General features: G+C 72.5%; 101 protein-coding genes, 3 pseudogenes and 1 riboswitch (1 of these 105 running past the window's edge). Of the genes and pseudogenes, 45 read left to right on the forward strand and 59 right to left on the reverse strand.

Going from position 1 to position 115,343, the window contains the following annotated elements:
- Nucleotides 1-190 precede the first annotated feature (190 nt).
- The 3 genes from AB0K35_RS24485 to AB0K35_RS24495 all read right to left on the reverse strand — a co-directional run bounded on the left by AB0K35_RS24485 (nt 191) and on the right by AB0K35_RS24495 (nt 3,806).
- Nucleotides 191-583 (reverse strand): SCO5389 family protein, encoded by a 393-nt coding sequence (locus tag AB0K35_RS24485; protein WP_357367700.1) that lies wholly within the window; start codon nt 581-583, stop codon nt 191-193.
- Nucleotides 584-1,033: 450 nt separating this feature from the next.
- On the reverse strand, nt 1,034-1,525 hold the full coding sequence (gene smpB / locus AB0K35_RS24490) for an SsrA-binding protein SmpB (protein WP_124822617.1): 492 nt from the start codon (nt 1,523-1,525) through the stop codon (nt 1,034-1,036).
- 43 nt (nt 1,526-1,568) lie between these two features.
- Complete coding sequence (locus tag AB0K35_RS24495) at nt 1,569-3,806, reverse strand: hypothetical protein (RefSeq protein WP_363887865.1); 2,238 nt, start codon at nt 3,804-3,806, stop codon at nt 1,569-1,571.
- Between the two features lie 151 nt (nt 3,807-3,957).
- Between AB0K35_RS24495 and AB0K35_RS24500 the strand changes: the two genes are divergently transcribed.
- Both AB0K35_RS24500 and AB0K35_RS24505 read left to right on the forward strand, forming a co-directional pair.
- Nucleotides 3,958-5,616 (forward strand): FAD-dependent oxidoreductase, encoded by a 1,659-nt coding sequence (locus AB0K35_RS24500; RefSeq protein ID WP_238672048.1) that lies wholly within the window; start codon nt 3,958-3,960, stop codon nt 5,614-5,616.
- Nucleotides 5,617-5,658: 42 nt separating this feature from the next.
- A complete protein-coding gene (locus AB0K35_RS24505; protein WP_238672049.1) occupies nt 5,659-7,116 on the forward strand; it encodes an ATP-binding protein in 1,458 nt (485 codons plus the stop codon).
- A 361-nt stretch (nt 7,117-7,477) separates the two neighbouring features.
- Here the strand turns inward: AB0K35_RS24505 and AB0K35_RS24510 are convergent, their stop codons facing one another.
- The 6 genes from AB0K35_RS24510 to AB0K35_RS24535 form a co-directional block, all read right to left on the reverse strand.
- Nucleotides 7,478-7,993 carry an NUDIX domain-containing protein gene (locus AB0K35_RS24510; RefSeq protein WP_363887868.1) on the reverse strand — a complete coding sequence of 172 codons (516 nt, stop codon included), beginning with the start codon at nt 7,991-7,993 and terminating at the stop codon, nt 7,478-7,480.
- 156 nt (nt 7,994-8,149) lie between these two features.
- Nucleotides 8,150-8,791, reverse strand: a complete 642-nt coding sequence (locus AB0K35_RS24515; RefSeq protein WP_363887875.1) for an SRPBCC family protein — start codon at nt 8,789-8,791, stop codon at nt 8,150-8,152.
- Nucleotides 8,791-9,156: a metalloregulator ArsR/SmtB family transcription factor gene (locus tag AB0K35_RS24520; RefSeq protein ID WP_091398629.1), complete on the reverse strand. Its 366-nt coding sequence runs from the start codon at nt 9,154-9,156 to the stop codon at nt 8,791-8,793. The genes AB0K35_RS24515 and AB0K35_RS24520 overlap by 1 nt, the downstream gene beginning before the upstream one ends.
- Nucleotides 9,157-9,184: 28 nt before the next feature.
- On the reverse strand, nt 9,185-11,275 hold the full coding sequence (locus AB0K35_RS24525) for a xanthine dehydrogenase family protein molybdopterin-binding subunit (RefSeq protein WP_363887877.1): 2,091 nt from the start codon (nt 11,273-11,275) through the stop codon (nt 9,185-9,187).
- Entirely contained in the window at nt 11,272-12,255 is a 984-nt protein-coding gene (locus AB0K35_RS24530) for a xanthine dehydrogenase family protein subunit M (protein WP_308193539.1), read from the reverse strand. The genes AB0K35_RS24525 and AB0K35_RS24530 overlap by 4 nt, the downstream gene beginning before the upstream one ends.
- Nucleotides 12,252-12,749 (reverse strand): 2Fe-2S iron-sulfur cluster-binding protein, encoded by a 498-nt coding sequence (locus AB0K35_RS24535; RefSeq protein ID WP_238670723.1) that lies wholly within the window; start codon nt 12,747-12,749, stop codon nt 12,252-12,254. The genes AB0K35_RS24530 and AB0K35_RS24535 overlap by 4 nt, the downstream gene beginning before the upstream one ends.
- Before the next feature lie 126 nt (nt 12,750-12,875).
- Between AB0K35_RS24535 and AB0K35_RS24540 the strand changes: the two genes are divergently transcribed.
- A complete protein-coding gene (locus AB0K35_RS24540; RefSeq protein WP_238670594.1) occupies nt 12,876-13,490 on the forward strand; it encodes an NTP transferase domain-containing protein in 615 nt (204 codons plus the stop codon).
- On the opposite strand, the gene AB0K35_RS24545 is transcribed toward AB0K35_RS24540, so the two are convergent.
- From AB0K35_RS24545 to AB0K35_RS24565, 5 genes are all read right to left on the reverse strand, one after another.
- Entirely contained in the window at nt 13,435-14,103 is a 669-nt protein-coding gene (locus AB0K35_RS24545; protein ID WP_238670595.1) for a TMEM175 family protein, read from the reverse strand. The two genes, AB0K35_RS24540 and AB0K35_RS24545, sit on opposite strands and share 56 nt — an antisense overlap.
- A 107-nt stretch (nt 14,104-14,210) precedes the next feature.
- Nucleotides 14,211-15,587 carry a GH1 family beta-glucosidase gene (locus AB0K35_RS24550; protein WP_363887880.1) on the reverse strand — a complete coding sequence of 459 codons (1,377 nt, stop codon included), beginning with the start codon at nt 15,585-15,587 and terminating at the stop codon, nt 14,211-14,213.
- A 29-nt stretch (nt 15,588-15,616) separates the two neighbouring features.
- Complete coding sequence (locus AB0K35_RS24555; protein ID WP_238670597.1) at nt 15,617-16,456, reverse strand: carbohydrate ABC transporter permease; 840 nt, start codon at nt 16,454-16,456, stop codon at nt 15,617-15,619.
- On the reverse strand, nt 16,449-17,441 hold the full coding sequence (locus AB0K35_RS24560) for a sugar ABC transporter permease (RefSeq protein ID WP_238670598.1): 993 nt from the start codon (nt 17,439-17,441) through the stop codon (nt 16,449-16,451). The genes AB0K35_RS24555 and AB0K35_RS24560 overlap by 8 nt, the downstream gene beginning before the upstream one ends.
- Before the next feature lie 70 nt (nt 17,442-17,511).
- Nucleotides 17,512-18,810, reverse strand: coding sequence for a sugar ABC transporter substrate-binding protein (locus AB0K35_RS24565; protein ID WP_238670599.1), 1,299 nt, complete (start codon nt 18,808-18,810; stop codon nt 17,512-17,514).
- Nucleotides 18,811-19,045: 235 nt separating this feature from the next.
- Between AB0K35_RS24565 and AB0K35_RS24570 the strand changes: the two genes are divergently transcribed.
- Together AB0K35_RS24570 and AB0K35_RS24575 are read left to right on the forward strand one after the other, a co-directional pair.
- A complete protein-coding gene (locus AB0K35_RS24570; RefSeq protein ID WP_363887883.1) occupies nt 19,046-20,245 on the forward strand; it encodes an ROK family transcriptional regulator in 1,200 nt (399 codons plus the stop codon).
- Between the two features lie 230 nt (nt 20,246-20,475).
- Nucleotides 20,476-23,112: a discoidin domain-containing protein gene (locus AB0K35_RS24575; RefSeq protein WP_363887884.1), complete on the forward strand. Its 2,637-nt coding sequence runs from the start codon at nt 20,476-20,478 to the stop codon at nt 23,110-23,112.
- 107 nt (nt 23,113-23,219) lie between these two features.
- On the opposite strand, the gene AB0K35_RS24580 is transcribed toward AB0K35_RS24575, so the two are convergent.
- A complete protein-coding gene (locus AB0K35_RS24580; protein ID WP_363887887.1) occupies nt 23,220-24,542 on the reverse strand; it encodes an FAD-dependent oxidoreductase in 1,323 nt (440 codons plus the stop codon).
- A 115-nt stretch (nt 24,543-24,657) separates the two neighbouring features.
- On the opposite strand from AB0K35_RS24580, the gene AB0K35_RS24585 reads away from it, so the two are divergent.
- From AB0K35_RS24585 to AB0K35_RS24600, 4 genes are all read left to right on the forward strand, one after another.
- Complete coding sequence (locus tag AB0K35_RS24585; RefSeq protein ID WP_363887889.1) at nt 24,658-25,101, forward strand: hypothetical protein; 444 nt, start codon at nt 24,658-24,660, stop codon at nt 25,099-25,101.
- A 245-nt stretch (nt 25,102-25,346) separates the two neighbouring features.
- Nucleotides 25,347-25,703: a YciI family protein gene (locus tag AB0K35_RS24590; RefSeq protein WP_363887891.1), complete on the forward strand. Its 357-nt coding sequence runs from the start codon at nt 25,347-25,349 to the stop codon at nt 25,701-25,703.
- Between the two features lie 2 nt (nt 25,704-25,705).
- Entirely contained in the window at nt 25,706-26,914 is a 1,209-nt protein-coding gene (locus AB0K35_RS24595; RefSeq protein ID WP_363887894.1) for an RNA polymerase sigma factor, read from the forward strand.
- A gap of 67 nt (nt 26,915-26,981) precedes the next feature.
- Complete coding sequence (locus tag AB0K35_RS24600; RefSeq protein ID WP_238670606.1) at nt 26,982-28,115, forward strand: glutamate--cysteine ligase; 1,134 nt, start codon at nt 26,982-26,984, stop codon at nt 28,113-28,115.
- 22 nt (nt 28,116-28,137) lie between these two features.
- Here AB0K35_RS24600 and AB0K35_RS24605 read toward each other — a convergent pair whose 3' ends face one another.
- Both AB0K35_RS24605 and AB0K35_RS24610 read right to left on the reverse strand, forming a co-directional pair.
- Nucleotides 28,138-29,922, reverse strand: a complete 1,785-nt coding sequence (locus AB0K35_RS24605; protein ID WP_363887897.1) for an N-acetylglutaminylglutamine amidotransferase — start codon at nt 29,920-29,922, stop codon at nt 28,138-28,140.
- Between the two features lie 146 nt (nt 29,923-30,068).
- On the reverse strand, nt 30,069-30,500 hold the full coding sequence (locus tag AB0K35_RS24610; RefSeq protein ID WP_238670608.1) for a MarR family winged helix-turn-helix transcriptional regulator: 432 nt from the start codon (nt 30,498-30,500) through the stop codon (nt 30,069-30,071).
- A 97-nt stretch (nt 30,501-30,597) separates the two neighbouring features.
- On the opposite strand from AB0K35_RS24610, the gene AB0K35_RS24615 reads away from it, so the two are divergent.
- A complete protein-coding gene (locus AB0K35_RS24615) occupies nt 30,598-32,376 on the forward strand; it encodes an ABC transporter ATP-binding protein (RefSeq protein WP_363888305.1) in 1,779 nt (592 codons plus the stop codon).
- A 44-nt stretch (nt 32,377-32,420) separates the two neighbouring features.
- Here the strand turns inward: AB0K35_RS24615 and AB0K35_RS24620 are convergent, their stop codons facing one another.
- Entirely contained in the window at nt 32,421-33,338 is a 918-nt protein-coding gene (locus AB0K35_RS24620) for a TetR family transcriptional regulator (protein ID WP_363887900.1), read from the reverse strand.
- Nucleotides 33,339-33,447: 109 nt separating this feature from the next.
- Between AB0K35_RS24620 and AB0K35_RS24625 the strand changes: the two are divergent.
- From AB0K35_RS24625 to AB0K35_RS24660, 8 genes and pseudogenes are all read left to right on the forward strand, one after another.
- A pseudogene (locus AB0K35_RS24625) lies at nt 33,448-34,317 on the forward strand (ABC transporter ATP-binding protein); the annotation flags it as partial.
- 143 nt (nt 34,318-34,460) lie between these two features.
- Nucleotides 34,461-36,086: an anibiotic ABC transporter gene (locus AB0K35_RS24630; RefSeq protein ID WP_363887902.1), complete on the forward strand. Its 1,626-nt coding sequence runs from the start codon at nt 34,461-34,463 to the stop codon at nt 36,084-36,086.
- Between the two features lie 399 nt (nt 36,087-36,485).
- Nucleotides 36,486-37,118: a restriction endonuclease gene (locus AB0K35_RS24635; RefSeq protein WP_363887905.1), complete on the forward strand. Its 633-nt coding sequence runs from the start codon at nt 36,486-36,488 to the stop codon at nt 37,116-37,118.
- A gap of 114 nt (nt 37,119-37,232) precedes the next feature.
- A complete protein-coding gene (locus AB0K35_RS24640; RefSeq protein WP_363887907.1) occupies nt 37,233-38,666 on the forward strand; it encodes a hypothetical protein in 1,434 nt (477 codons plus the stop codon).
- A 52-nt stretch (nt 38,667-38,718) separates the two neighbouring features.
- Nucleotides 38,719-39,057: a hypothetical protein gene (locus AB0K35_RS24645; RefSeq protein WP_363887910.1), complete on the forward strand. Its 339-nt coding sequence runs from the start codon at nt 38,719-38,721 to the stop codon at nt 39,055-39,057.
- Nucleotides 39,058-39,289: 232 nt separating this feature from the next.
- Nucleotides 39,290-39,814: a carboxymuconolactone decarboxylase family protein gene (locus tag AB0K35_RS24650; protein ID WP_238670615.1), complete on the forward strand. Its 525-nt coding sequence runs from the start codon at nt 39,290-39,292 to the stop codon at nt 39,812-39,814.
- A gap of 282 nt (nt 39,815-40,096) precedes the next feature.
- Nucleotides 40,097-40,180: pseudogene (locus AB0K35_RS24655) on the forward strand (GntR family transcriptional regulator); the annotation flags it as partial.
- 254 nt (nt 40,181-40,434) lie between these two features.
- Entirely contained in the window at nt 40,435-41,379 is a 945-nt protein-coding gene (locus tag AB0K35_RS24660) for a DUF559 domain-containing protein (RefSeq protein ID WP_363887913.1), read from the forward strand.
- Nucleotides 41,380-41,481: 102 nt separating this feature from the next.
- Here the strand turns inward: AB0K35_RS24660 and AB0K35_RS24665 are convergent, their stop codons facing one another.
- Nucleotides 41,482-42,318: a hypothetical protein gene (locus tag AB0K35_RS24665; RefSeq protein ID WP_238670617.1), complete on the reverse strand. Its 837-nt coding sequence runs from the start codon at nt 42,316-42,318 to the stop codon at nt 41,482-41,484.
- A 285-nt stretch (nt 42,319-42,603) separates the two neighbouring features.
- Between AB0K35_RS24665 and AB0K35_RS24670 the strand changes: the two genes are divergently transcribed.
- Together AB0K35_RS24670 and AB0K35_RS24675 are read left to right on the forward strand one after the other, a co-directional pair.
- On the forward strand, nt 42,604-43,053 hold the full coding sequence (locus tag AB0K35_RS24670) for a ribonuclease domain-containing protein (protein WP_244166133.1): 450 nt from the start codon (nt 42,604-42,606) through the stop codon (nt 43,051-43,053).
- 109 nt (nt 43,054-43,162) lie between these two features.
- Entirely contained in the window at nt 43,163-43,528 is a 366-nt protein-coding gene (locus AB0K35_RS24675) for a barstar family protein (protein WP_363887917.1), read from the forward strand.
- A 117-nt stretch (nt 43,529-43,645) separates the two neighbouring features.
- Here the strand turns inward: AB0K35_RS24675 and AB0K35_RS24680 are convergent, their stop codons facing one another.
- The 8 genes from AB0K35_RS24680 to AB0K35_RS24715 all read right to left on the reverse strand — a co-directional run bounded on the left by AB0K35_RS24680 (nt 43,646) and on the right by AB0K35_RS24715 (nt 54,284).
- Nucleotides 43,646-45,139 (reverse strand): FAD-binding oxidoreductase, encoded by a 1,494-nt coding sequence (locus AB0K35_RS24680; RefSeq protein ID WP_357367368.1) that lies wholly within the window; start codon nt 45,137-45,139, stop codon nt 43,646-43,648.
- 151 nt (nt 45,140-45,290) lie between these two features.
- Nucleotides 45,291-46,016, reverse strand: a complete 726-nt coding sequence (locus tag AB0K35_RS24685) for an HD domain-containing protein (protein ID WP_238670621.1) — start codon at nt 46,014-46,016, stop codon at nt 45,291-45,293.
- Nucleotides 46,017-46,098: 82 nt separating this feature from the next.
- Nucleotides 46,099-47,454 carry a polysaccharide lyase family 1 protein gene (locus AB0K35_RS24690; RefSeq protein ID WP_363887921.1) on the reverse strand — a complete coding sequence of 452 codons (1,356 nt, stop codon included), beginning with the start codon at nt 47,452-47,454 and terminating at the stop codon, nt 46,099-46,101.
- Nucleotides 47,455-47,507: 53 nt separating this feature from the next.
- Nucleotides 47,508-48,686 (reverse strand): Gfo/Idh/MocA family oxidoreductase, encoded by a 1,179-nt coding sequence (locus AB0K35_RS24695; RefSeq protein WP_363887923.1) that lies wholly within the window; start codon nt 48,684-48,686, stop codon nt 47,508-47,510.
- Nucleotides 48,687-48,711: 25 nt separating this feature from the next.
- Nucleotides 48,712-50,205, reverse strand: coding sequence for a mannitol dehydrogenase family protein (locus AB0K35_RS24700; protein ID WP_363887925.1), 1,494 nt, complete (start codon nt 50,203-50,205; stop codon nt 48,712-48,714).
- Nucleotides 50,196-51,500: an enolase C-terminal domain-like protein gene (locus AB0K35_RS24705; RefSeq protein WP_238670625.1), complete on the reverse strand. Its 1,305-nt coding sequence runs from the start codon at nt 51,498-51,500 to the stop codon at nt 50,196-50,198. Before AB0K35_RS24705 ends, AB0K35_RS24700 begins: the two co-directional genes overlap by 10 nt.
- Nucleotides 51,497-52,930 carry a glucuronate isomerase gene (gene uxaC / locus AB0K35_RS24710; protein ID WP_363887929.1) on the reverse strand — a complete coding sequence of 478 codons (1,434 nt, stop codon included), beginning with the start codon at nt 52,928-52,930 and terminating at the stop codon, nt 51,497-51,499. The genes AB0K35_RS24705 and uxaC overlap by 4 nt, the downstream gene beginning before the upstream one ends.
- Nucleotides 52,931-52,955: 25 nt before the next feature.
- The gene (locus AB0K35_RS24715) at nt 52,956-54,284 is read right to left on the reverse strand and encodes a Gfo/Idh/MocA family oxidoreductase (RefSeq protein WP_363887932.1); all 1,329 of its coding nucleotides are present in this window, start codon (nt 54,282-54,284) and stop codon (nt 52,956-52,958) included.
- Between the two features lie 236 nt (nt 54,285-54,520).
- On the opposite strand from AB0K35_RS24715, the gene AB0K35_RS24720 reads away from it, so the two are divergent.
- The 6 genes from AB0K35_RS24720 to AB0K35_RS24745 are packed head-to-tail and all read left to right on the forward strand — an operon-like array spanning nt 54,521 to nt 60,460.
- Nucleotides 54,521-55,651: a LacI family DNA-binding transcriptional regulator gene (locus tag AB0K35_RS24720; protein WP_363887935.1), complete on the forward strand. Its 1,131-nt coding sequence runs from the start codon at nt 54,521-54,523 to the stop codon at nt 55,649-55,651.
- Between the two features lie 19 nt (nt 55,652-55,670).
- Complete coding sequence (locus AB0K35_RS24725) at nt 55,671-57,020, forward strand: extracellular solute-binding protein (RefSeq protein WP_363887938.1); 1,350 nt, start codon at nt 55,671-55,673, stop codon at nt 57,018-57,020.
- Between the two features lie 30 nt (nt 57,021-57,050).
- A complete protein-coding gene (locus tag AB0K35_RS24730) occupies nt 57,051-58,034 on the forward strand; it encodes a sugar ABC transporter permease (protein WP_238670630.1) in 984 nt (327 codons plus the stop codon).
- The gene (locus tag AB0K35_RS24735) at nt 58,034-58,933 is read left to right on the forward strand and encodes a carbohydrate ABC transporter permease (protein WP_238670724.1); all 900 of its coding nucleotides are present in this window, start codon (nt 58,034-58,036) and stop codon (nt 58,931-58,933) included. The genes AB0K35_RS24730 and AB0K35_RS24735 overlap by 1 nt, the downstream gene beginning before the upstream one ends.
- 4 nt (nt 58,934-58,937) lie before the next feature.
- Nucleotides 58,938-59,618 carry a hypothetical protein gene (locus tag AB0K35_RS24740; RefSeq protein ID WP_363887942.1) on the forward strand — a complete coding sequence of 227 codons (681 nt, stop codon included), beginning with the start codon at nt 58,938-58,940 and terminating at the stop codon, nt 59,616-59,618.
- Nucleotides 59,615-60,460 (forward strand): PmoA family protein, encoded by an 846-nt coding sequence (locus AB0K35_RS24745; RefSeq protein ID WP_363887945.1) that lies wholly within the window; start codon nt 59,615-59,617, stop codon nt 60,458-60,460. Before AB0K35_RS24740 ends, AB0K35_RS24745 begins: the two co-directional genes overlap by 4 nt.
- Nucleotides 60,461-60,479: 19 nt before the next feature.
- On the opposite strand, the gene AB0K35_RS24750 is transcribed toward AB0K35_RS24745, so the two are convergent.
- From AB0K35_RS24750 to AB0K35_RS24830, 17 genes are all read right to left on the reverse strand, one after another.
- On the reverse strand, nt 60,480-62,702 hold the full coding sequence (locus AB0K35_RS24750; RefSeq protein WP_363887948.1) for a hypothetical protein: 2,223 nt from the start codon (nt 62,700-62,702) through the stop codon (nt 60,480-60,482).
- Between the two features lie 48 nt (nt 62,703-62,750).
- On the reverse strand, nt 62,751-63,527 hold the full coding sequence (locus tag AB0K35_RS24755; RefSeq protein WP_238670634.1) for a hypothetical protein: 777 nt from the start codon (nt 63,525-63,527) through the stop codon (nt 62,751-62,753).
- A 30-nt stretch (nt 63,528-63,557) separates the two neighbouring features.
- Nucleotides 63,558-64,019, reverse strand: a complete 462-nt coding sequence (locus AB0K35_RS24760) for a hypothetical protein (protein WP_363887951.1) — start codon at nt 64,017-64,019, stop codon at nt 63,558-63,560.
- A complete protein-coding gene (locus tag AB0K35_RS24765; RefSeq protein WP_363887953.1) occupies nt 64,016-64,945 on the reverse strand; it encodes a hypothetical protein in 930 nt (309 codons plus the stop codon). Before AB0K35_RS24765 ends, AB0K35_RS24760 begins: the two co-directional genes overlap by 4 nt.
- On the reverse strand, nt 64,942-65,457 hold the full coding sequence (locus tag AB0K35_RS24770; protein WP_238670637.1) for a phage tail protein: 516 nt from the start codon (nt 65,455-65,457) through the stop codon (nt 64,942-64,944). The genes AB0K35_RS24765 and AB0K35_RS24770 overlap by 4 nt, the downstream gene beginning before the upstream one ends.
- A complete protein-coding gene (locus AB0K35_RS24775) occupies nt 65,438-68,110 on the reverse strand; it encodes a putative baseplate assembly protein (protein ID WP_363887956.1) in 2,673 nt (890 codons plus the stop codon). Before AB0K35_RS24775 ends, AB0K35_RS24770 begins: the two co-directional genes overlap by 20 nt.
- A complete protein-coding gene (locus AB0K35_RS24780; RefSeq protein WP_030489705.1) occupies nt 68,107-68,541 on the reverse strand; it encodes a GPW/gp25 family protein in 435 nt (144 codons plus the stop codon). Before AB0K35_RS24780 ends, AB0K35_RS24775 begins: the two co-directional genes overlap by 4 nt.
- The gene (locus tag AB0K35_RS24785) at nt 68,538-68,876 is read right to left on the reverse strand and encodes a hypothetical protein (RefSeq protein WP_112700535.1); all 339 of its coding nucleotides are present in this window, start codon (nt 68,874-68,876) and stop codon (nt 68,538-68,540) included. The genes AB0K35_RS24780 and AB0K35_RS24785 overlap by 4 nt, the downstream gene beginning before the upstream one ends.
- The gene (locus tag AB0K35_RS24790) at nt 68,876-70,468 is read right to left on the reverse strand and encodes a contractile injection system protein, VgrG/Pvc8 family (RefSeq protein ID WP_363887958.1); all 1,593 of its coding nucleotides are present in this window, start codon (nt 70,466-70,468) and stop codon (nt 68,876-68,878) included. Before AB0K35_RS24790 ends, AB0K35_RS24785 begins: the two co-directional genes overlap by 1 nt.
- Complete coding sequence (locus AB0K35_RS24795; protein ID WP_363887960.1) at nt 70,465-71,337, reverse strand: hypothetical protein; 873 nt, start codon at nt 71,335-71,337, stop codon at nt 70,465-70,467. Before AB0K35_RS24795 ends, AB0K35_RS24790 begins: the two co-directional genes overlap by 4 nt.
- Nucleotides 71,337-72,731, reverse strand: coding sequence for a hypothetical protein (locus tag AB0K35_RS24800; RefSeq protein ID WP_363887963.1), 1,395 nt, complete (start codon nt 72,729-72,731; stop codon nt 71,337-71,339). The genes AB0K35_RS24795 and AB0K35_RS24800 overlap by 1 nt, the downstream gene beginning before the upstream one ends.
- On the reverse strand, nt 72,706-73,188 hold the full coding sequence (locus AB0K35_RS24805; RefSeq protein WP_030327509.1) for a phage tail protein: 483 nt from the start codon (nt 73,186-73,188) through the stop codon (nt 72,706-72,708). Before AB0K35_RS24805 ends, AB0K35_RS24800 begins: the two co-directional genes overlap by 26 nt.
- A gap of 1 nt (nt 73,189) precedes the next feature.
- The gene (locus AB0K35_RS24810) at nt 73,190-74,440 is read right to left on the reverse strand and encodes a phage tail sheath subtilisin-like domain-containing protein (RefSeq protein WP_363887965.1); all 1,251 of its coding nucleotides are present in this window, start codon (nt 74,438-74,440) and stop codon (nt 73,190-73,192) included.
- 23 nt (nt 74,441-74,463) lie between these two features.
- Nucleotides 74,464-75,162, reverse strand: a complete 699-nt coding sequence (locus AB0K35_RS24815) for a carboxypeptidase-like regulatory domain-containing protein (RefSeq protein WP_363887967.1) — start codon at nt 75,160-75,162, stop codon at nt 74,464-74,466.
- Nucleotides 75,159-75,767, reverse strand: coding sequence for a glycine zipper family protein (locus AB0K35_RS24820; protein WP_238670645.1), 609 nt, complete (start codon nt 75,765-75,767; stop codon nt 75,159-75,161). The genes AB0K35_RS24815 and AB0K35_RS24820 overlap by 4 nt, the downstream gene beginning before the upstream one ends.
- A gap of 11 nt (nt 75,768-75,778) precedes the next feature.
- A complete protein-coding gene (locus AB0K35_RS24825) occupies nt 75,779-76,123 on the reverse strand; it encodes a hypothetical protein (RefSeq protein WP_196923244.1) in 345 nt (114 codons plus the stop codon).
- Nucleotides 76,124-76,266: 143 nt separating this feature from the next.
- Nucleotides 76,267-77,049, reverse strand: a complete 783-nt coding sequence (locus AB0K35_RS24830; RefSeq protein ID WP_238670646.1) for a DUF3153 domain-containing protein — start codon at nt 77,047-77,049, stop codon at nt 76,267-76,269.
- 170 nt (nt 77,050-77,219) lie between these two features.
- Between AB0K35_RS24830 and AB0K35_RS24835 the strand changes: the two genes are divergently transcribed.
- The gene (locus tag AB0K35_RS24835) at nt 77,220-77,684 is read left to right on the forward strand and encodes an NUDIX domain-containing protein (RefSeq protein WP_363887970.1); all 465 of its coding nucleotides are present in this window, start codon (nt 77,220-77,222) and stop codon (nt 77,682-77,684) included.
- On the opposite strand, the gene AB0K35_RS24840 is transcribed toward AB0K35_RS24835, so the two are convergent.
- Nucleotides 77,654-78,817: an FAD-dependent oxidoreductase gene (locus AB0K35_RS24840; RefSeq protein ID WP_363887973.1), complete on the reverse strand. Its 1,164-nt coding sequence runs from the start codon at nt 78,815-78,817 to the stop codon at nt 77,654-77,656. The genes AB0K35_RS24835 and AB0K35_RS24840 overlap by 31 nt on opposite strands.
- A 67-nt stretch (nt 78,818-78,884) precedes the next feature.
- Between AB0K35_RS24840 and AB0K35_RS24845 the strand changes: the two genes are divergently transcribed.
- Both AB0K35_RS24845 and AB0K35_RS24850 read left to right on the forward strand, forming a co-directional pair.
- The gene (locus AB0K35_RS24845) at nt 78,885-79,514 is read left to right on the forward strand and encodes a TetR/AcrR family transcriptional regulator (RefSeq protein WP_363887975.1); all 630 of its coding nucleotides are present in this window, start codon (nt 78,885-78,887) and stop codon (nt 79,512-79,514) included.
- Nucleotides 79,515-79,924: 410 nt separating this feature from the next.
- Nucleotides 79,925-81,049, forward strand: coding sequence for an FUSC family protein (locus AB0K35_RS24850; protein ID WP_363887978.1), 1,125 nt, complete (start codon nt 79,925-79,927; stop codon nt 81,047-81,049).
- A 157-nt stretch (nt 81,050-81,206) separates the two neighbouring features.
- On the opposite strand, the gene AB0K35_RS24855 is transcribed toward AB0K35_RS24850, so the two are convergent.
- Nucleotides 81,207-81,908, reverse strand: a complete 702-nt coding sequence (locus tag AB0K35_RS24855; RefSeq protein WP_363887980.1) for a phospholipase — start codon at nt 81,906-81,908, stop codon at nt 81,207-81,209.
- Between the two features lie 78 nt (nt 81,909-81,986).
- Nucleotides 81,987-82,979, reverse strand: a complete 993-nt coding sequence (locus AB0K35_RS24860; protein WP_238670652.1) for a LacI family DNA-binding transcriptional regulator — start codon at nt 82,977-82,979, stop codon at nt 81,987-81,989.
- A 160-nt stretch (nt 82,980-83,139) separates the two neighbouring features.
- Between AB0K35_RS24860 and AB0K35_RS24865 the strand changes: the two genes are divergently transcribed.
- The gene (locus AB0K35_RS24865) at nt 83,140-84,402 is read left to right on the forward strand and encodes an MFS transporter (protein WP_238670653.1); all 1,263 of its coding nucleotides are present in this window, start codon (nt 83,140-83,142) and stop codon (nt 84,400-84,402) included.
- Nucleotides 84,403-84,661: 259 nt separating this feature from the next.
- Here AB0K35_RS24865 and ileS read toward each other — a convergent pair whose 3' ends face one another.
- The 5 genes from ileS to AB0K35_RS24890 form a co-directional block, all read right to left on the reverse strand.
- Complete coding sequence (ileS, locus tag AB0K35_RS24870) at nt 84,662-87,808, reverse strand: isoleucine--tRNA ligase (protein ID WP_238670654.1); 3,147 nt, start codon at nt 87,806-87,808, stop codon at nt 84,662-84,664.
- A gap of 279 nt (nt 87,809-88,087) precedes the next feature.
- A complete protein-coding gene (locus AB0K35_RS24875; RefSeq protein WP_238670655.1) occupies nt 88,088-88,750 on the reverse strand; it encodes a hypothetical protein in 663 nt (220 codons plus the stop codon).
- A gap of 20 nt (nt 88,751-88,770) precedes the next feature.
- Nucleotides 88,771-89,613, reverse strand: coding sequence for a metallophosphoesterase (locus AB0K35_RS24880; protein WP_238670656.1), 843 nt, complete (start codon nt 89,611-89,613; stop codon nt 88,771-88,773).
- A gap of 61 nt (nt 89,614-89,674) precedes the next feature.
- Nucleotides 89,675-90,745 carry a DUF5937 family protein gene (locus AB0K35_RS24885; RefSeq protein ID WP_363887985.1) on the reverse strand — a complete coding sequence of 357 codons (1,071 nt, stop codon included), beginning with the start codon at nt 90,743-90,745 and terminating at the stop codon, nt 89,675-89,677.
- Between the two features lie 91 nt (nt 90,746-90,836).
- Nucleotides 90,837-91,322, reverse strand: coding sequence for a hypothetical protein (locus AB0K35_RS24890; RefSeq protein WP_238670658.1), 486 nt, complete (start codon nt 91,320-91,322; stop codon nt 90,837-90,839).
- 154 nt (nt 91,323-91,476) lie between these two features.
- Between AB0K35_RS24890 and AB0K35_RS24895 the strand changes: the two are divergent.
- Together AB0K35_RS24895 and AB0K35_RS24900 are read left to right on the forward strand one after the other, a co-directional pair.
- A pseudogene (locus AB0K35_RS24895) lies at nt 91,477-91,584 on the forward strand (4a-hydroxytetrahydrobiopterin dehydratase); the annotation flags it as partial.
- Between the two features lie 115 nt (nt 91,585-91,699).
- On the forward strand, nt 91,700-92,476 hold the full coding sequence (locus AB0K35_RS24900) for a maleylpyruvate isomerase family mycothiol-dependent enzyme (RefSeq protein ID WP_363887988.1): 777 nt from the start codon (nt 91,700-91,702) through the stop codon (nt 92,474-92,476).
- Here the strand turns inward: AB0K35_RS24900 and AB0K35_RS24905 are convergent.
- Together AB0K35_RS24905 and AB0K35_RS24910 are read right to left on the reverse strand one after the other, a co-directional pair.
- Nucleotides 92,473-93,204, reverse strand: coding sequence for a DUF4367 domain-containing protein (locus tag AB0K35_RS24905; RefSeq protein ID WP_238670660.1), 732 nt, complete (start codon nt 93,202-93,204; stop codon nt 92,473-92,475). The two genes, AB0K35_RS24900 and AB0K35_RS24905, sit on opposite strands and share 4 nt — an antisense overlap.
- On the reverse strand, nt 93,197-93,652 hold the full coding sequence (locus tag AB0K35_RS24910; RefSeq protein WP_238670661.1) for an RNA polymerase sigma factor: 456 nt from the start codon (nt 93,650-93,652) through the stop codon (nt 93,197-93,199). The genes AB0K35_RS24905 and AB0K35_RS24910 overlap by 8 nt, the downstream gene beginning before the upstream one ends.
- Nucleotides 93,653-93,907: 255 nt before the next feature.
- Here AB0K35_RS24910 and AB0K35_RS24915 point away from each other — a divergent pair, with 255 nt between their 5' ends.
- The 13 genes from AB0K35_RS24915 (at nt 93,908) to cobA (ending at nt 111,354) form a co-directional block, all read left to right on the forward strand.
- A complete protein-coding gene (locus tag AB0K35_RS24915; RefSeq protein WP_238670662.1) occupies nt 93,908-94,243 on the forward strand; it encodes a hypothetical protein in 336 nt (111 codons plus the stop codon).
- Nucleotides 94,244-94,674: 431 nt separating this feature from the next.
- Nucleotides 94,675-94,804: riboswitch (cobalamin riboswitch) on the forward strand.
- A 279-nt stretch (nt 94,805-95,083) separates the two neighbouring features.
- Nucleotides 95,084-98,752 carry a cobaltochelatase subunit CobN gene (cobN, locus tag AB0K35_RS24920; protein WP_238670663.1) on the forward strand — a complete coding sequence of 1,223 codons (3,669 nt, stop codon included), beginning with the start codon at nt 95,084-95,086 and terminating at the stop codon, nt 98,750-98,752.
- A gap of 149 nt (nt 98,753-98,901) precedes the next feature.
- Nucleotides 98,902-101,085: a VWA domain-containing protein gene (locus tag AB0K35_RS24925; RefSeq protein ID WP_363888307.1), complete on the forward strand. Its 2,184-nt coding sequence runs from the start codon at nt 98,902-98,904 to the stop codon at nt 101,083-101,085.
- Nucleotides 101,086-101,157: 72 nt separating this feature from the next.
- Nucleotides 101,158-101,769 carry a cob(I)yrinic acid a,c-diamide adenosyltransferase gene (cobO, locus tag AB0K35_RS24930; RefSeq protein WP_238670664.1) on the forward strand — a complete coding sequence of 204 codons (612 nt, stop codon included), beginning with the start codon at nt 101,158-101,160 and terminating at the stop codon, nt 101,767-101,769.
- The gene (locus tag AB0K35_RS24935; protein WP_238670665.1) at nt 101,766-103,127 is read left to right on the forward strand and encodes a cobyrinate a,c-diamide synthase; all 1,362 of its coding nucleotides are present in this window, start codon (nt 101,766-101,768) and stop codon (nt 103,125-103,127) included. Before cobO ends, AB0K35_RS24935 begins: the two co-directional genes overlap by 4 nt.
- Nucleotides 103,124-103,903: a precorrin-2 C(20)-methyltransferase gene (gene cobI / locus AB0K35_RS24940; RefSeq protein WP_363887994.1), complete on the forward strand. Its 780-nt coding sequence runs from the start codon at nt 103,124-103,126 to the stop codon at nt 103,901-103,903. Before AB0K35_RS24935 ends, cobI begins: the two co-directional genes overlap by 4 nt.
- Nucleotides 103,900-104,745, forward strand: coding sequence for a precorrin-4 C(11)-methyltransferase (gene cobM, locus AB0K35_RS24945; protein ID WP_238670667.1), 846 nt, complete (start codon nt 103,900-103,902; stop codon nt 104,743-104,745). The genes cobI and cobM overlap by 4 nt, the downstream gene beginning before the upstream one ends.
- Entirely contained in the window at nt 104,742-105,893 is a 1,152-nt protein-coding gene (locus tag AB0K35_RS24950; protein ID WP_238670668.1) for a cobalt-precorrin-5B (C(1))-methyltransferase, read from the forward strand. The genes cobM and AB0K35_RS24950 overlap by 4 nt, the downstream gene beginning before the upstream one ends.
- A complete protein-coding gene (gene cbiE / locus AB0K35_RS24955) occupies nt 105,890-107,191 on the forward strand; it encodes a precorrin-6y C5,15-methyltransferase (decarboxylating) subunit CbiE (protein WP_363887998.1) in 1,302 nt (433 codons plus the stop codon). The genes AB0K35_RS24950 and cbiE overlap by 4 nt, the downstream gene beginning before the upstream one ends.
- The gene (gene cobJ, locus AB0K35_RS24960) at nt 107,188-108,915 is read left to right on the forward strand and encodes a precorrin-3B C(17)-methyltransferase (RefSeq protein ID WP_238670669.1); all 1,728 of its coding nucleotides are present in this window, start codon (nt 107,188-107,190) and stop codon (nt 108,913-108,915) included. The genes cbiE and cobJ overlap by 4 nt, the downstream gene beginning before the upstream one ends.
- On the forward strand, nt 108,903-109,100 hold the full coding sequence (locus AB0K35_RS24965; RefSeq protein ID WP_238670670.1) for a 4Fe-4S binding protein: 198 nt from the start codon (nt 108,903-108,905) through the stop codon (nt 109,098-109,100). Before cobJ ends, AB0K35_RS24965 begins: the two co-directional genes overlap by 13 nt.
- Entirely contained in the window at nt 109,097-109,693 is a 597-nt protein-coding gene (locus AB0K35_RS24970) for a precorrin-8X methylmutase (RefSeq protein WP_238670671.1), read from the forward strand. The genes AB0K35_RS24965 and AB0K35_RS24970 overlap by 4 nt, the downstream gene beginning before the upstream one ends.
- On the forward strand, nt 109,690-111,354 hold the full coding sequence (cobA, locus tag AB0K35_RS24975; protein ID WP_363888002.1) for a uroporphyrinogen-III C-methyltransferase: 1,665 nt from the start codon (nt 109,690-109,692) through the stop codon (nt 111,352-111,354). The genes AB0K35_RS24970 and cobA overlap by 4 nt, the downstream gene beginning before the upstream one ends.
- A 3-nt stretch (nt 111,355-111,357) precedes the next feature.
- Here the strand turns inward: cobA and AB0K35_RS24980 are convergent, their stop codons facing one another.
- From AB0K35_RS24980 to AB0K35_RS25000, 5 genes are all read right to left on the reverse strand, one after another.
- Nucleotides 111,358-113,511 carry an FtsX-like permease family protein gene (locus AB0K35_RS24980; protein WP_363888004.1) on the reverse strand — a complete coding sequence of 718 codons (2,154 nt, stop codon included), beginning with the start codon at nt 113,509-113,511 and terminating at the stop codon, nt 111,358-111,360.
- Nucleotides 113,508-114,188: an ABC transporter ATP-binding protein gene (locus AB0K35_RS24985; protein ID WP_363888006.1), complete on the reverse strand. Its 681-nt coding sequence runs from the start codon at nt 114,186-114,188 to the stop codon at nt 113,508-113,510. Before AB0K35_RS24985 ends, AB0K35_RS24980 begins: the two co-directional genes overlap by 4 nt.
- A complete protein-coding gene (locus AB0K35_RS24990; protein WP_238670675.1) occupies nt 114,185-114,709 on the reverse strand; it encodes a PadR family transcriptional regulator in 525 nt (174 codons plus the stop codon). Before AB0K35_RS24990 ends, AB0K35_RS24985 begins: the two co-directional genes overlap by 4 nt.
- Before the next feature lie 116 nt (nt 114,710-114,825).
- Nucleotides 114,826-115,188, reverse strand: coding sequence for a fluoride efflux transporter CrcB (gene crcB / locus AB0K35_RS24995; protein WP_238670676.1), 363 nt, complete (start codon nt 115,186-115,188; stop codon nt 114,826-114,828).
- A protein-coding gene (locus tag AB0K35_RS25000) for a CrcB family protein (protein ID WP_238670677.1) crosses the window boundary here: on the reverse strand, nt 115,185-115,343 show its end. 315 nt of this gene lie beyond the right edge of the window; only the last 159 of its 474 coding nucleotides appear in the window; its start codon lies beyond the right edge, outside the window; its stop codon occupies nt 115,185-115,187. Before AB0K35_RS25000 ends, crcB begins: the two co-directional genes overlap by 4 nt.

Consider the following 115,343-nt stretch of genomic DNA (forward strand, 5'->3'; position numbering starts at 1 on the left):
TGCCCACACCCCCTTCGTGCGCCCCCGATCTGGGCGCGGGGCGCGGGGCGCGGGGCGCGGGGCGCGGGGCGCGGGGCGCGGGGCGCGGGGCGCGGGCCGCAAGGCGGGTCGCGGGGCGGGGTGCGGAAGGCGGGGTGCGGCAGCGCGGGCGTGTGGGCGGGCGGGCTCGCGGGAGCCCGCCCGCCGCGGGTCAGCAGTTGCGGAGTTCGGGGGACTGGTTGAGCAGTTGGCCACGGGTCGACACGAAGCGGCGGTAGCGCTCACTGTCGACGGCTGACGGGCGGAACGCGGCGACGCGGTGGCAGTTCTGGAAGGCCAGGCGTACGCCGAAGTGCCGTTCGAGACCGCCGCGGATCGCGTCGCTCGCCAGCGCGCGGAGCAGTTGGCCCCGGTCGGCGTCGGTGGGCGGCGGGACCACGTTGTCGGCCAGGTCGGCGTCGCTGGCTTCCAGTTCGGCGACGACCCGGCTGATGGTGGCCCAGGCGTACGGCAGTGAGTCACGGACGCAGGCGATGAACGCCTCGTCGTCGATGGGGCCGCGTTCGGCGGCGTCGAGCAGGGCGGGCGGGACAGTGAGCGACATGGTTCTCCTCCGCTTCAGCTAATGATTACCGTTTTCAACAACGGTGTCGACTGAGCAGACCACGTCTCTCGGACAACGTCAACGATGTCCCGGCGCGCCGCGCCGGCGACCTACACGCGAAGCACGTGCGAACGCGCCTGCGAAGCACCCGTGCGAAGCCGCCCGCGGGACGTGCACGCGAAGCCGCCCGCGGGAGCGCGGACGCGAAGCCGCCCGCGGGACGTGCACGCGAAGCCGCCCGCGGGAGCGCGGACGCGAAGCCGCCCGCGGGAGCGCCCGCGCGACCGCACGCGCACGCGCACGCGACCGCACGCGAAGGCGACCGCACGCGAAGGCGACCGCACGCGAAGGCGACCGCACACAGCACGTGCGACGGCGTTAGGAAGAGAACCCGCGACGGGCACCGCGAATGCGCCCCCACGGAGAGCGCGCGGACGACCCGTTACGACCTCAGGGCCGGCGGGGGTGGCCCTTGAGGTGCCGGCCCAGCTCGCGGGCGATCTCCCGGTTGGCGTCGCGCTCGGCCAGGGTCTGCCGCTTGTCGTAGGAGCGCTTGCCCTTGGCGAGGGCCAGTTCGACCTTGGCGTAGCCGTTCTCGAAGTACATCGACAGCGGAACGAGGGTCACCCCGCCCTCGCGGACCTTGTCCAGGATGCGGTCGATCTCGGCACGGTGCAGCAGCAGTTTGCGGTTGCGGCGCGGGGCGTGGTTGGTCCACGTGCCGTAGGTGTACTCGGCGATGTGCAGGCCGTACAACACGATCTCGCCGTCGCGCTCGTGCGCGAACGCGTCCACCAGCGAGGCCCGCCCCTCGCGCAGCGACTTCACCTCGGTGCCGACCAGCACGATGCCCGCCTCGTACGTGCGCAGCACCGTGTACTCGTGCCGGGCCTTTTTGTTCGAGGCGATCAACCGGCGGGCGGGTGGCTTGGACGGAGTCACCAGGCGACGATATCCGGCTGCCGGAGCAGTCGTACCGGCCGGCTCAGTCGCGTGCCGGGTGCGCGGGGCGTAGTCGTGCGGTGAGTTCCCGTACCGCGTCCGTGAACGCCTCCTGCGACTCGCACGGCCAGTGTCCGAGGATCGGTGGGGGAACGCTGTCGCTGGGCGCCGGCACGACGTCCTGCGGGTCGGTCAACCGCCGGTCCACGCTTGCCGGCGGACCGGTCAGCGTCTCGGCCTCCCCGGGGCGGTGGGAGGCGAAGATCCAGCCGCCGATCGGGTCGGTGTCCCGCCACAGGTTGATCCAGCGCCAGCCGATTCGTTCGCCGATCTCCCGCAGCGCCGGCTCGTCGGCGTAGGCCGGGAAGAGCCGGGAGTACAGCCGGCCCAGCGGTGACCCGTAGGTCAGCAGGGCTACCCGCTCGGTGATCCGGGTGGGCAGTTGCAGAACCGTGGCGGCGAGCAGCACCGAGCCGTGGCTGTGCCCGGCCAGCAGCACACCCTGCCCCTGTTCCACCAGGTAGGTGATCCGCTTGGCCAACTCCGGCACGGCCCGCTCGGCGTAGCAGGGCGGCGCGAACGGGTGCGCCGCCCGGGGCCAGAAGGTGCCCAGATCCCAGAGCACGCCCACGTACCGACGGAACTGCGCCGTCCGGTACGCGAAGATGCCGCCCACGACCAGGCCGAGCAGGATCGCGGCGATCACGTAGCTACCGGAACCGATCAGGAAGTTGACCATGCCCTCCGGCACGCCGACGTAGCGCTGCGCCACGTCGCCGGGTAGGAGTTGGAGCAGGCCGAGCACGCTGGTGGCCAGGCCGAGCGCCGCCAGGCCGGCGTACACCACGGAGAGCGGTTCCAACCGTTCGGTGAAGCGGGCCCGGGCCACCGCCTGCTCGACCCGCCGCAGCCGGCCCGCCGCGTTCGGCGGCGCGTCCGGGAAGTCGGCGGCGACGATCGCCCGGGCGGCCCGCCGCCGCCCGCGCCGGGTCATCCTGGTGACCACGCCGGCCACCAGCAGCGCGGTCACCACGGCCAGGAAAAACCCGAAGATCGCCCATTTGTACGCCAGCGGAGGGCTGGTTTCCAGGCCGTCCGCTGTCGTACCCTCGCGATCGAGCAGGTCCGACACCCGGTAGACCAGCTCGGCCGAGAACGCCACCGCGAGCCCGGCCGAGATCGTCATGAAGACCGGCGCTCCCAGCGCGCGTATGGGTGACCGGCTCTGCCCGCCGCCCCGCCGCCAGATCACCAGCGTGGCGAGCGCGACCACCAGCACCGTCTGGCTGACGAACAGCCAGGCCACGATCGCGCCGTAACCGGGCAGCGCGCCGCCTTGCGGCCATGGGGCCGGGCTGATGACGATGTGCACGATCACCAGCATCGTGAGGCCGCAGGCGATGGTGCGCAGCCCGCGGAATACGCCGTCCACCCGGGGTGACGGGTCGGTGCGGTCGATGCTCGGCACCACGGTGACCAGGGCCAGGCAGGCCAGCAGCACCGCCGCGGTGGCGGTCAGCAGGATCACCATCACCCACGAGCGGTGCTGGCTGGCCCGCGCGGCGAGCAGGCTGCCGCTCAGCGTGCCGAAGGCCGCCGCGACGTGGACGGAGCGCAGCCGACCCACCAGCGGCTCGCCGTCCCACTGGCCGACGGCGCTCAACCGGTGTTTCGACGCCCGGCTCGACGGCGTCCGGAACGCGTCGAACGAATGGCCCGGGCGAGCGCCCAGCCACCAGACGAGCCCGATGGCGGCGACCGGCACGAACGCCAGCACACCCAGGCGCAGACCGGTCGGTCGCCCGCCGAGCCAGGACAGCCAGCTCCGGCCGGCCAGGCACGACGGGGTGTCCATGCAGCGCCAGGCGATCAGGTCCAGCGCCACCCCGACGATGGTGAGCACGTAGAGCATGGTGAGGGTGAGGGCGAGCACCCGGCACAGCGCCATGAAACCGCGCTTCGAGACGGTGTTCGCCGGGCGCATCCAGAGCGCCACGTTGCAGAGCATGAACGGCAGCAGGAAGACCAGTGACAGCGTCCGCACGGCCGTGCCGGACGGCAGGTCACTCCAGCGGTACGCCTCCAGCGTCACCCCGTCCGTCCCGGTGGAGTCCGGATAGCCGGGGCGCGGTCGGTAGAAACCTCCGCTGCGGTCCCCGGCGACCTGGTGCACGTACGGCCGGTCCAACACCTGGTCCGCGCCCGCGCCGGAGACACCGTGCACCCGTAGCTCCACGATCCCGCCCGACGTCGTCGGTCCGGTCGGTGTCGCGTCCGCCATGGGCCCCCCGAGGTGTGCGCGGCAACCGGGCGGGTCGTCGATGTCCGGCCACCCGCGCGGCTCCCCGGCTTACCCGTCTGCGGGGCGGTCAACCGTGGGCCGGGCCTCGGCGATGGTGCGGTCGACCCTCGACAGGTGATTTCATGGCGCCATGGCGAACCCGGTGATCCTGACCGTCGACGACGACCCCGTGGTGTCCCGGGCGGTGGCCCGGGACATCCGGCGCCGGTACGGCGACCGCTACCGGGTGTTGCGGGCGTCCTCCGGCCCGGAGGCGCTGGACGCGCTGCGCGAGGTCAAACTGCGGGGCGAACAGGTGGCGCTGCTGCTGGCCGACCACCGGATGCCGGAGATGACCGGCGTCGAGTTCCTGGAAGCGGCAATGGACATCTTCCCGGCGGCCCGCCGGGTGCTGCTCACCGCGTACGCGGACACCGACGCCGCGATCGAGGCCATCAACGTGGTCGACCTGGACCACTACCTGCTCAAGCCCTGGCACCCGCCGGAGGAGAAGCTGTACCCGGTGGTCGACGGGCTGCTGGAGGCGTGGGCGGTCACCCCGGACGCGGCCAGCGCGGAGATCCGGGTCGTCGGGCACCGCTGGTCGGCCCCGTCGTTCAAGGTCCGCGACTTCCTGGCCCGCAACCTGGTGCCGTACCGGTGGCTGTTGTCCGACGACCCGGAGGGGGTCCGGTTGCTCGACGCGGCCGGGGCCACCGAGGCGGACGTACCCCTGGTGGTGACGCCGGAGGGCAAGGCGTTGGTCGCCCCGAGCGAGGCCGAGTTGGCCGCGCTGGCCGGGTTGACTGTGGTGCCGGCGTGTGACTTCTACGACCTGGTGGTGATCGGCGGCGGCCCCGCCGGTCTCGGTTCGGCGGTGTACGGCGCGTCGGAGGGGCTGCGCACCGTGCTCGTGGAGCGACGGGCGACCGGCGGTCAGGCCGGGCAGAGCAGCCGCATCGAGAACTACCTGGGCTTCCCGGACGGCGTCTCCGGCGCGCAGTTGACCGATCGGGCTCGGCGGCAGGCGGTCAAGTTCGGCGCCGAGCTGCTCAGCGCCCGGGAGGTGGTCGGTCTCAGCGAGGCCGGCGGTGCCCGCCTGCTGCGCTTCGGCGACGGCACCGAGATCGCCGCGCACACCGTGGTGCTGGCCACCGGCGTGTCGTACCGGGTGCTCGACGCACCTGGGCTGGCCGACTTCACCGGGCGGGGGGTGTTCTACGGCGCCGCCGCCACCGAAGCGCCGAGCTGCGTCGAGCAGGACGTCTACATCGTCGGCGGGGCCAACTCCGCCGGCCAGGCGGCGGTCCACTTCTCCCGGTACGCGTCGAGGGTGCACCTGCTCATCCGTGGTGCGGACCTGACCGCCTCGATGTCGCGTTACCTGATCGACCAGCTGGAACGGATCGACAAGATCATCGTGCACCCGCACACCGCCGTGGTCGGCGGGGCGGGGGAGGACCACCTGGAACGGCTCACCCTGTGCGACACCCGCACCGGGGAGGCCCGCTCAGTCGACACCTCCTGGCTGTTCATCTTCATCGGCGCGGAGCCCCGCACCGACTGGCTGGACGGGGTGCTGGTCCGTGACGACCGTGGTTTCATCGTGACCGGTCCGGATCTGCTCGCCGGGGGGCGGCGGCCGGCCGGCTGGTCGCTGTCGCGCGACCCGTACCACCTGGAAACCAGCGTGCCGGGCGTGTTCGCCGCCGGGGACGTGCGGGCCGAGTCGGTCAAACGGGTCGCCTCGGCCGTTGGCGAGGGTGCGATGGCGGTGTCGCTGGTGCACCGCTACCTGGAGGCCCAATGAGCCGGTGTTGCGAGCCCCGCAGTCGCGAGCGAAGGAGTCCCTGTGCCCACCGAATCTGACCGCCTGACACCGGCGCAGTTGCGCACCCTGTTCCTGTTCGAGGCGCTCGACGACGGGCAGCTCGACTGGCTGGCCGAGCACGGCCGGGTCGAGCAGCGCGCCGGCGGCACCCTCGTGTACGGCGAGGGTGAGCCCGCGACCTGCTTCTTCGTGCTGGTGCGCGGGGCGGTGGCGTTGAGTCGCCTGGTGCGCGGCGACGACGTCGAGGTCAGCCGAACCGACCAGCGCGGGGTGTACGGCGGGGCCACTCAGGCGTACCTGGGTGACCAGGTCGAGCAGATCTACCGCAACAGCCTGCGGGCGGTGACCGACGCGGAGTTCTTCGTGCTACCGGCGGAGGACATGGCGTACGCCCTGCGGTCCTGGTTCCCGATGCCCATGCACCTGTTGGAAGGGTTGTTCTTCGGGATGCGGGACAGCCAGGCCATCGTCGGTGAGCGGGAGCGGTTGCTGGCGCTCGGTTCGCTCTCGGCGGGGCTGACCCACGAGCTGAACAACCCGGCCGCGGCGGCGGTGCGGGCCACGTCGGTTCTGCGGGACCGGGTCGCCGGCATGCGGCACAAGCTCGCCATGATCGCCGACGGGCGGCTCGACGGAAGCGCCCTGCACGGCCTGGTCGCCCTGCAGGAGGAGGCCGTCTCCCGGGTGGCCACCGCGCCGAAGTTGACCCCGATGGCCACCTCCGACGCCGAGGACACCCTCACCGACTGGCTGGAGGAGCACGGGGTCGGCGGAGCCTGGGACCTGGCGCCGATCCTGGTCGGCGGTGGACTCGACGCAGCCTGGCTGGCGCGGGTGAAGGACGCGGTCGGGGCCGCGGACCTGGAAGCGGCGGTGCGGTGGCTCACCTACACCGTCGACACCGAGCTGCTGATGCGCGAGATCGGCGACGCGGTCACCCGGATCTCCGGGCTCGTGGACGCCGCCAAGCAGTACTCGCAGCTGGACCGCGCGCCACACCGGGTGGTGGACGTGCACGACCTGCTCGACGCCACGCTGGTGATGTTCAAGGGCAAGATCCCCGCCGAGGTCAAGCTGGTCCGCGAGTACGACCGGGACCTACCACCCGTCCCGGCGTACGCGGCCGAGCTGAACCAGGTGTGGACCAACCTGATCGACAACGCGTTGGGCGCGATGGGGGAGAAGGGTGTGCTGACCGTCCGCACCGGACGCATCGGCGACCAACTGGCGGTGGAGATAGTCGACACCGGGCCGGGCATTCCGCCGCAGGTGCGCCCGCGCATCTTCGAACCGTTCTTCACCACCAAGCCGGTCGGCGCGGGCACCGGTCTGGGGCTGGACATCTCGTACCGGATCGTGGTGCACAAACACCACGGCGACATCAGGGTGGAGACCGAGCCGGGACGCACCATCTTCCGGGTCCTGCTGCCGATCATCGAGGGCGCACCGGACGCGCCCCACGACCCGCCGACCACCTAGCGGCAGCACGTGGTCCCGGGCACGATCAGGCGGCGCCCAGATCAAGCAAGTCCCCTCGGCCCGCCCCGCGGCCCGCCCCGCGGCCCGCCCCGCGGCCCGCCCCGCGGCCCGCCCCGCGGCCCGCCCCGCCCCGCCCCGCGCCGCGCCGCGCCGCCCCGCGCCGCCCCGCGCCGCCCCACCCCGCAAGATCATGCTCGATCCTGGATGTAGTGGCCTCGGCGGTCGTTGATGCCACTACAACAAGGATCGAGCGCGATCTTGCGCGCGTTGGGGCCGTTGGGACCGTTGGGGCAGCGGGGTCGGGCGAGTCGGGCGAGGCGGTGAGGCGCGCGGAGGCCGGTCGGTCAGGCGAGGCGGTGGGTCAGGCGGGCCACGCTGAGGTGAGGAAGTCGGCGAGGACGCGCGTGTGGGTGTCGAACGCCAGCTCGACCGGGTCGGTGAGCACCAACCACTCGGTCGCCTCCTCGGTCGGGGCCGACGGTGGCAGGTCCTCGGCCGCCCGCTCGGGCAGCACCCCGAAGACCATCATCGTGCCGCCCGCCGGTGCGCCGTGCACCGCGAACAGGCGGGCGTCCTCGGCCGCCGCGATCAGGCCGGTCTCCTCCCGCAGCTCCCGCACGAGTGCGTCGGACCACTCCTCGCCGTACTCGATGAAGCCGCCCGGCAGCGCGAGCAGGCCGCGGGCCGGTTCGATGTCGCGGCGGACCACCACCACACCCAGGCCCTCGGCCGTGCGGACCGGCAGCACCGCGACCGCCACCGGCAGCGGGTTGCGCCAGACGGTCTCGCCGCAGACCGCGCAGACTCGCGGCCATCCGGCGGCCGGCGGGTAGGCGGCGCCGCAGTAGGAACAGTGCGAGTACGGCGTGCCGGTCATGCCGCAGCACGTTACTCCGATCCCCGCCCAGCCCGCCGCGCCGCCGCTTCGTCCTGCGCTCAGCCTGCCGCGCCGCCACTTCGTCCCGCGCTCAGCCAACCGCGCCGCCGCTTCGTCCCACGCTGAGCCTGCCGCGCCGCCGCTTCGTCCCGGCGCTCAGGCTGCCGGGTCGCCCGTGTAGAAGGCGGTGGTGCGTTCGGCGGCGGCCTTCGCCTCGTCGGCGTCGGTGCCGGCGGCGATGCTCGCTTCGCACCACAGTTGGCTGCTCAGCTCCATGGCCCGTCGTCCCTCGGCGGAGGCGGTCCACTCGGCGCCCTGTTCCGGGGTGATCCCGCTGCCGTCGCCGGCCAGGTGTGAGGCGAGGCCGAGCAGCCCGAGGTCCCAGCCGACACCGACCGCGCCCGGCCCGAACTGGGCCCACCGGTCCTGGTCGACGTGCGCGATGTGGTCCAGGTCGAGGCGGGCCTGCTCGTCGCCGACCGGGGTGACCCGCACCTCGATCCAGCTCACCTCGCCGCCCATTTCCCAGGTGGCGGTGAAGCGGTGCGGCGGCTCGCAGCTCTCGACGGTGCCGTGGGCGTTGCCCTGAAGTTGGTAGGTGCCGCCCAGCCGCAGGTCGCCGGAGATCGGCAGGAACCAGCGCGGGATGCGCTCGGCGCTGGTGCAGGCGTCCCACAGGTCCTCGGCCGTCGCCTGGTAGGTCTGGCTGATGGTGGTGACCCGCGCCTCACCGGCTTCCAGGGTGCGGCTGCCGACCTGCCGCTGGACGGCGTTGATCTGCTCGGTGGCGTCGAACATCAGGTGTTCCTCTCGTCGGGTGGGTCGGCCGGGCCGCGCAGCCGACGTTCGCGTCGGCCCCGGGCCAGCTCGGTGGCGAGTGCCGCCAGGGGTGGGGTCCAGAACCGGCGGAAGTGCTCCAGCCAGCCGTCGACCTCGCGCAGTGGGCGTGGGTCGACCGCGTAGAGCCGCCGGGTGCCCTCCGGCCGCACTGTGGCGAAGCCGTTGTCGCGCAACACCTTGAGGTGTTGGGACACGGCGGGCTGGGAGATGCCGAACTCCTCGCGGATGACCGCGCTGACCGCGCCGGCGGTCTGCTCGCCACCGGCGAGCAGTTCCAGGATGCGGCGCCGGACCGGATCGCCCAGCACGTCGAAGGCGTGCACGACGACAGTTGTATCACTGACGGCTTATTTAAGCCAAGTCTGATAGTCCGATGAGCTTGTCCAGCCGGATCGGCAGCTCCCGGACCCGTACGCCGGTCGCGTGGTGCACCGCGTTGGCGACCGCCGCCGCGGTGCCGACGATGCCGATCTCGCCGATGCCCTTCACCCCGGCCGGGTTCAGCTCGTCGTCGCGCTCGTCCAACCAGTACGCCTCGATGGACTCCACGTCCGCGCAGCCGGTGATGTGATAGGTGGCCAGGTCGTGGTTGACCCAGTCGCCGTACCGCTCGTCGAGCAGGCCCTCCTCGTGCAGCGCCATCGACAGCCCCATCGTCATGCCGCCGATGAGCTGACTGCGCGCCGTCGTCGGGTTCACCACCCGCCCCGCCGCGAACACCCCGAGCATCCGGTTCAGCCGTACCTCGCCGGTGTCCGCGTCGACCCGCACCTCGACGAACTGCGCCCCGTACGCGTAGCGGGGCAGCGCCGGCTGCCCACCCATCTCCTCGGTGGTGTCCGCATCGGCGGTCACCTCGCCGGTCGGCGGCACGCCGTCGCGCAGCTTCTCGCGCAGCGCCTGAGCGGCCCGGATCACCGCCCAACTCCAGCTGGAGGTCCCCATCGAGCCCCCGGCCACCGGCGCGGTCGGCAGGGCGCTGTCGCCGATGCGGATCTCCACCCGCTCCGGTGGCACCCCGAGCGCGTCGGCGGCCACCTGCCACATCGCCGTCCGCGCGCCCGTGCCGATGTCGGTGGCGTTGACCTGGACCAGGAAGCTGCCGTCGGGCCGGGCGGTGGCCGTCGCCGAGGACGGCCGGGACCGGGCCGGGTAGCTCGACCCGGCCACCCCCGTGCCGATCAGCCAACGCCCGTCGCGCCGGGACCGGGGCGACGGATCACGGCCGGCCCAACCGAACCGTTGTGCGCCCTCGCGCAGGCACGCCACCAGGTTGCGGCTGGTGAACGCCCGCCCCTGGTCGGGGTCGACATCGGTGTCGTTGCGGATGCGCAACTCCACCGGGTCGATGCCGGCGGCGACGGCCAACTCGTCCATCGCCGACTCCAGGGCGTACGCGCCGGGGCACTCGCCCGGGGCGCGCATCCAGAACGGCGTGGGCACGTCGAGGCGGACCAGCCGGTGCGTGGTGCGGCGGTGCGGCGCGGCGTACATGCTACGGGTGTAGACGGCGGTCTGCTCGGCGAACTCCTGGATGGTCGAGGTCTGGCTGATCGCGTCGTGGCAGATGGCGGTGAGCCGACCGTCGGTGTCGGCGGCGAGGCGGACCCGCTGGATGGTGGGGGTGCGGTAACCGATCGGCCCGAACAGTTGCTGGCGGGTCAGCGCCAACTTCACCGGGCGGTCCACGTGTCGGGCGGCGAGGGCGGCCAACACCACGGCGGCCTTGGCATACCCCTTGCTGCCGAAGCCGCCGCCGACGTGCTGCGCGACGACCCGGACCGACTCCGCAGGCAGCGCGAACAGCTCGGCCAACGTGGCCTGCACCGACGAGGCGCCCTGATTGGAGTCGTGCACCAGCAGCCGTCCGTCGCGCCACTGCGCCGTCGTGGCGTGCGGCTCCATCGGGTTGTTGTGGTACGCCGGAGTGCGGTACGTGGCGTCCACCCGCACCGGGGCGGCCGCGTACCCGGCGTCGAAGTCGCCCTCGGCGGTGTCCGTCGGATAGCTGGGGTTGACGTGGTCCGGCTTGTACAGGCCGGGGTGGTCGTCGGTGAGCACAGTGCTGTGCGGGCCGGTGTCGTAGTCGATGTGGACCAGCCGGGCGCCCTCGCGGGCCGCCTCCAGGCTGGTGGCCACCACGACGGCGACGTACTGTCCCCGGTAGTGCACCGCGGGCTCCTGCAGCAGCCACAGCTCCGTCTGCGGGCCGGGTGTCAGCCGTGGCGCGTTGCCGTGGTGCAGCACCGCCAGCACACCGGGCGACGCCAGCGCCTGCGCCGTGTCGACGCGGGTGATCCGGCCCCGCACCACCGCCGACGGCACCGCCCAGCCGTAGCTGACCCCGTCCACCGGGTACTCCACCGCGTACCGGGCCGTGCCGGTGACCTTCGCCGGGCCCTCCAACCGGGGGTACGCCCGTCCGACCGCCCCGGCGCTCATGACGACGCCAGTTCGGTGAGCGCGCGCACGGTGATGGCCCGGGTCAGTGGCAGCTTGAAGCCGTTGTGCCGCAGCGGGCGCGCCTCGGCCAGCTCCGCGTCGGCCGCCCGTGCCGCCAACTCGGGGCTGAAGGGACGACCGCGCAGCGCCTCCTCGGCCCGGTACGCCCGCCACGGTCGGTGTGCCACCGCCCCGTACGCCAGCCGCACGTCGCGAACCACGTCCCCGTCGAGGTCCAGCACCGCGGCCACCGAGCCGGCGGCGAAGGCGAACGAGGCGCGGTCGCGCACCTTGAGGTACGTCGAGCGGCGCGCGGCCGGTAGGGGCGGCAGCCGGACGGCGGTGATCAGCGCGCCCCGGGCCACTGTGGTCTCCCGTTCCGGGTGGGTGCCGGGGGAGCGATAGAACTCGGCGATCGGGATGTCACGGGGGCCGTCGGCCTCGTGCACCTCCACCACGGTGTCGAGGGCGGCCAGCGCGACGGCCAGGTCGGATGGGTGGGTGGCGACGCACTGCTCGGACCAGTCCAGCACCGCCAGGTCGCGGTTCTGGCCGTGCAGAGCGGCGCAACCGCTGCCCGGCTCTCGTTTGTTGCACGCCTTGCCGGTGTCCTGGAAGTAGACGCAGCGGGTGCGCTGCAACAGGTTGCCGCCGGTGGTGGCCATGTTGCGCAGCTGTCCGGAGGCGGCGGCGAGCAGGGCGCGGGCCAGCACCGGGTAGGCGCGGCGTACCACCGGGTGGGCAGCGAGGTCGCTGTTGCGGACTGTCGCGCCGATCCGCAGACCACCGTCGGGCAGCTCCTCGACGGTGTCGAGTGGAAGCCGGGTCACGTCCACCAGCACGTCGGGGCGTTGCACCCCGAGCTTCATGAGGTCCACCAGGTTGGTGCCGCCGCCCAGGTAGGCGGCCTGTGGTTCGGCCGCCAGCACGGCGACCGCCTCGGCCACGTTGGCGGGCCGGTGGTAGCGGAACGCCTTCACGAGGACGCCGCCGTCTCACGTACGGCCGCGACGATGTGTGGGTACGCGGCGCAGCGGCACAGGTTGCCGGCCATCCGCTCGCGGATCTCCGCGTCGGTCAGCTCGGCTGACGTGTTCAGGTCGTCGGTGACCGCGCTGGGCCAACCTTGGGAGACCTCGTCGAGCATGCCGCGGGCGGAGCAGAGCTGCCCGGGGGTGCAGTAGCCGCACTGGAACGCGTCGTGTGCGATGAAGGCGGCCTGCAACGGGGACAGCTCGTCCGGCCCGGCCAGCCCCTCGACTGTCACCACCGACCGGCCGTCGACGGTGACCGCGAAGATCAGGCAGCTCTTCACCCGGCGGCCGTCGAGCAGCACCGTGCAGGAGCCGCACTGGCCGTGGTCGCAGCCCTTCTTCGCCCCGGTCAGGTCGAGGTGCTCGCGCAGCGCGTCGAGCACCGTGGTGCGGTTGTCCAGGGTCACCTCGCGGGACGCGCCGTTGACCTCGAACGTCACCCGGGACGAGTGGCGCTCGTCGATCGTCGTCGTGTTCTCCGGTCCGCCCTGCACCGGCCCAGACTAGCTTTGTCGGTATATCTCAGGGCGAATAACGCAAAGCCCCTCGCACGGGAGGTGACGACGGTGACTGCCGGACTGCTGCTCGCCGCCGGCGCCGGGCGGCGCTACGGCCGGCCGAAGGCGCTGGTCGAGCTGGACGGCGAGCCGCTGGTGCGGCGCGCGATCCGGCTGCTCGCCGACGGCGGCTGCGCACCGGTGCACGTGGTACTCGGCGCGGGCGCCGACGAGGTGCCCGACCTGCCCGGCGCGGTGTCTGTCCGGCACGATCGCTGGTCGGACGGGCTGGGCTCGTCGCTGCTGCGTGGCCTGGCCTCACTGCCCGTCGACGTGCCGGCCGCCGTCGTGGTCCTTGTCGACCAGCCGCTGCTCAGCCCGGTAGCGGTGCGCCGGGTGCGCGCGGCGTACACCGGTGCGGCGGTCGTCGTGGTCGCCACCTACGCCGGTCGGCCCGGGCACCCGATCCTGCTGGGTCGACAGACCTGGCCGCTGCTGAACCGGTACGCCGTGGGCGACCGGGGTGCCCGTGACCTGCTGCGTGAGCGGCCGGACCTGGTGGTCGAGGTGCCCTGCGACGACGTCGGCACACCCGTCGACGTGGACACCCCGGCCGATCTGCGCGCGGTCACCGACGCGTCAGCCACCGAGGCAGCCCCTCGCTGGTCACCGCGTGATAGCTGATCATGACGATCACACCGATCAGGCCCAGCAGCGGGTTGACGAACCAGCCGAGCAGACCGCTGAGCCCGTACAGGACGAGGCCGGTGACCGGTCGCAGCCGCTGCGCCCGCACGTACCCGGGGCTGACCCGACGCTCCAGCAGCGCCGGGTGTCGGTGCAGGTAGCCGAAGAACACCAGCCAGGGCGCCGACATCAACGCCGCGGAGAGCGCGTACAGGGCGACCGCCGCGCGCTGGTCGTCGATGTCGCCCCGGGTGAACGCGGAGGCCAGCACCGCGGTGGGGAAGGGAATGATCACCGCGCCGAAGAGCACGCCGAGGTTGATCCAGCTCAGCGCGAGGGTGGTCCGGCGGATCAGGCGCAGCAGCGCACGGTGGTTGAGCCAGAGCACCCCGATGTAGACGAAGGACACCACGAAGGCGAGGTACGAGGGGCCCTCGTCGAGCAGATCGGTCAGCAGCTCACCCTCGTGGTACTCGGGCACCCGCAGGTCGATGACGAGCAGCGTGATGACGATGGCGAAGACGCCGTCGCTGAACGCCGCCATCCGCTCGGTGCCGGAGACCCGCCCGGTGGGCTCGGGCTGCTCGATCTCGTCGGGCGCTGCGGACATTGCCGCAGGCTAGCCACTCGGCGCGGCGGCCGGTGGCGGTTTCGCCCGACCGGGACACGAACGGCCGCCCAGGGTCACCCCCGGGCGGCCGTCGCGCTGCCCGCCGGTCAGGCCACCGGCGTCGCGGTGCCGGTCGTACCGGCGAGCCGCTGGTGGGCGCGGATCACCTCGGCGTAGCGCAGACCGCTCGCCTTCACCGTCCGACGCTGGGTGGCGTAGTCGACGTGCACCAACCCGAAGCGCTTGTCGTAGCCGTACGCCCACTCGAAGTTGTCCAGCAGCGACCAGACGAAGTAGCCGTCCAGGGGTACCCCTCGGGCCACCGCCGAGGCGCACGCGGCCAGGTGCTGCTCCAGGTGGTCGGTGCGTTCCTTGTCCTCCACAGTGCCGTCGGCGGTGACCTCGTCCGGCCACGCCGAGCCGCTCTCGGTGACGATGATCCGGCCCGGCCGGTACTCCTCGTGCACGTCGACGAGCAGCCGCTCCAGGCCCGCCGGGTACATCTCCCAGCCCATCGCGGTCTCCACCGACCCGGGCACCGGCACCTGCCGGGCGTACGGCGCCGCGCCGGTCGGGTCGTCGACCACCAACTGCCGGAAGTAGTAGTTCACCCCGAGGAAGTCCGTCGGCGTGGCGATCGTCGCCAGGTCGTCCCCGCGTACCGGCGGCTCGACCCCGTAGGTGGCGATCATGTCGGCGGGGTAGCCGCGCCCGTGGATCGGGTCCAGCCACCACCTGTTGACGTGCCCGTCGGCGCGCCGGGCCGCCGCGACGTCCTCGGGTCGGTCGGTCGCCGCCTCGATCGGGCTGAGGTTGAGCACCAGCCCCACCGAGGCCGGCCGGGCGGCGTTGGCGCGGATCGCCTGGGTGGCCAGGCCGTGCCCGAGCAGCACGTGGTGCGAGGTGTGCACCGCGCGGGTCAGGTCCCGCTCGCCGGGGGCCATGTTCCCCTCCAGGTGCCCGATCCAGGACACGCAGAGCGGCTCGTTGACTGTGCACCAGTCGGCGACCCGGTCACCGAGCCGGCCGGCGACCACCGCCGCGTAGTCGGCGAACGCCTCGGCGGTGGCGCGCTCCGGCCAACCGCCCCGGTCCTGCAGCACCTGCGGCAGGTCCCAGTGGTAGAGCGTGACGAACGGCCGGATCCCGTCGGCGAGCAACGTGTCGACGAGCCGATCGTAGAAGTCCAGCCCGGCGGCGTTGACCCGCCCGACGCCGTCGGGCATGACCCGGGGCCAGGCCACCGAGAATCGGTACGCGTCCACGCCGAGGCGGCGCAGCAGCGCCAGGTCCTCCGGCCACCGGTGGTAGTGGTCGCACGCCACCGCGCCGGTGTCGCCGTTGTCGACCTTGCCGGGAGTCGCCGAGAAGGTGTCCCAGATGGACGGCGACCGGCCGTCGACGTCGACGGCCCCCTCGATCTGGTACGCCGCCGTGGCGACACCCCAGAGGAAGTCGGGTGGCAGCTTGGACAGGTCGGGCACGGGTCGGTTCTCCTCTGGGGTTGGATGACTCACTTGACAGCGCCGGCGGTGAGGCCGGCGACGAAGTAGCGCTGCAGGGCCAGGAACCCGACGACGACCGGGATGCTGACCACCAGCGAGGCGGCCATGATCTGGTTCCAGTAGACGTTGAACTGGGTGGAGTAGCCCTGGAGGCCGACGGCCAGGGTGCGGCTGCCCTCGTCGGTCATCACCGACGCGAAGAGCACCTCACCCCACGCGGTCATGAACGCGTACACGGTGACCGCGACGACGCCGGGCACGGCGGCCGGCAGGATGACCTGGAACAGGGTGCGCAGCGGACCTGCGCCGTCGACCTGCGCCGCCTCGTCCAGACCCCGGGGGATCGAGTCGAAGTAGCCGACAAGCATCCAGATCGAGAACGGCAGCGAGAAGGTCAGGTACGTGATGACCAGGCCGGTGCGGCTGGCGTACAGCTCGATGCCGGTGGCGTTGCCCAGGTTGACGTAGATGAGGAACAGCGGCAGCAGGAACAGGATGCCGGGGAACATCTGCGTGGACAGCACCGTCACCGTGAAGACACCCCGACCGCGGAACCGGTACCGGCTCACCGCGAACGCGGCGAAGATGGCCACCGCCACCGAGCAGACCGCCGCGATGCTCGACACCACCAGGCTGTTCACCAGGTACCGGGCCAGCGGCACGGTGCTCCACATGTCGACGAACGGTTGCAGGGTGGGCCGGCTGGGCCACCAGGTGAAGCCGTTCTGCACGTCCTGCAACGGCTTCGCCGCCGAGGTGACCATGACGTAGAGCGGGATGACGACGAAGAGGGCGAGCAGGGTCAGCACGATGCGCCGACCCCAGCGCTCACCGGCTGTCTCACGCATGGTCATCCCTCCGACGGTTGGTGATCAGCAGGTACACGGCCGAGACGACAAGCAGGAACAGCAGCAGCGCCACCGACATGGCCGACCCGGAGCCGAAGTCCCAGGTCTTGAAGGAGCTGCGGTAGATGTGGATGGAGATCAGGTCGGCCTGCTCGGGCGCGGAACCGCCGAACAGCACGAACGGGGTGTTGAAGTCGTTGAACGTCCACAGGAACAGCACCAGCAGCAGCACCAGGTTGACCGGCCGCAGCATCGGCAGGGTGACCGAGCGCAGCCGGCGCCAGAATCCGGCGCCGTCGATAGCGGCGGCCTCGTACAGCTCACCGGGCACGTTCTGCAACCCGGCCATCAGGCACAGGAACGCGAACGGCCAGTTACGCCAGACCGACACCACCAGCAGCGACCAGAAGCTGTTGTCGCCGATCAACCAGAACGGCCGTTCGTTCATCAGCCCGAGCTGGTCCACGAGCACGTGGTTGACCAGGCCGGTGTCGCGTTGCAGCAGGAAGCTCCAGGTGATCACGGCCGCGTAGACCGGCAGCGCGTACGGGGTGAGGAACAGCGCCCGCAGGATCGCCCGTCCACGGAACGGCCGTTGCAGGACGACAGCAGCCGAGATGCCGAGCAGCCAGGCGAAGCCGACCGAGAGCAGGCTGTAGGCCAGGGTGACCCAGAACGAGTGCAGCAGTTCCTTGCCGGCGGCGCTGTTCAGGTCGAGCGTCGCCCGGTAGTTCTCCAGCCCGATGAAGGGCGCGGTGGACCAGTCGCGAATGTGGAACTGGGTCAGCTCCAGCAGGCTCATCCAGACCCCGACCACCATGGGGATGACGTGGATGGCGAGTTCCAGCACGACGGCCGGTGCGAGCAGCAGGTACGGCAGGAGCGAGCGGCGGGGGCCGCGGGGCCGGCGGGCCGGCCCCCGGGCCGGCGACCCGGCCCGGGGTTCGCGCCGGTCGGCGTCCGGCGCGGTGGTGCTGGTTGCCATCGGGGTCCTCTCGGAGGCGGTGGCCGTGGCCGGGCTCAGCGCCCGACCACGGCCACCGGTGACGCCTGGGTCAGCGCATCTTCTGCTGCGCGTCGGTCAACTTGGCCTTCACCGACTCCTCGGTGACCGGCTTGCCGCTGGCCGCGTCGGCGAACAACTCCTTCATCGCGGTGCCGACCAGGGTCTCGAAGGTGCTCTCATCGGGCACCTGCGGCAGCGGGGCCGCGGTGGTGACGAGGGTTTCCTGGATGGTCTTCTGCTCCGTGGCGCTGAACGCAGGGTCGGAGGCGGCGGTCTTCACCGCCGGCAGCGAGCCGTACGTCTTGTTGAGGATCGTCTGCTCCTCGTCGCTGGTCATGAACTTCACGAAGCTCAGCGCGCCGTCCTTGTTCTTGGTGTGCTTGAAGACCGCCATGTTGATCCCGGCGACCATGCTGTTGACCTTCTTGCCGCCGGCCGGCGGGCTGGCCAGGAACGGCACCGGGGCCACCCCGTACGCGTCGGCGGGCATGTTCTGCGTCTTCAGGTTCGACCCGGCGGACTGCCAGAGCAGCATGGCGGCCTTGCCGTTGGCGAAGTCGGAGACCGACTGGTTCTGCGCGTACTCCGCGTTGCTCGGGTTGGTGATCTTGTCGGCGGCCATGAAGTCGATGTACCGCTTGATCGCCGAGACGTTCTGCGGGGTGTCGAAGGTCGGCTTGCCGGCCGAGTCGAACCACTCGCCGCCGTACTGCTGACTGAAGGTGAAGGCGTGGTGGGCGTTCTCCGACGGGTTGGCCCCCTCGATCGCCAGGCCCCACTTGCCGCCGGTGCTCAGCTTCTTGCCGTACTCGGCGAGCTGTTCCCAGGTGGTCGGCGGCGCGGTGATGCCGGCGTCGGCGAACGACTTCTTGTTGTAGTACAGGCTGTACGCCATGCTGTAGAGCGGCACGGCGGCCGGCGGCTTGCCGGGGGCGCCGGCGGCGGCGAGCGCGGCGGGCACGATCCGGTCCTTGCCGCCGACGGCCTGCAGGGCGGCGTCGTCGAACTCGACCAGCGCGCCGGTGGCCTGCAACGACGCCGACCAGGTGTTGCCGATGTTGACAACGTCCGGGCCCTTGCCGGAGGCGGCGGCGGCCAGCAGGCGGTTGAGCAGATCCGACCAGGGGACCACCTCCACGGTGACCTTGATCCCGGTCTGCTTCTCGAACTTGTCCAACTCCGGCTGGAGGGTGGTCTTGTCGGCCTCCAGGCTGGCGCCCTGGTTGCTGGCCCAGTAGGTGAGCGTCTTGGGCGACGAGGCGGAGTCGTCGCCGGAGCCTCCGCAGGCGGTCAGCGAGGCGGCCGCCAGTACGGCGGCGGTGAATATCCCGAGGTGTCGTCTCGACACGGGTCAGCCCTTCCGGTGCGTGGTGGGGGTCCGCCGACCTTCGTCACCGATAGGGGTCGGGCGACGGGGGCCGGCTGCGGACAGGGTTCGGGGGTGCGCCGTCGGGGTCCGTCGGCGTTTCCCGGGAGTTACATCACGGCTTAATTTATGTCGTCATTAAAGTTGCTGGCAGGTGGGTCGTCAAGCACGAGGCGGTTACAGTCGCCTCGAACGGCCGACGGGAACGAGGTGACGAGTGGAGCTGGCGCGTGCCACCAACCGCAGCGTGCGGTTGCGCAACCGGTCCGCCCTGCTGACCAAGCTCTTCCTGGACGGCCCGCTCACCCGCCAGGACCTGGTGCGCAGCACCGGGCTGAGCCAACCCGCGGTCAGCAACGTGGTCGCCGACATGATCGACGAAGGGCTGGTCGTCGAGGCCGGCGCCGCCGAGTCCGACGGCGGCCGGCCCAGCATGCTGCTGCGGATGGCGCCCCGCTTCGCCTTCGTGGTCGGCGTGGACGTCGGCGAGACCCGGGTCCGGGTGGAGCTGTTCGACTTCGCGATGACCCTGCTGGCCAGCGTCGAGTACCCGCTCGACCCGGCCCGCACCGAGCCCGACCTGGTGGCCGGGCGCGTGCTGGCCGGCATCGACGCGGTCACCGGCCAGGCCGGGGTGGCCCCCGGTGACGTGCTCGGCGTCGGCATCGGCGTCTCCGGCGTGGTCGAGCAGGGCACCGAGGCCGTCGTGCACGCCCAGGCCCTCGGCTGGGACCGGGTGCCGCTGGAGCGCCTGATCGGCGCCGGCACCGACCTGCCACTGCACATCGACAACGGCGCGAAGACCCTGGGCCAGGCCGAGATGTGGTTCGGCGCCGGCCGGGGTGCCCGGCACGCCGTCTTCGCGCTCGTCGGCTCCGGGGTGGGCGCGTCGGTGGTGACCAACGGCGCCACCTACCGGGGCGCGTCCAGCAGCGCGGGGGAGTGGGGGCACACCACGCTGGTGTACGGCGGCCGGGCCTGCCGGTGCGGCGCGCGCGGTTGCCTGGAGGCGTACGTGGGGGCGGAGGCGATCATCGACCGCTACCGGGAGGCGCGCCGGGGTCGACCGGTGCCGGGCGAGGACGAGGAGTCCCAGATCGCCGCGCTGGTCGCCGCCGCCGAGACCTCGGCTACCGCGCGACGGGTGCTGGCGGACACCGCCGGCTACCTCGGCGCCGGGGTGGCCAACCTGATCAACCTGTTCAACCCGGAGCGCGTGGTGCTCGGCGGCTGGGCGGCGATGGCCCTCGGCGACCTGCTGCCGGCCGTGCGGGAGGCCGCCGGTCGGCAGGCGCTGCGCCAGCCGTACGAGCAGGCGTCGATCGAGCTGTGCCGGCTCGGGGTGGACGCGGTGGCGTTGGGCGCGGCAACCCTCCCGATCGCCCGCTTCCTCACCGAGGGTGGCGTCCGCCGCTGAGCGGGGGACGACGGCAGCGCCGTCGCCAAATTACCCAAAAAGAATCCTCGGGATAAATAACGAAGTTATAGATCGATGTCTTGACGCCGTCGCAATCTCGCCGCAACACTCCTACGAGAGCGCTCTCCGACCCGCGACGCCGCATCGGCGGCACCACCCACGGCGCCACGGGGCGAGCCGATCCCATCCACGCGGCACCCCCTCGTAGCCCCCTATCGACAGGCGATGTCATGACATCTCGTGCAACATCCGTACGCCCGCGTCCTCGACGCGCCGTCCGGCACCTGCTGGTCGGGCTCACCGTGGCCCTGGTCGCGGCGCTCACCCCGACCGGCGCCACAGCGCCCGCACAGGCCGCGCCCACCCTGCTGTCCCAGGGCCGCCCCGCCACCGCCTCGTCCACCGAGAACGCCGGCACCCCGGCCTCCGCAGCCGTCGACGGCAACACCGGCACCCGCTGGGCCAGCGCGTTCAGCGACCCGCAGTGGCTCCAGGTCGACCTGGGCGCCCGGGCCACCATCAGCCAGGTGAACCTGCTCTGGGAGGGCGCCTACGGCCGGGCCTTCCAGCTCCAGACCTCCGACGACGGTGCCACCTGGACGACGATCTACTCGACCACCACCGGCACCGGCGGCACCCAGAACCTCACAGTCACCGGCGTCGGCCGCTACGTCCGGATGAACGGCACCGCCCGGGGCACCGGCTACGGCTACTCGCTCTGGGAGTTCCAGGTGTACGGCGAGACCGGCGGCAGCACGCCGACCTGCGGCAGCACCAACGTCGCTCAGGGCAGCCCGGCGACAGCGTCGTCCAGCCAGGACGCCGGCCTCGCGGCATCCGCGGCAGTCGACGGCAACACGGGCACCCGCTGGGCCAGCGCCGCCAGCGACCCGCAGTGGCTGCGCGTCGACCTGGGCAGCACCCGCACCATCTGCCGGGTGGTGCTCACCTGGGAGGCCGCGTACGCCCGGGCCTTCCAACTCCAGACCTCGGCCGACGGTGCCACCTGGACGACGATCTACTCCACCACCACCGGCACCGGTGGCACGCAGTCCCTCACCGTCACCGGCAGCGGGCGCTACCTGCGGATGTACGGCACCGCCCGGGGCACCGCCTACGGCTACTCGCTTTGGGAGCTGGCGGTGAACACCACCGGCGGCGGCACCAGTGAACCCCCGGTCGACACGACCGACCCACGCAACCCCAACCTCGGGCCGAACACGTTCGTCTTCGACCCGAGCACACCGACGTCGACCATCCAGGGTCGACTGAACACCCTCTTCACCCAGCAGGAAACCAACCAGTTCGGCCCGCAGCGCTACGCGGTGCTGTTCAAGCCCGGCACCTACACCGCCGACGTCAACCTCGGCTTCTTCACCCAGGTCGCCGGCCTCGGCATGAGCCCCGACGACGTCAACCTCAACGGCCACGTGCGTGCCGAGGCGTTCTGGTTCGGCGGCAACGCCACCCAGAACTTCTGGCGGGCCGCCGAGAACCTGTCGGTGACCCTGCCCGCCGGGCAGACCGTGGAGCGCTGGGCGGTGTCCCAGGCGGCACCGTACCGGCGGATGCACCTGCGCGGCGCGCAGAACCAGATCCAGCTCTGGAATGGTGGCGACGGCTGGTCCAGCGGTGGCCTGCTGGCCGACACCCGTATCGACGGCCTTGTCGTCTCCGGCTCGCAGCAGCAGTGGTACTCCCGCAACAGCGAGTTCGGCAACGGCTGGACCGGCTCGGTGTGGAACATGGTCTTCCAGGGCGTCAACGGCGCTCCCGCGCCGAGCTTCCCCAACCCGTCGCACACAGTCATCGGGCAGACCCCACAGGTACGGGAGAAGCCGTTCCTGTACGTCGACGGCACCGGTGAGTACCGGGTCTTCGTGCCGGCGCTGCGCACCAACTCCACCGGAACCAGCTGGTACAACAAGACCCCGGCCGGCTCGTCCATCTCGCTGTCGCAGTTCTACGTGGTCCAGCCGGGCACCAGCGCCGCCACCATCAACGCGGCCCTCGCCCAGGGACGGCACCTGCTCTTCACCCCGGGCGTGCACCACGTCACCGAGCCGATCCAGGTCAACCGGGCCGACACGGTGATCCTCGGCCTCGGCCTGGCCACCATTCAGGCCGACAACGGCGCGGTGGGCATGCGGGTGGCCGATGTGGACGGCGTTAAGGTGGCCGGCCTCATGTTCGAGGCCGGCACGACGAACTCGCCGGTGCTGATGGAGGTCGGGCCGTCCGGCTCGTCCGCGAGCCACGCCAGCAACCCGACCTCGCTGCACGACGTGTTCTTCCGCATCGGCGGGCCGCACGTCGGCAGGGCCACCAACACGCTGACCGTCAACAGCGACAACGTGATCGGTGACCACATGTGGCTGTGGCGGGCCGACCACGCCGCCAGCGGCGTACCGACCGGGTGGACGCTGAATACCGCCGACACCGGGCTCACCGTCAACGGCGACAACGTCACCATGTACGGCCTCTTCGTCGAGCACTACCAGAAGTACCAGACCATCTGGAACGGCAACGGCGGGCGGACGTACTTCTACCAGAACGAGCTGCCCTACGACGTGCCGAACCAGGCGGCCTGGATGAACGGGTCGACCCGGGGCTACGCCGCGTACAAGGTCGCCGATTCGGTGACCAGTCACCAGGCGTTCGGGCTGGGCAGCTACAGCTACTTCAACGTCAACCCAGCGGTGGTAGAGGAACGGTCCTTCGAGGTGCCCACCAACCCGAACGTGCGCTTCACGAACATGGTGACCGTCTCGCTCGGCGGTGTCGGCACCATCAACCGGGTGATCAACAACGCCGGTGGCACCGCGAACGCGGCCAACCAGCAGGTGTACCTGACCACCTACCCCTGACCGGGGCGCCCGCGCCGGCCGGTCCTCCGTGACCGGTCGGCCGGGTGGCACCCAGGGCCGTGGCCGGCCCGGTCCCGCCGAGACCGGGCCGGCTGCGGTCGTGCCGCTCAGCCGGCCAGCACCTCGGCCGCCGCCCGTTCACCGGCGCGCACCGCGCCCTCCAGGTAGCCACTCCAGCGGGTGGCCGTCTCGGTGCCCGCCCAGTACACCCGCCCCACCGGCGTCCGCAGGTGCGGACCGTACGTCCGCCACGTGCCCGGGGTGAGCGCACCGGAGAAGCAGCCCCGGGTCCACTCGTCGGCCGACCAGTCGTACTCGATGAGATCCACCGGGTCCCCGGCTCGTGGCCCGACCACACTGGCGAACGCTTCCAGCAGGCATTGGCGACGCCGCGCGGGGGACATGCCGCGCAGCGTGGCGGCGTCAGTGGAGTAACTGAACCCGGTCAGCACCCCGATCGGTGAGGTCGGGGTGGAGTTGTCGACCGTCTCGGTGAGCGGACCGGCGCTGGTGGTGGCCACACCGGAGCGCCCGTCGGCACGCCAGAACGGTTCCGGGTAGACGGCGTGCACCTTCAGCGCCGAACCCATCGGCATGCGCTGGGTGAGCCCGTCTCGCAGCGGGGGCAGCGGAGGGTCGTACCGGATCCGGCCGGCCAGCGCTGGTGCCAGCGCGACCACCACCGCGTCGCCGTCGACGCGCCCGGTGTCGGTCCACGCCGTCGCCCCGTCGACTGTCTGTTCGATGCCCCGCACCGGCGCGGCCAGCGTCAGCGCGCCCGGCGGCAGGGCGGTGGCCATCCGTTCGGCCAGCGCCGCCGGCCCGCCCACGATCCGGTCCTGCTGCGCGCCGCCGGCCATCCCCAGCAACGGCCCGGTCCCGCCGGCGCTGCGCAGGTAGAACAGCAGGTGCAACAGGGACAGCTCGTCCACGCCGGTGGCCAGCAGCCCGCCGGCGAGCACCCGCCCCAGGTAGTCGGCGGTGACGTCGTCCCCGGCCGTGGCGGCGAGCCACCCACCGAGGGTCGTCCGGTCCCACAGTGCGGCCTCCGGCGTCGCCCAGGGTGCGGCCGGGTCCAGTCGTGCGGCGTACTCGTCGAGCAGGCCGAGCACCCGGCCCACCTGTGCCGGCGGCTCGGCCCGGGGCGCACCGGCCCAGAGCAGTGTGGGCGCGCCGACCGACGCCGAGGCGAAGGTGGCCAACCCGTGCTCGGCGACCAGCGCGTACATCCGGTCCTGGGTCGGACCGATCCACTGGGCCCCCAGGTCGAGTTGCGTGAGCTCGGGCAGCCATCGGGTCAGCACCCGACCGCCCACCCGGTCGCGGGCCTCAAGCAATCGCACCTGGGCGCCGGCACGGCTGAGCGCCAGCGCGGCGGCGAGCCCGGAGAAGCCGGCGCCGACCACGACAACCCGCAAGCCGTCGGTCACACCCCGGGTCTACCCACAACCGTCGTAGGCATGGCTACCGGCTCCGTCTCAGATGCCACGCTGTCCGACCCCACGGGTACCGTCACAAAACCAGACACGGGATACAGTCCTCGATGTGGCGACGACCCTTCATCCGGATCCGCGTCCGTCCGCCTCGCGCCTGCCGGCACGACCGTGGTTACCGGTCGCCGTCGCCGGCTTGACCGGTGCCGCACTCGGGGCCCTCGCCTGTTACTCCCTGTTGACGCCCCGCTGGGGGGTACCGCACGCGGTCACGGGCACCGTCGTAGCGGTCAACGCCGACGCCAACGCGTTCGTGGTCCGGCCCGATGGGCGGCAACCGTCGGCGAACAAGGCCGACGACGGCGGCCATGGCTATCAACTGGGCCCGGTGGAGTGGGTCGACTACGCCGGTCAGACCCACCACGAAGGAACACCCGTCTGCCTGGCTCCGCTCTCCGAAGGGGCCAAGGTCGAGCTGATGGTGGTGGATGTGCGCGGAGGCGCCGGTGGGCCGGACGCGCTGATCACCCGGGTCCGGTGCCTAAGCGCCCGGTGATCGACCGACCGCGCGAATTCCCGGTCGTCGCGCAGGAAGGCGAGCACGTCCTCGTCCAGCGTCCTTCTCGTCGCACCACCCGGGCCTGGCCACCGTCGCCTCCGTGGGTGCAGAGCAAAGGGCACGCCAACACCGGGGTCGGGTCGCACGCCGAGAAATTTCTGCCGGTCTGTCGATTCGGGCGGCGGCCGATCGTGTGGAGGATGAGAGGTCGGTGACGGGCCGGCCGTCCGTGAGGAGGAACCATGACGCTCTACCTGCTCAGCATCCACCAGCCGCAGGGTGAGCTGCCGCCGGAGCCGGAGTTCCTGGCCGACGTGATGCGTCAGCTCGGCGAAATGCGCGACGAGTTGGCGTCCACCGGGTCGTGGGTCTTCGGGCAGGGCCTGCACGGCCCGGAGACCGCCACAGTGCTGCGGCCCCGCGACGGCGAGGTGCTCATCACCGACGGACCGTTCGTGGAGGGCAAGGAATACCTCGGCGGCATCACCATCATCGACGTGCCGGACCTGGACGCCGCCCTGCGCTGGGGTCGCCGCTACGCGCTGGCCACCACCCTGCCGATCGAGGTGCGCCCCTTCCACGGCGGGGCCGGCGACTGACAGTGCCCGACGTGGAGGCGGTGTTCCGCGCGGAGTACGGCCGCGCGGTCGCCGTCCTGGTCCGCCTCCTCGGCGACATCGACCTCGCCGAGGAGGCCGTCCAGGAGGCCTTCGTCATCGCGGTGCGGCGCTGGCCGTGCAGCGGCCCGCCGCCCAGCCCCGCCGGTTGGATCATCACCACCGCCCGCAACCGGGCCATCGACCGGCTGCGGCGGGAGGCGTCGCGGGCCGACCGGCACGCCCAGGCGGCCCTGCTCTACGCCGCCGACCCACCTGAGCAGGAGGGGCCGGTGCACGACGACCGGTTACGTCTGATCTTCACCTGCTGCCATCCGGCGCTCGCCCCGAGCGCCCGGGTCGCCCTCACCCTGCGGCTGCTCGGTGGTTTGAGCACCGCCGAGATCGCCCGAGCCTTCCTGGTGCCGGAGCCGACGATGGCGCAGCGGCTGGTCCGCGCCAAGTCGAAGATCCGCAACGCGAGGATCCCGTACCGGGTGCCCTGCGACGCCGACCTGCCCGACCGGCTGCACGGCGTCCTCGCGGTGCTCTACCTGATCTTCAACGAGGGGTACACGGCGAGCGCCGGCCCGCACCTGGTCCGCGCCGAGCTGTGCGCCGAGGCGATCCGGTTGACCAGACTGCTGGTGGAGCTGATGCCGGACGAGGCCGAAGCGCTCGGCCTGCTCGCCCTGATGCTCCTGACCGAAGCCCGCCGGGCGGCGCGGACCACCACCGTCGGCGACCTGGTGCCGCTGGCCGAGCAGGACCGGCACCGGTGGGACAGCACCCTGATCGCCGAGGGCCAGGCGCTGGTCCGCCGCTGCCTGCGCCGCGACCGGCCCGGCCCGTACCAGATCCAGGCCGCGATCGCCGCCGTGCACAGCGTCGCGCGGAGCGCCGCCGACACCGACTGGGCCCAGATCCTTCAGCTGTACGACCAGCTGAGCGTGGTCGCCCCCAGCCCGGTGGTGGCGCTGAACCGGGCCGTCGCGCTCGCCGAGGTGGCCGGTGCGGCGGCGGCGCTGACCGAGGTGGACCGCCTCGACCTGGTCGGCTTCCACGTCTACCACGTGGTCCGCGCCGACCTGCTGGCCCGGCTCGGTCGGGGCGGGGAGGCCGTCGAGGCGTACCGGACGGCCGTCGCCCTGACGGACAACGCGGCCGAACGGGCCTTTCTCACCGCACGCGCGACGGCCCTGGCGACGCCCTGAGGGCGCGTTTGCCGCAGGGGCGGCCGGGAACCCGAGGCACCGCCGCAGCAGGGGATGGGGAGGGGCCATGGCGTACCGACAGACCGCCGTCGACACCGCGCCCGACCTGTCCATCCTCACACTCGGTGTGGAGGAGGAGTTCCTGCTGCTCGACCCGGACAGCGGCCGGAACCTGCCGGTCGCCGACCAGGTACGCGGCGCGTTGCGCGGCCCCGCCCGGGAGCAGAGCCGCCAGGAGTTCCGGCACAGCATGGTGGAGATGGTCACCCCCGTCTGCGCCGACCTCACCGAGCTGCGCGCGCACCTGGTGGCGCTGCGTCGCTCCGCCGTCGAGGCCGCCACGGCGGCCGGCGCCCGACTGGTGGCGGTCGGCGCCACCCCGGTGGCCGAACCGCACCGGACGGTCCCCGACGAACCGCGCTACCACGCCATGTCGCGCCGGTACGGGCCGGTGGCGCACGACCCGGCGGTGTGCGGCTGCCACGTGCACGTCGGGCTGCCCGACCGGGAACTGGCAGTGCAGGTCTGCAACCACCTGAGGGTGTGGCTGCCGGTGGTGCAGGCGATCACCACCAACTCGCCGCTGCACGACGGGTACGACACCGGGCACGCCAGTTGGCGCTCGATGCAGTTGGAACGCTGGCCCAGTATCGGTCCGACGCCGCACTTCGACTCCGTCGCCGACTACGACAGCACCGTCGACGAGCTGATCGCCGCCGGCATCATGCTCGACGCGGCGATGGTCTACTGGTACGCCCGGCCGTCGTCGACCTACCCGACCGTTGAGGTGCGGGTCGGTGACGTCTGCACGGAGGTGGACGACGCGGTGCTTGTCGCCGCGCTGGTCCGATCCCTCGTGGCAACCCTCGCCGACGACGTGCGCGCCGGGGTGAACGCCCCGAACGTCCGGGACTGCCTGGTCGCCGCGGCGCACTGGCGGGCCGCCCACGACGGTCTCGACGGCGAGCTGATCGACCTGCGTGCCGGCGGCACCCGCCCCGCCTGGGCGCTCGTCGACGAGCTGATGGCGGTGATCGCCCCGGCGCTGCTGCGCCACGGCGACCTCGGGTACGTGTTGGCGCAGCTCGCCCGGCTGCGTCGCGACGGCACCGGCGCCACCCGGCAGCGGCGGGTGCTGGAGCGCGCCGGGGACCTGCACGCGGTCCTCGACGACCTGGTGGCCCGCACCGCCGCCGGCTGACCGCCGCCACTGCCCACCGGGGTCAGCGGATGTCGTGGGTCTGTAGCCACAGCTCCAGCAGGCCGAGTTGCCACAGCTTGTTGCTGCCGGCCGCGGCCTCCGCCCGGTCCGGCTCGGCCAGCAGATGTGCCACGTACTCCGGGCGGAACAGCCCCCGCTCGCGCGCGGCCGGCGCCTGCAACGCCTCGGCAACCAGCTCGCGCACCGGGCCGTCCACGTTGCGCAACGCCGGCACCGGGAAGTAGCCCTTGGGCCTGTCGATCACCTCGGCGGGCAGCACCTCACGGGCGACCTCCTTCAGGACGCCCTTGCCACCCTGACTGACCTTGTGCTCCGGCGGGCAGTGCGCGGCCAGGGTGACCAGGTCCTGGTCGAGGAAGGGCGTACGCACCTCCAGACCCCACGCCATGCTCATGCTGTCCACCCGCTTGACAGGGTCGTCGGGGAGCATCAGGTGGGTGTCCAGGCGCAGCACGGCGTCCAGCGCGGTCTGCGCCCCGGGCGCGGCGAGGTGCCCGGTGAGCAGGTCCCGGCTGGCGTCGTGCTCCAGCGCGTACGCCGGGCCGACGATGCGGCGCAGCTCGTCGTGGCCGCGGTCGAAGAACGCGGCCGCGAACGTCTCGGCCGCGCCGTGCCGGGGCGCCTCGACCAGTGGCTGGTGGTAGCCGTAGCCGGCGAACACCTCGTCGGCACCCTGCCCCGACTGGGCCACCTTCACGTGTTGCGCCACCTGCTCGGAGAGCAGGTGGAAGGCGACCACGTCGTGGCTGCCCATCGGCTCGGTCATCGCCAGCACGGCCCGTCGGACGGCGGGCACCAGGTCGTCGTCGGCCAGTCGGATCCTGTGGTGGTCGGTGTCGTACGCCCGGGCCACCAGATCCGAGAAATGGAACTCGTCGCCGGACTCGCCGTCGCGGCTGTCGAAGCCGATGCTGAACGTCCGCAGGTGCTGCTGACCTGCCTCGGCGAGCAGCGCCACGATGAGGCTGGAGTCCAGTCCGCCGGAGAGCAGCACCCCCACCGGCACGTCGGCGACCAGCCGTCGGCGTACCGCCGCGCGCAGCGCGTCGCCGATCGCGGCCCGCCAGTCGGCGGCGTCCATCCCCGCGTCGGCCGGCTCGCGCACGTAGTCGGGCCGCCAGTAGACCTCCTCGCGGCTGCGCCCGTCCGCCTCGATCACCCGCAGGGTGGCCGGCGGCAGCTTGCGCACGCCGCGCAGCACGGTGCGCGGCGCGGGCACGATGGAGTGCCAGGACAGGTAGTGGTGCAACGCCACCGGATCGATGCCGGTGTCGACGTCGCCGGCCGCCAGCAGCGCGGGCAGGGTGGAGGCGAACCGCAGCCGCCCCGGCGTCTCGGCGAGATAGAGCGGTTTGATGCCGAGCCGGTCGCGGGCCAGGATCAGCCGCCGCCGGACCCGGTCGACCAACCCGATCGCGAACATGCCGACCAGGTGGTCGACGAAACGCTCACCCCAGTGCGCGTACGCCACCAGGATCACCTCGGTGTCGCTGGTGGAGTGGAAGGCGTACCCGGCGCGGCGCAACTCCTCGCGCAGCTCCGGGTAGTTGTAGATGCAGCCGTTGAAGACCAGCGCCAGGCCCAGGTCGTCGCGGACCATCGGCTGCCCGCCCGCGTCGGACAGGTCGATGATCGTCAGCCGGCGGTGCCCCAGGGTCACCCAGCCGTCGGCGAACAGGCCCTCGTCGTCCGGCCCGCGTGAACGCATCGTCTCGGTCATCCGGGTGACCGCCGCCGCGTCGGGCGAGCGGCCGTCGAATCGCGCCTCCCCGCTGATCCCGCACATCAGGCGAGGCGGTGCTGGTTCAGGGCAGACATGGCCCTCCTGTCAGGTCTCCCCGACTGGTGGTGGCGGGGCCCGCGGTGGGAACGGGGCCGCTGGCTACCCGAGCATCGGGCGGGCAAACGCGCAGGTGATCCTGCGCGTCCGGCTCAGTCGAGCAGGGTGCGCAGGATGCGGGCCAGTTCGGCGCGGTCGGTGTCGTTGAGGTGACCGAAGAAGCGGTCGGCCTCGGCCCGGCGCGCGGCCCGGATGGCGGTGCTGACCCGGTCGCCCTCCTCGGTGAGCGCGACAAGGGTCGCCCGACGATCGGCCGGGTCGGGTCGGCGTTCGACCAGCCCCCGAGTCTGGAGGTCGTCGACGACCTCGGTCGCCGAACGGGGCGCGATGCGCAGGTGCTCGGCGAGGGTGCCGGGGCGTACCTCGCCGTGCCGGGCCAGCACACCGAGGGCCCGGGACTGGCTGGGGGTGACGTCCCAGGGCGCCAGTGAGTCGCGGGTCTGCCGGCGCAGACGGGACGCCACCGCCCAGAACGTCTCCGCCAGGCTCTCGTCGTCGGCGCTGTCGACGGTGTGCTCGATCACCGGAATACGGTAGCAGGATATGTGGTTGCTCCCTCATGATGAGGTAACCTCAGCAATATTGCCGACGAAAGGTAGTGCCCCCTTGGAACCCACCCCGATGGGCCGCGACCGCGGCCACCGCACCCTCAGCACCGAAGAGAAGACGCAGGCCCGTCAGGTGTCCCTGCGCCGCATCGGCCGCCTGTTCACCCCCCACCGGCCCGCGCTGGCCGCCGTCACCGCGATCATCGTGGTCTCCTCGATCATCGCGATGGCCACCCCGTTCCTGCTGCGTGCCGTGATCGACCGGGCCCTGCCGCAGGGCGACGTGACACTGCTGGTCTGGCTGGTCCTCGGCATGGTCGCCGTCGCGGCGGTGACCTCCGCCCTGGGCGTCGTGCAGACCTGGATCTCCACCCAGGTCGGCCAGCGGGTCATGCACCGGCTGCGCACCGACGTCTTCAGCCATCTCCAGCGCCAGTCGCTCGGCTTCTTCACCCGCACCCGCACCGGCGAGGTGCAGTCCCGGATCACCAACGACATCGGCGGCATGCAGTCGGTGGTCACCTCCACCGCCACCGCCGTCGCCGCCAACCTCACCACAGTGGTCGCCACAGCTGTCGCCATGGTCGCGCTCTCCTGGCAGCTCTCCCTGGTCTCGCTCGTGGTGCTGCCGCCGGCGATCTGGCTGACCCGTCGGGTCGCCCGGATGCGCCGCGAGATCACCGCCCAACGGCAACGCGAACTCGCCGACCTCAACGTCACTGTGGAGGAGGGGCTCTCGATCAGTGGCGTACAACTGGCCAAGACCCTCGGCACCGGCCCCGCGCTGATCGACCGCTTCACCGCCTCCTCGGCCCGCCTGGTCGACCTGGAGCTACGCAGTGAGCTGGCCGGCCGCTGGCGGATGGCCTCGATGAGCATCATCTTCGCCGCCGTACCGGCGGTCATCTACCTCGCCGCCGGGCTGCCCGGCACCGCCGGCACGCTGAGCATCGGCACCCTGGTCGCCTTCACGGCCCTGCAGGGTGGCCTGTTCCGACCGCTGATGGGCCTGCTCAACGTGGGCGTCTCGCTCACCGCGTCGCTGGCGCTCTTCGCCCGGATCTTCGAATACCTGGACCTGCCGGTCGACGTGGCCGACCCCGCCGAGCCGGTCCGCCTCGACCCGGCCCGGGTCCGCGGCCACCTGCGCCTGGAGGACGTCACCTTCGGCTACCCGGGCAGCGACACCGCCGCCCTCGCCGGAATCACCCTCGACGTGCCCGCCGGCACCAGCCTCGCCCTGGTCGGCGAGACCGGCTCCGGCAAGAGCACCCTCGCCGGGCTGGTCAGCCGGCTGCACGACCCCACCGCCGGCCGGATCACCGTCGACGGCGTCGACCTGCGCGACCTGCGCCTGGCCGACCTGGCCGCGATCGTCGGCGTGGTCAGCCAGGAGACGTACCTGCTGCACACCACCGTCCGGGAGAACCTGCGCTACGCCCGGCCGGAAGCCACCGACACCGAAATCGAGGACGCCGCCCGCGCCGCCCAGATCCACGACCTGATCGCGGGCCTGCCCGACGGGTACGACACGGTGGTCGGCTCACGCGGCCACCGGTTCTCCGGCGGCGAGAAGCAGCGCCTAGCGATCGCCCGCACGCTGCTGCGCGACCCGCGCATCCTGGTCCTCGACGAGGCCACCAGCGCGCTGGACACCGAGACCGAACGGGCCGTGCAGCGGGCCTTCGACGTGCTCGCCCAGGGGCGCACCACCATCACCATCGCGCACCGGCTCTCCACAGTCCGCGACGCCGACCAGATCGCGGTGCTCGACCACGGTCGCATCGTCGAGGCCGGCACCCACGACAGCCTGCTGGACCGCAACGGCCGCTACGCCACCCTCGCCGCCTGAACGCCGAATCACAACCGTCTCGAAACAGTCTTACAACTGTCTCGTCATGGCGCGGTCAGGTGCCGGTAGACGGTGGCCCGGGAGACCCCCAGCGCGGCGGCGATGGCGTCCACCGAATGGGTGCCCGCCGCGTGCATCCGCCGGGCCGCCTCGACCTGCTCCCGGCCCAGCGCGGGAGGTCGTCCCGGCCGCCGACGCCGGTGCGCCACCGCACCGGCCGCGTCCGGAGTCGTCGCCGCACTCGTGTTTCGCGCGGCGGCGTCCCGCGCGGTCCCGGGCGCCGGGTTTTCGCGCGCCGACGCCGGGACCGTCGTGGTCGCGTGCCGCCAGGCCGCGGCGTCCGCGTACGGCCCGGCCGCCGCGTCCGCGGGCAGCGGGGCGGCGGCGTCCGCGGGCAGCGGGGCTGCGGCGTCCGCGGGCAGTGGGGCCAGCAGCCGGCGTACGCCGTCGAGCATGTCGGCGCGCAGCACCTCGTCGGACACGTCGGTGAAGAAGACGATCGGATCACTGCACGCCGCGACCGCCTGCACCGCCCGGACCCGCTCCCGACGCCCGGCTTCCGGTCCGGCGATGAGGTCGTTGGCCCGCATCGCGATCACTATCAGGCGGTGGTACGTGTCGCCCCGGCCGACCAGCGCGATGTCGTGGAAGAGCATGCCGAGTGGCCGGCGATGGGCGAGCATGATGTCCACCCAGCCCTCCAGCACCGTCCACCGGGCCTGGTCGGTGGGCTGGGTCTGGGCCGAGTCGAGCAGCGCCTCCAGGTCCGCCACCAACGGCTCCACCAGGGCGGCGAGCAGGTGTTCCTTGGCCGGGAAGTGGTACAGGACCGCGGTCTTGGTCAGCCGCAGCCGCTCGCCGATCTGGCGCAGCGAGGTGCGCTGGTAGCCGTGTTCGGCGAACAGGTCGAGCGCGGCGCGCAGGATCCGGGTGCGGGTGTCGTCCGCGGGATCGGCCGTCATGCCGGCCAGCCTAGCGACGTCCTGACCGGTGGGCACGATCACCGTTGATTCGGCTGACCGTTGGTCAGTACAGTGAGATCGGTCGACGCAGCCAACGGCAGGAGGGGCGATGCCCGTCATCTCGATCGGCAACCTGGTCAAGACGTTCGGCGCCATCCGGGCACTCGACGGGCTGGATCTGCGGGTCGAGCAGGGGGAGGTGCACGGCTTCCTCGGGCCCAACGGCTCCGGAAAGTCCACCACCATCCGAATCCTGCTCGGGCTGCTCCGTCGCGACTCCGGTGACGCCCAGGTGCTCGGCGCCGATCCGTGGCGCGACGCGGTCCGCCTGCACCGCCGACTGGCGTACGTGCCCGGCGACGTCAACCTCTGGCCCAACCTCACCGGCGGGGAAGCCATCGACCTGCTCGGTAAGCTGCGCGGCGGCCTGGACCGGCAGCGCCGCGACGAGCTGCTGCACCGCTTCGACCTCGACCCGACCCGCCGCTGCCGCACGTACTCCAAGGGCAACAGGCAGAAGGTCGCCATCGTCGCCGCCTTCGCCTCCAACGTGGAGCTGTACGTGCTCGACGAGCCGACCTCCGGCCTCGACCCCCTCATGGAGGCGGTGTTCCAGGACGAGGTCCGGCGGGTCAAGCAGGCCGGCGCCACAGTGCTGCTCTCCAGCCACGTGCTCGCCGAGGTCGAGGCGCTCTGCGACCGGGTCAGCATCATCCGCGAGGGCCGCACCGTCGAATCCGGCACCCTCACCGAGCTGCGCCACCTCACCCGCACTGCGGTGACCGTCGAGACCGCCCGCCCGGTCACCGGCCTGGACGCGCTGCCCGGCGTGCACGACGTGCACGAGGTCGACGGCCGCACCCACCTGGAGGTCGAGCCCACCCACCTCGACGCGCTGCTCGGCCAGCTCATCCGCTTCGGCGTCCGCGCGCTGACCAGCACACCGCCCACCCTGGAACAGCTCTTCCTCCGCCACTACGGTGACGACCCCGCCGCCGCAGCCACCGGCGCTTCCGCCGACGTCGCTGCCACCGGCGCTTCCGCCGCCGGTGGCTCGGGCGCTTCCGCCGCCGAGGCCTCGGATGCCGATGCTCCAGCTGACGCCCCACGGGGCGGCGTCCGGTGAGCGCCCTCACCGGCACGACCCGGCTGGCCCGGCTCGTCCTGCGCCGCGACCGGATCCGCCTCGCCATCTGGATCATCGGCACGCCCCTGCTCGGCTACGCCCTCGCCGGCAGCGTCGCCGGCATCTACCCGGACCAGGAGGCCCGGCTTGGCTACGCCACCACCTCGGCGTCCAGTCTGGTCGCCCGCGCCTTCAACGGGCCCATCCACGGCACCGACCTCGGTGCCGTGGTGGTCGCCGAGACGTACGTGACGCTGGCCCTGATCGTCGCGCTGCTGAGCACCTTCGCGGTGACCCGGCACACCCGCCAGAACGAGGAGACCGGCCGGGCGGAACTGCTCGGCGCGAACGTGGTCGGCCGGTACGCGCCACTCACCGCCGCGCTGCTCGTCATCGTCGCCGCGAACGCCCTGGCCGCCGCGCTGCTCGCGCTCGCGCTGGTCGGCGCCGGCCTGTCGCTGGCCGGTTCCCTCGCGGCAGCCGCCGCGATCGGCGGCGTCGGGGTCGCCTTCACCGCGATCGCCGCCGTCACCGCCCAACTGTCCGTCACCGCCCGGGGCGCCAACGCGCTCGCCGCCGCCACCGTCGGGCTCTCCTTCGTGCTGCGCGCCGCCGGAGACGTCCTCGGCGAGCAGAGCGCCGACGGCACCCGGGTGCGCAGCGCCTGGCCCTCATGGATCTCCCCACTCGGCTGGGGCAACCAGGTACGAGCCTTCGACGGTGAACGCTGGTGGGTCCTCGCGCTGCCCGTCGCGCTGCTGCTCGCCGGGGTGACACTGGCGTACGCCCTCGCCGAGCGCCGCGACCTCGGCGCCGGGCTGATCGCGCCCCGACGCGGGCCAGCGAGCGGTGCGCCACGGCTGCTCAGCCCCGCCGGGTTGGCCTGGCGGACGCAGCGCGGCACGCTGCTCGGCTGGGCGGTCGGGGTGGCCGCGCTCGGCCTCCCCATGGGCGTCGCCGCCGACGAGTTCAACGACATGATCGACGCGAACCCGGCCGCCGCCGAGGCGATCAACGCGATGGGCGGCGGAGACGACCTGATCAACGCGTACCTGACCGCGATGCTCGGCCTCTTCGCGCTGACCATCGGCGCGTACGTCGTGCAGGCCCTGCTGCGCGTCCGCGGCGACGAAGCCGACGGGGTGCTGGAGGCTGCCCTCGCCACGGCGGTCAGCCGCACCCGCTGGCTCGGCACCCAGGTGCTCGCCGCGACACTCGGCGCGATCGTCCTGCTGCTCCTCGCCGGCGTGACCACCGGCCTCGGGTACGGCATCGTCACCGGAGACCCGCTCGGCCAGGCCGTCGAGCTGGGCGGTGCCGCGCTGCTGCGGCTGCCCGCCCTGCTGGTGATCGCCGGGGTGGTGACCGCGATCTTCGGGCTGCTGCCCCGCTGGTCGGTGGTGCTGTCCTGGACGGCGCTGCTGGTCTTCCTGCTCCTCGGGCAGCTCGGCGCGGTGCTGGAACTGCCGCAGGCCGCGCTCAACGTCTCGCCGTACACCCATGTGCCGGCCGTGCCCGCTGTCGACCCGGCGGCGCTTCCCCTGCTGGTGCTGGCGGCGGTGGCCGCGGCCCTGCTCGCCGTCGGCGTGGCCGCCTTCCGCCACCGCGACGTCCCGTCCTGAGCGGGCGTCTCGTGATCGTTGGCAGCTGAGCGACCCCACACACCGACGCCGGCCCTGCTGAACTGCCACCGATTACCTGAACTAGCACAACTGGGCCGTGGAGGGGCGTTGTGCACAGGGGGGGCTGTAACTGCGAACTGGTACGGGGACCTGACGAGGGTCTGCCGCTGGCGGGCCGAGCCTGCTGGCGCTCATCCCACCACCGAGCGAGCCGACGCCGTCGGCGGTGCAGCGACAGCGGCTGTGTCGCACACAGCCGCCACACTGGGGCTTCCTCGACCGGAGAGGTGCCTCGTGCCGTACGTCAGGTCACACACCAGGAAGGGCGGCGCGCGAGTTCGGGCCCACTACCGACGGCGGCGCACCGGCAGTGTTCGGCGCAGGTCGACGGTCCGCCGCATGGCCGGTGGCGGCGGGTCGGCCAACGGCTGGCTGCTCGCGCTGGGTGCCGTCGTCGCCTTCGTGCTCCTGCGTGCGGTCGTCGACGTCGTGCGCCGCCATCCATACTGGACCGCGCTGCTGGTGAGCGTCGTCGTCGCGACGGCGGTCGCGGTGGTTGTCGTGGTGTCGAAGCAGCGGGCCCGCGAGCGGGCCTACCAGGCCCAACGGGACCGGGTGATAGCGGTGACCGACACGATGAGCGGCCCCGAGTTCGAGCAGTGGTTCGCCCGGCTTCTGGTCGCCTCCGGGTTCCGTGACGTGAGGGTGTGCGGCAGCTCCGGTGACCGGGGAGCCGACGTCACAGCGACAGCCCCCGACGGCCGACGGGTCGTGGTGCAGTGCAAGCGGCAGAGCGTCACCAACCGGGTGGGCAGCGCCGCGATCCAGCGGTTCGCCGGCACCTGCCGGGTGATCCACGGCGGCGAGATCTGCCTGCTCGTGACGAACAGTTTCTTCACCGCCGGCGACGGCATCCAGATGGCCCGACAGCTCAACATCGACCTCATCGACCGGCACGCGTTGCAGATGTGGGCCTGGACGGGAATATCCCCGCTGCGGTCCGGCACTGGAAGATCGAGGACAGCGAATTGACAGTGCGGGAATTACTGTCTCGACATGGCACCGTCCATTCCCAGAAGTGTCAGTGCGAAAGACGTTGCCGACCCACTGAGCGGCCGTAGCGGCGGAGGGTCGACGCTGCCCTCGGTGCCGAAGGACCTGGCCAGCCGGCAGATGTGCTGCGCCATGCATCTGCGTCCGCCGTTGGCGGCGCAGGTGTTGCTGCTGTACAGCCTCGACAACCCGAAGGCATGGTGTCCCTCTTTCGGGGTGGACGCGGTCGCGCTGGTGCGCCACGCCCAAGCGGCCGACACCCATTGGCGGAAGCTGTACGACGCGGTCGCGATGACGCGTTATGCGTTACTCGGTCTGGTCGGGCTGGGCATCCTCCTTCTCTGGCGGGACGGGCCGGTGACGGCGCTGCTCACGCTGCCGCTCATCGCGGTGGCGTGCGGGGTCGGGTGGCGCACCACCTTCCTCAGCCTCCAGGAGACCCGCGCGGCGGCGATCGACACGATGGCGGAGGAGAAGGTGCTGGCCGCCCAAGCGTCAGAGGTCGAGTCCGAGCTGGAGGACGAGCTCACCGCCCTGCAGGACGCCAACATGATCGTCTTCGAGGTTGCCGCGGGCAACCCGTTCGTCGGCAGCGGCACCGAGATCGGCCGCTGGGCCCTGCCACCCATCGAGGTCAGTCGCGGCCGAGAAGAGAACCGAGACGGTACGCGGCCATCCGCGACCTTCTCCATCCGCGACCTGCACGACGATCTGATCCGGCTCGCCCGGTCACGGCTCGGGCTCAGCGACATCGAGGTCACCAAGCGGATCTACGTGCGGGGGGACGTGCTGCCGGACTGTGAGGGGTTGTTCCACCCCGACGAGGTACGCCCGCCGTCCCGACTGGAAACGTCCTGGGTTGATCTGGGCAGCGATGCGCCGGGGGACCAGGCCAGGACGTACGTGTGTCTGGCGAAGAGCCTCGTCGGTGGTCAGATCGTCGTCACCCTCTTCGCCCGCTACACCCTCGACCAGGGCATTCTGTCCTGCGAGTTCGCCGCCTTCGTGCTGCCGCCCGTCCGTCGCGACTCCGCGCCCGCCACCGGCTTCTACGGCCTGTTCGGGGAGGATCTGAGCCCGCTTCACGGGCGCTCGACCACCTCGGCCCTCGCCCTCGCGGCGTGGCGCACCTACCTTGCCCAACTGTTCCTGCGCTCGGACCGGGGCATCGACCTGGCCGAGGCGCACGAGGAACGGACGCAGCATCACTACGAGGCGCTCCAGGAGGGGCGACGCTACGACTACGGGGCGCCCTTCAGCGCCCGGGAACTCGCGGCCAGCACGAGCATCGAGAGCTATTTCGAAGTCGCCGACGTGCGCGACTGTCTGTTGCGGATGCAGCGAGGAGTGATCGACTGTCTGGTGGCGTTCCTGACGGACAAGGGCATCGACACGTCCGAGATAGCCGCCGGAAAGCAGCGGATCATCAACAACATCACCAACATCGGAGAGGTGTCCGGTCGGGGCAACATCTTCGGAAGCCACGGACGCGTGACGAATGTCGATCGCGACGACCAGACGGACTGATCGATTGATGTCCCGCAGGCCCGGCCAGCGGGTGACCCGGAAGGACGAGTCAGTGAGTCAGTTCAACTTCGGCGGCGACATCAACGGTGAGGCGAACGTCTTCGGTGACCACGCTCAGGTGCACAACCGGAGCAACGATTTCAGTCGGGGCTCGGACCTGTCCGGGCTCGTCGCTGCCCTGGTCGACGAGATCGCGAAGCACCGGACGGAGGTTCGCGAGGCCGAACGGCTGACCCAGTTGGCGAGCACGGCTGCGGCATACGCCGCCGAGCCACGCCCCAACGTGGAGGGCATCCGCAGCCTGCTACCGGCCCTGCTGGCAGGTGCCGGAACGGTGACCGCCGTCGCCGACGCCGTGCTACGCGTCTCCCAGGCCGTCAACAGCCTGTAGCGGATGTGAACGTTGCCCTGGCGGCCTCAGCGTGGGTGGGCGGCGCAGTCTCCGGAGGTGGCAGGTCGAGAGTGAGAAGGCGGCCCGACACCTGACGACCGTTGGGCCCCTTCGCGCACGGCCGGTTTCCCGACAGCGTTCGCAACCCCAACGGCGTACCGTCCGGGTCCAAACAGGGGGGAGTCGGATGAGTTTCCTACGGCAGGCAGAGCGGTCCGCGGACACTGAGCGGATGTTCGATACCGACACGAAGGCGATGGGCTACCTGCCCAACTACACCAGGTTGTTCGCCCACAATCCGGCGGCGTATCTGGCATGGCAGCAGCTCAACGGTGCGGTGAAGGACGGGATGGAGTTGCGCCGCTATGAGTTGGTGACCCTCGCCGCGGCCCGGGCCCTGAAATCCTCCTACTGTGGTCTGGCACATGGAAAGGTCCTGCGCGACAAGTTCTTCGACGCGCCGACTGTCGCCGCCATCGCGTCGGACCACGGCAGCGCCGGTCTCTCCGCGCAGGAGGTCGCAGTCGTCAACTTCGCCGGCAAGGTCGCGGCCGATGCGAACTCCGTCACCGAGGCCGACGTCGCGGGCCTGCGTGCTCACGGCCTCGATGACACGGATGTCTTCCGCGTCATCCTCGCCGTTGGCGCCAGATGCTTCTTCAGCACCGTCCTCAGCGCGGCGGGGGCTGAGCCCGATCCGCAGTACCAGGAGAGCCTGGACGCGGATCTGCGGCAGGCGCTGCGTTTCGGCGGTTAGATTCACCGAACACGCACCGACCGGCTGTCCGAGTGCCAGCGGGGCGCGCGGAGGTAGCTCTCGTCTCTCGCGGCGCCCCTACGCGACGGATCACCTGACCTTGCCCGTCTTGGCATCGCTGAGCACCTGTGGGCCACGGACCCGCGCCCCAGGACGGAGGGCAGGCTTGAACGTGACTTCGAGGTCGGCGACCGGGCGGCGGTGGAGTTCGACAACGGCCGGATGAACATCCTCGCCGATGCGATCATGGTGGACCCCTGGGACGAGATATCGCGCAACGGCCTGGAGGCGCTGCGGGTGATCCGGCGGCAGCAGGGCAAGGGCGTCGTCGTGACAGACCCGAAGACCTGGATGCGGGAGCCGTAGGTAGCGAGCCGGCGAACGTGAACGAGCCGGACCTCGCCGCAGGCAGGCCGGTACCGGGCGGGGTGGTGTATCCCTCGCCTGGGCGGCGATTGTTCGACTGGTTTGAGGCTGCGCTGGTGGAGAAACCGGAGGCTGCGCCAAGGGCCTTGACGGGCGCCTACCACGATTGACCGCCACCCGAACGGCTGCCCACAGGTGCCTCCGCTGTCCACAGCAGCCCGCGCAAGGGCGGGGCTTCACGCCAGGGTGAGCCGGTGGATGCGCGGATTCAATCCCTCCTCGTCCGTGGCGATGGGCTGGTCACTCGACGGGACATGCTGCGGGTGGCCCCGGCGTGGACGATCCAGACCGCCCGGCGGGCGGACCTGCTGATCCGACTGCTGCCCGGGGTCTACGGCGACGCCGCGCTGCTCCGCAGTCCCAACGCCGACCTGCCGATGCTGGCCCGGGTCGCGCGGGACGTCGCCCGACGCGCTGCGCTGGCGTACGTCGACGAGCGTGGGGCGCTGAGCCGCCTGACCGCGCTCGAGGTGTGGGGCCTACGCCGCCAGCCACCGGGCGAGCCGGTGTATCTCGACCTGCCGCGAGGATCAGGCCTGCGTGATCGGGCGCATCTGGTCGTAACCCACCGGTCCGACTTCGCGGTCGCGCCGCCGCAGGTGGTGACACGGGCAGGACTGCCGGTCACCCGGCTCGACCGGACCCTGGTGGACTGTTGGCCGCTGCTGCCGCCGATCGCCCGATCGAGCTTGCTCATCCGTGCGGTCAACGATCGGATGACCACGCCGCGGCGCCTGGCCGCCGCCCTTGCCGAGGTGGCGAGAATGCCCGACCGTGGAGCACTGAGCGGTCTGCTGGACCGGCTCGCCGCCGGGTGCCGCAGCCCGTTGGAGATCTGGGGCCACGACCACGTCTTCACCGGACCGGGTATGCCGACGTTCATCCGGCAGGCGCGGGTACGGGTCGGTGCCCGGACGATCTACCTCGACATGTTCGCCGCGGTGGAACGGGTCAACATCGAGCTGGACGGCGCGACCAGCCACGGCGACCCGGCCGAACGCGAGATCGACCTCCGCCGCGACGCCCTGCTCGCCACCGTCGGCATCCTCGTCGTCCGCTTCAGCCACCGCCGCCTCACCGCTGCCCCGGTCCAGGTCCGCCAGGAGACCCTCGCTATTCTCGCCAACCGCCCAGCCTGATGATCAAGTGATGAGAAATAGCTCCCACAGGCCCTCCACACCTACTTTTCATCACTTGATCATGGGGGAGTGGGAGTGGGAGTGGGGGAAGGGCGGGGAGGGCTAGTCGGGGGCTGGCGGTGTACGGGTGGGGTGGGTCTGTTGTGGGGGGATCCTGGGCGTTGGTGCCGACTCTGGTGAGGGGTTGGCGTGGCGGTGGAGGAGTTCGGCGATCCAGCGCGCGGCTTCGCTTTGCGCGGTGAGCAGGTGTTCGCGGGCGTCGGCCAGGTCGTCGTCGTCCGCGTGATCCTCCAGGATCGTCGCCCACTGGCGGCTCAGCTCCTCGGCGTACCGGGCCTTTCGGATCTGCTCGTCGAACTGGTACTCCAGCTTGACCAGGCGGTCGACGTGCGGCTGGAGCGCCGGCATGATCCGTTCGTCGAGTCGCACGGAGGCGTCGGGTCGGCAGGTGAGCGTGATGTCGCCCCGTTGGTAGTGCCACAGGGGGTCCTCTGCCAGCGCCCGCTGCAACGCCACCTCCAGGTCTCCGGCCCGGTGCGGCGGCAGGTCCCGGGCGGCGTCGGCGGCGAGCCGGGTCAGCCGTTGGATGGCGTTGGCTTGGAAGTACTGCACGTACCAGCTCAGCACCTCGGACCGCAGGCTCGCCGACGACGACCAGGCGAACGTGGCGCGGATGTAGAACGAGTACACGTACCCGCGTGCGGGGACCGCGATCAGCCGGGGTGCGTCGCGTTGTTCGACGAGTGGACCGGACGGTGACGGCGCGGCAGCGGAGCCGACGGGCGCCTCGTCCTGGAGCGCGGCGACCAGCCGATCCCAGTTTCGCGCCCACCACCGCCAGCCGCGCACGCTGGCGTCGCGGGCGACGGTCAACCCTCGTACGCCCCGGTGTCGCCACTGGTCCGCTGGCCTCGGCCTCCCGTCGGGGGCGTCCGTCATGGCACCCTCCCCGGTCACGGATCCGCGTTTCACGCTAACAACCGGTGACCGATATGCCTGCCGCCACGCCGTCACCGAGCGGACCGCATATCGGTACGAACCAGGCCATGCGCGCCGTCGACGGTGGGGCGGCCGACCCGCCGAGACAGATGATCATTCGGGGTTTACCGAGCATTGTGGAGCAGTTGGGTTGCCGAGGGGTGTTGTCGCCGACCGGCAGCGGTGAGACTGGGTCCGGTCCGACAATCACACGGATCGATGGATCGAATGGTCTGGAGGCAGCCTGTGTCCACCCTCGTGTCCCCGCTGGCCACGCTCGGCGCGATCCGCCGGCGTACCACCACCCTCGCCCTGCTCCTGGCCATGGTCGCCGCCGCGCTGGTCGGCCCGTCCGTGGTTTCCCCTCGGTTGACCGACCCGGCCTCGGCGGCGGTCTACAGCTCCTGCACCATGAGCCGCTGCGCGGACGCCCGCACCGCCCGTTCGGGTTGGTCCGCCAAGGGATTCCCGACCAGCCGAGGCTGGTACTCCTGGAGCGGCGGGAAGTCCAACTTCGCCGGCGGCCAGTTCTACAACTACGAGGGTCAACTGCCCACAAACGCCACCTACTACGAGTACGACGTCTACCCGCGCACCCAGGGCGCCGCCCGGGACGCGTACCGGATCGTGGTGAACCGCAGCACCGGGGTCACCTGGTTCTCGCCCAACCACTACACCGACTTCTACCGCCTCTGACCGGTGTGGGGGGTCGGCCGGCCTCGGCCGGTCGGCCCGCTGCGGTTGGTAGTTCCGGTCAGTTGTAGCACCGGTTGGATGTCGCTCTGGTCAGCTCAGGAGGAACGTGATGGTCGAGGAGCACGCGGGTCGGGTGCCCGACTGGCTGATCGTCTGCCACGACGGTGGCCTCGACGTTCCCGGCGCGGTGGTGCTGGCCGGTGCGGCGACCCGGACCAGGGCTGGCCTGTTCGCGGCGCTCGCCGCCGTACTGGCCCTGCCGGCGTACCTGGGGGAGACCTGGGACGCCCTCTCCGACGTGCTCCGGGACCGGCTCGCCGCCGGGCCGCTCACCCTGCTGGTCACCGGTGCCGGCCAACTGCTCGTCGACGAGCCGCCCGATCAGTACGGTCTGCTGCTCGCCGTGCTGGGCGACCTCGCGACCAGCGCACCGCACCCGCTGCGCGTCATCCTCAACGAGGCTGTGCCCTCCTGACCGGGCCCGGACACGATCGGCCTGGACGTCAGCCGGCGTCGCGCTGGCCCCTCGGGGCACGAGGGGTGGTGGCCCGGCGGTGCGGGTGGGTGCCACCCGCACCGCCGGGCATCGGGGTCAGTGCGTCGCGGGCGGGATGCTCTGCTCGTACTGGAAGACGTTGTGCGGGTCGTACTTCGCCTTGATCTTGCGCAGCCGGGGGAAGTTGTGCCCCCAGTAGGCCTTCTCCCACTCGGCCATGCCGATGTTCGGCACGTTGACGTAGGCGCCGTCCACGTAGGGCCGCAGCGCCTGGCTGAACTCGGCGATCCAGGTCTGGGCGATCGGCGTGACGGCATCGTCGCTGTCGGGCTCGCCGCGTTTGCCCCAGCCGACGCCTGGCTCGGAGTAGAAGAGCGCGTCGCGGTGCGGGAAGGCGGCGCCACCGAATGGCTCCTGCCGTTGCGCCCCGCGGCCGAAGGCCTGGGTGAAGAAGTTACTGTCGGGCGAGGGCGCCTTCTCCATGAACTCACGGACGATGCTGACCGCCTTCTCCGGGAACGGCTCGCGGGTGAACTGGGAGAAGAACTTCCACTTCGCGGGCTCGTCCTCGTTCGGGATCTGGAAGCCGGCGTAGACGTCGCCCCAGCCGCCGATCTGCACTGTGACAGTGGGGTTGCCGATCGACAGGATCGGCGCCAGCAGTTTCCTGGCCTCCGCCTCGGATCCCTCCGCGAGCACCGCGAACAGCAGGATCGAATCCGGGTGGACCTCGACCTGGGTGCCGAGGCGCGGGTCGGTGAAGGGTGCGACGCGCTGCCAGGCGTCGAAGACCTCGTGCAGGTCGCCGAGACCGGGCCAGGTCACCTGCAGGTAGGCGACGCTGGTGAGCGGAGCGACCTGGTAGGTCAGGGAGGTGACGATCCCGAAGTTTCCGTTGCCCGCGCCGCGCAGCGCCCAGAGCAGGTCCGAGTGGTTCCACGGGTCCACCTCGAGCACCTTGGCGCCGTCGGCGCCCGCCGCCACGACGATCTCCGCGCCGATCAGGTTGTCGCAGGCCATTCCGAGGTAGCGGGTGAGGAAGCCGAAGCCGCCGCCGAGGGTGGCCCCGGAGAGGCCCACTGTCCCCTCCGTTCCGGTCGTCGCCGCGAGGTCGTGTTCCCCGAGGGCGGTCACCGCCTCCGACTGGTTGAGCCCCGCGCCGACCTTCGCCGTGCGGGCGGCGGTGTCGATGTGGACGTCCTTCAGCTCGCTGACGTCGATCACGATGCCGTTGTCGACGTTCGACCAGCCTTCCAGGTTGTGCCGGCCACTGCGTACGCGCAGCGCGACGTCGTGCTGCCGCGCCCAGGTGAGCGCGTTGACCACGTCCTGGGTTTCCTGAGCGAAGACGATGACCAGCGGATAGTGCACGAACAGTTCGTCCCAGCCGAGGCTGGCCTCCGCGTAGTTGGGGCTCTGCGGGCGGACGATCCGGCCGGTCAGCTCTGCTGGCGGAAACCTCGTGTCGGAGGGCCACCCGGGACCGTCGGCCGCGATGGCCGAGCTGCCGGCGATCACGCTCGGGATGGCGACCGCCCCGGCGCCGACGGCCGTCGCCCTGAGCAGATCACGACGGGAAAGGTCGCGCATGGTCCGAATCCTCTCGATTGGTGACACGCCCGAAAAGTGAACTGAGAGGGGCATTTCCTCTCATCTGGCGCGAAACTAACCGTAAGGCCCGAGGCTTCCTGGCAGATCCGAGAACTTGTCACGGAACCCGGTCGGGTGATCCGGGGACGGGTCAGTTCGGGGCGGGCTGGTCCAGGATGGCGCTGAACCGCTCCTCGGCAAGGTCCAGTTGGCCGAAGATGTGCCGCTTCACCGCTGGCGACAACGGGGTGTCCGGCCGGCCGATCAGGTCCCGGAACAGCGGCACCAATGGCCGGTACTTCCGGGCCGACGAGATCACCTTCGGCCCGACCGTGTGGATCACGCCCACCCCGTTGTCGGTGAAGTCCGACACCTTGATCACCCGGGCCCAGGGCTCCCGGTCCAGACTGACCGCCAGGTGCTCCCGGTACTGCGCGTTGCGGTCCCGCTCGGGGTCGTACACCGGATTGGTGACAGCGGCGACCAGGGTGGCCACCCGTGGCCCGAACCGCGCGGCGAGCGCGGCCAGCGCGGCCCCGGTCGGATCGGTGCCCGCGTCGCCGTCGGCCAGCTCGACCGGATGGTCCTCCACCGCGTCGTGCAGCAGACCGGCGACGATCACGTCCACGTCCCGCACCTGGTAGTGGTGCATCAGCCTGATCGCCACCCGCAGCAGGTGGTTCAGGTACGGCTCGCGGACGCGTCGATCGTCGCGGTGCAGTTCGGCGGCGAGGTCGAGCGCGGCGGTCAACCGTGCCCGGGCGGCGTCGTCGAACTGCTGGACCTCCAACCGGAAACGCTCCAGCAGGCCCGGTTCGCCGTGGATCTCGGTGATCGCGTGCATCGGCATGCTGCCCAGGTGCGGCGGGAAGTCCATGCGTCACTTATAGCCGATCATCACCAGATCGATGAGCCCGTACGTCGCCCACCCGACCGCGAGTTGCGGGCGCGCCGAGCCGTCAGATCGGCAACCGGTCGGCCCCGGCGAGCGGGCCCACCAGGAGGGGAACCAGCGGCGCCGGCAGCACGGGGTCGCGGCGCAGGGTGGGCGTCCAGCCCGCGTCCGCGGCCAGGTCGGGGTCATGCGTCGCGTTGTACGCCGCCAGCAGGTCGACCGGTCGGGCCGTGCCGCCGCCCCGGCGGACCCAGGAGCCCCGCTCGGTCAACGCGGTGCCGCCCCAGTCGTAGAGCAGGTCCGCCGGGTCGACCGCCGCGTCCACTGTGAAGAAGTTGTTCTGCGCGTAGATCGCCGACTGGACGCCGACGCCGAGCGCGTACTGGAAGGCGTCCCCACCGAGTCGGTAGTGGTTGTTGTAGACGTCGACCTGACCGAAACGTACCCGGGGCAGCCGTTGCAGGACGCCGTCGAAGAGATTGTGGTGCAGGGTGACCCGCAGCCGGCCAACGTCCGGGCCGACGGTGTTGGACGAGCCGATCAACAGCAGCTTGTCCCGGCCCGTGAACCGGTTCCACGACGCGGTGACCAGGCTGGCGGTGTGTGTGACGTCCAGTGACCCGTCGTGCACCTGGTACGGCCGACCGAAGTACACCGGCTGAGCGCTGTCCGGGTTGTCGCCGTCGGTGAAGGTGTTGTGGTCGACCCAGACGTTCTCGCTGCGGCGTACCGAGATCTGGTCGTACTGGCTGTTCCAGTTGCCTGCCTCGCCGTCGGTCGGCGACCAGGCGGGGAAGCAGTCCCGGGCGTCGACGAGGGTCAGGTTGCGGACGATGACGTTCGACGCCCGGTCGATCATGAGGGTGAGGCCGCTCAGTCGAGCGCCGCGCAGACCGATGACAGTGGTGTTCGGCCCGACATTGATCTGGGTCTGCCGGGTCTGGTTGGTCACCGAGCGCACCCGAGCCTCCTCCAGCGGCCCGCTCGGCGGCACCCGCCCCCACACCGCCGGGTCGTACGCGGCCAGGTAGGCGTCCAACCGGTAGGCCGGGTCGGCCAGGTCGGCGCAGCTCAGCGGCGGGCCGCCGGGTCCTTCGAAGCCGTCGATGGCGCCGTCGACGTAGATGAGCTTCGGGGTGGCGTCGGCGGCGTTGCCGGCGTTGTCGCCGCCCAGCGCGGCGACCAGTTCCCCCCGGTTGTGGACCACCCGGGTCCGCTCGGGGGTGGCCGCCGAGCCGCCGGTGGTGCCGGGGCCGTCGGCCGCCCAACCGTCGCGCTCGGGCAGCGTCTGCCGCCCCAGGTGGTCGGCCAACCAGGAGAGCCGGTCGGCGGACGGGACGTCCGGACGGGTGGCGGCGGCGGCCGGGGCGGCGCCGAGAAGTAGGGCGACCACTGTGGCGCCGCCGAGGATTCTGCGCATCGACTCACTCCATTCGTTGGTGGTGGAGGTCGGTCCCAGGTGGTGTCTGACCGCTATCCGGTCAGCTCGGCGCGGTACGCGCCGGACGCCCACGGCACCCCCAGTTCGCTCGGCAGCGCCCCCCGCTCGGCCGCCCGGCGCAACACGTCGACGACGCCCCGCAGGTGGCGGACCCGCTCCCCGCCCTCGCCGCTGGTGGTCACCAGCCCGCCGTCGAGCAGCCGGGGCTCCGGCGCGGGCCGCAGAGCGTCCAGCAGCGCGGTGAACGGCGCGGTACGGGCCAGCGGTGCTATCAGTGGAACGCCCGACGGGTCGGCCCGGTGGGCGAGCAGGTTCTCCAGCAGCCCCAGCCGCCCCGGCACCCGGCGGGTCACCACATCCCCGGGCAGGCGCAACCGGTCGGTCGGGTACTCCAGCACCGCCTGCCCCGTCGTACCGGTCACCACCACCTCGCCCGCCACGAACTCCTCGGCGGCCAGGGTCACCGCCACCAGCACCGGCGGCCCGGCGCGGAACCGCACCCGCAGCACGGCGGTGTCCTCCACCTCGATCGGCCGGACCCGGTAGCGTTCCACCTCGATCGCGACCGGCCACGGCGTCGCCCCGGCGAGCGCCTCGGCGATCGCCAGGCACTGCATCACCGCGTGCGCGAGCGGGTTGACGAGCGCGCCGTCCAGCACGGGTCGGCCGTCCACACTCCGTCGACCGGCCCAGGGAGAGCGGGCGTAGTAGGCGTCCGGCCGAAGCCACGCGGCGATGGCGGAGATGCCGGTGACAGTGCCCAACCGGCCGGCGGCGAGCGCGTCGGTCAGCGCGGTGAGGGCCGCCGAGCCGAGCGCCTGGAAGCCCACCTGGGCCACCCGACCGGCGGCGGTGAGGGCCCAGGTCAGCTCCTCGTGCTCGGCCAACGACAGCACCGGGGGCTTCTCCAGCAGCAGGTCCGCGCCGGTGGCCAGGGCGTCGCGGGCGATCGCCAGGTGGGTGTGCGGCGGCGTGCAGATCACCACCACCTCCGGCCGGGTGGCGGCGAGCATCGACCGGTGGTCGGTGAACACCGCCACCCCGGGCGGCACCGGGGCTTCCGGGTCGTCCTCCACCGGCCGGACGTCGACCAGGCCGACCAACCGCAGTCGACCGGCGGCGTGCAGGGGCGCGATCACCCGCCGGTGCCAGCGACCGTGCCCGTTCGCCCCGATCACCGCCACCCGGGGCGGCGGGGTCGCCCCGCTCACCGCCGGCCGGTCCGGGTGGACCCGGTCACCGGGCACCGGCCAGGGTGGCCTCGACGCCGTGCCGCTCCAACGCGGTCAGCCAGGCGATCACGTCGGCGCGGACCTCGTCGTCCTCGGCCACCTCCAGCGGGATGACGTCGCGCAGCGCGAAGACCGCGTCGACAGCGCCCGCCGGGCTCTGCGCCCCGGCGTCCAGCGCGGCCCGGATCGGCCCGGCCAGTGGGTCCTGCAGCGGCAACGGCCGACCGTCGTCGGCGTACCCCAGCGCGAAGCGCAACCAGGACGCCACGACCAGCGCGCCCCAGCGCGCGGAACGCCCGGCCGCGCGCAGGTCGGCGATGGTGTGCAGGACGCGCTGCGGCAGCTTCTGGGAGCCGTCGATCGCCACCTGGAGGGTGCGGTGGTGGATCGCCGGGTTACCGAACCGGGCGAGGGCCTGCTCGCCGTAGTCGATGACCCGCACCCCGTCCGGCGGGGTGAAGCTGGCCGCCACGTCCTCGGCGACCAGCCGGCGCAACACGTCACGCAGGTGCGGGATCTCCAGCGCGTCGGCGATCGTCTCCCGACCGGCCAACGCTCCGAGGTACGCGATGGCGGAGTGCACCCCGTTGAGGGCCCGCAGCTTCAACCGCTCCCACGGACCGGCGTCCTCGGTGAGCACCGCCCCGGCGAACTCCCAGCCGGGCCGGCCGCCGGGGAAATCGTCCTCGATCACCCACTGCGCGTACGGCTCGGCAGCCACCGCGGCCAGGTCGGTCACTCCCAGCGCAAGCCGGGCCGCCTCGATCGTCTCCGGGGTGCTGGCCGGCACGATCCGGTCCACCATGGTGCCCGGGCAGGTGACGTTGCCGGCCACCCACTCGACGAGCCAGGCGGGCACCCCGGCGGCCCGGCCGACCGCCTGGTCGAGCATGCCGCGCAGTCGCCGACCGTTGGCCGGCAGGTTGTCGCAGCTCACCAGCGCCACCGGCCCGGCGTCCGCGGCGGCCCGGGCGGCCAGCCCGCGCAGCAGCAGCCCCGGCACAGTGGTCGGCGCTCCGCCGCCGGCCAGGTCCGCGGCGAGCGCCGAGTCCGGGGACAGTCGGCCGGTCACCGGGTCGAGTTGGTACGCCTTCTCGGTGACGGTCAGTGTCACCACGCGGACCGCCGGGTCGGCGAGCAACGCCACCACGGCGTCCGGGTCGCTGGGCGCGTGCCGGACGCCGCTCAGGGCACCCACCACCCGGGTGGAGCTGCCGGCCGCGGAGAGGGCGCTGACGCTGAACAGGTTGTCCTGCGCGGCGATCGCCTCGACCACTGCGGTGCTGCGCGGCGCGACGGCCACGATGCCCCAGTCGCCCCCGGCCGCGCCGACCGCAGCCTCGGTGAACACGGCCTGGTGGGCCCGGTGGAACGCGCCCAACCCCAGGTGTACGACGCCGGTCGGCACGGTGCCCGGCCGGATCAGCGGGCGGGCCTCGGCGGGCAGGCGGCGCAGCATGCCCAGGCCGAGCCGGGAGGCCCCGACGGTCACCGCCATGCCGGACCGTCCGGGAAGCGGAACTCGGCGATCGACGCGGGCTTCATGGTGGCGCTGTAACCGGGCCGCTCGGGCAGCAGATAACGGCCACCGCGGGTCCGCACCGGATCGACGAAGTGTTCGTGCAGATGGTCGACGTACTCGATCATCCGGCCGTCCAGGCCGGTGCCCACCCGCAGGTAGTCGAAGATCGCCAGGTGCTGGACGTACTCGCAGAGGCCCACGCCACCGGCGTGCGGGCACACCGGCACGCCGAACTTCGCCGCCAGCAGCAGCTCGGCCAGCACCTCGTTGACGCCGCCGACCCGGCAGGCGTCGACCTGCATCACCCCGATCGCCTCGGCCTGGAGCAACTGTTTGAAGATCACCCGGTTGGCGGCCACCTCCCCGGTGGCCACCCGGCAGCGGCCGGCGGTCAACTCGGTCACCGCGCGGGCGATCCGGGCGTGCCCGAGGATGTCGTCGGCGTGGGTGGGCTCCTCGATCCAGTACGGGTCCACCTCGGCCAGCGCCGCCATCGCGGTGATCGCCTCGTCGACGTCCCAGACCTGGTTGGCGTCCATCATCAACAGCGCGCCCGGGCCGATCTCCTCCCGGATGATCCGGGCCCGCCGCAGATCGTCGGCGAGCGGACCGCCGACCTTCATCTTCATCGCCCGCCAGCCGTCGGCGTACGCCTGCCGGGTCAGCGCCCGCACCTTGTCGTCCGGGTAGCCGAGCCACCCGACCGAGGTGGTGTACGACGGGAAACCGTCACGTTCGAGGGCCGTCAACCGGTCGGTCAGCCCGTCACGTCCCTTGTCGAGGATGGCGGCTGCCTCGTCCGGCGTGAGCGCGTCGGTGATGTGCTTGAAGTCGATGCTGGCCACCAGGTCGTCGGTGGGCAGCTCGGCGAGGAAGCGCCACATCGGCTTGCCGGCCAGTGTTGCCCGCAGGTCCCACACCGCGTTGACCAGCGCGCCGGTCGCCATGTGGATGACGCCCTTCTCCGGACCCAGCCAGCGCAGCTGCACGTCGGCGCTGAGCGAGCGCCAGAACGCCACCGGCTCGGCCGTGATCTCCTCGATGGTGCGCCCCTGGACGTGGTGGGCCAGGGCACGCACCGCCGCGCAGGTGATCTCGTTGCCCCGGCCGTTGGTGAAGGTGAACCCGGCGCCGGTCGGGCCGGCGTCGGTGCCCAGCTCCACGTACGTCGCCGAGTAGTCACCCCGGTTGATCGCGTCGGAGCCGTCGCCCCGGGCGGCGGTGGGGAACCGCACGTCGTGCACCTCGACGGAGGTGATGGTGACCGTCATTGCTGGTGTCCTCCGAAGTTGAAGACCCGCTTGGGCAGCCGGTACGCCAGGTCGACGATGGTCTCGGCGGCCTCGTCCATCGGCAGCCGGTGCTCGGCGACGAGCCGGGCCAGGAAGCCGGCGTCCACCCGGCGGGCCACGTCGTGGCGTACCGGGATGGAACAGAACGCCCGGGTGTCGTCGACGAACCCGGTGGTGTTGTAGAAGCCGGCGCTCTCGGTCACCGTCTCCCGGAACCGGCGCAGCACCTCCGGGGAGTCCAGGAACCACCAGGGCGCGCCGAGCAGCAGCGCGGCGTACCCGCCCGCGAGGGGCGCCAACTCGCGGGTGAAGGTGTCCTCGTCGAGGGTGTAGAGCACCAGTCGCAGCCGGGGGTCGTTGCCGTAGCGCTCCAGCAGCGGGGCGAGCGCGTGCACGTACTCGGTGGCCTGTGGGATGTCGCCGCCGACGTCGCGGCCGTGCCGGGCGTGCAACCACCGGTTGTGGTTGCGCACCGCGCCGGGGTGCAGTTGCATGACCAGGCCGTCGTCGAGCGACATCCTGGCGAACTCCACGAGCATGTGCGCCCGGAACGCCTCCGCGTCGGCGGCGTCGGCCTCGCCGCGCCGGCCCCGGTCGTAGAGCCGCTCGGCCTCGGCCGGGGTCAGGTCCAGGGTGCGCGCGGTGGGGTGACCGTGGTCGGAGGAGGTGGCCCCGGCGGCGATGAACGCGGCGCGTCGGGCCCGCAGCGCGGCCAGGTAGCCGGCGTACGTGCCGGTGTCCTCGCCGGCCCGATCGCCGAGACGGTCCACGTTTGTCGACCAGCCCTCGAACTCCATGTCCACCACGTCGTCCGGGCGGAACGTGGTGACCACCCGGCCGCCCGGCCCACCCCACCCGTCGGCGGCGAGCTTGGCGTGCTGCGCGAGGTCGTCCAGCGGTGACTCGGTGGTCGCGAGGACCTCGATGTTGAACCGCTCGAACAGCGCCCGGGGCCGGAAGTCCGGCTCGGCGAGCCGGGCCGCGATCTCGTCGTAGAGGGCGTCGGCGGTGCTGGGACGCAGTGGGGTGTGCACCCCGAACACGGTGCGGAAGGTCTGTTCCAGCCAGAGTCGCGACGGGGTGCCCCGGAACAGGTGCCAGAGCGCGGCGAAGCGTCGCCAGATCACCCGGCCGTCGGTCTCCACCGGGCTGCCGTCGCGGGTGGGCACCCCCAGATCCGCCGGGGGCACGCCCTGACTGAGCAACATCCGGGTCAGGTAGTGGTCGGGCACGATGAGCAACTGCGCCGGGTCCGGGAAGGGGCGGTCCTCGGCGAGCAGGGCCGGGTCGACGTGCCCGTGCGGCGAGATGATGGGTTGCTCCGCCGCCAGGGCGTACAGCTCCCGGGCCAGCGCGCGCTGGCCCGGCTCGGGCGGCAGGAGCAGGTCGGTGTGGTCGAACGTGGGCACGGAGTGGGGCTCCTCGTCTCCTGTGTCAGCGGGGGGTGAGCAGGTCGGCGACGCGGACGGGTTGGCCGGTCTCGAAGGACCGGTTGGCGGCCAGACCGGTGAGCAGGGCCAACGCGCCGTCGTCGGCGGTCGCGGCGCGGCCCAACGGGTCGGGTTGACCGCCGAGGAGAACCCCTGTCATCCGGGCGTCCGCGCCACCGTGCCCGTGCCGACTGCGACCCTCCACCGGGATCTGCCGGGGCGGGGCCCAGAACGGGCGCAGGGTAAGCGTCGCACCACCGCCCTCGGCCGGCGCCTCGACGCCGTGCAGGGCGGCGCCCTTGACCGCGCCGGAGGTGCCCCTGTCGACGTAGTCGTTCTCGGCCACGTCCAGCTCCAGTCGGCCCCGGCTGCCGTTGACCATCACCCGGTAGCCCTCCCAGGGCGCGTACGCGGTGAGGTGGTAGGTCATGGTGGCGCCGGTGGAGTAGCGGGCCAGCACCGCCATGTCGTCCTCGATGCTCACCCCGGGCGCGAAGACGTTGCGGTCGCGTTGGTAGCCGTCCTCGGCCTCGGCGTCGAGGTACAGCTCGCGCAGCCGGGGGTGCGCGTCCAGCCGCAGCGCGAACGGGTCGTCGACGGCGGCGGGGGAGCCGTGCGCCCGGTCGTAGTCGCGGGCGTAGCCGTGCCGGCGACCGTCAGCGCCGTAGAAGAAGAGTCGGCCGGCCGCGTACACCTCGACGGGTGTGGCGGCCAGCCACCAGTTGACCAGGTCGAAGTGGTGGCTGGCCTTGTGCACCATCAACCCGCCGGAGGTGGCCTTGTCGCGGTGCCAGCGGCGGAAGTAGTCGGCGCCGTGGCGGACGTCGAGCAGCCACTCGAAGTGCACCGAGCCGATCTCGCCGACCGCGCCCTCGGCGAGCAGCCGGCGAACCTGTTCGTGCAGCGGGTTGTAGCGGTAGTTGAAGGCGACAGTCACCCGGCCGCCGGTCTCGGTCACCGCGTCCAGGATGCGCCGGCAGCGGGCCACGTCCACTGTCATCGGTTTCTCGGTGACGACGTCCCGGCCGGCACGCAGCGCTGCCACCACGTACTCGTCGTGGGTGACGTCCACGCTGGTGACCAGGACGACGTCGACGCGCTCGGAGTCCAACATGACCGCGAAGTCACCGGCCGGGTACGTGGGCACCGGGCGGTGACCCAGCTCGCCCAGCCAGCGGTTGTGCGCGTCCATGCGGGCCTGGTTGACGTCGGTGAAGGCGACCAGCTCGGTGGTGTCGGCGTGGTCGAGCACCAGCGCCCGGACGAACATCTCGGCCCGCGCGCCGGTGCCCACGACGGCGTACCGGGCCCGTCCGGCGGCTCTCGGTGACATGCGGTCGCCTCCCGTGATGCTGCAAAGGTTTGCAATGAAGTAATCACGATCGATCCGTTCGCGTCAACGACGACAGCGGGATCGGCGTCATTTGTCAGCGTTTGAGGGGCAGCAAGTCACTAGGGGGAGTGTGGGTGCAACGAAGCCGTAACCATTGACCGTTGACACTGGCGCAACCGTTTGCATTAATGGGCCACACCTGCGTGACCGCCACCACATCGGACGAAGGGGTCGCCGTGCCAGTCACCATCCGGGACGTCGCCCGGGCGTCCGGTGTGCACATCTCCACCGTGTCCCGCACCTTCTCCGCTCCACACCTGGTCAACCCGGAGACCCGGGTCCGGGTGCTGGCCTGCGCGGAGGATCTGGGCTATCGGCCCAACCGCGCCGCCCGGGCCCTGATCACCGGGCGGACACACAACATCGGGCTGATCATCGCGGACATCGCGAACCCGTTCTTTCCGCCGCTGATCAAGGCGGCGGAGAGTCAGGCCCGGCACCGCGACTACCACGTCTTCGTGGCCGACACCAACGAGGACCCGACCGCCGAGGAAGAACTGGTCCACGCCCTCGCGAAGCAGGTGGACGGGGTGCTGCTGTGCAGCCCTCGGATGAGCAACAGCCTGATCGAGCAACTCAGCCGCGAGGTGCCGCTGGTCGTGGTGAACCGCCAGGTGACCGGCCTGCCCTGCGTACTGATGGACGTCGGGCAGGGCGCCCGTTCAGCGATCGAGCACCTGGTCGGCCTGGGACACCGCAGCATCGCGCTGCTCGGTGGCCCGCGCAGCTCGTGGACCAACCGGGAGATGCGCCGTGCCGCCGCCGCGGCCGCCCGAGCCGGCGGCGCGGAGCTGACCATGCTCGGCCCCAACGCGCCCACCGAGGTCGGCGGCTCCGCCGTCGCCGAGCAGGTGCGACGCAGTGGTGTGTCGGCAGTGCTCGCCTACAACGACCTGATGGCGATCGGCCTGATCGAAGGGCTGGACGCGCTCGGGGTCCGGGTGCCGCAGGAGGTGAGCGTCGTCGGGGTCGACGACATCACCCTGAGCCGGCTGACCCGCCCCAAACTGACGACGGTGGCCACACCCACCGGGGCCGCCGGCCGGACGGCCGTCGACATGCTGCTGCAACAGGACATCGAGTCACCGCGCGCCGCGCGGGGGGCCGGTGCCGGCACGGCGCTCGGCGTCCGTCGTACCACAGCACAGGTAATGCTCCAGACCGACCTGGTCATCCGCGACTCGACCGGCCCGGGCCCGTACGCCCGACCGGCACGTCCCCTGGCCGCACCACGTGGCCCGGGCCCGCATTGCCCTGCGGACCCGGGCATCCCGACTGCGGCCACCGGTGACGCCGTCGCCTCCTAATGCCGAGGAGTGAGCGCACATGCACCCCGCAACGCCCCCCACCACTGACGCGCCCGTCGGGCGCGCCCACCGTACCCCGCTGCCTCGGCGGCGCCTGCTGCGTGGCCTGCTCGCCGTGACGGTCGCCGCACCGCTGATGTTCGGCGCCGCCGCCTGCGGAGACGACGGCGGCGGCGCCGCCGACCCGAACGCGCCGGTCAAGCTCTCCATCTTCTGGTGGGGTGGCGACGCCCGGGCCAAGCTGACCGAGGACGCCCTCGCGCTCTACACCAAGAAGCACCCGAACGTGACATTCGAGAAGACCTGGCAGGCCAACCAGGGCTACTTCGACAAGCTGGCAACGCTCACCGCCGGCGGTAACCCGCCGGACCTGTTCCAGATCGACGACAACTACCTCGCCGAGTACGCGGCCCGCAACACCACGCTCGACCTGACCTCGTATCAGGAGTCCGGGAAGCTGGACACCTCCAAGTTCCCCAAGAGCCTCTGGCAGTACGGCGTCGTCGACGGCAAGCTCGCCGGCCTGGCCGCCGGGGAGAACACCCAGGGTCTGGTCTACAACAAGACGCTGCTGACCAAGCACAGCCTGCCCGAGCCGACCACCGGGATGACCTGGGAGCAGCACATCGCCTGGGCCGAGCAGGTCACCGCCAAGACCAAGGTGCCCGGCACCCAGGACCCGAGCGCCGACTACAAGGCGCTCTGGGTCTGGCTGCGCCAACAGGGCAAGGACCTCTACAAGGGCAAGGAGCTGGGCTTCACCGCCGAGGACGTGACCACGTGGTTCGACCTGTGGAAGGGCGCCCGGGACCGCAAGGCCACCCCGAGCGCCGACGTCATCCACGAGGGCAACTCCAGCGACGTCACCAAGCAACTGGTGGTCACCGGTAAGTCGGCGACCTCCTGGGTCTGGGCCAACCAGATGCCCGACCTGAAGAAGAACACCAAGGACGAGCTGGGCGTGATCGCCTACCCCGGTGACCCGAGCGCGCAGTGGGCCCGCGCCTCGATGTACTGGTCGGTGTTCAAGGGCAGCAAGAACAAGGACATCGCGGTCGACGTGATCAACTTCCTGAACAACGACATGGAAGCGGTCAAGCTGCTCGGCACCGACCGTGGCCTGCCGTCCAACCTGGATCTGCGCCGGGTGGTCAGCGACGACACCACCGACCCGGCCATGAAGCAGTCCATCGCCGTCGAGGCGGAGCTGACCCAGAAGTTCGGCGAGTCGCCGCAGGTGCCGATCAAGGGCCACAGCAAGGTGAAGTCCGAGCTGATCAAGGCGGCCGAGAACGCGCAGTACGGCCGGGCCACCCCCGCCGAGGCCGCCGCCCAGTTCGTCGAGGCGTGCAAGTCCGCCATCGCCTGACCGCCCGCGAGGCGAGGAGAGGAGCTGTTCGTGGCGTTGACCACGGCACCCGACCCGACCCGACGCGGCCCCGGATCCGACCGGGCCCACGCTGAGAGGCGTGGGCCCGGACGCTTCCGGCACAGCGAAGGTCTGGCGGGGTACGTCTTCCTGTCGCCGTGGCTCATCGGCCTGATGGGTGTCACGGCAATTCCCATGCTGCTGTCGCTCTACCTGAGCTTCACCAACTACGACATCCTCACCCCCTTCTCCGAGGTGGAGTGGGTGGGGCTGGCCAACTACGAACGGATGTTCACCGCCGACCCGTCGTACTGGCACGCGGTGCGGGTCACAGTGACCTTCGCGCTGATCGCCGTACCGCTGAAGCTGGCCGCGGCGCTCGGCGTGGCGCTGCTGCTCAACCGCGCCTGGCGCGGCGTCGGGCTGTTCCGCGGGCTGTTCTACCTGCCGTCCCTGCTCGGCGGCAGCGTCGCGCTGGCCATCGTCTGGGTCAACATGTTCAACCGCGACGGCGCGTTCAACTCGCTGCTGAGTCTCTTCGGCATCACCGGCAAACCGTGGGTGAACGACCCCGACTGGGCCCTCGAAACACTGATGGTGCTGGCCATCTGGCAGTTCGGCGCACCGATGGTGATCTTCCTGGCCGGGCTCAAGCAGGTGCCCACCGAGCTGTACGAGGCGGCGTCCGTCGACGGTGCCAACCGGTTCCGCCAGTTCCGCAACGTCACCCTGCCGATGCTCTCCCCGGTCATCTTCTTCAACCTGGTGCTGGAGACCATCAACGGCTTCCAGGGCTTCACCGCCGCGTTCGTGCTCAGCAACGGCACCGGCGGCCCTGTCGACTCCACCCTGATGTACACGCTGAACCTCTACATCACCGGCTTCACCGACCTCAACATGGGCTACGCCTCGGCGATGGCCTGGGTGTTCCTGCTCGCCATCGCGGTCATCACCGCGATCTTCTTCAGCACCGGACGGTTCTGGGTGCACTACTCCGACGGGGAGGACCGGTGATGGTGACGGTGACCCCGACGACCACAGCGCCGACCGCAGCGCCGCCGAACGCGCGCCGACGGCCCGGCGGACGGCCCGTGCTGCGGCTGCTGATCCTGGTCGCGATCGTCGCAGTGGTGCTCTACCCGCTGATCTGGATGGTGGGCACCTCGCTGAAGTCCCAGGAGGAGATCGTCAACAACGTCGGGCTGCTGCCCGAGCGGTTCACCCCGGGCAACTACACCGCCGGGTGGTCCAACTTCGACGTCAGCTTCGGCCGGTTCTTCCTCAACAGCGCCATGGTCAGCCTGCTCACCGTCGTCGGTAACGGGCTCTCCTGCCTGCTGGCCGCGTACGCCTTCGCCCGGCTGCGGTTCCGGCTGCGCGGCATGTGGTTCGCCGTCATGATCGGCACACTGCTGCTGCCCCAGCACGTACTGATCGTTCCGCAGTACATCCTGTTCCGCACGCTCGGGCTGGTCGGCGGCGACTGGCCCTACCTGCCGCTGCTCATCCCGCAGTTCCTGGCCACCGAGGCGTTCTTCGTCTTCCTCATGGTGCAGTTCATGCGCGGCGTCCCCCGGGAGCTGGACGAGGCGGCCCGCATCGACGGCGCCGGCCCGTTCGGCATCTTCCGGCACATCATCCTGCCGCTGAGCCGCCCGGCGCTGGTCACCACGGCGATCTTCTCGTTCATCTGGACCTGGAACGACTTCTTCCGCCAGCTTGTCTTCCTGTCCCAACTGGAGGATTACACGGTCCCGGTCGCGCTGACCCTGTTCATCGACTCGACCAGCCAGAGCGCTGTCGGCCCGATGTTCGCCATGTCGGTGCTGTCGCTGCTGCCGGTCTTCCTGTTCTTCGTCGCGTTCCAGCGGATGCTCGTCGAGGGGATCAACACCAGTGGCATCAAGGGCTGAACCCGTGGACACCGGCGGGCGGCGGGACTGGCGCGACGTCGCCCGTGACGCCGCCGACCTGGCGCTGCTGGGCATCCTGTTGACCCTCGCGGCGGTGCCTCTGCTCACCGCCGCCGCGGCGGCGGGCACCGCCAGCGCGGCGGTGCACGACTGGACGCGTACCGGCAGTTGGCCGTCGGCGCGCACGACAGTGCGCCGGTTCGGCCGCGCGGTGCTGCCCGGTGTGCCGGTCAGCCTGCTCGCGCTGGTCGGCGCGGCGCTGCTCGCCGCCGACCTGGCGGCGCTGGCCACCGGCCGGGTGCCGGGCGGCCCGACGGCGCTGCTGGTGACGGCGCTGATCGCGGCCGGCCTGGCCGGGTACGGCGGGCTCGTCGTCGTCGAGGTGGGCGGCAACGGGGGCGGGCGGTGGCGGGCCTCGGCCCGCTGCGCCGCCCGCGCCTGCCTCGACGCGCCCACCCGCTGGGCGGCGCTCACCGGCGTCGTCGCGCTGGCCGGGCTGCTCACCGTCCTGGTCACCCCTGTCGCGGTGCCGATCCTCGCCGGCTACACGGTGGCCGCCCTGCACGCAGTCGCCGCCCGCCGGCCGGTCTCCGTCGCCGGAGGCCGGCAGAGACCAGCCGCCCCCGACGCCCGTCGGCCGGTCCCGGTCGCCGTCGCCGTCGCCGGTCGTCGGGAGCTGCCGTGAGCGGGGAGCCGGTGCGGCTGACGGTCGGGGCCACGGAGGTGGCCGAGTACGTGCTCGACCCGGCGGTGGACGCGCGGCACGGGCCCCGACCGTATCTGCACCCGGTACGCACGCTCGGCGGAACCGTGGTCACCGACGCGCTCCCCGCCGACCACGTGTGGCACCTCGGCGCGTCCCTCGCGGTGCAGGACGTCGACGGCAGCAACCTCTGGGGCGGGCGCACCTACGTCCGCGACGTCGGTTACACCTGGCGGGACGACCACGGCGTCATCGCGCACACCGGTGAGGTCGAACGGTCCCCGGGCCGGTACGCGCATGATCTCCAGTGGCGTGACTGGGCTGGCAGGGTGCTGCTGACCGAGCGGAGGTGGCTCACCGCGTCGGTGGTCGCGCCGGACGCCTGGCGGCTCGACCTGGAGTCCGTCCTCGTCGCCCCCGACGACCGGGAGATCCGGCTGGGCAGCCCGGCCACCAACGGCCGCCCGGGCGGGGCCGGGTACGGCGGGTTCTTCTGGCGGGCCGCCGCCGACGGCGAACCGGCGGTGTTCACCGCCGACGCGGCCGGCGAGGAGACGGTCAACGGCGGCGCGGCGCCGTGGCTCGCGCTGACCGGCGTCCGGTCGGGTGCCGGGGCGTACACACTGGTCTTCGCGGGCCTCGGCCGCGCCGACCGGTGGTTCGTGCGGACCGGAATGTATCCGGGGGTCTGTGTGGCGTTCGCGTTCGACAGTCCGGCGGTGGTGCCGGCCGGTGGGAGCCGGCACGGCCGGTACCAGGTGTGGGTGGCCGACGGGACCCTCGACCGGGACGGCGTGGCGGCCCTGGTCGCGGCAGTGCGGTGACAGTGCCCAGCGGTCCCGGTCAGCGCGAGCGGTCGGTCAGCTCGCGGACGGCCACCTGGTACGCGGCCTGGGTGTGGTAGGGCCAGTGCCCTTCGATCGGCGGCGGCACGGTGTCCGCCGGGTCGATGGTCAGGCTGCGGGGGTCACGCAGTCGAATGTCGACGTCGACGCCGGGCGGTGCTCCGTCCGGGCCCGGAGGAAAGATCGGCCCACCGATCGGGTCGGTGTCACGCCACAGGTTGCGCCACCGCCACCCGATCCGCTCGCCCAGGTCGCGGAGCGTCCGCGGCCCGAGGTACGCCGGGTAGAGCCGCGCGTAGGTGCGTTGCAGCGGTGAGCCGTAGGTCAACAGCGACACCCGGGCCAGCACGGACGGCGGTAGTTGCAGGATGGTGGCGGCGGCGAGCACCGAGCCGTGGCTGTGCCCGGAGATGACCACCGGTCCCCGCGCGGTGAGCCCGGTGACCCGTTTCGCCAGCTCCGGGACAGCGCGGGCGGCGTAGCAGGGCGGCGCGAACGGGTGGACGGTTCGGGGCCAGAACGTGCCGAGGTCCCACAGCACCGCCACCACCCGCCGGGTCTGGGCGGACCGGTACGCCCGGAAACCGAGGATCATGAGGCAGATCACCAACAGGCTGATCACCCAGACTCCGGCGTCGGTGACGTACGCGGCGAGCACGGCGAACGCGCCCCCGTGCCCGCCGAGGCGGGCCGCGAGCTGGGTGGGACCGATCCCGATCACGTCGAAGGCGACGGTGGCCAGCCCGAGCGACGCGATCACCAGGAACGCGATCAGCACCGGGCCGAGCTCCTCGGTGATCCGCGACCGGGCGATGGTCTCCCGGACCAGGCTCAGCCGGCGCCGGTCCTGCGCCGGCACGTCGGGGTAGTCCCGTTCGATGATCCGCGCCGCCAGTCTCCGTCGTCGCCGACGGCTCAGCAGAAGGGTGGCCGAGGTCACCGCCGCGCCGATCAGCAGCGCGGCGAGCCCGGCGAGGGCCGCCCACCAGTAGGCCACCGGCGGTTCCAGCGGGCCGACCACCGGCGGGTTGGGTCGGATCGGATCGGGGATGTCGCCGTGGTCGAGGGCGTCCGCGACGCGGTACACCAGGGTCGCGGTGAAGGCCGCGCCGACGCTCACGGCCGCCGCCGCCGCGATCGGGGTGCCGAGCCCGCGCAGGAAGGGGCGCTCGTCGTCGCGGGCGGCACGCTGTCGGGTGTACGTGACGATGGTGAGCACGACCAGCAGGACGCCCTGCGTGGCGACCACCCCGGCGGCGGCGCCCTCGTACCCGGGCAGCTTGCCCAGACCGGCCGGTGCCGGGTCCGCGAGCGTGGCAGTGCCGAGGCAGCACACGGTCACCACAGCGGTGGCCGCCCAGAGGGGGCGCAGGAGCCGTCGCGCCCTCGCCGGGCTGGCCGGCACGGGAAGGGCGAGCAGGACCACCTCGACCACGAGCAGCCCGACGGCGATCCCGAACAGCACGCCGTGACCGGGCGCGCCCACCCCACCCGGTGCGATGCCGGCGAGCAGGGCGACGTTCAGTGTCCCGACGCCCAGCACCACGTGGAGCTGGCGCAGCCAACCGGTGGTCTGTTCGTCCTGCCAGAAGCCGGGGTCGGTCAGGCTCTCGGTCCGTTCACCGGCCAGGCGTTGCGCCGACGACGGGCCGAACCCCTCGAAGGCCCGCGCCGACCTGGTGCCGATGGCCCAGACGACCCGCAGCGCCAGCAGCGGAACGATCGACAGCAGGGCCAGTCGGGGTCCGGTCGGGAGGGCGTGCAGCCAGGCCAGGTAGGGGCGGCTGGCCCGGCACCCGGGGTACGGCACACACTGCCAGCCGACCAGGTCCAGCGTGACGCCCACGGACGCCAGCACGAACGTGGCCGTCAGGGTGCCGGCGAGCAACCGGCACAGCGCGCCGAGCAGCCCCCACCGGTCGTGCCCCGGCGGGCGGAGCCAGATCGCCAGGTTGCTCAGCATGAAGGGCAGCAGCAGCAACATCGATGCCGTCCGGACCGCCGCGCCGGCGGTCAACGAACCCCAGCGGTACGCCTCGACGGCGACTCCGCCGGTGGCCCCGCCGGCGGTGCCGCTGCCCGGCCGGGGCCGGAAGAAGCCGGCGTGCGCGTCTCCGGCGACCCGGACCACGATCGGGTGGTCGAGGATCCGTTCGGCGGTGACCCCGGAGATGCCGTGTACGCGCAGCTCCACGGCGTCGCGCCCCGGCGTCCTGTCCACGCCGTCAGGGTCACAGACAATCCACCGGGCCGCTGCTGATACGGCAAATCAACGGGGCGAGGGGGTGGTGGTGCGGGCTGGTAGGGCCGCGGTCACCCGGACGGCCTTGACGATCGCCGGGATGGAGCCGATCAACAGCACCAGCCCCCAGATGATCGCGATGATCGCGAAGACCAGTGCCGCCACGTCGTCGACGATGCTGACCAGGATCACCGGCACCAGGTTGTGCAGGAACTCCAGCACCACAGTGCACAGCAGGGTGGTGAGGATCAGCAGGACGAGGCCCTTGTTCTGCAGGAAACGCGGCTGCGCCAGCACCAGCATCCCGGCCCACACCAGCTTGAGCAGCAGCACCAGCCCGAGCAGCACCGCCGCCTCGCCGACCGGGAAGAAACCCCACAGCGCCAGGTACGCCAGGGTGCCGAACGGGACGGCCAGGAACAGCGACACCATGATGGACAGCTCCACGAACGCGACAACCAGCGCGATCAGCCCGACGATGATCAGGATGATCGAGAAGATCAGGCTGGCGACGCCCTGGACTCGACCCTGGACGCGCTCGGGCAGCAGCAGGCCCAGGCAGAACAGCCCGGTGCTCCAGACCGCCACCGCGTCGATCAACGCCAGGTAGCCGGTGCCCCGGCCGGACGGTTCGCTGACCCCGGACACGTCGTCGATCTCCACGTCCAGCGCGCCGGCGCTGTCGGTGAGGGCCGCGCCGGCGTCGGCGCCGCCGAGCAGCAGCCCGGCACCGAGTTCCACCCCGATCGCCAGGACGATGGCGAGCATGGCCATCAGCAGGAACGGCTTGCGCAGGTCACCCACGGCGGCACCTTCCTCTCGGTCCCTGTCGGGTCAGGACGTGGCCACGACGACAGTGCAGCCGCCCAGGCCGGGGCAGACCAGGCCCACCTCGCTGGCCTGGTCGACGGCGATCTTCGCCACCGCGCCGGTGCCGTCCGCCGCCGGCTCGACCTCGTCGCGGATGGTGAGGTCGGCGTCGCCGGGCGCCGGGGCGACGACGGTGAACCGGGCCGCGCTGCGCAGCACCAGGGTGCGCAACCCGCCGGGGTCCGCGACCCGCACCACGCAGTTGCCGGAGAACTCCAGCCGGCCCGCCTCGTCGGCGCAGTCGGCGCTGACCCTCGCCGGATCCACAGCGGAACGCTCGCCGCCCAGCGCGCCCAACCGGTCGACGAACCCGTGGCGGGCCCCCGGATCACCCCGGTCGTCGCGGCCCGCGCCGACCGCGACCACGAACAGCGCCACCAGCAGGACGGCGAGCAGCCCCAGCACCGCCTTCTGCCGTCCACTCATCGGGCCACTGCCTTCGCCACGATCTCGGTGAACCGGATCTCGTCGACGCCCGCGAAGTAGCGGTTCGTGCCCTGCGTCTTGCCGACCACCAGCAGCGTGACCTGGTGGGGGCCCTTGGCGAGCCGGACCGCGCCGACGTCGAGGAATTCCGTCTTGCGCACCGTTGGCGTGAAGCCGAGGAACGTCCCGCCGACCTGGGTGCCGTCGATGACGAAGACGGTGTTGGCGTAGTCGAGGGAGGTGGTGCGTACCGCGGCGAAACGCCAGGTGCCGTCGGCCGGGATCTGCACCGTCACGGTGACCTTGTCGCCGATGGCCAACCCCTGGAAGAACAACTGCCTGTCGCCGGACCAGGTCACCCCGCAGCAGTTGGGCTGCGCCTCCACCTTCGCCCCGTTCTTCGCCGGCGAGTCCACCACCGCGCCCGGCACCAGGCTCTCTGCCTCGACGGTGACCACCCGCGGCTCGCCGGGGGTCGGTTCGCCGTCGCGGGTCAGCAGCACCACCCCCACGGCGACCACCACCAGCACCAACGCCGCCGCCGCGGCGATCCACAACCACGGGGTACGCCGCGGCGGCGCTACCGCCCGCACCTCGTAGGTGACCCGGCCGCTGGAGCGGGAACTCTCCTCCGGCGCGGTGTTCGCCGAGTACGCGAACCCGGTCATGTCGTAGCGCCGGGGCGGGGTGCCGGCCGGCACGGCGAGCTTGACCAGGAACGACACCGAGCCCTGGCCGGGTACCACCCGTTGGGGTTCGGCGACGGTGAACCACGCCCGCTGGGAGCCGTCACCGGGTGCCACGTCGAACACCACGGTGTCCGGCGCGTTGCCCGGGTTGGACACGGTGAAGGTCAGCTCGCCGCTGTTGCGCGGGTCGACCGTGAACTGCTCGGCGGCGGCGACGACCGCCCACTCGGTGGTCATGACGACTCCTCTTCCAGGACGATCTCGACGGTGGCCGACGCGGGTTTCTCCGCCTCGACGATGCGGGTGATCACGGCGAGCTGACCGGCGGCGGCGACCGGCACCCGCACCACGACGTGGAAGGCCCGCTCGGCGGGCTCGTCGATGACGAAGCCCGACGCCCCGGTGGCCAGTTCCAGGGCTCGTCGCATTCCGTACGGGGTGCCGCGCCAGCGGGCCAGCAGGGCGGCGTTGGCCACCAGGTCGCGCAGCCGACCCACCGGCAGCGGCAGCGGGGTGTCCGGCCGGGGCGAGGTCACCACGTGGTCCATCGCCACCCAACGGGTGAGCCGCACCACCAGTCCGTCCGGCGCACGGTACGGGTCGAACAGCGCGTCCACCTCGGCGAGGATCGCCTCGTCCGGGGCGTGCAGCCCCTCCATCACGTCCAGCAGCGCCCAGAGCACGCTGCCCGGCACGCAGGCCCGCTGGTAGGCGGCGGGCAGCAGCCGCTCAATCGCCGAGCGTCGCATCCTGGCGCACCACCTCGATGTCGTGCTCGCCGGAGCAGAGCAGCCAGGTGTCGGGGACGGTCACCACGTCGGCGGTGGCCTGGTTGGCGCTGGGCGTCCAGGTGACGGCGTCGGCGCTGCGGTGTACGCCGCGTTCGCCGCCGGCCAGGATCAGCCGCTCCGTCGGGCCGGTGCCGCCAGCCGCGGCGCCCCCGGCCGTCGAGCCGCTCACCGCGATGGCGTCGACCGGCACGAACCGAGTCCGGTCCCGCAACGGCAACCCGCAGTTGACAGATACCGCCTGCCACTGCGGCTGGGCGGCCAGGGTGTCCAGCCTCAGCACCCCGCCGCTCTGCGTGGCCGCCACCGCCTGCTGACCGGTGAACGCGAGGTCGCGGCAGGTGCCGCCGATCCACCCGGCCTGCATCGACTGCCACTTCACGTCGGACTCGAACAGCCGGGTGCGGTGGCAGCCCTGGCCGGGCTTCTTCGGGTCCGGTTCGCCGGCGCCGCTCCACAGCAGGGTGGCCGGGCCGTCGTACTGCACGGCGAGGACCCGGTTGTCCACGTTGGCCAGACCGACGTGACCGAAGCTGCCGGGCCGGCCGCCGCCTGTCGACAGGTACACCCCGAAGCTGGCCTGCGCCGCCACCGCCACTCCCGGCGCGCCCCGCTCGGAGACGAACGTGCGGACCGCGTAGAAGCCCCGGTCGGCGTCGGTGGGGTCGACCAGGATCTGCAACGGCACCGCCCCGGGCAGCAGCGACACCTCGTACAGGCCGGTGTCGGTGGCCACCAGCAGCGCGCCGGCGCCGTCGCGGTCCAACCAGGCCACGTCGGAGATCCGCGAGTCCAGGTCGGTGAGCAACGACCACGTCTCGCCCAGGTCGGTGCTCAGGTGCACCCGGGAGCCGCCCGAGGCGCGCAGCGTCACCACCGCCACCGAACCGGGACGCGCGACGATGCCCGGCCGTACCGGCGCGGGCGCGGGCGCGACCCGCAGCACCGTCTCGCCGTCGAACCGACCGGCCGGCTCCCAACCCGAGCCGCCGTTGCTGGAGCGGAACAGCACCGGGCCGCGCCCGGCGTACCAGGTGCGCGGCTGGTACTGGTCCACGGCGAGGGCGCGGACGTCGGCGTCGGGGGCCTCGTCGACCACGAACCGCACCGACTCGACGTAGCGCACCCCCGGCTCGGCGTGCTCCAGCAGCCGGTACACGTTGGAGGCCCGCAGTGGCTCGCCGAACGGCCAACCGGTCGGGTTGAGCGCGGTGGGCAGCGGGCTCAACGTCTGGTGCAGCCGGTCGTGGATGCGGCGACGGACCGCGTCCACGTCCTCCTCGCGGCGGACCACCACCCGGGCCCGCACGGACACCGCCTTGAACCTCGCCCAGGTGGCCCGGGAGCGGATGCCGACCATCCGGCGTTCCTCCAGGTCCGCCTCGACCCGATGGCGCGCCTCGGGTACCTCGTGCTCGCGCAGCAACGCCACCGGCAGCCGACCGCCCGGTCGGGCCGCCTCCGGCACGTACGGCACCAGCACCACCTCGACCTCGCCCGGCTGGGCGAAGCTGTACACCGCCGCGCGGGTGAACGCCCGCGCCCGCGCCACCGCGCCGGAACTGGTCGCGAGGATCTCGAAGTCGCGGGCGGTGACCGCCCGTTGCTGGGCGAAGAACTCGTACGGGCCGCGTAGCAGCACCGACTCCAGCGCCTCCATCTCCCGGCCCCCGGCCGCCGGGGCGGGGTTGTCCACGCGTACCCCCGGTAGCGGGTCGCGCAGGCTGGTCAGCGTGCCCGCCGCCACGTTGCCGGTGGGCCCGCCACCGGCGCGGTACCAGAGCCGGATCTGCCGTCCGGCCGGCGGCACCGCCGCGACGGTCACCGGCGCTACGGTGCTCGCCGGTGCTGCCGCGTCGGCAGTGGCCCCGCCGTGCGGGGTCGCCCCGGCCGGGGGTCGCAGGTCGAGGGCCGGAGCGAAGATGACAGTGCCGGAGCAGCGATCGACAAGGTACGCCTTGGCCTGCGGACCGAGCCCGGCGAAGCTGTCCACCGGCTGCCAGATCTCGAACGTACGGGAGTCGTGCTCGCGGGCCGCCGCACCCAGCTCGACAGTGCCGGCCGGCACCTCCACCCCGAGCAGCAGGTCCAGCGCCTCGGCGGTGCGTGTCAGCGGCGCGCGCGTCGCGCGCAGAACCTGCCCCGGCTGGCCGGTGCCGACCCCGAGCAACTCGGCCTCGACCGGCTCGCAGTGGTGCATCCGCACCGTCACCGACGCCTCGTCGGCAGGCAGCAGCGTCGGCTCGGTGGTGACGAACACGACAGGCCGAGGGTCCGCGCCCCGGGCCGCGGCGACCCGCAGCCCGGCCGGGATCCGGACCGCACCGCGGTCGGTGCCGGTACGGGTGAACCGGACGTCCGCCCAGGCCGCTGTCGGCGCGTGCCGGGTGACCCCGAGCAGGTTAAGAAACGAGACGTACGCCTTCTCCGGCAACTGGTTCAACCGGTAGATCATCACCTCGGTGAGGTGCGCGAACGTCTCCACCAGTGCCATGCCGGGGTCGTGCGCCGACAGGTCGGTCCACGCCGGGCAGGACTGCCGGATCCGTTCCCGGGCCTCGGTGACCAGGTCGAGGAAGCCGCGATCGTCCAGGTGCGGCACGGGCAGCGTCATGATGCTCCTCCCTGAGCGGGCTCGTCGACCGGGAGCAGATCCACTGAGAAGACCAGTTGCCCGGGGGTCAGGCTGGCCCGCACCCGGTAGTCCAACCGGATCACCAACCGCCACGCGTCGTCCGGGTCCGGACCGGCGTCCACGTCGATCACCTCGACCCGGGGCTCCCACCGGGCGATGGCCTGCCGGACGTAGTGAATGGCCAGGCCGGCCGTGGTGTCGTCGTTGGGCGCGAAGACCAACCGGTGCAGCCGGGAGCCGTACCCGGGTCGCATCAGCCGCTCGCCCGGCGTGGTCGACAGGAGCAGGAACAGCGCCTGCCGTACGCTCTCGTCGCCCTCGGTCATCGCCAGGCCGCCGGCCGCGGTGAGCGCCAACCCGCCGGTGCGGCCGGCGTCGAAGCCGGCGCCGACGAAGCGGAACGCCCTCATCGGTCCGCCCCCAGGAACTGTTGGCGGGGGTCGCGCACCGTGTGCTTGACCAACCCCGGCGGTGTGCCGTTGGTGAACCCCTCCAGGTGTGACAGCACCACCCGGTGCCCGTCGACGCGGATCCAGTCGCTGTAGCCGACCCGGACGGTCAGCGTCGTCGTACACGGCTTGATGGTCGGTCCGTAGTTCGGGCAGGCGACGATGGTGCGTCCCTCCGGGTCGTCGTCCACGAGCACTGGCACACCGGTGACGGTCACCCACTGCCGCGAGGGTCGGTTCTCGACCCGGCCGTCGTGATCGCAGGTGATCACGGAGTCACTGTGGATCCAGCGCATCAGCCGCCTCCTTCGTGGTGGGCGCGGGCGAGCGAACGGGCCTGCTCCGCCGCGGTGGTCGGGTCCTCGGTCGAGTCGGCGTGCAGGAAGTCCACGCTGCGGGCGCGCACCACAATGGCCCGGCCGGGTGCGGAGATCACCAGGTCGGACGCCGCGTGCAGGGTGGCCAGGTCGGGGGTCAGCTCCAGGAAGCTGCCGCCCTCGGTGCCCAGCCGCAGGCTGCGCCGCACGTCGTCGACGACGATCGACTGTCCGCCGGCGGTGCGCATCGTCCAGCGGCGGGCCCTTCCGTCGTCGATGCCCGCGTCGTACGGCTCGACGGCGCCGAACAGCGAACCGAGCACGATGCCCGAGGCCGGCTCGCCGCCGGGCAGCACCACCAGCACGGTGTCGCCCGGATCGGGCAGCGCCACCAGACCCTTGCCCGGCCCGGCCCCGGGGCAGAGCACGGCGAGCCAGCCGGCGTCGAGGTCCCCGTACGCCGGCAGGGTCAACCGGACCCGGCCCAGCCCGTCCGGGTCGGCGACGTCGGTGACGCTGCCGAGGGTGACCACCGCCCCGCCGCCCGGGGTCGTCGGGGTGGCCGGCGGCGCAGTGGAGAAACGGGTCAGGTGCCCGTTGCCGTCCACCGTGTGCACCACCTCGGTCAGCACGTACGTCCCGGCGACCGGGTCGGGCACCCCGCCGAGGTCGACGCGCCGGCCCGGCCGTAGCGCCGGATCGCCCTCGGCCACCCCCTCGGCCGTGGCCAGCGCCGCCGCACGGGTGTCCAACCGGGCCTGGGCCAGCGCCGCCAACTCGTCGTCACTGCGGCCGGGCTGGTCCACGGCGGTGCGAACGCCGCCGGCACCCACGTCGGCCGGGTCCGGGCGGTCGTCGGCGGGTCGGCCGCAGCGCGCCTCGTCGACCTGCTGGCTGATCACCTCGGCCCGCTGCGGGTGCCAGCCCAGTGCCGCACTGGCACCGCTGGCCTGGTCGGTGTTCGTGGACAGTCGCAGGGTGTGCACCTCCGCGCCGAGCGTCAACGCGACAGGCTCCCCGTAGCCGGCGAGGGTGACCAGCCGGACGCCGTCACCGTCGGCGGCCAGGTGCAGCCCGGCCCGGCCGGCCACCTCGCGCAGCAGCTCCAGGTCGCTGTGCCGGTGTTGGAGCAGCCGCTCCAACCGAGGGCCGTCGACCTCGGCGGTCACCGCCAGCCCCACCGCGCCGCACAGTTCCCGGGCCAGCTCGACGGCGGTCACCGCGGTGAAGACCCGTAACCCCTGCCGCTTGCGCAGCCGGTGCAGCGGGTCGTACGCCCGCAGCCGCAGCACCGCCGCCCCGTCGGCGGCGAACTCCACCTCCACGCAGGTGACCTCGCCGCTGAACAGGGCGTCCGCGTGGTCGGCGAGCCGTACGTCGAGCGCTGTGCCGGGACGTACCACCGGGTCGAACGCGCCGGTCCCGGCGGTGGTGGCGAGCACCAACTCGGCCTGGGTGGGCTGGTTGAGCCGGGCCGCCACCCGCACTGAGCGGACCCGCTGACGAGCCGCGCCGACCAGCTCGACGCCGTCGAGCAGGACGATCAACGCTCGGGGCGCGAGGCTGGTCACGGCGTACCCCCGGGACTGCCGGACCCGCTCGGAACCGAGCCGGTCGGGCCGGTGGCCCCGTCCCACGGCGCTCCGGCGACCGAAGCGCCCAGGTACGACGCTCCCGCGCCCACCGCACCCGCCACCGACCGCGCCAACCCGGTCACCGAAGCGGTGCCGGCGGTCGGTGGGACGGCGAGGGTGGTGCCGGCCGGCACGGCGAGGGGATCGGTGATCCGGTTGTGTTCGGCAAGCAGCCGCCAGCGCAGTGGCGAGCCCAGCGCGTCGTTTGCCAGCAGGTCGAAGCGCACACCGGAGCGACCCGGCTCGGCCGCGCCGTCACCGGCGGCGATCACCGCGCTGCCCGGCGCGGCGGTCGGGGTGCTCGCGGCGGCCAGCTCCTCGGCGAAGCCGGCCTCGGCCTGATCGGCCGTCTCCGCGGCGCGGACCAGCTTCAGCCGCAACCAGGACCGCCGCGGCGACCCGGTGCCGGTGAACGCGTCGAACCGTTCCGCCACCGCGACGATCACACCCGGCACGTTCCAGGTCTTGCCCCAGACCAACCGGACCAACGGCGGTCGCAGCCATCCATGCTCGGCAGTGGAATTCTCCGCCAGCATCCACAGCGGACGCGTGAGCACCCGGACGTCGGCCGGACGCAGTTGCGCCTCCACGAAGTCGACGTCGAAGAGCAGGTCCAACACCAGCTCGGTACGGCCACCGCCGGTGAAGACCAGCGGGTCGTCGGCCAGACCGGACCCGGTGAGCTGCCCGCCGCCGGCACCCCGTTGGCGTACGCCGGCGAGCCGGGTCACCTGCACGGTCTCCGGGTTGAGCAGGCAGTCCACCCGAACGCCCGAGGAGTCGATGAGGAAGGCGACGCGTTCCATCAGTCACCCGCCTGTTCCCGGTCCAGTCGGGTCAGCTGGGCGTTGTCCACCGACGCTCCGGCGACCGACCACAGTGCGGTGTCGTCGGGCAGTGCCGGCCATGGGTCGACACTCCGCGTCGCCGCGCTGGGCGACGGCCCGTCGACGCCCGACGCTCGTCCGCCGGCGGCCGCTCCCGTCAGTGCGTCGCGCAGCGGGGCCACGGGCCCGGGTGGTGCCGGTTCGCCGGGCAGGGCCAGCCAGGGTCCACCGTCCCCGAGGCGATCCAGTTCGCCGCGCGCGGATGATGACGGGTTCCCGCCGCTCGTCACCGTCGCACCCGCCCAGGATGCGTCGACCCCGCCCCGGGTCGGCCCGTTCACGAAACGGTGCCCAGCCACCGCGTCCGCCCGCGACGTGCGCGCCGTGCTCGGCGCACCACCAGGCGGGTGCCCGCTCGCATCCCCTCTCAGCCGGGCCTGGCCGTCCGCCGGGTCGCCCCGGAACCCGTTGTGACCTGCCGAGAGTCGATCGGCGGCGGGTAGTGCGGTGGACGAGTCGGCGGAACGCCGGTGGGCGACCTCGTCGGGCCACTGTGCGTCAGGGTGCGGGTGGGAGGTGGTTCGGGTGGCTTCGGCCTCCGCCCGGCGCGGGCGACTGCCCGGCGACCCGTGCGGCCCGAAGACCATGGAACGGACCGGCTGTCGGGGCCCATCCGCCCGGGGCAGCCCGCTCGCGTCGAGGGCCGTGCTGTCGAGGGCCGTGGTGTCGACCCGGGCCGCTCGCAGTACCGGAGGCGCCGCCGCGCCCGGTCCCGCCTGCCGTGTCGAACCGGCTGGCGGGGTCGACGGGTCCGGCCAGGTGGACCCGGCCGGCGTGGTGGTCAGGTCCGAGCTGGTCGGGGGCGTCCCGTCGCCGGATGGGCAGGCAGCACCGGTGCCCGTACCGTCGGGCTGGTCACCGGCTCGTGACGGGTGGCCTGCCCTGCCGGTTCGGCCCTCGGCCCGCGACCTGGTCGACCCCTTGTCTCCGCTCGCACCCCGACCGCCCACGTCTCCCGCGTCGCCGAGCCTGTCGGACCTGCCGAACCTGGCGTTCGCGACCGGGTCCGCGCCGTCGGCGTCGACCCGAGCGGCCGGCTCGCCCTGCCCGCCGTTGCGGACCCCGGCCTCGGCGTTGCCGGTCGGGGACGGGTCGAGGTCCAGGTCGTGCAGCAGGCCTGGCGCGTGGGCCGCGACCAGGTCCAGCCAGTGCCGTGGAGGCTCCCCGAAACGGCGGGGGGCCACCACTGGCGTCTGCGACGGCGGCGGAAGGTGGCCGGCGGGCTCGACCCGTACGGCGAGGCGCTGCACCGCCCCGGCCGCCGAGCGCAGCCGGCCGGCCAGCCAGCTACGCGGGCGTCGGCGCGGTGGCACCGCCGGTCTCCAGCTCCAGGCCCTCGTAGCGCAGGGTCAGCGAGGCGATGGCGATCTCGTGGCTGAGGGTGTTGAGGTGTGCCCCGCGCCACCGGGTCGGCCAGGCGTCGATCAGGTTCCAGCGCAGCACCTCGGCCGTCCCGACCGAGTCGAGCAGCACCACTGACACGTTGCGCCGGTTGAGAGTGCCCTGGGCGGTGGCGTTCACCCAGTCCCACAACTCACGGGAGGCGGTGAGGCCGAAGTGCAGCGTCACCGGCTCGTACTCGGCTTGGCCGGGCACCATCCGCATCCGACCCAGGCCGTGCTCCCGGTACGGCTGCCCGGGGATGTTCACCTCCAACCCGGTCATCTCGGTGAAGTGGCCGTTGGTGACGCCGTTGATGAGCAGTCGGAAGTTGTACGCCCGGTACGGGTCGACAGGGGCCCCGGGTTGCGGGGTGGCGGTGGTGGGCATGTCAGCCTCCGATCGTCTCGGTCTCGGTTCCGCCGGCCCACTGGCTCAGCTTGAACACCACGAATTCGGCGGGCTTGACGACCGCGATGCCGATGTGGGCGATCACCATGCCCGCGTCGCGGACGTCCGGCGGGTTGGTCTCCTCGTCGCACTTGACGAAGAACGCCTCCTCCGGGCTGCGCCCCAGCAACGCGCCGTCGCGCCACACCCGGGTGAGGAACGCCCCGATGTCGCGCCGGATCGAACGCCAGAGGGTGAAGTCGTTGGGCTCGAACACCATCCACCGGGTGCCGTTGGCGATGGCCTGTTCGATGGCGATGCTGAGGCGTCGGACGTTGAGGTAGCGCCACTCGCTGGCCTCGGCGGCGAGCGTACGGGCGCCCCAGACGCGGATGCCCTCGCCGGCGAAGTAGCGGATCACGTTGACGCCTTTGGGGTTGAGCACGTCGTGTTCCGGTCGGGTGACCAGGTAACCCAGGTCGACGGCGCCGCGCACCGGTTCGTTGGCCGGTGCCTTGTGCACCCCGCGCAGGGCGTCGGTGCGGGCCCAGATGCCGGCCAGGTGCCCGCTCGGCGGGGTGAGTTCCAACTCGCCGCTGATCGGGTCGCGCACCCGTAGCCAGGGGTAGTAGAACGCGCCGAACTCGGACTGTCGCGGCCGGTAGGCGGCCCCCTCGTGGCCGCCGGAGCCGCCCGGCTGGGCCGTGCCGCCGCCGGGACCGCCGCCCGTACCCTCGGCGGGTTTCGGGGGTTTGCCGGAGGACGGTGTGGCCACCCGGGTCAACGCGGAGATGTCGTCGATGTCCGGCGCCGGGTCGCAGATCGCCACCATGGTGCGGGTGCGTTCGGCCATGCTGAGCAGCGCCTCGTGGGACACCACGTCGTGGAAGCCGGGCGCGGCGATGATGGAGATCTCGTCGACGGCCTCCAGCAGTTGCAGACCGCCACGGCGTTGCCCGCTGCCGGTGATCGCGCCACCCTCGCCGACGTTCACCACCCAGCAGCGGGCGCCCCCGTTGTCCAGGAAGCCGAAGACCGCCCGGGCCAGCGGGGTGCTCTCCACCCTCTCGCCGGTGGCGAAGAGCCGCAGGAACTCCGTCCAGTTGTTGACCGGCACCGCCTTGCCCAGGTGGGCGGAGCGGTCCGGGGCGACGCCGACGAAGGCGGCGATGCTGGTGCTCGCCGGCCCGATCGGTCGGGCGCCGCTGGGGACCTCCTCGACATAGATGCCGGGGGAGAAGTAACTGGGCATCGGTCCTCCTGTGCCTGTGGGTGTCAGTGGGTCGGTGGCGCGCAGACGATGACGATGTCGTCCTCGGCGGGGTCGACGTCGGCGGTGAGGACGAGCCCGCGTCCGGTCAGCCGCAGCCGGACCGGGCCCGGGTGCTCGGGGTCGTGCGGGACTCCGACGATCAGGAACCGGCCCTCGGTGTCGGTGCGGGTGGCGGACCCGGTGGCGGGTAGCTCGATCCGCATCGCGGCCAGTGGCTGCTCCTGGGGGCCGACCACCCGCCCACTGAGGCTGCGCACGTCGAGTTGCCGCAACCGCAGCGGTTGCAGCACCGGTGGCGCGGCCGGAGTCGGGTGCTCCACCTGCGCCGCCACGTCGATCAGCAGCGCCGGTCGGGGCGCCGTACCGAATGCCGTCCACAGTGCCGGATCGCCCGCCTCCAGCACGACCGGGTAACTGCCGTCGCTGGTCGCGGCGGTGAGTACCCGGTCCAGCCGGGGCAACCCGGCCGGACCGGTGACGCACAGCAGGTGGCGGACAGTGAACCGGTACGGTTCGCGGACCGCGCCGCTGGAGCGGGTCTGCCGGGCGGTGCGCAGCTCCATCGGCCAGAGGGTGAGCCCGTCGGCGTCGTCGCACGCGCGGGGCGGGCCGATCGGGACCGGTTCCCCCGCCGCGCTGGTCACCCAGGCGACCAGCGCGGCGGTGGCGGTCTCGATCGGTCCGCGCCCGTGGGTGGTCATCGCGGCGGCGTCCCCTGGATCCGGTACGCGATGGCTTCGTTCCACACGTGCGGGTAGACGCCGATCTCGAAGTACCGGGTGAAGCGGTTGATCGGCGCGTTGGTGTGGTCGTGGTAGAGCAGCCACACCGGCGCGATGGTGAACAGGACGTAGTTGGCCAGCACCAGGGGGATGTAGAGCGGACCGAGCAGGCGACCCTGGAAGATGTGCACGTCCTCATGCCGCTGGATCCCGGAGCTGGAGCCGGCGCAGACGGTGCCGATGGTGGTGGCGTAGCGGGGTGAGACCCCCTCCACCACGCTGACCCGTCCGCTGCCCAGCGACGTGGGCCGGTCCAGTGAGTGCCCGAAGATCAGGTGCACGGTCAGGTAGATGGCGCCGACGACAGTGTTGAGCAGACTCCAGGTGTGGTCGACGACGAAGAGGAAGATGCCGCGGGCGTCCGAGGCGTACACCCCGGCGGAGGCCACCGACCAGCCGAAGACCGCGCCGACCACCAGGCCCACGACGGCGCCGATCAGCAGCCCGATCGAGCCACCGGCGAGGAAGCCGAGCAGGGCGGCGAAGCCGACCTGGATGGCTGCGCTGAGAATTCCGAAGACCATGACGGCACCCCTCAGACCCAGGAACGGAAGACTCGGGGTTCACGGCCCTGCGCAACCTGGGTCGGCGACGGTTGGGTCGCCTGCCGGTTGCCGGGCGGGAACTGGTTGACGCCGAGCGCGGCGGAGAAGATGACAAGCGCGTTGAAGAACGCGATGACCCACTTCTCGCCGCCGGCGTCGTCGGCGAACGCCGCTGTCAGGTAGGACAGCAGCAGCGCGATGGCGATGGCGATCCACTTGCGGAGCTTGTCGCCGCTCGGGCCGATCAGCCCGCCGATGACGTTGGTGGCCAGCAGGGTGGCGGCGCTCGCGCCGGCGATGGTCCCCAGGGCTGCCCAGGTGAAGAGATCGTTCATGACGATCCCCCTTCTGCGATGGTGCGACCGGGATGTGGTGGTGGTGAGGTCCGGTGTCCCTGCGGGGAGCACCGGGGCCGGTCGCCGTCGTTTCGGGGGCGGCCGGGGCCGGGCGTGGCCGGCTGAGCCGGCCACCAGATGGATCAGCCGGGCCCCGGGGCGCCGGCGGGCGGGCCCGGCGGCGGGGTCGGACCGGGCGCAGCCGGCGCCGCGGGGTGACGGCGGCGAACCAGGAGTACGCCCACCGCGGCGAGCAGCAGCAGGAGGAGGACACCGCCGACGACCAGCAGCCAGGGGAACCCGCTGTCGTCCTCCTCGCCAGCGGCAACCGGTGAGGAGGACGGTCGCGCTGGCGCCTCGGCCACGGCCCGCAGTTCGGCTGGCTTCTCCTGGTTGGGGTCGACCTTCCAACTGACCGAACGGCCGTTGACGGTGCCATTGCTGTCGATCACCCGGCCGGGAAATGTCACCGAGATCTCGAACGACATCAGCTTGAGGAACGCCTGTTGATTTTGCGGATTCTGCTCCGCAACCTTTCCGCCGTACTTCTTGGGATCGAGCGGCAGCGTGAAGCGGTACAGATCCCCGTCCCTGACCAGTTTCACGCTCTCGGTGTCGAACCCGGCCAGCGGCGCCTTGCGGTAACTGATCTGGGACCCGTAGAAAGTGTCGTCCTGGTAAAGGGTTTCCTCGCCCGCCGGTAGGGCGGGGATGTTCTGCCGCAGCTCCGCGAAGGCGACCGGGAGGTTCTTGTTACGACCACTCAGCACGGACTTCTGGGCCGTCAGCAGGAGCTGCCCGTCGACAGTGTCGTCGGCGTTGACTGTCAACCCCATGTTGAGTTGCATGCAGCCGCTCAGCGCGGCGAGAAGAAGGAGGCACACCGCGACGCGGAGTGCCCTGCCGCGGTTGACTCTCCTGTTCATGGGGTCAGTGTGTGTGATCGCTTTCACCATCAGCAGTCAGCGATCGGTCACAACGAAGTCGCCGATTGTACCGGCGCACTGTCGCCTTTGATTAGCCCCGACGGCGACCCGAATGACTATTCTGGAGCTTTGGGGCCGCGACGGTTCCTCGCCGGCCGTAGTCTGGTCGGATGAGAATTGTCGCGTGCGTCCTGTTGGTAGATCCCGACGGGCAGTTGCTGCTGCAACTGCGCGACGGCAACGCGACGCACCACCCGAACGTGTGGGGGCTGCCCGGCGGCCACGGCGAGCCGGGGGAGACACCGGAGCAGACCGCCGAGCGGGAGTTGTGGGAGGAGACCGGCCTGCGGGCCGACGGCCCACTGCGCCCGGTCGCCGTGCAGTCGCTGCCCGAGCTGGCCCGGGTGAAGCACTACTTCCTCGGCAGCACCAGCGCCCGGCAGGAGGACGTGGTGCTCGGCGAGGGCGCGGCGATGCTCTTCGTCCCCGGTGCCGAGGTGCTCGACGGTCGTCAGTGGACTCCGGGCACAGTGGAGGTGTTGACCGAGTTCCTCGCCTCAGCCGAGTACACCGCCCTGGCCACCGGCCGGATCGCCGGGCCGGCTCAGCCCGCCGGTGGTCGCCAGTCCGCGTAGCGAGCCATGCTGCGCAGGGCCAGCCGGCTCGGGATGAGCCGCAACGCGACGGTCCGCATCGCGAAGGCAATCGGGTTCTGCAGCTGCTGTCCGAACCGCCCGGCAACGTAGGAGGCACGGGCGACGGACTGACTGCGTGGTCGACGCTGCTCGTCGTATGCGGCCAGGGCGGCGGGTACTTCCTTGGCGCCGCCGGCGCAGACCGCGCCGAGCACCACCGCGTCCTCGATCGCCTGCCCGGCGCCCTGCCCGAGGTTGGGTGTCATGGGATGGGCGGCGTCGCCGAGCAACGCCACCCGCCCCCGCACGTACGAGGGCAGGGGCTCGGCCAGGTAGTGGATGTCGTTACGTAGGACGGCTTCGGGCGGGGTCGCGGCGAGAAGCTCCGGGATGGGGGCATGCCAGTCGCCGAAGCGCTCCCGCACGGCCGCCAGTTCGTCGGGGGCGTGGCCGCCCGGCGGGGCGTTCAGCGCCCCGTACCAGTAGAGCTGGCCGTCACCGATCGGCACCATGCCGAACTCGGCTCCCGGCCCCCAGGTGATGGCGGCCGGGATCGGATCGGGAAACGCGATGGCCGCTCGCCAGGTCGTCGATCCGGCGTACACCGGGCCGGGGTGTTGCGGCCAGAGTTGGGCGCGGACCCGGCTGCGCAGGCCGTCGGCGCCGACCACCAGATCGGCGGTGAGGGTGTGGGGGCCGTCCGGCCTCTGGTAGCGCACCTCGGCGCGGTCCGGGCCCGACTCGACGTGCTCCACCGTGGCATTGGTGTGCAGGGCCGACGCCGGCAGGGCCTCGCGCAGGGTGCGGTGCAGCGTGGCCCGGTGTACGCCGAGCGCCGTGGTGCCCAGCTGCCTGATCATCTCCGAGGCGTCCACCCGGGACAGCCACCGCCCGTGCCGGTCGCGCATTCCGCCGGGTGCCTCACCGTGTCCACCCCGGCGCAGGGCCGGGCCGAGACCGAGGGCGTCCACCCCGCGTACGGCGTTGGCCATCAGGCTCAGGCCGGCACCGACCTCGCGCATTTCGGGGGCGCGCTCCAGCACTGTGACCCGCCACCCGTGCCGGTGCAGGGCGAGCGCCGCGCTCAACCCGCCGATGCCGGCGCCCACCACCACCGCGTGTGAGTCGTCCATGCCGATCCTCCTTCTACATCTGTAGAAGAGCGATACTACCTGCGGACCACCGGAAGGGAGGAGAGCCATGACGGCGCGGGCGAACCGGATCGCGACACTTACCGATGCGGCCATCGAACTGATCGCCGACGGTGGCATGCGCGCCCTGACCCACCGCGCGGTCGACGGCCGCGCCGGAATGCCGCCGGGCACCACCTCCGCGTACCTGCGGACCCGGCAGGCGCTGATCGAGGCGGTCGTCGGACGGCTCGCCGAACGGGACCGGGCCGACCTGGCCGCGTACGACCTGCCGACCGGCCCGCCACCCCCGACCCCTGCCCCCCGGCTCGACAGCGGCGACCTCGACGCGCTCGCCGCCGGCGTCGCCGAGGTGCTCGACCGCTGGTTGAGCACCGGGCGCAGCCGGAGCCTCGCCCGCTACGCCTGTCTGTTGGAGGCGGTGCACCGGCCCGAGCTGCGCGGCATCCTGCAACACGGCACCGGCCTGCGGGTGCAGGCCCGGGACCTGCTGACCCGGGCCGGGGCCACCGACCCCGAGCGGCAGGGCGACCAGTTCGTGGCGTTCGTGGACGGGCTGCTCTTCGACCGGCTGGCCGGCGCGGGCGCGCTCACCGCCCCACCGCCCGGCACCGCGGCCAGCCGGGCCGACCTGAGCTCCGCCGTCCGTACGCTGCTGCGCGCCCTCACCGGAGCCTGACCCGGACGGCGCGCCCGTCGTCGATCAGGTCGCCCGGCCCGGCATCGTGCGGACCCGTCGGCCCGCTGGCACCCGGGTGGGCAGCAACGCCCTGGCACCCGGGCGGGTAGCGACGCGCTGGCACCCGGGCGGGTAGCGACGCGCTGGCACCCGGGCGGGTAGCAAGCAGCCCGGTGATCAGGTCCGACGCGTGATGGGAGACGATCGCCTCGGGACGCCGCCGGCCGCCGGCATGGTGCCATGGGCCGGCCCTTTGGAGCTGAATCGTTTACGACATCGAACCTGATGCGTTTACGGCATCAGCTCCAAAGGGCGAACGGGCGGCCTGCTGCGGTGAGCCAGCGGCGTGGTGTCGCACTTCCGGCGGCGCGGCGGACCGGCCGGCCGGCGTGGGCGGGAGAGGGTGGGCGATGACGCGGTTCAGCGGCCTGCGGACGGCCAGCGGGCGGTTGCGGCAGGGCTGGCGGCCCGTGCTGGAGGCGACCGTCGCGGCGACCGTGGCCTGGCTGCTGGCCACCCGGTTGCTCGGGCACCCGCAGCCCTTCTTCGCGCCGGCCGCCGCGCTGATCGTCCTCGGCCAGGCCCGGGGGCAGCGCATCCGCCGGGCCGTCGAGGTCATCCTCGGGGTAGCCGCCGGGGTGCTCGTCGCCGACCTGGTGGTGCAGGCGCTCGGCCCGGGCAGCACCTGGACGGTGTTCACAGTCATCCTGCTCACCGTCCTCCTCGCGGTGGCCTTCGGCGCCACCGGCGTGACGCTGGTGCAGGCGGCCGTCTCGGCGCTCTACCTGGTGGTGGTCGCACCACCGGACGGCTCGTTGGTGCCGTTCCGCTTCGTCGACGCGCTGGTCGGCGGCGTGGTCGCCCTCGCGGCCAGCCTGCTGGTCGACGCCCGGCATCCGCTGGCGCCGCTGGTCGCCGAGGTGCGGCGGACCTTCGACGAGTTGGCCGGGCTGCTCGGCGGGATCGCCGACGCGCTGGACGACCGCGACGAGCCGGCGGCGGTCGCCGCGCTGCGGCAGGCCCGGGGGATGGACGCCCGGGTGGACGGGCTGCGCGACGGGGTGCTGGCCGCCGGTGAGGCGCTGCGGCTCAACGTCCGTCGACGTCGGCACATCGGTCGGCTGCGCTCGGTGGACGAGTCGATCCGGCAGATCGACTACGCGGTCCGCAATGTCCGGGTGCTGGCCCGTGCGGGCGTGACCCTCAGCCGGCTGCACACCCCGGCCCCGCCCGAGCTGGGCGCCGCCCTGCGGTCGCTGGCCGAGGCGGTCCGTCAGGCCGGTGCCGCCCTCGCCGCGGACCTGAACGGGCAGGAGGAGACCGCCGACCGGCACGCCAGCCGGGCCGACGAGTCGGCGTTGGCCGCTGTGCACGCCGCCGGGCAGCTCTTCGGCCCCACGCAGACCCTCCCCCTGGCGATGATCATCGGTCAGGTTCGGGCCACGGCCATCGACCTGCTGCGGGGCGTCAACCCGGAGGACGACGCCGCAGTCCTCGCCCGCGTCGACGACGCCCTCGGCCTCCCCCCGGTCTGACGTCCGTACCGATCAGCGGCGGTTCCCACGCCCCGCCCGGGTCGATCAAGGACTTGTGGTGCCTCCCGTAAGCCACTTTCCGTCGTCAATCGCCCACCACAACTCCATGATCGACCGGGGCGGGGCGGGGCGGGGCGGGGCGGGGCGGGGTGGTGGGTTACGTGGTGAGCCAGGCGAGGGCGGAATCGCGGATCGGGGCGGGAACGTCATGGCCGCCGGGGAACTCCTCGTAGGTCACGTCGTAGCCGAGGTCGTGCAGGTGGGGGACGAGACGGCGGCTGCACACGTCGATGGGCAGCACCCGGTCGTCGACGCCGTGCGAGATGAAGATCCGTGGCCGGCCGTGGGTGACCGGTGGGGCGGCGAAGCCGGGGGAGAAGGCCAGCACCGCGTCGACCAGATCCCCGTTCGCCAAGCCCAGCGACAGCGCGTACGAGGCGCCGTCGGAGAAGCCGCCGACCGTCACGTCGGCCACCGGGTAGGTGTCGAAGACGGTCGCCAACAGCCCGTCGATGCGCCCCACGTCCGCCCCGAAACCGCCGGCGATCAAGTCCCAACTGGCCGCCGACGAGTCCGGGGCGACAAGCAGCAGGTGCTGCGCGTCCGCGACCGGCAACTGCAGGTCCAGCCCCTGTCGCGCGGAACCGCCCGCGCCGTGCAGGAGCAGCACCAACCGGTACGCCGAAGCGTCGGTCGTCGGCTCCGGGGCGTACCCCAGGGCCAGCCGGTCACCGTCGGGGCCGGTCATCGGCACCAGCCCGGTGCGGCCCTGCGCCACCGGCGGGTGGCGGCGGGCGGTCAACCGGCCGTCCCGGGGGCTCGGCGCCGGGTCCCAGTGCGACGGCGCGGAGTCGGACACGGGTCGGCGCTCCTCACGCTGGACGAAAGGTCCGACGCGGTTACCCGGCCCGTACGGGGTTAACCGCCGAGCGTCGACTCAGGCGCTGGCCCGCGCCACCAGGGCCGACGGGAAGAGGGTCGCCGGTGCTGCCGGGCGTCCGTCGAGCAGCGCGGTGGCCGCGGCGACGGCGATCCGCCCCACCGGGTGACTCGCCGTGGTCAGCGCCGGGGCGGTCATCCCGGCCAACGGGATGTCGTCGAACCCGGCCACCGCGACGTCGCCGGGCACCCGCACACCGGCGTCCCGTAGGCCCGCGATCACCCCGAGCGCGGTGTCGTCGCTGATCGCGTAGACCGCGTCGATGTCCGGCCAGCGCTGCAGCGCCTCGCCGGCCGCCGTCCGGCCGCGCGCCGCCCGGAAGTCCCCGGGCAGTATCCGCTCCGGTAGGCCCGCCTCGGCCATCAGCCGGCGGTACGTCTGCACCGGGCGTTGCGCGCAGGGCAGCCACCGGGGGCCGGTCACCATGGCGATCCGGCGGCGACCCGAGGCGTACAGATGGCGCAGCACCGCTTCGGAGCCGGCGGCGTTGTCGACGTCGAACGACGGCACTGTCGCCGAGCCGACGCCGATCGAGACCACCCGACCGTGCAACGACCGGGGCACCGCCGCCAGCAACTCCTCGGTGGTGTTGACCAGGATCACCCCGCACACGCTGCGATCCCCGTCGAGTTGGTGGAGGCTGCGGGGGTCGCCGAACGGCAGCCAGTGCAGTGCCACCCCGACACCGGCGGGCGTGCACACCCGGGCGGCCGAGCCGACCACCTGGTGCACGTACGGGTCGTCCAGCACCGCGTCGCTGGTCCCCAGAACGGCCACCACCAGGCGGACGCCGCCGCCGCGGACCAACGCCCGGGCCGCCGGGTTGGGCACGTAGCCGAGCTGGTCGACGGCTGCCGTGACCTGTTTCCGGGCGGCCGGCGACGCGAACCCCGTGCCGGCGATCACCCGCGACGCCGTGGACCGGGACACCCCGGCGACCCGGGCCACGTCCTCAAGAGTGGCCGGTCGCTGCTGTGCCGCTGTCGTCATCATCGCCTCCCGCGGCGGCCCGTCCGGTCGGACCAACGCCTGCGCACATCATGCCCCGGCCCGACCAGCAGCGGTAAGGGGCGGTCCCCGGTTGTGGTGGTAGCGCTCTCAGGTGTGCGATCGTGCCAGGAGATCACCCCGAGAAAGAGGAACCGCCCTCGTGAGCGCCCCCACCAGTCGACCCCTGGCCCCGCACACCGCCTCGCCGAACCTGCGGACGGTGCGGCTCGCCCGCAACGGTGTCGCCGCCACCTTCACCCTCAACGGGCTGGCCGTCGGCAGTTGGTTCTCCCGCGTCCCGGCGGTCCGTGAGGCGTTGGACCTTTCCGCCGGCCGACTCGGGCTGCTGCTGCTGGCGATGAGCGTCGGCGCGCTGCTCGCCATGCCCACCTCCGGCCTGCTCGCCCAGCGATTCGGCGCGGCCCGCACCGTGACGATGGCCACCGTGCTGGTAGCGGTCGGCCTGACCGTGGCGGGGCTGGGCGCCACGATGACCGGGTCGTTCGCCCTCGTCGCCCTGGGGTTGGTTGCCCTCGGCTACGGCTCCGGCGCCTGCGACGTGGCGATGAACGTCGAGGGCGCGGCTGTGGAACGGCGGCTGGGCCGGACGATCATGCCCCGTTTCCACGCCGGGTGGAGCCTCGGTTCGGTGGCCGGGGCGGCGCTTGGCGCCGGGGCGGCCCGCTTCGACGTGTCGGTCGGCGCGCATCTCGTCGCTGTGGCGGTGGTCGTGTTGACCGGCACCGCGCTCGCCGCCCGGACGTTCCTGCCGGTGGGCAGCGACCACACTGGTGACCCGGCGGACGCCACCCCCGCCGCCCGTCGCCGGGCGCAACTCGCCGCCTGGCGAGAGCCGCGCACCCTGCTGATCGGGCTGTTCGTGCTGGTGGCAGCGTTCACCGAGGGTGCCGCCAACGACTGGCTGGCCGTCGCGTTCATCGACGGACGGGACCTCAGCGAGGCTGCCGGCGCGGCGGTCTTCGCCGTCTTCGTGGTGGGCATGACCGTCGGACGCACCCTCGGCACCATCGCGCTGGACCGGTGGGGTCGGGTGCCCGTGCTCAGCGGCACCATCGGCCTCGCCGTTGTCGGCGCCGGCCTGGCCGTGCTGGCGGGCTCCGGGCCGGTGGCCGTCATCGGCGTCGCACTGTGGGGCCTCGGCGCGTCGCTGGGTTTCCCGGTCGGGATGAGCGCGGCGGCCGACGACGAGGCGCACGCGGCGGTACGGGTGAGCGTGGTCGCGGTGATCGGCTACACCGCGTTCCTCGGTGGCCCGCCGTTGCTGGGGCTGATCGGCGACGAGGTCGGCATCCTGCGCGCGCTGCTGGCGGTGCCGCTGCTGCTGCTGCCGACCCTGCTGCTGGTGCCGGTGCTGCGCCCGCCGCACCCCGCCGAGACTGCTCCGTCGGTGGTCAAGAACTGACCCACTTCGCTGCCGGGCGGTATCGGGTGCGTGGCCGACTGCGCCGCGCGCCCGTGCTGGTTACGGTCGCCCGATGCCAACCGACGAGATCACCGCCGGCGCGGCGGGTAGCTGGACCCTGGGTTCTACGTCTCGCCCGGCGGCGCCCTGCGCGTCGGCACCGGGCCGGCCCGCTACGCCACCGAGTTGATCCGCGCGGCGCTCGCCCCGTACCCGGAGGACCTGACCCAGCTCGGTTGACCGCCCGCCCGGCCACCGCTCAGGCCCGCACCACGTGTACGACGATCTCGTAGCCTTCGCCCACGGTGCCGGAGAAACCCTCCGACAACGCGTCCAGCACGGTCAGCTTGAGCGCGAGGGTCTCGTGCGCGATGAGCTTCTGATGCGCGGTGATCGCCGCCGCCACCTCCGGGGACGCGGCGATCGACACCGTGATCCGGTCGGCGACCTCGAAGTCGGCGTCGCGGCGGGCCTGTTGGATGATGCGGACGACGTCGCGGGCGATGCCCTCGGCGGCCAGCTCGGGGGTGATCTCGGTGTCCAACGCGATGGTCGCGCCGCGCTGGGACTCCACCACCCAACCGGTACGCGGCACCTCAGTGATCAGGATGTCGTCCAGGCCCACCTCGACCTGCGCGCCGTCGACAGACAGCGGGTACGTCCCGTTGGTCCGGACGCCGTCGACCAGGTCCCGGGGGGCCACGGCGGCAATGGCCTTCGCGACGTGCTGGGTGCGGTTGCCGAACCGGCGGCCCAGGGTCCGGAAGTTCGCCTTGACCTGCACGTCGATGACCCCGCTCTGGGCATCGAGTGGCTGGAGGACCTTGACGTTCAACTCGTCGCCGATGTCGTCAAGCAACGCCTGCGGGAGAACGGTGCCGGCCGGTAGCCCCACGAGCGCCCGGCTCAACGGCTGCCGGATCCGCAGACCGCTCGCCTTACGCGCGGACCGGCCCGCCTCGGCCAACGCCCGCGCCGTGGCCACCTGGGCCGACAACTCAGTGCTGATCAGTGTGGTGTCGGGTGTGGGCCAGGCCGCCAGGTGCACCGACTCCGGAGCTGACTCGGCACCGCGCCGGACGATTTGCTGCCACACCTCCTCGGTGACGAAGGGTATGAACGGCGCCAGTAGCCGCGTGAGGATGTCGAGGCACTCGTACAGGGTGGTGAGGGCATTGGGGTCGCCCTCCCAGAAACGCTGCCGCGACCGCCGTACGTACCAGTTCGACAGGTCGTCGATGAAGTCGGCGAGCAGTCGGCCGGCGCGCGCCGTGTCGTAGTTCTGCATCCGTTCGTCAACGGCGGCCGCGAGGGCGTGGACCTCGCCGACGATCCACCGGTCCAACACCGGTCGCTGGGCCACCGGCTGCGCCAGATGCGGCGCCCACGTCGAGTTCGCCGCGTAGAGGGAGAAGAACGCCGCGGTGTTCCAGTAGGTCATCAACACCTTGCGGACGATCTCGTCGAGCGGGCCGGGCCCGATCCGGCGCGGCGACCACGGTGAGCCGGAGCAGGCCATGAACCAGCGCACCGCGTCGGCCCCGTGCGTGTCCATCAACGGGATGGGCAGCAGGATGTTGCCCAGGTGTTTGCTCATCTTGCGGCCGTCCTCGGCCAGGATGTGCCCGAGGCAGACGACGTTCTCGTACGGGGACCTGTCGAAGACCAGCGTGCCGACCGCCATCAGCGTGTAGAACCACCCCCGCGTCTGATCGATCGCCTCGCAGATGTACTGGGCCGGGTAGGTGCGCTCGAAGATCTCCTTGCTACCCGGCACGTGGGGGTAGCCCAACGACGCGAACGGCATCGCCCCGGAGTCGTACCAGGCGTCGATCACCTCGGGGACCCGGGTGGCGACCTGGCCGCAGTCCGGGCAGTTGAAGGTGATCTCGTCGACGTACGGGCGGTGCGGGTCCAGCTCGGACAGGTCTGCGCCGGCGAGCTTCCCGAGCTCCGTACGGGAACCGACAGCTGTCACGTGGTTGTCCGGGCATCGCCACAACGGCAGCGGGGTGCCCCAGTACCGGGAGCGGGACACCGCCCAGTCGATGTTGTTCTTCAGCCAGTCGCCGTAGCGGCCGTGTTTGATGTGCTCCGGGAACCAGTTGGTGTTCTCGTTCTCCCGGGTCAGCTCGTCGCGGACCTCGGTCGTCCGGATGTACCAGGACGGCTGCGCGTAGTACATCAGCGGGGTGTGGCACCGCCAGCAGTGCGGGTACGGGTGCTCGAACGGCTCATGCCGGAACAGCCGACCGGACGTCCGGAGACGGTCGATGAGCAACGCGTCGGCGTCCTTGAAGAACACCCCGCCGACCAGGTCGATGTCGTCGTTGAAGCGCCCGTTCGGGGCGACCGGGTTCACCAGCGGCAACCCGTACGCGCGGCAGACGGCGAGGTCGTCCGCGCCGAACGCCGGCGCCTGGTGCACCAGCCCGGTGCCGTCCTCGGTCGTGACGTACTCCGCGAGGACCACCCGGTGTGCGTCCGGGATGTCCACCAGGTCGAACGGCCGCTCGTACCGCAAACCTTCCAGGGCCGACCCCGGCAGGGTCGCCAGGATCTCCGCCTCGTCGCCGAGGACCCGCCGGGTCAGCGGTTCGGCGACGACGAACGTGCCCTGCCCGGTGCGGGCGAGGTCGTACGTCACGGCGGGATGCACGGCGACGGCGGTGTTGGACACCAGGGTCCACGGGGTGGTGGTCCAGATCAGCAGGTCGACGCCGCCGTGTCCGGCTACCTCCCCGCGCAACGGGAACCGCACGTACACGGACGGGTCGGTGACGGTCTCGTACCCCTGCGCCACCTCGTGGTCGGACAGGGTCGTTCCGTCGCGGGTGCAGTACGGCGCGACCCGGAAGTCCTCCACCAGTCGCCCGCCGTCGTGGATCTGCTTCAGTGACCACCAGACGCTGTCCACGTACTCAGGGGACATTGTCTGGTACGGATGCTCCAGGTCGATCCAGTAACCCATACGCTCGCTGAGCTGGACGAACTCGTCCACGTGCCGCAACACGGAGGTGCGGCACAGGGCGTTGAACTCCGCGACGCCCATCCGCTCGATGTCGGGCTTGCCGCTGAGCCCCAGTTCCTTCTCCACAGCGAGCTCAACGGGCAGACCGTGGCAGTCCCACCCGGCGCGGCGCGGCACCGAGAAGCCCCGCATCGTCCGGTACCGGGGGAAGAGGTCCTTGAAGACCCTCGCCTCGATGTGGTGGGTGCCAGGCGTGCCGTTGGCGGTCGGCGGCCCCTCGTAGAACACCCACGGCGGACCGTCGGCCGTCTGCTCCAGACTCCGGTTGAACACGTTGTTGGCCTGCCACCACTCGATGACCGCGCGGTCCAGCCCACCAAGGTCGATCTTGGTGGGAAGTGGCACGAATGGCGACTTCGACGGACCGTCCGGCACCGACGTTCTCCCTACACTTCACGTCCGCTCGCGAGGGCATCAGCTCGATGCCCACACGGGGACGAAGTGCCGGGCGTATGGCCAGGACCCCGCGGTACCACCCCGCTTGCGCCTCGATGGTGCAGGCGCCGCTCAATTTCGCGACGTGACGTGCCGCGACGTCCGGTTCTACTGGGGCGGCGAGGCTGCCCGTTCTTCCGGAGGCTCCCCGGTGATGGCCGGATCGGTGCCGATGCCGCCCAGCATAGCTGCCCGTGCGCGGCGTCAGTGGCCGGAGCGCTAGGTGTGCAGCCAGACGCGGAGAGGGCCGGTGGTGGTGAAGCCAGCGGAGAGCGCCGGAGGAAGGTCCGCTGTGGTTTCGTAGCCGACCAGCGGCGCGTTGGGCACTGTGGCGCACACCGCGCGCCAGATGTCCCGGGAGGTGTCGGTGCGGGTGAACAGGTTGGAGACGCCGTACGGACCGTCGCCGCTGAGCACCGCTCCACCGGTGAGCACACCGCTGTCGCCGTGGCGGGCGAGAATCCGAACCCGGGGGTCGGCCAGGAGCGCGGGGCGGAACAGCTCCCCACCGCCGTGGGCCGCCGCCCAGGCCGTCAACTCGTCGGGTGTGGTGACCGGGGCCAGCGGGTTGTCGGCAGGTGGTGCCGACGGTGGCCGGTAGATCCACTGCGCGTCGAAGAGCACCCGGAATCCGTACCCGGACAGGTCGAGGTCGGCGAAGCTGTCCTTCACCGACGCACCGGGCCCCGCGTCGATCCGGGCCAGCAGGGTCTCGGCGTCGACGCCCGGTCGCACTGTGACGGCGTCCGGGTACCACTGCGGCGAACGGTGGGGAACCGACCAGGCGTCGGCGTCGGTACGGCCGGCCAACCCCTGGCTGCCGCAGACGATGTCGCACCATTCGGCGTTGTTGCGGGCCGCCGTCCGCACGTCCTCCAGCACGTCGGGCAGCTTAGCCAGGGTCAGCGGAGTCGGGTGAGCAGGATCCGGCCGCCCTCGTGGACGCCACCGTCGATGGCGATGACTCTGTCGTCGGCGTACCGCAGCGCGACTGTGACATCCTGCGGCGCCACGCCGAAGTGCTTGGTGAGGGTGCTGTGGCCGTGGACGAGCACGCTGCCTCCGAGCGTGCGCAGCATCAGCGACACCGGATCGTCGGGGTGCGCCCGCACCGCCGCACGAAAGGCGCCCCGATCGCTCATCCGGCCACAGAAGTCCAGCCACGCCGCCGGGTCGCTGGAGCCGAGAGCCGTGGTGACTGCCGCGTTCACGGCGGCCACACTGGATCCAAGCTCCAGGTACCGGGCGGTGTCGGAGTGCACGAGCAGGAACCCGTCGACGACCGCTACCGCAGGCAGCCGCGTCATCCACTCGACGTGCTGTGGCGTCAGCTGGTGCAGGTCCTTCTCCCGTCCGCCGAACCGGGCCCAGCCACCGCGGAACCCGCCGGGTTGGTCCCAACCGGCGACGGGCATGGTGCCGAACCGGTGCGCGGCGAGCAACTGCGCCTCGTGGTTACCCAACAACGCCCCGACGTGGCCGCCCGCCGCTCGCGCGGAGACGGCGAGCCGCTGGATGTCGTTGATGACGCCGATACCGTCCGGGCCGCGATCGACGTAGTCGCCGAGCAGCCACAGCAGCGCGCCACCCCCGGACCAGTGCCCCGTGTGGTCGACGAGCCCGGCCTCGCGAAGTGACTCCCAGAACTCGGAGCGGTGACCGTGGATGTCCGCCGCCACGTACAGCGGCGTCGGCACGTGGCGGTCGGCGGTCGACCGCCACGTCCTCTCGTCGAGCGTCACCATGCCGCCACGGTAGGGAGTGCCGCTGGCCGGCCGCCAATGCCTGCAAGTCTTCGGCAGGGAGTCAGCGGCGGAGCACGTCGAGCAGGTCGGCACCAATCGTCTGGATGGCGGACGCCTCCAGCGAGTACCGGACAAAGTGCCCAGCCCGCTCCGCCCGAACCAGTCCAGCGACGCGCAGAGCGGACAGGTGCTTGGTCACTGTGGTCTCGTCGAGGCGCCAGAGCCGGGCGATCTCCCGCGCTGACCTGGGCTCCACCGCGATCGCGCGGCACACCTCCAGACGCGCCGGATGAGCGAGCACATCGAGCCGCCGCAGGGTCAGTCGCCGGTCGGCAGCACGCTCCGGCGGCGGGAACGGGTAATGCACCACCACCGGGCGGCCCGTCTCGTCGGCGACGTACACGTGTGGAGTGCCGAAGACGGTGGGGACCAGCACCAGCCCACGTTCGGACACCGCCAGCGACTTGCTCTGCACCTTGTCGATGGTGACGCGGCCGTCCTCACCGATGGCCACCGCGGGCGACAGACCAGACAATGCGGCGCGGAGGCCGCCGCGCGCACCCATGCGTGCTCGCGCCCGCACCTCACCATCCAGCGCGGGCTCGATCCGGTGCCACTCAGCCGCGAAGAAGGCCGACCAGCAGCCCTCCAGAATGTCGACCACTGCGGCCTGCGCGGCGGCGGGCTTGTCCAGGAGCAGTCGCACCGCCCGCGTCGCCCCCGCTCCCCGCGCCCGCGACAGCGCCACCAATTCGGCACCCACGCGCTGGTCGGCCACGTCGGCGGACCGACCGCCCACCCGCAGCAGCGGCCGAAGCATCGCGGCGGCAAACTGCGCGGCAGACATCCTCCGGAGTGCCGTCACCGCCTGGACCCAGTCGAGGGCGGGCGGCAGCGTCGGATCCGCGAACACTGTCGCGCGGACCGCTCGTACCGCGAACGACCAGGCGCTCAACTCTGCGGCCAGGTCGTCTGGCAACTCCCCGAGCACTCGCTCCGCCCACTCCGCCCGCTCCGGGTGATGCTCGGTGCCGACCAGCACATGCCACGCCCAGGCCAACTCCACAATCGGGGACACCGCGAACGTCACCGCCGCGGCCCGATCGGCGGGAAGTGGAAAGGTGATCGGCACGACCACACCCTAGGCGGCGGCGGTGGTAGTGGGGACGGGCCAGGACGTCGCGTTCCCGCATCGTTCGAGGTGGTGGCGGATAACGGGTAGCTCAGGGGGCGTAGACCAGGTCCATCGTGTCGGTGTGCCCGGACCAGCGCAGGTCGAGCCGCCAGCAACCGGCCTCCGGCAGGTCGATGATCGACGGCCCTGGCCCGCCGGCGACCTCCCGGATCACCCGTGTGTCGGTGCCGTCCAGCCTCGCGGTGATCACCAGGGTTGCCGGTGCGGTCGAATCGGGCGAGGTCGTGGCGGCGCGAGCCACCCAGAGGATCTTGTTGTTCGACCCGTCCGTCCGGACCTGCCGCAGCGGATGGGCGAACAGCACCGCCACGATGTCACCCTTCGCGCCGAAGACGTGCGGAACCCGCGCGTCCCCGCTGAACCCGGCGTCCGCCCAGTCCGGCAGCGACCCCGTCTCGACCCGCGCCGCGCAGGCGGTCGCGGTGCTCGCCGTGGTGGCCGCACCCGCCGTCGGCGCCGCTCCGCCGGCCGTGGTCGTACACCCCGCCAGCAGGACCACCGAGGATGCCAGCATCAACCTGCCCCAGGAAACCATCTCGCCCCTTCCGGTACGCGTCGAGCACTCGTCGCACCTATCCGACACCGCCCGGGCCCGCCGGGTTCCTGGTGCTCTGACCGGGAGCGTGCGTAAGTCATCACGGGCGCCTGTGAGGATGCCCAGGTGGACCGGTGGACGACTCGTATCCGCGTCCCACGCTCCCGCCTTCTGGGTTCTCGCCGACGTCGAGGGCAACGAGGCCTGTGTGACGACCTGGCAGGGCCGAGACGACTCGTAGACCGGCCTGACCGGCCAGGAAACACCGCTGCCACCTCGGGCCGGCGCCGACTGTCGACGCGTTTGTCCGACTAATTCGCTATCCGGTGGCCGGTGCGCAGTGCTACACAACCGAGGTGCAGCACATTTTGGATTTCCCCGAGGTCCTGCGGCTGATCGAAGACCGCTCGGCCGCGTTCCGGGCCGCGATCGCGTCCGCCCCCGACCTTGACGTCCAGGTCCCGACCTGTCCGGACTGGACGCTGCGCGAACTCGCGCAGCACCTCGGCGACGGCCGCCGCCGCCAGGCCGCCATCGTCGCGGCGGGCCCGGGCGCTGAGCCCCCGGCGAGGACGGACCCGAAGGGCGCCCCGACTGCGCCCCGCGACCGCGAAGCCCTGGACGCCTGGCTCGCCGAGTCGACCGGGCTCATGCTCGACGCGATGCGCGCGGCCGGCCCGGACCGCGGCTGCTGGACCTGGTGGGGCCGCTCGCAGGCCCCGGAGACCAGCGGAGCCGTGGCCCGCCACCAGATCCAGGAGTTGGCCGTCCACACCTACGACGCCCAGCTCACTCAGGGGGTCGCACAGCCGCTGCCGACGGACGTCGCGGTCGAGGGAGTCGACGAGTTCCTGACGACGGTCGCGGCGACGACCGTCGCCTGGCCGTTCAAGCCGGCGACCATCGACCTGCACACGACCGAGGGCCGCTCCTGGCGCCTGACCCTCAACGCCGACGGCGTCCGCTGCGACGACCTCGCCGCCGACGCGCAGCCAGGCGACATGGCGATGCGAGGCGCAGCGAGCGACATGGTCCTCTACTTCTACGAGCGAGTCCCACTCGACGACCTGGAGACGACCGGCGACATCCAGCCGATGGAGCAGCTCGCAGACTGGGACCCGAACGCGTACTAGCCCAATGAGCGCGCGATCTCGATCGCCTCGGCCTTGGTGAGGGTGCCCTCAAGCCGGTAGCTGACGTCGTTGTCCTGCCAGATCAGGGTCGAGCCGGCAAGCCGGGCGGTCTCCCGGCGGATTCCGCCCGCCCGGTCCACGTAGGACAGGATGTGCGGGCCGTCGACCCAGACGGCGAAGTCGCCGTTGACCTGGACCCAGTTCGCGCCCGGCGGGATGACCTCCTTGTGGAAGGCCAGGTCGAGGCGACCGTCGAACGCGTCGACGCGTAGCGCGCCCCCGTCGTAGAGCAGCGTCGCCACCCGGTACCGCCCCGTGGCGTCCGGGTCGGCTATCAGCACCTGCTCGGGCGTGCCCAGCATCGCCGGCAGGCGGATCGGAAACCGCACCGACCGTTGGGCCTCGTCCAGGGCGACGGCCCGCTGCCCGGGCAACGGCGAGGCGGTGCCGCCGGGAGGCGTCGGGGTGGGTGAGGTGGCGATGCTGACCCCGGCGAAGCGCAGCAGCCCCGTGACGACGTCGGCGATCGCGGCCCGCGTCGGCGGCAACAGCGCCACCAGCAGGGCGACGAGCGCGACCGCGGCGAGCGACCGCCACCGTCGCCGCCGGGGCGCGGGCGCGGGCGCGGGCGTGCCGAGTCGTACGCGGACGCGGGCGCTCACGTCGGGCGGATCGGGGGTGTCCAGCCAGGCGGACAGGTCGCGCAGTTCCCGTTCGAGGTCACCCATGCCGGACCTCCTCACGGTCGAGCAGGCCGCGAAGCTTCGCCAGCGCCCGGGACGTGCGCGACTTCACAGTGCCCCGGGGCCAGCCCAGAGCCGACACCGTCTCCTCCTCGGTGAGATCGAGGAAGAAGCGGCAGACGATCACCTCGCGGTCCCGTACCGGCAGTTGTCGCAGTGCCTGCACGAGCGACGCCCGGCGCTCACCGGCGAGGACCGCGCCGACCGCGTCGTCCTCGGCGACCTCGGACGTCGGGTCCGCTGCCGCCGCCCGCAGCACGAGCCCGTCGCGCCGACCACGGGAGCGGTGCAGGTTGCGGGTCTCGTTCGTGACGATCGCGAGCAACCACGACCGGAAGGACGCGTCACCCCGGTAACGGGACAGCTTCCGGTACGCCTTCACAAACGCCTCCTGGATGACGTCCTCGGAGTCCGAGCCCGCGCCGAGCAGCACCGCCGTCCGGTACGCGGACGCGGTGTGCCGGGCGACCAGGAGGTTGTACGCCTCCAGGTCACCCGCCCGAGCGCGGGTGACGAGCGCCTCGTCGTCCAGGGGAGCCTCCGTTTCGGATCACACTCATGACACCGCCCACCCGCCGTGGGTTCCACCCGGATATCCCGACGCAGGTCAGCTCTCTCCCATCCGGCGTGCAGCGTATTGCCAGGAACCGGTGCTGCACTGGAGGGACGTCGAGGAGAGGGGCCGGGCATGAGCTGGTTCAACCGCCGGTCACGGGGCGCCGAGGTGACCCCGACGAAGCTGGATCGGGAGGCGACCCGCGACGACCTCGCGGCGCTGGAGGCGTTCGTCGCCACCCGGCGCGGGGTGGAGTTCTACCTGGAACCGGAGACGACCGCGACGGACACCACGGTGATGGCGATCGCCCACGACGGCGAGTGGATCCGCCGTCGTACCGGAACGCCCCGCGCGGCTGGGACCATCGCCCGCAAGCACGCGGTGCCGCTGTACGAGGCGGCGCGCACCGGCTACCCGGAACGGATGCGGACCTGGAGCCGGGCCCACCCGGAACGCCACGCCCGCTGAGGCCAGGTCAGCGCGGCTGGGCCGGCGCGGGTGCGCGCGAAGCGGTGGCGCGGGCCTGCACCCGCCGGAATTCGGGTGAGGTGACAGGGCCTGATGCCCTCCCCGGGATTGATCGCGGACACTGGTGGGGCGTTCGCCGATCCCAGGTGATGGTGTCGGCCGACGCCGCGCTGCCGGATGATCGGCGCAGGCCAGAGTTCGTTCGGACGTCCTTTGCTCTGCTTACCTATGCGCACCAGGAACGGAGCGTCACTGGTGCCTATAGGTAAGCAGAGCAAAGGACGTCGGGCATTGAGCGGGGGCATTGCGGCATGCCGATTCGCGCTCGCACCAATCGCTGAAGCCCGATGGGTTCCGTCCGTCTGGTAGGGCGGGACCGGCGTTGACCGGCGGCGCGAGGGTGTGGCAGCATTCGCGGCCTGACGGCAGTGAAGGAAGTCGGTGCGATTCCGACGCGGTCCCGCCACTGTCACCGGGGAGCGATCCCCCCTCGTGAGTCACGGCCGTGCGTCTGCGGTTGGAAGGCCGGGGGAGAGCGTCGATCCGGAAGCCAGGATACTTCGGCCGTCGGGACGTACCCCAGGGCGTGGACACCCGAGGAGGACCCGATGACGCATAGCGTCTTATTCATCGACGATCATCGTCGTATTGCGCTCCAGGCAGCGCGCTCCAGGGACATCGGCCACCGGCACCGCTGAGCTGATCGCCCGCCGCTGACCGGCCCCGACGCACGCGTCGGTGCGCCGTTCGCCCGGGCCGTCGTACCGGCTGACGCCGAACCCACCCGCATCGCCCGGTCGCCCCCCTGAGGGCCCAGGGCGTCACTTTCCGGAGCCTGCCGTGCGCATCCTGCTGCTGTCCACCGCCGACACCGACCTGCTGGCCGCCCGCGCCAGCGGTGCCGACTACCGGCTGGCCAACCCCGCCAGAGTCGCCGCCGACGAGGTGCCCGCCCTGCTCGACGGGGTCGCCCTCGTCGTCGTACGGCTGCTCGGCGGTCGGCAGGCGTGGCCGGACGGCCTCGCCGCGGTGCTCGCCACCGGCGTGCCGACGGTCGTGCTCGGCGGTGAGGCGCTGCCCGACGCGGAGCTGATGGCCATCTCCACAGTGCCGTCCGGGGTCGTCACCCAGTCGCTGGCGTACCTGGTGGAGGGCGGTCCGGACAACCTCGGGCAGTTGGCCCGGTTCCTCTCCGACACGGTGCTGCTCACCGGCGAGGGGTTCGCCGCACCAGCGCCCACCCCGGCGTACGGCGTGCACGGCGACCACCCCACCGACCCGGACCGGCCCACAGTGGGGATCGTCTTCTACCGGGCACACGCCCTGGCCGGCAACACCGGTTTCGTCGACGTGCTCGCCGACGCGGTCCACCAGGCCGGCGGCAACCCGCTGCCGATCTTCTGCGGCTCGCTGCGCGGACTGACCGCGGGCGCCGGCCCACTCGGGCTCTTCGCCCGCTGTGACGCGCTGCTGGTCACGGTGCTCGCGGCCGGCGGTGCGGTCGCCGCGGATGCCTCCGGTGGCGGCGACGAGGACGCCTGGGACGTCGGCGCCCTGGCGGCCCTGGACGTGCCGGTCATCCAGGCGCTCTGCCTCACCAGCACCCGCGCGCAGTGGGCCGACAGCGACGCCGGCCTGTCCCCGCTGGACGCCGCCATGCAGGTCGCCATCCCCGAGTTCGACGGTCGGATCGTCACAGTGCCGTTCTCGTTCAAGCAGATCGACGCCGACGGGCTCTCGGTATACGCCGCCGACCCCGAGCGGGCCGCCCGGGTCGCCGGGATCGCGGTGCGCCACGCCCGGCTGCGGTACGTGCCGCACGCCGACAAGCGGGTCGCCGTGGTGCTCAGCTCGTACCCCACCAAGCACTCCCGGGTCGGCAACGCTGTCGGGCTGGACACCCCGGCCTCGGCGGTCCGGCTGTTCGCCGCGCTGGCCGAGGCCGGCTACGACCTGGGTGACGCGCCGCCGCCCGACGACGGCGACGCGCTGATCCACGCCCTGATCGCCGCCGGTGGTCACGACGTGGAGTGGCTCACCCCGGAGCAGTTGGCCGCCGCCGAGGCCCGGATACCGGGGACGACGTACCGGCGTTGGTTCGACGAGGTACCGGCCGAGCTGCGCGAGCGGATGCGGGAGCACTGGGGTGAGCCGCCGGGCGAGCTGTACACCGAGGGCGGCGACATCGTGCTCGCCGGGCTGCGCTTCGGCAACGTGGTGCTGTTGATCCAGCCGCCTCGGGGCTTCGGGGAGAACCCGATCGCCATCTACCACGACCCGGACCTGCCGCCCAGCCACCACTACCTGGCCGCGTACCGCTGGTTGACCGCGCCGGTAGCGGACGGCGGCTTCGGCGCGGACGCCGTGGTGCACCTGGGCAAGCACGGCACCCTGGAATGGCTGCCCGGCAAGGGCCTCGGCCTGGCCGCGGACTGCGCCCCCGACGCGGTCCTCGGTGACCTGCCGCTGGTGTACCCGTTCATCGTCAACGACCCCGGCGAGGGCACCCAGGCCAAGCGGCGGGCACACGCCGTGGTCGTCGACCACCTGGTCCCGCCGATGGCCCGCGCCGAGACCTACGGCGACCTCGCCAAACTGGAACAACTGCTCGACGAGTACGCGACAGTGCAGGCCCTCGACCCGGCGAAGGTGCCCACCGTGCGGGCCCAGATCTGGGACCTGGTACGCGCCGCCGAGCTGCACCACGACCTGCACGCCGAGGCGATGCCCGACGCCGACGACTTCGACGACTTCGTGCTCCACCTCGACGGGTACCTGTGCGAGGTCAAGGACGTGCAGATCCGCGACGGGCTGCACATCCTCGCCGACGCGCCCACCGGCGAACCACGGGTCAACCTGGTCCTGGCGGTGCTGCGCGCCCCACAGATCTGGGGTGGCGCCCGGGCCCTGCCCGGCCTGCGACAGGCCCTCGCCGTCGCGTACTCCCTCGACGAGCAGGAGCTGCTCGCGTCGCCGGGACAGCGACTGGCGCTGCCTGCGGCGCTGACCGACGTGGTGGACGGGCCGGCCGGCACCGCCGCCGACGCGATCGACCTCATCGAGGTGCTGGCCCGGCGGCTGGTCATCGGCATGGAGACCCTGGACTGGGCAGTGGACACTGTTGACGCGGTGGTGACCGAGGTGACCGGTCAGTCGATCCCGGACGTCGCCGCGGTGCTGCACTTCGCCGCCACCGAGCTGGTGCCCCGACTGGGTCGGACCACCGACGAGCTGACCAACACCCTCGGCGCGCTGGACGGCAGGTTCGTGCCGCCCGGCCCGTCCGGTTCACCCACCCGGGGCCTGGTGAACGTGCTGCCCACCGGCCGCAACTTCTACTCCGTCGACCCGAAGGCCATCCCCAGCCGCAACGCCTGGGACGTCGGGGTGGCCCTCGCCGACTCGCTGCTGGCCCGGCACCTGGCTGACACCGGGGCGTACCCCCGCTCGGTGGGGTTGACAGTGTGGGGTACCAGCGCGATGCGGACCCAGGGCGACGACATCGCCGAGGTCCTCGCGTTGCTGGGCTGCCGGCCGGTCTGGGACGACAGGTCCCGGCGGGTGACCGGCATCGAGGTGGTGCCGACCGCCGAGCTGGGCCGCCCGCGCGTCGACGTCACTGTGCGCATCTCCGGGTTCTTCCGCGACGCGTTCCCACACGTGGTGGCGCTGCTCGACGACGCCGTCCGGCGGGTCGCCGCCCTCAACGAGCCGGACGAGGAGAACTACCTGCGGGCGCACGTCGCCGCAGACCTCGCCGAACACGGCGACGAGCGGCGGGCCACCGCCCGGATCTTCGGCTCCAAGCCTGGCGCGTACGGCGCGGGGCTGCTGCCCCTGATCGACGCCCGGACCTGGCGCAGCGACGCCGACCTGGCCGAGGTGTACGCGGTGTGGGGCGGCTACGCGTACGGCCGGGGCCTGGACGGGCGGGAGGCGCGTGCCGACATGGAACGCTCGTTCGCCCGGATCGCGGTGGCGGTGAAGAACCAGGACACCCGCGAGCACGACATCGTCGACTCCGACGACTACTTCCAGTACCACGGCGGGATGGTGGCGATGGTCCGCCACCTCACCGGCACGTCACCGCAGGCGTACGTGGGTGACTCGGCGATGCCGCACGACGTGCGCACCCGCACGCTGGGCGAGGAGACCCGGCGGGTGTTCCGGGCCCGGGTGGTCAACCCGAAGTGGATCGCCGCGATGCGCCGGCACGGCTACAAGGGCGCGTTCGAGCTGGCGGCCACAGTGGACTACCTGTTCGGCTACGACGCCACAGCGGGTGTGGTCGACGACTGGATGTACGAGCATCTGGCCGCCGCGTACCTCTTCGACGCGACCACCCGGGAGTTCCTGGAGAAGTCCAACCCGTGGGCGTTGCGCGGCATCACCGAGCGGCTGTTGGAGGCCGCCGACCGGGGGCTGTGGGCCAAGCCGGAGCCGGCCACCCTCGACCGGTTGCGCGACACGTACCTGGCCAGTGAGGGCGACCTGGAGGACCGGGTGTGAGCGCGAGGAGTGAGCCGGTTGTGCGAGCCCCGCAGTCGCGAACGAAAGAGGGCGCTGTGAGCGCGAGGAGTGAGCCGGTTGTGCGAGCCCCGCAGTCGCGAACGAAAGAGGACGCAGTGACGATCTACCCGTTCAGTGCGGTGCTCGGCATGGCCGACATGCGACTGGCGTTGCTGCTCAACGCGGTCTCTCCGGCGATCGGCGGGGTGCTGGTGCGGGGTGAGAAGGGGACCGCCAAGTCCACCGCTGTGCGGGCTCTCGCCGCGTTGCTGCCCCCGGTGCGGCGGGTGGCGGGCTGCCGTTTCGGCTGTGATCCGGCCGAGCCGGACCCGGCCTGCCCGGACGGCCCGCATCCGACCGACACCGCCGCCGAGATCCGCCCGGCCCGTCTCGTTGAACTGCCGGTGGGCGCCGCCGAGGACCGGGTGGTCGGGGCGCTGGACCTGGAGAAGGCGATCGGCGAGGGGGTACGCGCCTTCGAGCCGGGCCTGCTCGCCGCCGCGCACCGGGGTGTGCTCTACGTCGACGAGGTCAACCTGTTGCACGACCACCTCGTCGACCTGCTGCTCGACGCGGCGGCGATGGGCCGCAGCCACGTCGAGCGGGAGGGCGTGTCGGTCAGCCACGCGGCCCGGTTCCTGCTGGTCGGCACGATGAATCCGGAGGAGGGGGAGCTGCGCCCGCAGCTGCTTGACCGGTTCGGGCTCACCGTGGAGGTGGGTGCCAGCCGGGATCCGGAGGTCCGGGTCGAGGTGGTCCGTCGGCGGCTGGCCGCCGACGCGGACCCGGTGGGCTTTGCGGCCCGCTGGGCCGATGCCGACGCGGAGATCGCCGGCCAGGTGGCCGCCGCCCGTCGCCGACTTCCCGGGGTGCGACTGCCGGACGCCGCGTTGCGGCAGATCGCCGAGGTGTGTGCGGCGTTCGACGTGGACGGGATGCGGGCCGACATCGTCACCGCCCGTACCGCTCTGGCGCACGCCGCCTGGCACGGCCGGGACCGGGTCACCATCGACGACGTCCGGGTGGCCGCCCGGCTGGCGCTGCCGCACCGTCGTCGCCGCGACCCGTTCGACACCCCGGGGCTGGACGAGAAGCGCCTCGACGAGGCGTTGCAGCGCGCCCAGGACGCGCACCCCGACGACCCGGACGACGCCGGCCCCGACGGCAGCGGCCCGGCTGGTGGCGGTGGCCCACAGGGCGGTGGGCCGGGCGGTGGCGGCGGCCCGAACGGGGGTGGACCAGACGGCGACGGCCCGAGTGGCGGCGGGCCGCAGCACGGCGACCTCGGTGAATCCGAGACGGCTGGGCAGTCCTCGGCGCGTGACGGCGCTGGCCCGGACGCGCGCGGCGACGGACCGGACGGTGCCGACGGTTGGCCGCAGCGTCAGACGGGCGACCGGGGCGACGGTTGGCCGCAGAGCCCGGCCGGCGACCGGAGCGGCGACGGTCGGCACGCGCGCACGCCTGACGGCCGGCAGTCGGCGGCCGGTGACGGCGACCCGACCCGCGGCGCGGAGTCCGAGCCGGTGGCCGTACCCCGGGGTGGGCTGAAGGCGCGGGTGCTCACCGCGCCCGGCCTGGGTGACGGGGTGCCGGGCCGGCGGTCACGGGCCCGCACCGGTCGGGGCCGCACCACCGGCGCCCGGGTGCCGGCGGGTCGGGTCGGCGCGCTGCACCTGCCGGCCACGATCCGCGCCGCCGCGCCGCACCAGGCGGCCCGGGGCCGGCTCACCGGTCCGCTGCGACTGCGCCGTGATGACCTGCGGGAGGCGGTTCGTGAGGGGCGCGAGGGCAACCTTGTGCTCTTCGTGGTGGACGCGAGCGGCTCGATGGGCGCCCGGCAGCGGATGACCACGGTGAAGGACGCGGTGCTCGCCCTGCTCACCGACGCGTACCAGCGGCGCGACAAGGTCGCGGTGATCGCGTTTCGGGGTGGCGGCGCCCGGACCCTGCTGCCGGCGACCTCGTCGGTGCTGGCCGCCTCGACCCGGCTGGCCGAGCTGCCCACCGGAGGGCGTACGCCGCTGGCCGAGGGGTTGCTCGCCGCCGCGGACCTGTTGCGGGTGGAGCGTCTGCGCGACCCGAAGCGCCGCCCGCTGGTCCTCATCGTCACCGATGGCCGGGCCACCGCCGGCACCCGTCCGTTGGACCGGGCGGCAGCAGCCGCGAAGGTCCTGGCGGCGACAGGCGCATCCTGTGTGGTCGTCGACTGCGAATCCGGCCCGGTCCGCCTGCACCTGGCCGCCCGCCTGGCCACCCAGCTGACGGCCCCGCGAACCCCCCTGGAAGCCCTCACCCATCCCCGCGATCTCGCACTTCCGGTCGCGGCATAGCAGGCGAAGTGCGCATATGACCAACCGAAACTGCAAGATCGCGGGAGTGCCCGCGGGACGGGGGACGGGCTGATGCCGCAGGGACAGCCGAGTTCGGTGCCTGTTGACGGGTTGACGACCCGGCAGCGGCGGCACCGGCCACTGCTGATCGTCCATACCGGACAGATGAAGGGGAAGTCGACGGCGGCCTTCGGGCTGGCGTTGCGGGCCTGGACCGCCGGGTTGCCGGTCGGGGTGTTCCAGTTCGTCAAGAGCGCCAAGTGGCGGGTGGGGGAGGAGAACGCCTTCCGGGCGCTCGGCGAGGTGCACGAGCGCACCGGCCAGGGCGCGCCGGTGGCCTGGCACAAGATGGGCGAGGGCTGGTCCTGGATCCAGCGCGGCAGCGACGCCGACCACGCCGCCGACGCCCTGGAAGGGTGGCGGCAGATCCAGCGTGACCTGGCCGCCGAGCGATACGGGCTGTACGTGCTGGACGAGTTCACCTACCCGATGAAGTGGGGCTGGGTGGACGTCGACGAGGTGGTCGCCACCCTGGCCGACCGCCCCGGCTTCCAACACGTCGTGATCACCGGTCGGGACGCCGACCCGCGCCTGGTCGCCGCCGCCGACCTGGTCGCCGAGCTGACCAAGGTCAAGCACCCGATGGACGCCGGCCAGAAGGGCCAGAAGGGCATCGAGTGGTGACCGCCCCCACCGAACCGTTGTCGCTGCCCCGGCTGGTGGTCGCCGCCCCGGCCAGCGGCCACGGCAAGACCACTGTGGCCACCGGGCTGCTCGCCGCGCTGCGCCGACGGGGCCTGACGGTCAGCCCGCACAAGGTCGGGCCGGACTACATCGACCCCGGCTACCACGCCCTCGCCGCCGGACGACCCGGGCGCAACCTCGACCCGTTCCTGGTCGGGGCCGACCGGATCGCGCCCCTGCTGCGACACGGCGCGAGCGTCCCCACGCCCGCCGACATCGCCGTGGTCGAGGGCGTCATGGGCCTGCACGACGGTGCCGTGGGCCGCCGCGACTACGCCTCCACCGCACACGTCGCCCGGCTGATCGAGGCGCCCGTGCTGCTGGTGCTGGACACCACGGCGCAGGGCCGCTCGGCCGCCGCGCTCACCCTCGGCATGGCCGCGTTCGACAGGGCGGTACGGATCGGCGGGGTGATCCTCAACCGGGTCGGCTCACCCCGGCACGAGTCGCTGCTGCGCGACGCCCTCGCCGAGGTGGACGTACCGGTGCTCGGGGCGGTGACCCGCGCCGCCGAGGTGGCCGCGCCGGCCCGGCACCTCGGACTGGTGCCGGTCGCCGAGCGGGCACCCGAATCAGTGGCGATCGTCACCGCGCTCGCCGAACTGGTCGAGGCCACAGTGGACCTCGACGCCGTGCTCGACCTGGCCCGGACCGCCCCGCCGCTGACCACCCCGGCGTGGGACCCGGTCGCCGCCGTCGGTGGTCCGGCCGGCGTCGAGCGGCCCCGGATCGCCCTCGCCGGTGGTCCGGCCTTCACCTTCTCGTACGCGGAGACCGCCGAACTGCTCACCGCGGCCGGCGCGGAGGTCATCACAGTCGATCCGCTGCGTGACCCGGCGCTGCCCACCGGCACCCGGGCGGTGGTGATCGGCGGCGGCTTCCCCGAGGCGTACGCCCGGACGCTGGCCGACAACACCGCGCTCCGCGCCGAGCTGGCCGACTTCGACGGGCCGATGGTGGCCGAGTGCGCCGGGCTGCTCTACCTCGGGCGGTCCCTGGACGGCGTACCGATGTGCGGTCGACTGGACCTGACCGCCCGGATGACCGACCGGCTCACCCTCGGCTACCGGGAGGCGGTGGCCGTCACCGACTCCCCGGTGGCGCGCGCTGGCGAGCCGGTACGCGGTCACGAGTTCCACCGCACCACCACCGACCCGGGGCACGGCGACGCGCCGGCGTGGCGCTGGAACGACACCCGGCACGGCTTCGTCGCCGGTCGGGTGCACGCGTCCTACCTGCACACCCACTGGGCGGGCCACCCGGACGCGGCCCGCCGGCTCGTCGAGGCGTGTCGATGAGCGCCGACGTCACGCTCACCGGGGTCGGCGTCGGCCCCGGCGACCCGGAACTGCTCACCGTCAAGGCGGTGCGGCTGCTGCGCGAGGCCGACCTGGTCTTCGTACCCGTGATGGCCGACCGGGTCGCGACCTTCGCGACCGCCGGTCCGACGCCGCCCGGCGCGGACGCCGGGCGGGCCGAGGCGACAGTGCGCTCCCACGTCGCGGCGGACCGGCTGCGCCGGCTGCCGTTCGCGCTTGACGACCGGGGCGGGGTCACCGCGCGCCGGACGGCGGCCTGGGATGACGCCGCCCGGGTGGTGGTCGAGGCGATCGACGCGGGCGCACTGTCCCTCGCGTTCGCCACCATCGGCGACCCCAACGTCTACTCCACCTTCGGTTACCTGGCCCAGAGCGTCCGCGCGCTGCGCCCGGCGGTGCGGGTGGCGACAGTGCCCGGCGTCACCGCCATGCAGGAGCTGGCGGCCCGCAGCGGCACCCCGCTCTGTGAGGGACGTGAACCGCTCACTCTGCTGCCGGCCACCGCGGGCCTGGGGCTCTTCGCCGACGCCCTCGCCGGGCCGGGCACCGTCGTCGCCTACAAGGGCTGGCGGCGGCACCCGGAACTGCTCGCCGAGCTGCGCCGGCAGGGCCGCCTCGCCGACGCCGTGCTCGGACGCAGCCTGGGGCTGCCCGGTGAACACGTCGGACCGGTCGACGACACCGAGCACGACCTGCCGTACCTGTCGACGCTGCTGGTTCCGGCCCGCCGCGAGCACCGAGGAGGAAAGCTGTGACCAGCGACGGCACTGTGTGGTTCGTCGGAGCCGGCCCGGGGGCGGCGGACCTGCTGACCCTGCGGGCCGCCCGGGTCATCGCCGAGGCGGACATCGTGATCTGGGCGGCCAGCCTGGTGCACGCCGACGTGCTCGACCACGCCCGCCCCGGCGCGGAGATCGTCGACTCGTCGCAGCTGCCCATCGAGGGGGTGCTGCCGCTCTACCAGCGCGCCGCCGAACAGGGGCTGACAGTGGCCCGGATCCACTCCGGCGACCCGGCGCTGTGGGGCGCGGTACAGGAGCAGCTGGACGTGTGCCGGGCGCTCGGCCTGGCCGTCGAGATCGTGCCCGGGGTGTCGTCGTTCACCGCCGTCGCGGCGATCGTCGGACGGGAGCTGACAGTGCCCGAGGTGGCCCAGTCGGTCATCCTCACCCGCCTCGAAGGCGGCAAGACCCCGATGCCGCCCGGCGAGCGGGTCCGCGACTTCGCCCGGCACGGCACCACCATGGCGCTGTTCCTCTCCGCCGCCCGCTCCGGGCAGGTGCAAGCCGAACTGCTGGCCGGCGGCTACCCGGAGGACACCCCGGCCGTGGTGGCCTACCAGGCGACCTGGCCCGACGAACTCGTGGTGCGCTGCACGGTCGGCACCCTGGAGGCGACTGTCAAGCAGCACAAGCTGTGGAAGCACACCCTCTTCCTGGTCGGGCCGGCCCTCGCCGCCGAGGGCACCCGCTCGCACCTCTACCACCCGGGGCACTTCCACACCTTCCGGCGGGCCGAGCCGGCCGCCCGCGCCGAGCTGCGCCGCCAGGCCGGCGCCCGCACCGGGGGGACAGCCACACCGGGGCAGACACCATGACGTACGCCGAGCCGCCGCTGCGCGAGCCGGACCTGCCGCGTACCGCGAAGGTCCGGCCCACAGCACTGCGCACCGGCTGGACCACCGGCGCGTGCGCGACGGCGGCGGCCAAGGCCGCCCTCACCGCGCTGGTCACCGGCACCAGCCAGCAGGAGGTGGAGATCGGCCTGCCCGCCGGACGCCGGGTGCGCTTCCCGGTGGAGCGCTGCGAGGTGACCGGCACCCCACCGGTCCGGGCCGAGGCGGTGGTGGTCAAGGACGCCGGGGACGACCCCGACGTCACCCACGGTGCCGAGCTGACCGCCACCGTGGACTGGACCGACGTGCCCGGCCTGCGGCTGGCCGGTGGCGCCGGCGTCGGCACCGTCACCAAGCCCGGCCTCGGGCTGGCGGTCGGCGGTCCGGCGATCAACGACACCCCCCGCCGGATGATCGGCGAGGCGGTGGCCGAGGTGGTCGACCTCAGCGAGGTCGGAGTCCGGGTGGTGATCAGCGTGCCCCGGGGCGAGATCATGGCCCGCAAGACCACCAACCGTCGGCTCGGCATCCTCGGCGGCATCTCGATCCTCGGCACCACCGGGATCGTCCGCCCGTTCTCCACCGCGTCGTGGCGCGCCAGCGTCGTCCAGGCCGTGCACGTGATGGCCGCCCAGGGCGAACCGACGGTGGTGCTCTGCACCGGCGGGCGTACCGAGCGGGCCGCCCGCGCGCTCCTGCCCGACCTGCCCGAGGTCTGCTTCGTCGAGGTCGGCGACTTCACCGGGGCCGCGGTGACCGCCGCAGTGGGTGACGCCATGACCGGCGTGGTCTTCGTCGGCATGGCCGGCAAGCTCGCCAAACTCGCCGCCGGCATCCTGATGACCCACTACACCCGCTCGAAGGTGGACCTTTCCCTGCTCGGCGCGGTGACCGCCGAGGCCGGCGGCGACCCGTCGCTCGTCGCCGCCGTGACCGAGGCGAACACCGGGCGGCACGCGTACGAGCTGTGGGAGGCCGCCGGGCTGCTCGCCCCTGCCGGCGACCTGCTCTGCCAGCGGGTCCGCCAGGTGCTGCGGCGCTTCGCCGGACCAACTGTGACAGTGGACGTGGCGATGGTCGACTTCGCCGGAGCGCACGTCGTCGCCTCGTCCGGCCGGTGGCCCCGATGACGCTGATGACGCCGGAACCCCCGATGACCGCCGTGACAGTGGTCGGCCTGGACGCGGCGGGCGCACCGCCGCACCCCGCGCTCGCCCCGGCGCTGGCCACCGCCGGGCTGCTGGTCGGGGCCGCCCGGCACCTGGCCGTGGTGCCCGTACCGGTCGGGGCGGACACCGTCACCCTCGGGCCGCTCGCCCCCGCCCTGCGCCGCCTCGCCGAGGCCGTCGACGCCGGGGTGCCGGCAGTGGTGCTGGCCAGCGGCGACCCCGGCCTGTTCGGCATCGTCCGGCGGCTGCGCGCGGCCGGGCTGCCGCTGCGGGTGGTACCGGCGGTGTCCAGTGTGGCCGCCGCGTTCGCCCGCGCCGGGCTGCCCTGGGACGGTGCCGCAGTGGTCACCGCCCACGGGCGCGACCCCCGAGCCGCAGTGAACGCCTGCCGGGCGCTGCCACTGGTCGCGGTGCTCACCGCTCCCGGCGCCGGTGCGGCCGAACTGGGCGCCGCCCTGATCGGCTGGTCCCGCCGCCTGCTGGTCGCCGAGCACCTGGGCACCGCCGCCGAACGGATCCGCGCGGTGAGCCCCGAGCAGGCCGCCGTCGAGACGTGGGCCGACCCGCACGTCCTGCTCAGCCTCGCCGACAGCGCACCCGACGGGTCCGCGCCCGCCGACGCCCCGCCCACCACGCCCGCCGACACCCCATCCGAGCGGGGCGCGGGCGGCGGGATGCGCGCCGACAACCAGCCCGCCGCCGCGCCGACCGGTGGCTGGGCGCTGCCGGAGGACCGGTACGCCCACCGCGACTCCATGATCACAAAGTCGGAGGTGCGCGCCCTCGTCGTCGCCCGGCTGCGCCCCCGACTCGGCCGGCTGATCTGGGACATCGGGGCGGGCAGCGGCTCGGTCGGCATCGAGTGCGCGCTGCTCGGCGCGGCCGTGCTCGCCGTCGAGCAGGACACCGACGCCGGTGCCACCATCAGCGCCAACGCCGCCGCGCACGCAGTGCACGTCCGGCTGGTCACCGGACGTGCCCCGGCGGCGCTGACCGACCTCCCCGAGCCCGACGCGGTCTTCGTCGGCGGTGGCGGTGTCGACGTCCTCACCGCCGTGGTGGCCCGCCAACCCGAGCGGGTGGTGCTCACCCTCGCCGCACTGGACCGGGTCGCACCGGCAGTGGGTCTGCTGCGCGCCGCCGGCTACACGGTCGAGGGCAGCCAGCTCTCCGCCGCCCGCCTCGCCGACCTGCCCGGCGGGTCGATCCGCCTCGCGGCCACCAACCCGGTGGTCGTCCTCACCGGGGAGCGCCAGTGACCGACCAGAACCCACCCGCCCGGATCGGCCTGGTGGCGGCCACCGCCGCCGGCCGCCGACACGCCGACACAGTGACCGCCGCCTGGCCACACGCCCGGCTGGTCCAAGGGCAGAGCGTCGCCGACGCGCTGCGAACCGCCTGGGCCGAATGCGACGCCGTCATCGCGTTCCTGGCCACCGGGGCGGTGGTGCGGATCGTCGCGCCGCTGCTCGACGACAAGCGCACCGACCCTGCGGTGGTGGTCGTCGACGAGGCGGCCCGGCACGCAGTGGCACTGCTCGGCGGACACGCCGGCGGGGGCAACGCCCTCGCCGAGCAGGTCGCCGCCCTGCTGGACGCCCGACCGGTGATCACCACCGCCACCGACGCTGTCGACCTGCCGGGGCTGGACACCCTCGGCTGGCCCGTCCAGGGCGCGGTAGCCGCCGTGTCGCGGGCCATCCTGGACGGCGAGCCGGTCCAGCTGATCGCCGACGCCGACTGGCCACTGCCCGCTCTACCCCCGAACGTGCGCGCCGCCGACGAACACCCGACCGACGACGGGTACCGGCTGCTGGTCACCGACCGGGTCGTGTCACCCGACGAGCGAACCGCAGTGCTGCGGCCGCCGTCGCTGGTCGTCGGCGTTGGCGCGAGTCGGGGCGTACCCGCCGCCGAGGTGGCGGAGCTGCTGCACCGGGTGCTGGCCGAGGCCGGCCTCGACCCGGCGAGCCTGCGCTGCCTGGCCACCGCCGACATCAAAGCCGACGAGGCGGGCATCCGCAGCACCGTCGACGCGCTCGGCGTACCCCTGGTGACCTGGCCGGCGACGCGGCTGGCGGCGGTCGACGTGCCGCACCCCAGCGAGGTGGTCCGGGCCGCTGTCGGCACACCGAGCGTGGCGGAGGCCGCGGCCCTGCTCGGCCCGGACGGCCGGGCCGACGACGCGACGCTGCTGGTGGGCAAGACCGCGACGGCGATGGCCACCGTCGCGGTGGCCCGGCACGCCCCACGCGGCCGGCTGGCCGTCGTCGGCCTCGGGCCGGGCGCCGCCGACCTGCGCACCCCCCGCGCGGTGGCCGAGCTACGTCGCGCCGCCGTGGTGGTCGGCCTCGACCAGTACCTGGAGCAGGTCCGCGACGTGCTCCGCCCCGGCACCCGGGTGCTCTCCAGCGGGTTGGGCGCAGAGGAGGCGCGGGCCCGTGCCGCCGTCGCCGAGGCCGCCGCCGGCCGGGCGGTCGCGCTGATCGGCTCCGGCGACGCCGGGGTGTACGCAATGGCTAGCCCCGCCCTGGAATACGCCGACGAGCGGATCGACGTGGTCGGCGTGCCCGGCGTCACCGCCGCCCTCGCCGCCGGGGCGCTGCTCGGCGCGCCGCTCGGCCACGACCACGCCTACGTGAGCCTGTCCGATCTGCACACCCCGTGGGACGTCATCGAGCGGCGGGTGACCGCCGCCGCCGAGGGCGACTTCGTGACGCTCTTCTACAACCCGCGCAGCCGGGCCCGCGACTGGCAGCTCGGCAAGGCGCTCGGCATCCTCGCCGCGCACCGGTCACCGGAAACCCCGGTGGGCGTGGTGCGCAACGCCAGCCGCCCCGGCGAACGGGTGCACCTCGCCACAGTGGCCACACTCGACCCGGCCATCGTCGACATGTACAGCGTCGTGGTCGTCGGCAGCAGCGACACGCGGCTGGTCGCCGGCCGGATGGTCACACCCCGGGGGTACCGGTGGCGTTCGTGACGATAGACGCCTGCCAGGGCTGCGGCGCCTGCCTGCTCACCTGCCCCACCCACGCGATCCGACCGGTCGCCGGTGGCCTGACGGTCCGATCCGACCGGTGCACCGGCTGCCTGGAGTGCCTGGAGATCTGCCCGGTCGACGCTATCCGCGTCGTCGAGCCCGACCCCTGTGAAGGAGCCCGATGAGCCGGGTCGTGCACCCCATCGAGGCCGAGTCGTACCGCATCCTGCGCGAGCGCGTCGACCTGTCGCACCTGCCGCCGCTGACCCGCGCGGTGACCGAGCGGGTGGTGCACGCCAGCGCCGACCTCGCGTACGTCGACGAACTGGTCTGCGACGAGGCCGCCCTGGAGGCGGGGCTGACGGCGCTGCGCGCCGGGGCGCCAGTGGTCACCGACGTGGCGATGGTCGCGGCCGGCATCACCCGGGCCGGCCTGGAACTGGTCTGCCCGGTCGCCGAGCCGGCCGCCGCCGCGCTGGGCCGCTCGGCCGGGATCACCCGCTCGGCGGCGGCCGTGCGGATCGCACTGGAGCGGGTCGGGCCCGCAGCGGTCTGGGTGGTCGGCTGCGCGCCCACCGCGCTTGTCGAACTGCTCGCCCTGGACGCCGCACCGGCGCTCGTGGTCGGCCTGCCGGTCGGCTTCGTGGGCGCCGCCGAGTCGAAGGCGGCGCTGCGGGCCAGTGGCCTGCCCGCCGTGTCCAACGTGGGGGAGAAGGGCGGCTCGGCGGTCGCCGCAGCCGCCCTCAACGCCCTGCTCTACGTCGAGGAGAAGTCATGACCGGGTTGGTCATCGTCGGGCACGGTACGCGCAGCGCGGCCGGGGTCGAACAGTTCGCCGCTCTCGTCGAGCGGGTCCGCGGTCGCGGTGACATCGGCGACGTCGAGGGCGGCTTCATCGAGCTGTCCCGCCCACCGCTGACCGACGCGGTCGGCGCTCTCGTCGCCCGGGGGCACCGGGCGCTGGTGGCGCTGCCGCTGGTGCTCACCGGCGCCGGTCACGGCAAGGGCGACATCCCCGCCGCGATGGCCCGGGAGCAGCAGCGCCATCCCGGGCTGAGCTACCGCTACGGCCGTCCGCTCGGCCCCCACCCGCTGCTGCACACCGCCCTCGAAGAGCGCGTCGACGCGGCGCTGGCCGGTGCCGACCGGGCCGATACGGAGCTGGCGGGCGCCGACCGGGCCGACACGTGGGTGGCGTTGATCGGGCGGGGGTCCACCGACCCGGACGCCAACGCCGAGGTCGCCAAGGTCGCCCGGCTGCTCTGGGAGGGACGCGGCTACGCGGGCGTGGAACCGGGGTTCATCTCCCTGGCGCAGCCGTCGGTGCCGGCCGTGCTGGAGCGGCTGCGCCGCCTCGGCGCGCGGCGGATCGTAGTGGCGCCGTACTTCCTGTTCGCCGGGGTGCTACCGGACCGGATCGTCGCCCAGTCGGCGGAGTTCGCCGCCGCCCACCCCGACCTGGACGTCCGGGTCGCCGAGGTGATCGGTGACTGTGACGCCCTCGCCGACCTCGTCTCGGAGCGGTACGCCGAGGCGCTGGGCGGGGACATCCGGATGAACTGCGACACCTGCGCGTACCGGGTGCTGATGCCCGGCTTCGCGGACAAGGTGGGTCGTCCGCAACGCCCGCACGACCACCCCGACGACCCGGTCGGCCATCACCACCACCACGGGCACCACCACCACGACCACGGGCACGACCACGGCTCGGTCGCCGTGGTCGGTGGCGGGCCGGGGCCCGACGACCTGATCACGGTACGCGGCAAGGCGCTGCTCGACGCGGCGGACGTCGTTGTGGTCGACCGACTCGCCCCGCAGGGGCTGCTCGCCGGGCTGCGCCCCGACGTGCTGGTGGTCGACGCCGCGAAGGTGCCCCGTGGCCCGTCGATGGCCCAGGAGACGATCAACGAGGCCCTGGTGTCGCACGCCCGCGCCGGTCGTCGGGTGGTCCGGCTCAAGGGTGGTGACCCGTACGTCTTCGGGCGCGGCCACGAGGAGGTGCAGGCGTGCGCGGCGGCCGGCGTGCCGGTGACCGTGGTGCCCGGGGTGAGCAGCGCGCTCGCCGCACCGGCCCTCGCCGGCGTGCCGGTGACGCACCGGGGCGTGGCGCACGACGTCACTGTCGTGTCCGGGCATCTGCCGCCCGGGCACCCGGACTCGCTTGTCGACTGGGCGGCGCTGGCTCGCACCCGGGGCACCGTCGTGCTGTTGATGGCCGTCGACACCATCGCCAAGATCGCGGCTGTGCTGATCGAGCACGGTCGCGCTCCGGAGACGCCGGTGCTGGCCGTGCAGGACGCCGGGCTGCCCGATCAGCGGTCCCTGCCCGCGCGGCTGGACGAGATCGGCGCAGTCACCGCCCGGGAGGGCGTCGGCCCGCCCGCCGTCTTCGTCCTCGGCCCGGTGGTCGCTCTCAGCACCACCGGGCCGACGAGATGACGACTACTCGCTGCGGGCGGTCTCCGGCCCGGTGATGCGTTCCAGCAGCGGCAGGGTGGAGGCGATGACGCCGAGGCAGGCTGCCAACCCGACGACGACGATCACGTAGTAGCCCGGCTGCGGCGCGACGAGGGTGTAGTGCATCTGCGCCCGCAGGAACAGGTGCGCGGCGAGCAGACCCATCCCGATGGCGACGGCGGCGACGGCGAGCATCGGTACGGCGCTCTCCAACGCCACCACCCGACGCAGCACCCGCACCGGAGCGCCGCTGAGCCGCAGCAGGCTGAACGGGCGTCGACGTTCGGTGAGGCCGCCGATGACGCTGACCGCGAGGCTGCACCCGCCGAGCGCGAGGCTGGCGATGATGATGACGTTGGCCAGTTGCTCCCAGCCGCGCAGCGTGTTCGCGAAGTCCGACTCGAAGTCACCCGGCACGTTCGGCCCCACCCAGAAGGTGGGGAAGGCGACCTCCAGCACGGTACGGGTGCGCTCGACGGCGGCGGCGGAGCCGTCGGTGCCGACGACCATCGCCCCGACGGGTAGCCGTTGGAGTTCGTCGATGGTGAGCGACGCGGCGGGCCAGACCGTCGCGGGCGACGCCGACTCCCGCCAGCGGCTGAGGCCGAACGGCACCTCGATGACGCTCGCGCCGTCGGCGCACCGGCCGTACGCGCTCGGAAGGTCGGTGCACGCGATCACCCCGCCCTCGCCGGATTCGGTCACCACCGGGTTCTCGCGGATGGCGGTCGCAGAGCGCACTCCGGGGATCGCCCGCAGCGCGGCGAAGAGCGTGTCGGGCACCGACGCCGTCTGCTCGTCGAAGACCGTGGTCACAGTGCCCGCGTCGGTCGAACCGGTGGGCGCCGGGCCACGGTTGGCGATGATCGTGGTGATCACGCCGACGGACACGCTCGTGACGAAGAGCGCGAGCATGATGCCGCTGATCGCCCGGAAGCCGGCCTTCGGATTGTCGGCGAGGCGTCGCGCGGCGATGAGCGTGGCGGGGCGGTTGGCGTACCGGGCCATCACCCGGGCGCCGACCATCGTCAGCCACGGGCCGGCGACGATCAGGCCGGCCATGATGAGCAGCAGGCCGGGCAGGAACACCGCCGCTTGGCCGTCGGACGTCTCGGGCCGGAAGCCGATGGCGAAGAACAGCACGGCGACGCCGAGCACCATCGGGATCAGCCGGTACGCGCGCGGCGCCCGGGGGGTGACCCGCCGGGTGACGCCCAGCGGCGAGATCCGGACCCGGCGCAGCGAGATCTCGGCGGCCAGCGCCGCGCCGGCCGGGACGCCGAGCGCCACCAGCAGGATGTTCAGCACGCCCAGGGACATGTCACTGGGGAAGAACGGCATGCCGGTGAACGGGATGCCCGCGAGCGGGTCGCGGAAGGCGTAGAACAGGCCGAAGCCGACGGCGGTGCCGGCAACGGCCGCGGCGGCTGCCTCCACCGCGGCGACCATCGAGATCTGCCGGGGGGTCGCGCCGACCAGGCGCATCGCGGCGAAGCGTTGCTCCCGGCGGGCGGCGCTGAGCCGGGTGGCGGTGCCGATGAAGATCAGCACCGGGAACAGCAGCCCACCGGCAATCACGCCCAGGATGAGGTCCACAGTGGTCTCGGGGAGGGCGGGGGTGTCGCCGACGCTGGTGACCTGCTTGGCAGCGGGCAGAGCGGCGACCTGATCGGGGGTGCCGCCCACGATGATGAGCAGGGTGTCCGGCGAGGTCAGCGCGGCCGGACCCACCGTGCCGAGGCTACGCCCCGGGTAGCGGTCGCCCAGTTCGGCGGCCGGGTGGGCGGCCAGCAGATCGCGGAACGCGGGGGAGGCGTAGAACTCCCCGGAGCCGGGGACGGTGGGGACGCCGACCGGGGTCGGTGACGTCGGGCCGGTCGCGGCGACGTCGATGCGGATGATCTGCTTGCCGCGGAAGTAGTCCTGACGGGTCGACCACCACAGCGAGTCGGCGTCGCCGGCCGAGGCGTTGGGATACATCGACGCGTACCGGGTGAGCTGGGCGTTGACGGCGTTGACCCCGGCCAGGGTGGTGAGCAGCAGCCCGCTGCCGATGGCGACGGCGGCGGCTATGACGATTAGGCGGGTGAGCGCCTCGCGCCCACCGGCCACGGCGAGGCGCAGCCCGAAGCGGATCACGAGGCGATCCGGTCCGGCGCGTTCACGCGCCCGTCGCGGACCATGACCTCGCGGTCGGCGTACGCCGCGATCCTCGGCTCGTGGGTGACCAGGATGACAGTGGTGCCCTGCTCGCGGGCGGCGCCGACCAGCAGATCCATCACCTGCTCGCCGGTGAGCGAGTCGAGCGCGCCGGTCGGCTCGTCGGCGAAGAGCACCTGCGGCTCGGCGACCAGGCCGCGGGCCAGGGCGACGCGTTGCGCCTGCCCGCCGGAGAGCTCACCCGAGCGCCGCTGCTCCAGGCCGTCCAGCCCGAGGCGCGTGAACCAGGCTTGCGCCCTGGGTAGTGCCTGTTTGCGGTGTACGCCGCTGAGCAGCAGCGGCAGCGCGACGTTCTCCACAGCGGTCAGCTCGGGGACGAGTTGACCGAACTGGAACACGAAACCGAACCGGTCCCGGCGCAGGCTGCTGCGTTCGGTCTCGGCCATGGCGTGCACCTTGGTCCCGTCGAAGAGGATCTCGCCGGAGTCGGGCACCAGGATGCCGGCCAGGCAGTGCAGCAGGGTGGACTTGCCTGAGCCGCTGGGGCCCATGACGGCGACGATCTCGCCCGCGTCCACGGCGAGGCTGGCGCCGCGCAGGGCGGGGGTCTGGCCGAAGGAGAACTCCACGTCACGCGCTTCGATCACGACGCTCACCGCCGCACCTCTTTCCGCAGGGCGTCCAGTCGGGCGCCGGTCATCTCGATCCACCGGAGGTCCGCCTCCAGGTGGTAGAGGCCGTGGTCGGCGAGCAGCGCGTCGACAAGGCTGCCGGCGCGCTTGATCTCGGTCAGCTCACGCATCCGGTGCAGGTGGGCGCTGCGCTGGGTGTCGAGGTATTCGGCGGCCGGGCGGTCCAGCATCAGCGCGAGCACGACCTTGGCGAAGAGCACCGTCTGCAGGTGCGGTTCCGGGTCGACCGGTTGGGTCAGCCACTGCTCGACCTCGGTCGCGCCGACGTCGGTGATGATGTAGCGCTTGCGGTCGGGGCCGGAGCCGGGGGCGACGTCGCTGATCACCACCTTGCCGTCGCGGGCCAGTCGGCTGAGGGTGGAGTAGACCTGGCCGAAGGGCAGTGGCTTGCCCCGGCCGAAGAAGGAGTCGTAGTCACGCTTCAGGTCGTAGCCGTGGCTGGGCTCGCGTTCGAGGAGTCCGAGAAGGGTCAGTGGCACGCTCATGCCAGCAGACTACACCGAGGGTATACCTCGCGTATATACCCTCGGTGTGTTCGTGGGGAACGCCTGGTCCAGGCGCTGCTGGGGATGGAGTCGGGCGCGGCGCCGCTGGTGTGCGGTCAGCCGGTCAGGGCGCGGGCCACCGCGTAGCCGACGGTGGCCGCAGCGAGCCCGGCGGCAACGCTGCCGAGCACGTTGGCCAGCGCAAGCAGCCGATGACCACCAGTGGTCAGCCGCAGCGTCTCGTAGCTGAAGGTGGAGTAGGTGGTCAGCGCGCCGCAGAACCCGGTACCGAGCAATGCGCTGACCGCCGGACCGGCCGGCCACCCGACCAGGAAGCCGAGCAGCAGCGACCCGGCCACGTTGACCAGCAGCGTCCCCCACGGGAACGCCGAGCCGTGCCGGGACTGCACGGCCCGGTCGGTGAGGTAGCGCAACGGCGCGCCGACGGCCGCGCCCAGTGCGATGAGCAGCACGGTCATCGGGTCACCCGGCGCAGCAGCCCGGCGGTGACCGCGTCGCCCAGCCCGACCGCGACGAGCGCACCGAGCACCGTCGCGGCGAGGTACGCCAGCGCGATGCCCGGTGCGCCCGCGACGACCGCCTGCTGGACGTCGACCGCGTACGTGGAGAAGGT

Source organism: Micromonospora sp. NPDC053740, assembly GCF_040677775.1.
Taxonomy (GTDB): Bacteria; Actinomycetota; Actinomycetes; order Mycobacteriales; family Micromonosporaceae; genus Micromonospora; species Micromonospora alfalfae.

Excerpts from the sequence above, each read along its gene's own strand:
- AB0K35_RS24845 (WP_363887975.1), top strand. The coding sequence starts at position 78,885 with ATGACGGCGCGGGCGAACCGGATCGCGACACTTACCGATGCGGCCATC.
- AB0K35_RS24830 (WP_238670646.1), bottom strand. The coding sequence starts at position 77,049 with ATGAACAGGAGAGTCAACCGCGGCAGGGCACTCCGCGTCGCGGTGTGC.
- AB0K35_RS24555 (WP_238670597.1), bottom strand. The coding sequence starts at position 16,456 with ATGCGTGAGACAGCCGGTGAGCGCTGGGGTCGGCGCATCGTGCTGACC.
- crcB (WP_238670676.1), bottom strand. The coding sequence starts at position 115,188 with ATGACCGTGCTGCTCATCGCACTGGGCGCGGCCGTCGGCGCGCCGTTG.
- AB0K35_RS24575 (WP_363887884.1), top strand. The coding sequence starts at position 20,476 with ATGACATCTCGTGCAACATCCGTACGCCCGCGTCCTCGACGCGCCGTC.
- AB0K35_RS24970 (WP_238670671.1), top strand. The coding sequence starts at position 109,097 with ATGAGCCGGGTCGTGCACCCCATCGAGGCCGAGTCGTACCGCATCCTG.
- AB0K35_RS24500 (WP_238672048.1), top strand. The coding sequence starts at position 3,958 with ATGGCGAACCCGGTGATCCTGACCGTCGACGACGACCCCGTGGTGTCC.
- AB0K35_RS24685 (WP_238670621.1), bottom strand. The coding sequence starts at position 46,016 with ATGGACTTCCCGCCGCACCTGGGCAGCATGCCGATGCACGCGATCACC.
- AB0K35_RS24775 (WP_363887956.1), bottom strand. The coding sequence starts at position 68,110 with ATGACGCTGCCCGTGCCGCACCTGGACGATCGCGGCTTCCTCGACCTG.
- AB0K35_RS24545 (WP_238670595.1), bottom strand. The coding sequence starts at position 14,103 with ATGTCCGCAGCGCCCGACGAGATCGAGCAGCCCGAGCCCACCGGGCGG.
- AB0K35_RS24495 (WP_363887865.1), bottom strand. The coding sequence starts at position 3,806 with ATGGCGGACGCGACACCGACCGGACCGACGACGTCGGGCGGGATCGTG.
- AB0K35_RS24675 (WP_363887917.1), top strand. The coding sequence starts at position 43,163 with ATGGTCGAGGAGCACGCGGGTCGGGTGCCCGACTGGCTGATCGTCTGC.
- AB0K35_RS24510 (WP_363887868.1), bottom strand. The coding sequence starts at position 7,993 with ATGACCGGCACGCCGTACTCGCACTGTTCCTACTGCGGCGCCGCCTAC.
- AB0K35_RS24825 (WP_196923244.1), bottom strand. The coding sequence starts at position 76,123 with ATGAACGATCTCTTCACCTGGGCAGCCCTGGGGACCATCGCCGGCGCG.
- AB0K35_RS24810 (WP_363887965.1), bottom strand. The coding sequence starts at position 74,440 with ATGCCCAGTTACTTCTCCCCCGGCATCTATGTCGAGGAGGTCCCCAGC.
- AB0K35_RS24835 (WP_363887970.1), top strand. The coding sequence starts at position 77,220 with ATGAGAATTGTCGCGTGCGTCCTGTTGGTAGATCCCGACGGGCAGTTG.
- AB0K35_RS24950 (WP_238670668.1), top strand. The coding sequence starts at position 104,742 with ATGACGTACGCCGAGCCGCCGCTGCGCGAGCCGGACCTGCCGCGTACC.
- AB0K35_RS24795 (WP_363887960.1), bottom strand. The coding sequence starts at position 71,337 with ATGGAACGCGTCGCCTTCCTCATCGACTCCTCGGGCGTTCGGGTGGAC.
- AB0K35_RS24600 (WP_238670606.1), top strand. The coding sequence starts at position 26,982 with ATGGCGTACCGACAGACCGCCGTCGACACCGCGCCCGACCTGTCCATC.
- AB0K35_RS24560 (WP_238670598.1), bottom strand. The coding sequence starts at position 17,441 with ATGGCAACCAGCACCACCGCGCCGGACGCCGACCGGCGCGAACCCCGG.
- cobA (WP_363888002.1), top strand. The coding sequence starts at position 109,690 with ATGACCGGGTTGGTCATCGTCGGGCACGGTACGCGCAGCGCGGCCGGG.
- AB0K35_RS24620 (WP_363887900.1), bottom strand. The coding sequence starts at position 33,338 with ATGACGGCCGATCCCGCGGACGACACCCGCACCCGGATCCTGCGCGCC.
- AB0K35_RS24525 (WP_363887877.1), bottom strand. The coding sequence starts at position 11,275 with ATGAGCGCCGGGGCGGTCGGACGGGCGTACCCCCGGTTGGAGGGCCCG.
- AB0K35_RS24735 (WP_238670724.1), top strand. The coding sequence starts at position 58,034 with ATGGTGACGGTGACCCCGACGACCACAGCGCCGACCGCAGCGCCGCCG.
- AB0K35_RS24815 (WP_363887967.1), bottom strand. The coding sequence starts at position 75,162 with ATGACCACCCACGGGCGCGGACCGATCGAGACCGCCACCGCCGCGCTG.
- AB0K35_RS24515 (WP_363887875.1), bottom strand. The coding sequence starts at position 8,791 with ATGTTCGACGCCACCGAGCAGATCAACGCCGTCCAGCGGCAGGTCGGC.
- AB0K35_RS24840 (WP_363887973.1), bottom strand. The coding sequence starts at position 78,817 with ATGGACGACTCACACGCGGTGGTGGTGGGCGCCGGCATCGGCGGGTTG.
- AB0K35_RS24990 (WP_238670675.1), bottom strand. The coding sequence starts at position 114,709 with ATGAGCGTGCCACTGACCCTTCTCGGACTCCTCGAACGCGAGCCCAGC.
- AB0K35_RS24705 (WP_238670625.1), bottom strand. The coding sequence starts at position 51,500 with ATGACGGTCACCATCACCTCCGTCGAGGTGCACGACGTGCGGTTCCCC.
- AB0K35_RS24680 (WP_357367368.1), bottom strand. The coding sequence starts at position 45,139 with ATGCGCGACCTTTCCCGTCGTGATCTGCTCAGGGCGACGGCCGTCGGC.
- AB0K35_RS24805 (WP_030327509.1), bottom strand. The coding sequence starts at position 73,188 with ATGCCCACCACCGCCACCCCGCAACCCGGGGCCCCTGTCGACCCGTAC.
- AB0K35_RS24485 (WP_357367700.1), bottom strand. The coding sequence starts at position 583 with ATGTCGCTCACTGTCCCGCCCGCCCTGCTCGACGCCGCCGAACGCGGC.
- AB0K35_RS24665 (WP_238670617.1), bottom strand. The coding sequence starts at position 42,318 with ATGACGGACGCCCCCGACGGGAGGCCGAGGCCAGCGGACCAGTGGCGA.
- AB0K35_RS24770 (WP_238670637.1), bottom strand. The coding sequence starts at position 65,457 with ATGCGACGCTCGGCGATTGAGCGGCTGCTGCCCGCCGCCTACCAGCGG.
- cobI (WP_363887994.1), top strand. The coding sequence starts at position 103,124 with ATGAGCGCCGACGTCACGCTCACCGGGGTCGGCGTCGGCCCCGGCGAC.
- AB0K35_RS24650 (WP_238670615.1), top strand. The coding sequence starts at position 39,290 with ATGTTCGATACCGACACGAAGGCGATGGGCTACCTGCCCAACTACACC.
- cbiE (WP_363887998.1), top strand. The coding sequence starts at position 105,890 with ATGACGCTGATGACGCCGGAACCCCCGATGACCGCCGTGACAGTGGTC.
- cobO (WP_238670664.1), top strand. The coding sequence starts at position 101,158 with ATGCCGCAGGGACAGCCGAGTTCGGTGCCTGTTGACGGGTTGACGACC.
- AB0K35_RS24700 (WP_363887925.1), bottom strand. The coding sequence starts at position 50,205 with ATGGCGGTGACCGTCGGGGCCTCCCGGCTCGGCCTGGGCATGCTGCGC.
- AB0K35_RS24605 (WP_363887897.1), bottom strand. The coding sequence starts at position 29,922 with ATGTGCGGGATCAGCGGGGAGGCGCGATTCGACGGCCGCTCGCCCGAC.
- AB0K35_RS24890 (WP_238670658.1), bottom strand. The coding sequence starts at position 91,322 with ATGCTGGCATCCTCGGTGGTCCTGCTGGCGGGGTGTACGACCACGGCC.
- AB0K35_RS24765 (WP_363887953.1), bottom strand. The coding sequence starts at position 64,945 with ATGACCACCGAGTGGGCGGTCGTCGCCGCCGCCGAGCAGTTCACGGTC.
- AB0K35_RS24925 (WP_363888307.1), top strand. The coding sequence starts at position 98,902 with ATGGCCGACATGCGACTGGCGTTGCTGCTCAACGCGGTCTCTCCGGCG.
- AB0K35_RS24780 (WP_030489705.1), bottom strand. The coding sequence starts at position 68,541 with ATGAGGGCGTTCCGCTTCGTCGGCGCCGGCTTCGACGCCGGCCGCACC.
- AB0K35_RS24590 (WP_363887891.1), top strand. The coding sequence starts at position 25,347 with ATGACGCTCTACCTGCTCAGCATCCACCAGCCGCAGGGTGAGCTGCCG.
- AB0K35_RS24785 (WP_112700535.1), bottom strand. The coding sequence starts at position 68,876 with ATGCGCTGGATCCACAGTGACTCCGTGATCACCTGCGATCACGACGGC.
- AB0K35_RS24915 (WP_238670662.1), top strand. The coding sequence starts at position 93,908 with ATGAGCTGGTTCAACCGCCGGTCACGGGGCGCCGAGGTGACCCCGACG.
- AB0K35_RS24860 (WP_238670652.1), bottom strand. The coding sequence starts at position 82,979 with ATGACGACAGCGGCACAGCAGCGACCGGCCACTCTTGAGGACGTGGCC.
- AB0K35_RS24820 (WP_238670645.1), bottom strand. The coding sequence starts at position 75,767 with ATGGTCTTCGGAATTCTCAGCGCAGCCATCCAGGTCGGCTTCGCCGCC.
- AB0K35_RS24690 (WP_363887921.1), bottom strand. The coding sequence starts at position 47,454 with ATGCGCAGAATCCTCGGCGGCGCCACAGTGGTCGCCCTACTTCTCGGC.
- AB0K35_RS24880 (WP_238670656.1), bottom strand. The coding sequence starts at position 89,613 with ATGGTGACGCTCGACGAGAGGACGTGGCGGTCGACCGCCGACCGCCAC.
- AB0K35_RS24850 (WP_363887978.1), top strand. The coding sequence starts at position 79,925 with ATGACGCGGTTCAGCGGCCTGCGGACGGCCAGCGGGCGGTTGCGGCAG.
- AB0K35_RS24635 (WP_363887905.1), top strand. The coding sequence starts at position 36,486 with ATGGCCGGTGGCGGCGGGTCGGCCAACGGCTGGCTGCTCGCGCTGGGT.
- AB0K35_RS24760 (WP_363887951.1), bottom strand. The coding sequence starts at position 64,019 with ATGAGTGGACGGCAGAAGGCGGTGCTGGGGCTGCTCGCCGTCCTGCTG.
- AB0K35_RS24725 (WP_363887938.1), top strand. The coding sequence starts at position 55,671 with ATGCACCCCGCAACGCCCCCCACCACTGACGCGCCCGTCGGGCGCGCC.
- AB0K35_RS24615 (WP_363888305.1), top strand. The coding sequence starts at position 30,598 with ATGGGCCGCGACCGCGGCCACCGCACCCTCAGCACCGAAGAGAAGACG.
- AB0K35_RS24715 (WP_363887932.1), bottom strand. The coding sequence starts at position 54,284 with ATGTCACCGAGAGCCGCCGGACGGGCCCGGTACGCCGTCGTGGGCACC.
- AB0K35_RS24905 (WP_238670660.1), bottom strand. The coding sequence starts at position 93,204 with ATGGGTGACCTCGAACGGGAACTGCGCGACCTGTCCGCCTGGCTGGAC.